Annotated in this window: 100 protein-coding genes, 4 tRNA genes and 1 pseudogene; 49 read left to right on the forward strand and 56 right to left on the reverse strand. The window is 68.7% G+C overall.

All coding sequences use genetic code 11. From position 1 onward, the window contains the following. The first annotated feature begins 178 nt into the window (after window positions 1-178). Complete coding sequence (locus ABZU72_RS16730; RefSeq protein WP_355019960.1) at window positions 179-1129, forward strand: methionine ABC transporter ATP-binding protein; 951 nt, start codon at window positions 179-181, stop codon at window positions 1127-1129. Next, a complete protein-coding gene (locus ABZU72_RS16735; protein WP_355019961.1) occupies window positions 1129-1809 on the forward strand; it encodes a methionine ABC transporter permease in 681 nt (226 codons plus the stop codon). Before ABZU72_RS16730 ends, ABZU72_RS16735 begins: the two co-directional genes overlap by 1 nt. A 16-nt stretch (window positions 1810-1825) precedes the next feature. Here the strand turns inward: ABZU72_RS16735 and ABZU72_RS16740 are convergent, their stop codons facing one another. The 5 genes from ABZU72_RS16740 to ABZU72_RS16760 all read right to left on the reverse strand — a co-directional run bounded on the left by ABZU72_RS16740 (window position 1826) and on the right by ABZU72_RS16760 (window position 5459). Then, window positions 1826-2617 (reverse strand): methyltransferase domain-containing protein, encoded by a 792-nt coding sequence (locus ABZU72_RS16740; protein WP_355019962.1) that lies wholly within the window; start codon window positions 2615-2617, stop codon window positions 1826-1828. Window positions 2618-2664: 47 nt separating this feature from the next. Further along, on the reverse strand, window positions 2665-2964 hold the full coding sequence (locus tag ABZU72_RS16745; RefSeq protein ID WP_355019963.1) for a hypothetical protein: 300 nt from the start codon (window positions 2962-2964) through the stop codon (window positions 2665-2667). A gap of 89 nt (window positions 2965-3053) precedes the next feature. Continuing rightward, a complete protein-coding gene (locus tag ABZU72_RS16750) occupies window positions 3054-3830 on the reverse strand; it encodes an SDR family oxidoreductase (protein WP_355019964.1) in 777 nt (258 codons plus the stop codon). A gap of 7 nt (window positions 3831-3837) precedes the next feature. Next, window positions 3838-4335, reverse strand: coding sequence for a DUF4919 domain-containing protein (locus ABZU72_RS16755; protein WP_355019965.1), 498 nt, complete (start codon window positions 4333-4335; stop codon window positions 3838-3840). A 119-nt stretch (window positions 4336-4454) separates the two neighbouring features. After that, a complete protein-coding gene (locus ABZU72_RS16760; protein ID WP_355019966.1) occupies window positions 4455-5459 on the reverse strand; it encodes an LLM class flavin-dependent oxidoreductase in 1005 nt (334 codons plus the stop codon). A 730-nt stretch (window positions 5460-6189) separates the two neighbouring features. Between ABZU72_RS16760 and ABZU72_RS16765 the strand changes: the two genes are divergently transcribed. After that, on the forward strand, window positions 6190-6888 hold the full coding sequence (locus tag ABZU72_RS16765; protein WP_355019967.1) for an alpha/beta hydrolase: 699 nt from the start codon (window positions 6190-6192) through the stop codon (window positions 6886-6888). A gap of 25 nt (window positions 6889-6913) precedes the next feature. After that, a complete protein-coding gene (locus tag ABZU72_RS16770) occupies window positions 6914-7807 on the forward strand; it encodes a lytic transglycosylase domain-containing protein (RefSeq protein ID WP_355019968.1) in 894 nt (297 codons plus the stop codon). A gap of 161 nt (window positions 7808-7968) precedes the next feature. Here the strand turns inward: ABZU72_RS16770 and ABZU72_RS16775 are convergent, their stop codons facing one another. Together ABZU72_RS16775 and ABZU72_RS16780 are read right to left on the reverse strand one after the other, a co-directional pair. Further along, complete coding sequence (locus tag ABZU72_RS16775; RefSeq protein ID WP_355019969.1) at window positions 7969-8472, reverse strand: GNAT family protein; 504 nt, start codon at window positions 8470-8472, stop codon at window positions 7969-7971. Between the two features lie 57 nt (window positions 8473-8529). Continuing rightward, window positions 8530-9558 (reverse strand): zinc-dependent alcohol dehydrogenase family protein, encoded by a 1029-nt coding sequence (locus ABZU72_RS16780; RefSeq protein WP_355019970.1) that lies wholly within the window; start codon window positions 9556-9558, stop codon window positions 8530-8532. A 138-nt stretch (window positions 9559-9696) separates the two neighbouring features. Here ABZU72_RS16780 and ABZU72_RS16785 point away from each other — a divergent pair, with 138 nt between their 5' ends. From ABZU72_RS16785 to ABZU72_RS16800, 4 genes are all read left to right on the forward strand, one after another. Then, complete coding sequence (locus tag ABZU72_RS16785; protein ID WP_355019971.1) at window positions 9697-11223, forward strand: UDP-N-acetylglucosamine 1-carboxyvinyltransferase; 1527 nt, start codon at window positions 9697-9699, stop codon at window positions 11221-11223. A gap of 49 nt (window positions 11224-11272) precedes the next feature. Then, window positions 11273-12130: a glycerophosphodiester phosphodiesterase gene (locus ABZU72_RS16790; protein WP_355019972.1), complete on the forward strand. Its 858-nt coding sequence runs from the start codon at window positions 11273-11275 to the stop codon at window positions 12128-12130. Continuing rightward, window positions 12127-13479, forward strand: coding sequence for an MFS transporter (locus ABZU72_RS16795; RefSeq protein ID WP_355019973.1), 1353 nt, complete (start codon window positions 12127-12129; stop codon window positions 13477-13479). The genes ABZU72_RS16790 and ABZU72_RS16795 overlap by 4 nt, the downstream gene beginning before the upstream one ends. Before the next feature lie 242 nt (window positions 13480-13721). Beyond that, entirely contained in the window at window positions 13722-14108 is a 387-nt protein-coding gene (locus ABZU72_RS16800) for an RNA polymerase-binding protein RbpA (RefSeq protein WP_008359714.1), read from the forward strand. Window positions 14109-14184: 76 nt separating this feature from the next. Here ABZU72_RS16800 and ABZU72_RS16805 read toward each other — a convergent pair whose 3' ends face one another. The 6 genes from ABZU72_RS16805 to ABZU72_RS16830 all read right to left on the reverse strand — a co-directional run bounded on the left by ABZU72_RS16805 (window position 14185) and on the right by ABZU72_RS16830 (window position 19645). Then, entirely contained in the window at window positions 14185-14664 is a 480-nt protein-coding gene (locus ABZU72_RS16805; RefSeq protein ID WP_355019974.1) for an FxsA family protein, read from the reverse strand. Continuing rightward, window positions 14661-15461 (reverse strand): polyprenol monophosphomannose synthase, encoded by an 801-nt coding sequence (locus ABZU72_RS16810; protein ID WP_355019975.1) that lies wholly within the window; start codon window positions 15459-15461, stop codon window positions 14661-14663. The genes ABZU72_RS16805 and ABZU72_RS16810 overlap by 4 nt, the downstream gene beginning before the upstream one ends. 452 nt (window positions 15462-15913) lie before the next feature. Next, window positions 15914-16312 carry a hotdog fold domain-containing protein gene (locus ABZU72_RS16815; RefSeq protein WP_355019976.1) on the reverse strand — a complete coding sequence of 133 codons (399 nt, stop codon included), beginning with the start codon at window positions 16310-16312 and terminating at the stop codon, window positions 15914-15916. Beyond that, a complete protein-coding gene (locus tag ABZU72_RS16820) occupies window positions 16309-17049 on the reverse strand; it encodes an OAM dimerization domain-containing protein (RefSeq protein WP_355019977.1) in 741 nt (246 codons plus the stop codon). The genes ABZU72_RS16815 and ABZU72_RS16820 overlap by 4 nt, the downstream gene beginning before the upstream one ends. Further along, window positions 17046-18602 (reverse strand): lysine 5,6-aminomutase subunit alpha, encoded by a 1557-nt coding sequence (locus ABZU72_RS16825; RefSeq protein ID WP_355019978.1) that lies wholly within the window; start codon window positions 18600-18602, stop codon window positions 17046-17048. The genes ABZU72_RS16820 and ABZU72_RS16825 overlap by 4 nt, the downstream gene beginning before the upstream one ends. Continuing rightward, window positions 18599-19645 (reverse strand): L-erythro-3,5-diaminohexanoate dehydrogenase, encoded by a 1047-nt coding sequence (locus ABZU72_RS16830; RefSeq protein WP_355019979.1) that lies wholly within the window; start codon window positions 19643-19645, stop codon window positions 18599-18601. The genes ABZU72_RS16825 and ABZU72_RS16830 overlap by 4 nt, the downstream gene beginning before the upstream one ends. A gap of 110 nt (window positions 19646-19755) precedes the next feature. Here ABZU72_RS16830 and ABZU72_RS16835 point away from each other — a divergent pair, with 110 nt between their 5' ends. Beyond that, entirely contained in the window at window positions 19756-21135 is a 1380-nt protein-coding gene (locus ABZU72_RS16835) for a lysine 2,3-aminomutase (protein ID WP_355019980.1), read from the forward strand. A 39-nt stretch (window positions 21136-21174) separates the two neighbouring features. Here the strand turns inward: ABZU72_RS16835 and ABZU72_RS16840 are convergent, their stop codons facing one another. After that, complete coding sequence (locus ABZU72_RS16840; protein WP_355020057.1) at window positions 21175-21618, reverse strand: Lrp/AsnC family transcriptional regulator; 444 nt, start codon at window positions 21616-21618, stop codon at window positions 21175-21177. Window positions 21619-21830: 212 nt separating this feature from the next. Here ABZU72_RS16840 and ABZU72_RS16845 point away from each other — a divergent pair, with 212 nt between their 5' ends. The 3 genes from ABZU72_RS16845 to ABZU72_RS16855 all read left to right on the forward strand — a co-directional run bounded on the left by ABZU72_RS16845 (window position 21831) and on the right by ABZU72_RS16855 (window position 24833). Beyond that, window positions 21831-22739 (forward strand): 5'-3' exonuclease, encoded by a 909-nt coding sequence (locus ABZU72_RS16845; protein ID WP_355020058.1) that lies wholly within the window; start codon window positions 21831-21833, stop codon window positions 22737-22739. A gap of 101 nt (window positions 22740-22840) precedes the next feature. Continuing rightward, window positions 22841-23278 carry an SsgA family sporulation/cell division regulator gene (locus tag ABZU72_RS16850; protein WP_355019981.1) on the forward strand — a complete coding sequence of 146 codons (438 nt, stop codon included), beginning with the start codon at window positions 22841-22843 and terminating at the stop codon, window positions 23276-23278. A 157-nt stretch (window positions 23279-23435) separates the two neighbouring features. Beyond that, window positions 23436-24833, forward strand: coding sequence for an OFA family MFS transporter (locus tag ABZU72_RS16855; RefSeq protein ID WP_355019982.1), 1398 nt, complete (start codon window positions 23436-23438; stop codon window positions 24831-24833). Window positions 24834-24948: 115 nt separating this feature from the next. On the opposite strand, the gene ABZU72_RS16860 is transcribed toward ABZU72_RS16855, so the two are convergent. Then, window positions 24949-25770, reverse strand: a complete 822-nt coding sequence (locus tag ABZU72_RS16860) for an aminotransferase class IV (protein ID WP_355019983.1) — start codon at window positions 25768-25770, stop codon at window positions 24949-24951. Between the two features lie 168 nt (window positions 25771-25938). Here ABZU72_RS16860 and ABZU72_RS16865 point away from each other — a divergent pair. From ABZU72_RS16865 to ABZU72_RS16875, 3 genes are all read left to right on the forward strand, one after another. After that, a tRNA-Gly gene (locus ABZU72_RS16865) sits at window positions 25939-26011 on the forward strand. A 35-nt stretch (window positions 26012-26046) separates the two neighbouring features. Then, window positions 26047-26117, forward strand: a tRNA-Cys gene (locus tag ABZU72_RS16870). 34 nt (window positions 26118-26151) lie between these two features. After that, window positions 26152-26226, forward strand: a tRNA-Val gene (locus ABZU72_RS16875). A 96-nt stretch (window positions 26227-26322) separates the two neighbouring features. Here the strand turns inward: ABZU72_RS16875 and ABZU72_RS16880 are convergent. From ABZU72_RS16880 to ABZU72_RS16890, 3 genes are all read right to left on the reverse strand, one after another. Then, window positions 26323-26709 (reverse strand): hypothetical protein, encoded by a 387-nt coding sequence (locus ABZU72_RS16880; RefSeq protein ID WP_355019984.1) that lies wholly within the window; start codon window positions 26707-26709, stop codon window positions 26323-26325. 86 nt (window positions 26710-26795) lie between these two features. Then, window positions 26796-26957 carry a hypothetical protein gene (locus ABZU72_RS16885; protein WP_355019985.1) on the reverse strand — a complete coding sequence of 54 codons (162 nt, stop codon included), beginning with the start codon at window positions 26955-26957 and terminating at the stop codon, window positions 26796-26798. Window positions 26958-27131: 174 nt separating this feature from the next. Next, window positions 27132-28079 carry an alpha/beta hydrolase gene (locus ABZU72_RS16890; RefSeq protein ID WP_355019986.1) on the reverse strand — a complete coding sequence of 316 codons (948 nt, stop codon included), beginning with the start codon at window positions 28077-28079 and terminating at the stop codon, window positions 27132-27134. A 329-nt stretch (window positions 28080-28408) separates the two neighbouring features. On the opposite strand from ABZU72_RS16890, the gene ABZU72_RS16895 reads away from it, so the two are divergent. Both ABZU72_RS16895 and ABZU72_RS16900 read left to right on the forward strand, forming a co-directional pair. Beyond that, complete coding sequence (locus ABZU72_RS16895; RefSeq protein ID WP_355019987.1) at window positions 28409-29158, forward strand: NAD(P)H-binding protein; 750 nt, start codon at window positions 28409-28411, stop codon at window positions 29156-29158. An 800-nt stretch (window positions 29159-29958) separates the two neighbouring features. Continuing rightward, a complete protein-coding gene (locus tag ABZU72_RS16900; RefSeq protein WP_355019988.1) occupies window positions 29959-30279 on the forward strand; it encodes a hypothetical protein in 321 nt (106 codons plus the stop codon). A 64-nt stretch (window positions 30280-30343) separates the two neighbouring features. Here the strand turns inward: ABZU72_RS16900 and ABZU72_RS16905 are convergent, their stop codons facing one another. Together ABZU72_RS16905 and ABZU72_RS16910 are read right to left on the reverse strand one after the other, a co-directional pair. Further along, window positions 30344-31771, reverse strand: coding sequence for an NAD(P)/FAD-dependent oxidoreductase (locus tag ABZU72_RS16905; protein WP_355019989.1), 1428 nt, complete (start codon window positions 31769-31771; stop codon window positions 30344-30346). A 50-nt stretch (window positions 31772-31821) separates the two neighbouring features. Continuing rightward, on the reverse strand, window positions 31822-32574 hold the full coding sequence (locus ABZU72_RS16910) for an SDR family oxidoreductase (protein ID WP_355019990.1): 753 nt from the start codon (window positions 32572-32574) through the stop codon (window positions 31822-31824). A gap of 179 nt (window positions 32575-32753) precedes the next feature. Between ABZU72_RS16910 and ABZU72_RS16915 the strand changes: the two genes are divergently transcribed. The 6 genes from ABZU72_RS16915 (at window position 32754) to ABZU72_RS16940 (ending at window position 41415) form a co-directional block, all read left to right on the forward strand. Further along, a complete protein-coding gene (locus ABZU72_RS16915) occupies window positions 32754-34484 on the forward strand; it encodes an FAD-dependent oxidoreductase (RefSeq protein ID WP_355019991.1) in 1731 nt (576 codons plus the stop codon). 13 nt (window positions 34485-34497) lie between these two features. Next, window positions 34498-35982: a cytochrome b N-terminal domain-containing protein gene (locus ABZU72_RS16920; protein WP_355019992.1), complete on the forward strand. Its 1485-nt coding sequence runs from the start codon at window positions 34498-34500 to the stop codon at window positions 35980-35982. After that, the gene (locus tag ABZU72_RS16925) at window positions 35979-36155 is read left to right on the forward strand and encodes a hypothetical protein (protein WP_355019993.1); all 177 of its coding nucleotides are present in this window, start codon (window positions 35979-35981) and stop codon (window positions 36153-36155) included. Before ABZU72_RS16920 ends, ABZU72_RS16925 begins: the two co-directional genes overlap by 4 nt. A gap of 56 nt (window positions 36156-36211) precedes the next feature. After that, entirely contained in the window at window positions 36212-38977 is a 2766-nt protein-coding gene (locus ABZU72_RS16930) for an AAA family ATPase (RefSeq protein WP_355019994.1), read from the forward strand. A gap of 203 nt (window positions 38978-39180) precedes the next feature. Further along, complete coding sequence (locus tag ABZU72_RS16935; protein ID WP_355019995.1) at window positions 39181-40110, forward strand: GTP-binding protein LepA; 930 nt, start codon at window positions 39181-39183, stop codon at window positions 40108-40110. 165 nt (window positions 40111-40275) lie between these two features. After that, window positions 40276-41415: a low temperature requirement protein A gene (locus ABZU72_RS16940; protein WP_355019996.1), complete on the forward strand. Its 1140-nt coding sequence runs from the start codon at window positions 40276-40278 to the stop codon at window positions 41413-41415. A gap of 116 nt (window positions 41416-41531) precedes the next feature. On the opposite strand, the gene ABZU72_RS16945 is transcribed toward ABZU72_RS16940, so the two are convergent. Beyond that, window positions 41532-43532 carry a helix-turn-helix transcriptional regulator gene (locus tag ABZU72_RS16945; RefSeq protein ID WP_355019997.1) on the reverse strand — a complete coding sequence of 667 codons (2001 nt, stop codon included), beginning with the start codon at window positions 43530-43532 and terminating at the stop codon, window positions 41532-41534. Between the two features lie 90 nt (window positions 43533-43622). On the opposite strand from ABZU72_RS16945, the gene ABZU72_RS16950 reads away from it, so the two are divergent. Further along, window positions 43623-44174 carry a hypothetical protein gene (locus tag ABZU72_RS16950; protein WP_355019998.1) on the forward strand — a complete coding sequence of 184 codons (552 nt, stop codon included), beginning with the start codon at window positions 43623-43625 and terminating at the stop codon, window positions 44172-44174. 114 nt (window positions 44175-44288) lie between these two features. Here the strand turns inward: ABZU72_RS16950 and ABZU72_RS16955 are convergent, their stop codons facing one another. Continuing rightward, the gene (locus ABZU72_RS16955; protein ID WP_355019999.1) at window positions 44289-45023 is read right to left on the reverse strand and encodes an alpha/beta hydrolase; all 735 of its coding nucleotides are present in this window, start codon (window positions 45021-45023) and stop codon (window positions 44289-44291) included. Window positions 45024-45295: 272 nt separating this feature from the next. On the opposite strand from ABZU72_RS16955, the gene ABZU72_RS16960 reads away from it, so the two are divergent. The 3 genes from ABZU72_RS16960 (at window position 45296) to ABZU72_RS16970 (ending at window position 46998) form a co-directional block, all read left to right on the forward strand. Next, on the forward strand, window positions 45296-45835 hold the full coding sequence (locus ABZU72_RS16960) for a GNAT family N-acetyltransferase (RefSeq protein WP_355020000.1): 540 nt from the start codon (window positions 45296-45298) through the stop codon (window positions 45833-45835). Between the two features lie 175 nt (window positions 45836-46010). Further along, window positions 46011-46730, forward strand: a complete 720-nt coding sequence (locus tag ABZU72_RS16965; RefSeq protein WP_355020001.1) for a sigma factor — start codon at window positions 46011-46013, stop codon at window positions 46728-46730. Between the two features lie 16 nt (window positions 46731-46746). Further along, a complete protein-coding gene (locus ABZU72_RS16970) occupies window positions 46747-46998 on the forward strand; it encodes a hypothetical protein (protein WP_355020002.1) in 252 nt (83 codons plus the stop codon). Here ABZU72_RS16970 and ABZU72_RS16975 read toward each other — a convergent pair. The 6 genes from ABZU72_RS16975 to ABZU72_RS17000 all read right to left on the reverse strand — a co-directional run bounded on the left by ABZU72_RS16975 (window position 46982) and on the right by ABZU72_RS17000 (window position 53406). After that, window positions 46982-48724 (reverse strand): ferritin-like domain-containing protein, encoded by a 1743-nt coding sequence (locus ABZU72_RS16975; protein ID WP_355020003.1) that lies wholly within the window; start codon window positions 48722-48724, stop codon window positions 46982-46984. The genes ABZU72_RS16970 and ABZU72_RS16975 overlap by 17 nt on opposite strands. 119 nt (window positions 48725-48843) lie before the next feature. Further along, window positions 48844-49686 carry an alpha/beta hydrolase gene (locus ABZU72_RS16980; protein WP_355020004.1) on the reverse strand — a complete coding sequence of 281 codons (843 nt, stop codon included), beginning with the start codon at window positions 49684-49686 and terminating at the stop codon, window positions 48844-48846. Between the two features lie 223 nt (window positions 49687-49909). After that, entirely contained in the window at window positions 49910-50842 is a 933-nt protein-coding gene (locus ABZU72_RS16985; RefSeq protein WP_355020005.1) for a hypothetical protein, read from the reverse strand. Then, window positions 50839-51312, reverse strand: a complete 474-nt coding sequence (locus ABZU72_RS16990; RefSeq protein WP_355020006.1) for a hypothetical protein — start codon at window positions 51310-51312, stop codon at window positions 50839-50841. The genes ABZU72_RS16985 and ABZU72_RS16990 overlap by 4 nt, the downstream gene beginning before the upstream one ends. Before the next feature lie 4 nt (window positions 51313-51316). Next, complete coding sequence (locus ABZU72_RS16995; RefSeq protein ID WP_355020007.1) at window positions 51317-52492, reverse strand: macrolide family glycosyltransferase; 1176 nt, start codon at window positions 52490-52492, stop codon at window positions 51317-51319. Next, a complete protein-coding gene (locus ABZU72_RS17000; RefSeq protein ID WP_355020008.1) occupies window positions 52489-53406 on the reverse strand; it encodes a patatin-like phospholipase family protein in 918 nt (305 codons plus the stop codon). Before ABZU72_RS17000 ends, ABZU72_RS16995 begins: the two co-directional genes overlap by 4 nt. Window positions 53407-53632: 226 nt before the next feature. On the opposite strand from ABZU72_RS17000, the gene ABZU72_RS17005 reads away from it, so the two are divergent. From ABZU72_RS17005 to ABZU72_RS17020, 4 genes are all read left to right on the forward strand, one after another. After that, window positions 53633-54262 (forward strand): TetR family transcriptional regulator, encoded by a 630-nt coding sequence (locus ABZU72_RS17005; protein WP_355020009.1) that lies wholly within the window; start codon window positions 53633-53635, stop codon window positions 54260-54262. A 227-nt stretch (window positions 54263-54489) separates the two neighbouring features. Beyond that, a complete protein-coding gene (locus ABZU72_RS17010; RefSeq protein WP_355020010.1) occupies window positions 54490-55260 on the forward strand; it encodes an SDR family oxidoreductase in 771 nt (256 codons plus the stop codon). 103 nt (window positions 55261-55363) lie between these two features. Further along, window positions 55364-55783 (forward strand): hypothetical protein, encoded by a 420-nt coding sequence (locus tag ABZU72_RS17015; RefSeq protein WP_355020011.1) that lies wholly within the window; start codon window positions 55364-55366, stop codon window positions 55781-55783. Window positions 55784-56014: 231 nt separating this feature from the next. After that, window positions 56015-58750: an AAA family ATPase gene (locus ABZU72_RS17020; RefSeq protein WP_355020012.1), complete on the forward strand. Its 2736-nt coding sequence runs from the start codon at window positions 56015-56017 to the stop codon at window positions 58748-58750. A 123-nt stretch (window positions 58751-58873) separates the two neighbouring features. Here the strand turns inward: ABZU72_RS17020 and ABZU72_RS17025 are convergent, their stop codons facing one another. The 4 genes from ABZU72_RS17025 to ABZU72_RS17040 all read right to left on the reverse strand — a co-directional run bounded on the left by ABZU72_RS17025 (window position 58874) and on the right by ABZU72_RS17040 (window position 63729). Beyond that, a complete protein-coding gene (locus ABZU72_RS17025; RefSeq protein ID WP_355020013.1) occupies window positions 58874-61231 on the reverse strand; it encodes an AAA family ATPase in 2358 nt (785 codons plus the stop codon). Between the two features lie 302 nt (window positions 61232-61533). Next, on the reverse strand, window positions 61534-61875 hold the full coding sequence (locus ABZU72_RS17030; RefSeq protein WP_355020014.1) for a hypothetical protein: 342 nt from the start codon (window positions 61873-61875) through the stop codon (window positions 61534-61536). 189 nt (window positions 61876-62064) lie between these two features. Next, window positions 62065-62571: a hypothetical protein gene (locus tag ABZU72_RS17035; protein ID WP_355020015.1), complete on the reverse strand. Its 507-nt coding sequence runs from the start codon at window positions 62569-62571 to the stop codon at window positions 62065-62067. Between the two features lie 372 nt (window positions 62572-62943). Further along, window positions 62944-63729 (reverse strand): hypothetical protein, encoded by a 786-nt coding sequence (locus ABZU72_RS17040; protein ID WP_355020016.1) that lies wholly within the window; start codon window positions 63727-63729, stop codon window positions 62944-62946. A 367-nt stretch (window positions 63730-64096) separates the two neighbouring features. Between ABZU72_RS17040 and ABZU72_RS17045 the strand changes: the two genes are divergently transcribed. Then, window positions 64097-64303 carry a helix-turn-helix domain-containing protein gene (locus ABZU72_RS17045; protein WP_355020017.1) on the forward strand — a complete coding sequence of 69 codons (207 nt, stop codon included), beginning with the start codon at window positions 64097-64099 and terminating at the stop codon, window positions 64301-64303. On the opposite strand, the gene ABZU72_RS17050 is transcribed toward ABZU72_RS17045, so the two are convergent. The 4 genes from ABZU72_RS17050 to ABZU72_RS17065 form a co-directional block, all read right to left on the reverse strand. Then, entirely contained in the window at window positions 64298-65602 is a 1305-nt protein-coding gene (locus ABZU72_RS17050) for a site-specific integrase (RefSeq protein WP_355020018.1), read from the reverse strand. The genes ABZU72_RS17045 and ABZU72_RS17050 overlap by 6 nt on opposite strands. A gap of 351 nt (window positions 65603-65953) precedes the next feature. Further along, window positions 65954-66229, reverse strand: coding sequence for a hypothetical protein (locus ABZU72_RS17055; protein ID WP_355020019.1), 276 nt, complete (start codon window positions 66227-66229; stop codon window positions 65954-65956). Window positions 66230-66386: 157 nt separating this feature from the next. Then, window positions 66387-66938: a flavoprotein gene (locus ABZU72_RS17060; protein WP_355020020.1), complete on the reverse strand. Its 552-nt coding sequence runs from the start codon at window positions 66936-66938 to the stop codon at window positions 66387-66389. A gap of 22 nt (window positions 66939-66960) precedes the next feature. Next, window positions 66961-67848, reverse strand: coding sequence for a helix-turn-helix transcriptional regulator (locus tag ABZU72_RS17065; RefSeq protein ID WP_355020021.1), 888 nt, complete (start codon window positions 67846-67848; stop codon window positions 66961-66963). Between the two features lie 135 nt (window positions 67849-67983). Here ABZU72_RS17065 and ABZU72_RS17070 point away from each other — a divergent pair, with 135 nt between their 5' ends. From ABZU72_RS17070 to ABZU72_RS17080, 3 genes are all read left to right on the forward strand, one after another. Next, a complete protein-coding gene (locus ABZU72_RS17070; RefSeq protein WP_355020022.1) occupies window positions 67984-69300 on the forward strand; it encodes an MFS transporter in 1317 nt (438 codons plus the stop codon). Window positions 69301-69364: 64 nt separating this feature from the next. Further along, window positions 69365-70993 carry an AMP-binding protein gene (locus tag ABZU72_RS17075; protein WP_355020023.1) on the forward strand — a complete coding sequence of 543 codons (1629 nt, stop codon included), beginning with the start codon at window positions 69365-69367 and terminating at the stop codon, window positions 70991-70993. 7 nt (window positions 70994-71000) lie between these two features. Then, window positions 71001-71768, forward strand: coding sequence for a thioesterase family protein (locus ABZU72_RS17080; RefSeq protein ID WP_355020024.1), 768 nt, complete (start codon window positions 71001-71003; stop codon window positions 71766-71768). Window positions 71769-71784: 16 nt separating this feature from the next. Here ABZU72_RS17080 and ABZU72_RS17085 read toward each other — a convergent pair whose 3' ends face one another. Together ABZU72_RS17085 and ABZU72_RS17090 are read right to left on the reverse strand one after the other, a co-directional pair. Next, window positions 71785-73515: an AMP-binding protein gene (locus ABZU72_RS17085; RefSeq protein ID WP_355020025.1), complete on the reverse strand. Its 1731-nt coding sequence runs from the start codon at window positions 73513-73515 to the stop codon at window positions 71785-71787. A gap of 53 nt (window positions 73516-73568) precedes the next feature. Further along, window positions 73569-74048 carry an OsmC family protein gene (locus ABZU72_RS17090; protein WP_355020026.1) on the reverse strand — a complete coding sequence of 160 codons (480 nt, stop codon included), beginning with the start codon at window positions 74046-74048 and terminating at the stop codon, window positions 73569-73571. A 186-nt stretch (window positions 74049-74234) separates the two neighbouring features. Here ABZU72_RS17090 and ABZU72_RS17095 point away from each other — a divergent pair, with 186 nt between their 5' ends. After that, entirely contained in the window at window positions 74235-74636 is a 402-nt protein-coding gene (locus tag ABZU72_RS17095) for an ion channel (RefSeq protein ID WP_355020027.1), read from the forward strand. A 2-nt stretch (window positions 74637-74638) separates the two neighbouring features. On the opposite strand, the gene ABZU72_RS17100 is transcribed toward ABZU72_RS17095, so the two are convergent. The 3 genes from ABZU72_RS17100 to ABZU72_RS17110 all read right to left on the reverse strand — a co-directional run bounded on the left by ABZU72_RS17100 (window position 74639) and on the right by ABZU72_RS17110 (window position 78706). Then, window positions 74639-76141, reverse strand: coding sequence for an MFS transporter (locus tag ABZU72_RS17100; RefSeq protein ID WP_355020028.1), 1503 nt, complete (start codon window positions 76139-76141; stop codon window positions 74639-74641). A gap of 61 nt (window positions 76142-76202) precedes the next feature. After that, window positions 76203-77372 (reverse strand): CoA transferase, encoded by a 1170-nt coding sequence (locus ABZU72_RS17105; protein WP_355020029.1) that lies wholly within the window; start codon window positions 77370-77372, stop codon window positions 76203-76205. A gap of 5 nt (window positions 77373-77377) precedes the next feature. Further along, window positions 77378-78706 (reverse strand): SLC13 family permease, encoded by a 1329-nt coding sequence (locus tag ABZU72_RS17110; RefSeq protein ID WP_355020030.1) that lies wholly within the window; start codon window positions 78704-78706, stop codon window positions 77378-77380. Window positions 78707-78816: 110 nt separating this feature from the next. On the opposite strand from ABZU72_RS17110, the gene ABZU72_RS17115 reads away from it, so the two are divergent. Continuing rightward, window positions 78817-79518 (forward strand): FCD domain-containing protein, encoded by a 702-nt coding sequence (locus ABZU72_RS17115; protein ID WP_355020031.1) that lies wholly within the window; start codon window positions 78817-78819, stop codon window positions 79516-79518. Next, a complete protein-coding gene (locus ABZU72_RS17120; RefSeq protein ID WP_355020032.1) occupies window positions 79515-80276 on the forward strand; it encodes a sulfite exporter TauE/SafE family protein in 762 nt (253 codons plus the stop codon). Before ABZU72_RS17115 ends, ABZU72_RS17120 begins: the two co-directional genes overlap by 4 nt. A gap of 14 nt (window positions 80277-80290) precedes the next feature. Here ABZU72_RS17120 and ABZU72_RS17125 read toward each other — a convergent pair whose 3' ends face one another. Then, window positions 80291-80566, reverse strand: coding sequence for a DUF4873 domain-containing protein (locus tag ABZU72_RS17125; protein WP_355020033.1), 276 nt, complete (start codon window positions 80564-80566; stop codon window positions 80291-80293). Then, the gene (locus ABZU72_RS17130) at window positions 80563-81243 is read right to left on the reverse strand and encodes a TetR/AcrR family transcriptional regulator (RefSeq protein ID WP_355020034.1); all 681 of its coding nucleotides are present in this window, start codon (window positions 81241-81243) and stop codon (window positions 80563-80565) included. Before ABZU72_RS17130 ends, ABZU72_RS17125 begins: the two co-directional genes overlap by 4 nt. Before the next feature lie 82 nt (window positions 81244-81325). Here ABZU72_RS17130 and ABZU72_RS17135 point away from each other — a divergent pair, with 82 nt between their 5' ends. Then, complete coding sequence (locus tag ABZU72_RS17135; protein WP_355020035.1) at window positions 81326-82213, forward strand: diiron oxygenase; 888 nt, start codon at window positions 81326-81328, stop codon at window positions 82211-82213. A gap of 9 nt (window positions 82214-82222) precedes the next feature. Here the strand turns inward: ABZU72_RS17135 and ABZU72_RS17140 are convergent, their stop codons facing one another. After that, window positions 82223-82801, reverse strand: a complete 579-nt coding sequence (locus ABZU72_RS17140) for a TetR/AcrR family transcriptional regulator (RefSeq protein ID WP_355020036.1) — start codon at window positions 82799-82801, stop codon at window positions 82223-82225. A gap of 72 nt (window positions 82802-82873) precedes the next feature. Beyond that, window positions 82874-84058 carry an acyl-CoA dehydrogenase family protein gene (locus ABZU72_RS17145; RefSeq protein ID WP_355020037.1) on the reverse strand — a complete coding sequence of 395 codons (1185 nt, stop codon included), beginning with the start codon at window positions 84056-84058 and terminating at the stop codon, window positions 82874-82876. Between the two features lie 138 nt (window positions 84059-84196). On the opposite strand from ABZU72_RS17145, the gene ABZU72_RS17150 reads away from it, so the two are divergent. The 3 genes from ABZU72_RS17150 to ABZU72_RS17160 are packed head-to-tail and all read left to right on the forward strand — an operon-like array spanning window position 84197 to window position 86178. After that, window positions 84197-84868, forward strand: a complete 672-nt coding sequence (locus tag ABZU72_RS17150) for a YceI family protein (RefSeq protein WP_355020038.1) — start codon at window positions 84197-84199, stop codon at window positions 84866-84868. A gap of 39 nt (window positions 84869-84907) precedes the next feature. After that, window positions 84908-85411, forward strand: a complete 504-nt coding sequence (locus tag ABZU72_RS17155; RefSeq protein ID WP_355020039.1) for a sigma-70 family RNA polymerase sigma factor — start codon at window positions 84908-84910, stop codon at window positions 85409-85411. Next, window positions 85408-86178 (forward strand): zf-HC2 domain-containing protein, encoded by a 771-nt coding sequence (locus tag ABZU72_RS17160; RefSeq protein ID WP_355020040.1) that lies wholly within the window; start codon window positions 85408-85410, stop codon window positions 86176-86178. The genes ABZU72_RS17155 and ABZU72_RS17160 overlap by 4 nt, the downstream gene beginning before the upstream one ends. A 15-nt stretch (window positions 86179-86193) precedes the next feature. Here the strand turns inward: ABZU72_RS17160 and ABZU72_RS17165 are convergent, their stop codons facing one another. Continuing rightward, window positions 86194-87804: an AMP-binding protein gene (locus ABZU72_RS17165; RefSeq protein WP_355020041.1), complete on the reverse strand. Its 1611-nt coding sequence runs from the start codon at window positions 87802-87804 to the stop codon at window positions 86194-86196. Between the two features lie 52 nt (window positions 87805-87856). Then, the gene (locus ABZU72_RS17170; RefSeq protein ID WP_355020042.1) at window positions 87857-89440 is read right to left on the reverse strand and encodes a GMC family oxidoreductase N-terminal domain-containing protein; all 1584 of its coding nucleotides are present in this window, start codon (window positions 89438-89440) and stop codon (window positions 87857-87859) included. Between the two features lie 158 nt (window positions 89441-89598). Between ABZU72_RS17170 and ABZU72_RS17175 the strand changes: the two genes are divergently transcribed. Beyond that, the gene (locus tag ABZU72_RS17175) at window positions 89599-90624 is read left to right on the forward strand and encodes a DUF4236 domain-containing protein (RefSeq protein ID WP_355020043.1); all 1026 of its coding nucleotides are present in this window, start codon (window positions 89599-89601) and stop codon (window positions 90622-90624) included. Window positions 90625-90635: 11 nt separating this feature from the next. Here the strand turns inward: ABZU72_RS17175 and ABZU72_RS17180 are convergent, their stop codons facing one another. Continuing rightward, window positions 90636-91598 (reverse strand): tyrosine-type recombinase/integrase, encoded by a 963-nt coding sequence (locus ABZU72_RS17180; protein WP_355020044.1) that lies wholly within the window; start codon window positions 91596-91598, stop codon window positions 90636-90638. Window positions 91599-91698: 100 nt separating this feature from the next. Between ABZU72_RS17180 and ABZU72_RS17185 the strand changes: the two genes are divergently transcribed. The 3 genes from ABZU72_RS17185 to ABZU72_RS17195 all read left to right on the forward strand — a co-directional run bounded on the left by ABZU72_RS17185 (window position 91699) and on the right by ABZU72_RS17195 (window position 93969). After that, window positions 91699-92790: a hypothetical protein gene (locus tag ABZU72_RS17185; protein ID WP_355020045.1), complete on the forward strand. Its 1092-nt coding sequence runs from the start codon at window positions 91699-91701 to the stop codon at window positions 92788-92790. Between the two features lie 57 nt (window positions 92791-92847). Further along, window positions 92848-92923 (forward strand) — tRNA-Gly (locus ABZU72_RS17190). A gap of 167 nt (window positions 92924-93090) precedes the next feature. Beyond that, window positions 93091-93969 carry a DnaJ domain-containing protein gene (locus ABZU72_RS17195; RefSeq protein WP_355020046.1) on the forward strand — a complete coding sequence of 293 codons (879 nt, stop codon included), beginning with the start codon at window positions 93091-93093 and terminating at the stop codon, window positions 93967-93969. Here ABZU72_RS17195 and ABZU72_RS17200 read toward each other — a convergent pair. Then, the gene (locus ABZU72_RS17200) at window positions 93933-94505 is read right to left on the reverse strand and encodes a 2'-5' RNA ligase family protein (protein WP_355020047.1); all 573 of its coding nucleotides are present in this window, start codon (window positions 94503-94505) and stop codon (window positions 93933-93935) included. The two genes, ABZU72_RS17195 and ABZU72_RS17200, sit on opposite strands and share 37 nt — an antisense overlap. Window positions 94506-94580: 75 nt before the next feature. Here ABZU72_RS17200 and ABZU72_RS17205 point away from each other — a divergent pair, with 75 nt between their 5' ends. Then, window positions 94581-95219, forward strand: a complete 639-nt coding sequence (locus ABZU72_RS17205) for a class I SAM-dependent methyltransferase (protein WP_355020048.1) — start codon at window positions 94581-94583, stop codon at window positions 95217-95219. A gap of 86 nt (window positions 95220-95305) precedes the next feature. Here ABZU72_RS17205 and ABZU72_RS17210 read toward each other — a convergent pair whose 3' ends face one another. From ABZU72_RS17210 to ABZU72_RS17220, 3 genes are read right to left on the reverse strand one after another with little or no spacing between them, the layout of a single operon-like run. After that, window positions 95306-96412, reverse strand: a complete 1107-nt coding sequence (locus ABZU72_RS17210) for a prenyltransferase (RefSeq protein ID WP_355020049.1) — start codon at window positions 96410-96412, stop codon at window positions 95306-95308. A gap of 7 nt (window positions 96413-96419) precedes the next feature. Beyond that, complete coding sequence (locus tag ABZU72_RS17215; RefSeq protein WP_355020050.1) at window positions 96420-97187, reverse strand: class I SAM-dependent methyltransferase; 768 nt, start codon at window positions 97185-97187, stop codon at window positions 96420-96422. 3 nt (window positions 97188-97190) lie between these two features. Beyond that, on the reverse strand, window positions 97191-98447 hold the full coding sequence (locus ABZU72_RS17220) for a glycosyltransferase family 4 protein (RefSeq protein ID WP_355020051.1): 1257 nt from the start codon (window positions 98445-98447) through the stop codon (window positions 97191-97193). Window positions 98448-98576: 129 nt separating this feature from the next. Between ABZU72_RS17220 and ABZU72_RS17225 the strand changes: the two genes are divergently transcribed. Next, window positions 98577-99194, forward strand: coding sequence for a DUF1707 domain-containing protein (locus ABZU72_RS17225; RefSeq protein WP_355020052.1), 618 nt, complete (start codon window positions 98577-98579; stop codon window positions 99192-99194). On the opposite strand, the gene ABZU72_RS17230 is transcribed toward ABZU72_RS17225, so the two are convergent. From ABZU72_RS17230 to ABZU72_RS17245, 4 genes are all read right to left on the reverse strand, one after another. Next, the gene (locus tag ABZU72_RS17230; protein WP_355020053.1) at window positions 99191-101176 is read right to left on the reverse strand and encodes a phosphocholine-specific phospholipase C; all 1986 of its coding nucleotides are present in this window, start codon (window positions 101174-101176) and stop codon (window positions 99191-99193) included. The genes ABZU72_RS17225 and ABZU72_RS17230 overlap by 4 nt on opposite strands. A 44-nt stretch (window positions 101177-101220) precedes the next feature. After that, window positions 101221-102771: a hypothetical protein gene (locus ABZU72_RS17235; protein WP_355020054.1), complete on the reverse strand. Its 1551-nt coding sequence runs from the start codon at window positions 102769-102771 to the stop codon at window positions 101221-101223. A gap of 85 nt (window positions 102772-102856) precedes the next feature. Continuing rightward, a complete protein-coding gene (locus ABZU72_RS17240) occupies window positions 102857-104170 on the reverse strand; it encodes an MFS transporter (RefSeq protein WP_355020055.1) in 1314 nt (437 codons plus the stop codon). An 18-nt stretch (window positions 104171-104188) separates the two neighbouring features. Further along, window positions 104189-105808, reverse strand: a complete 1620-nt coding sequence (locus ABZU72_RS17245) for a hypothetical protein (RefSeq protein WP_355020056.1) — start codon at window positions 105806-105808, stop codon at window positions 104189-104191. Window positions 105809-105996: 188 nt separating this feature from the next. On the opposite strand from ABZU72_RS17245, the pseudogene ABZU72_RS17250 reads away from it, so the two are divergent. Continuing rightward, window positions 105997-106995 (forward strand): annotated as a pseudogene (locus tag ABZU72_RS17250) (macrolide family glycosyltransferase); the annotation flags it as partial. Window positions 106996-107128 lie beyond the last annotated feature (133 nt).

Genomic DNA, 107128 nt, shown 5'->3' on the forward strand with positions numbered 1-107128 from the left:
ACCCGCGGTTTTTGTTTAATTGCCGGGTGTGTCATTTCATTACGGCTTCATTTCACCCCGATTCGGGGGGGGTGGGGGTACTTGCACCACTTCGCCCTGGGGGGGGGGGCGGTGGGGCGGCCCCCCCAACGTCACCAAGACCTACCCGGCTGCGAAGGGTCGCAACGAGGTCCACGCCGTGGTCGACGTCGACCTCGACATCGCCGCCGGTGACGTACAGGCGATCGTCGGCTACTCCGGGGCCGGCAAGTCCACCCTGGTCCGGCTGCTCAACGGCCTCGAGCCGGCCACTTCGGGCTCCATCCAGGTCGGCGGCACCGAGCTGGTCGGTCTGCACGAGCGCCAGCTGCGGCCGATCCGGCTGGGCATCGGGATGATCTTCCAGCAGTTCAACCTCTTCGAGTCGCGTACGGTCTGGGGCAACCTGGCCTACCCGCTGCAGATCGCCGGCGTCGACAAGGCCGAGCAGCAGCGCCGGATCTCCGAGCTGCTCCACTTCGTCGGGCTCCCCGACAAGGCCCACACCTACCCGCGCAACCTCTCGGGCGGACAGAAGCAGCGCGTCGGCATCGCCCGCGCGCTCACCACCAACCCCTCCCTGCTGCTCGCCGACGAGGCCACCAGCGCGCTCGACCCGGAGACCACCCACGAGGTGCTGCGCCTCCTGAAGAAGGTCAACGAGGAGTTCGGCACCACGATCGTGGCGATCACCCACGAGATGGAGGTCGTTCGCGAGCTCGCCGACCACGTCGCGGTCATGGAGAACGGACGCATCGTGGAGTCTGGTGCCGTCTACGACGTCTTCTCGGCACCTCGGCAGCCAGTCACCCGGCGCTTCGTCGGCACCGTCGTCGACGACGAGCCCGCCCCCGACGCGCTGGCGGCACTGCGGTCCCGCCATCCCGGCCGGTTCGTGAAGGTCGAGCTGCGCGAGGGCGGGCCCCGCCAGACCGACATCTTCGCGGTCCTCCTCGAGCGCGGGATCGCCTTCGAGCTCGTCTTCGGCGGCATCGAGGAGATCCAGGGCGCCACCTTCGGCAACCTGACGCTCGCCCTCGACGGTCCTACGACCTCGGTCGACGAGGCCGTACGCGAGCTGGCCGCCCTCGTCCCCGCCAAGGAGCTGTGATGCTGACCGCTCTCCCCACCGACACCCGCCTCGGCGAGCTGTGGCCGGACATCTGGCAGGCCACCGGCGAGACGCTGCTCATGGTCGCGCTGACGATGCTGATCGGCGGCACCCTGGGACTGCTGCTCGCGCTCGGCCTCTACCTGACCCGCAAGGGTGGGCTCTACGAGAACGTCACCGTCTCGGTCATCCTCAACGTACTGGTCAACTTCTTCCGGCCGATCCCGTTCATCATCTTCATCGCCGCCGTCCAGCCGGCCGCGCGGCTGGTCGTCGGCACCGGAATCGGCATGCCGGCGGTCGTGTTCTCGCTGATCCTCGCCGCGATGTTCGGCATCGCCCGGATCATCGAGCAGAACCTCGTGACCGTCCCGCCGGGAGTGATCGAAGCCGCCCGGGCGATGGGCGCGAGCCGTGCCCGGATCGCCGCCACCGTCGTCCTCCCCGAGGCGTTGGCGCCGATCATCCTCGGCTACACCTTCGCCTTCGTGGCGGTCGTCGACATGTCGGCGGTCGCCGGCCTGATCGCGGGTGGCGGTCTGGGCAGCTTCGCCCAGACCTTCGGCTACCGGCAGTACGACCCGACCGTCACCTGGGTCTGCGTGCTCATCCTGGTCGCGCTCGTGCAGGTCATCCAGCTGCTCGGCAACACGCTCTCGGCGCGGATCCTGCGCCGCTGAGGCTCGGCGACGACCCTCAGGCGCGAGCCAGGATCTCGCCGTGGAGGACGGAGAACCAACCGTCCTCCGCCTCAGCCCACGACCGCCACCCGTCCGCGACCCGGGCGAGGTCGGCCGTCGTGGCGTCTCCGGAGTCGATGAGCTGGCGAGCGACCGCCGAGTCGGTGAACCGGTCGGCCCACAGACCGCCCCACCAGGCCCGGTCCTCAGGGGTGGAGAAGCACCAGGTGCTCGAGGTGGCCACGATGTCGTCGAACCCGGCAGCGCGTGCCCAGGAGACCAGCCGCCGGCCCGCGTCGGGCTCACCGCCGTTGGCCCGCGCGGCGTGGCGGTAGAGGCGCAGCCACTCGGTCAGCTCGGCCGACTCCGGCCACCAGACGAAGGCCGCGTAGTCGCTGTCCCTTGCCGCGACGATGCCTCCGGGCTTCGTCACCCGTCGCATCTCCCGCAGCGCCTGCACCGGGTCCTTCACGTGCTGCAGCACCTGATGGGCGTGAACCACGTCGTACGCATCGTCCTCGATGCTCAGGGCGTGCACGTCCTCGACCCGGAAGTCGATGTTCGTGACTCCCCTGGCCTCGGCGGACTGCCGGGAGAGCTCGAGCTCTGGCTCCCCGATCTCCGTGGCGGTCACGTGAGCGACCCGGCCGGCGAGATCGAGCGTGATCGTCCCCGGCCCGGCACCCACGTCGAGCAGGCGCTGCTCAGGGCTCAGCCGAGGCAACAGGTACGCAGCGGAGTTCTCCGCCGTACGCCACCGGTGCGAGCGCAGGACCGACTCGTGATGGCCATGGGTGTAGGTCGACATGCATCGACTCTACGCGCGGAATCCCGAAAGATGAGACGGCAATATCGCTATACGGACATGCGCGGAAGCGTCGAGTCGGCGCACCCGAGCCGCCGTCGGGCCCAGAGCATCCCGCCCAGGAGCCCGCCGAGGAGCAGCGTGTTGAGCACGATCACCACGCCGGTCTCGAACGGCGCCGCGCCACCGCCCGGCCGCGCATCCTCGGGCGGCACCTCGTGACGGTCGAAGACGACCTGCCCCTGGTCGGAGGCCCGGGGTTCGTCGGCCCTTGCCGCGCTCAGCGCCGCGGAGGCGAGTACGACGGCAACCATTCCGGCGAGCAGAATCCGCAAGGTGCGACTCATCATGCTCACGAGCGTGCGCGCCGGGGCCGTCAGGAACCCGACGCAGACCGTCCCTACCGGCAACAACCCGGTGAACAATCAGGAGGTGTCGATCAGGTCGAGATCAGCCGGTTGAACACCCGGTTGGCCCAGCTCGGGGTGACTCCGGAGAGGCCGAGCAGGACGCGCGCCTTGGTGCCGACGCCGCGATGGACTCCACCGAGGAGACCGTGGCCGCTGGTCGCGGCGGCATAGACCGACTCCGCGACATCGTCGGGAGTGAGCGAGACCTTGAGCCGCCGCAGCGCCGGGAAGTCATGACCCCACACCATCGAGGTGTCGGCGAAGAGCGGCCACAGGGCCGTCACCGTGATCCCGTCGCCGGACCACTCCAGGTCGAGAGCCTCGGAGAGGCCGCGTACGGCGAACTTGGTGGCCGAGTAGATCGCCATGCCCGGCTGGCCGTAGATGGCCGAGGCGGAAGCGAGGTTGACGACGTGGGAACCGGGCCGCAGGAACGGGCGTGCGAGGTGGCACCCGTTGACCAGGCCTTTGACGTTGACGTCGATGATCGCCTGCTGCCGATCCAGCGGGAGCTCGGCGAACTTGCCGATCTGGATGATGCCGGCGTTGTTGACGAGTACGTCGAGGCTGCCGCCGCTCACGGCGACGAAGCCGTCCAGGGCGGTCTGCCAGGACCCGGCGTCGCGTACGTCGAGGGTTCCGGTGACCAGCTCGCCGGCGAGCGACTCGACCTCGGTCGTCAGCGATGCCAGGCCGTCGAGGTCGATGTCGTAGGCGCCGACCAGCCACCCCTCACGGGCGAAACGGAGCGCGGTCGCCCGGCCGATGCCGGCGGCAGCGCCGGTGATCAGTACGGATCTCGGCACGCCGCGGTCAGGCCCTGGCGAAGTCGTTGCTGGTGTCGAAGAACCAGACCGTCGAGTCGGTGCACACGATCCGGTCGAGCTTGCCGACCGCGACCTGTGAACGCGGCGTCTTGCCCGAGGCCAGCACCACGTCGTAGGCGTCGCTGGTCCGCAGCACCGACCACGGCTCGGACTCGGTGCCCTCTCCGGTGCTGATGATGCTGTCGAGTGCTGACTGGGCCAGGATCGACTCGCGTTGGGCCTGCTCGAGGTTGCCGAGGCCGCGCTGGGCGTCGGCGAGGGCGGCGTGGGCCGACGGGCTGAAGATCGCGCCGGGCATCAGCCCGTGTACGGCGGCGATCGCGCCGGCGTAGTCGCCGACCGACATCATCGGGGCGATCATCTCGGTGATCTCGAGATCGGGCCGGAAGTTAGGAGCCTCGAGGATCGCCTCACGTAGGGCTCTCAGCGACTCCGGGCTCGGTTCGCGAAGATAGACGTCGAGCAGCTCAGCGTACGTAGCCAACAGGGGTCCCCCTTGAATAACGGTCGCCGTGCACGGTAGCCAATAGCACGGCTACGTGGGGCGGTTGACAACGATTATGCGCCCTTTTGTGACTCGGAAGTTGCGCGGGCCGCGTGTTTCTAGCGCCAGCCGAGGTCTGGGGCTACGTGGGTCAGGATGCTCTCCAGGGCATGCGCGTTGTAGTCGACGCCGAGCTGGTTCGGCACCGTGAGCAGCAGCGTGTCCGCGACCTGGATCGCCTCGTCCGCGGCCAGCTCCTCGACCAGCACGTCGGGCTCCGCCGCGTATGAACGCCCGAAGATCGCGCGAGTCTGGTCGTCGATGTTGCCGATCTGGTCCTTGGTCTGCCGGTCGAGGCCTAAGTAGCGCCGGTCCTCGTCGTTGACGAGGGCGAAGATGGAGCGCGAGACCGATACGCGTGGCTCACGCACGTGGCCGGCCTCCTTCCAGGCTTCGCGGTAGGCCTCGATCTGCTCGCGCTGCTGGATGTGGAACGGCTTGCCGTTCTCGTCGTTCTTGAGGGTCGAGCTCTGCAGGTTCATCCCGAGCCCCGCGGCCCAGCGCGCGGTCGCGAGCGAGCTCGAACCCCACCAGATCCGATCGCGCAGGGTCTCGGAGTAGGGCTCGACGCGGAGCTTGCCGGGCGGGTTGGGAAACATCGGCCGCGGGTTGGGCTCGGCGAACTGCGCCCCCTCGATGATCTTGAGGTACGTCTCGGTGTGAGCACGGGCCATGTCAGCCTCGGAGGCGTTCTCGCCGGGGTCGTAGCCGAAGTAGCGCCACCCCTCGATCACCTGCTCGGGTGAGCCGCGGCTGATCCCGAGCTGCAGGCGCTCGCCGGAGATCAGGTCAGCCGCCGCCGAGTCCTCGGCCATGTAGAGCGGGTTCTCGTAGCGCATGTCGATGACACCGGTGCCGATCTCGATCTTCGAGGTGCGGGCGCCGACCGCGGACAGCAGCGGGAAGGGCGAGGCGTACTGGCGGGCGAAGTGGTGGACCCGGAAGTACGCACCGTCGACCCCCAGCTCCTCGGCGGCGACCGCCAGCTCGATCCCCTGGATCAGCGCGTCTCGTGCCGACTGCGTCTGCGAGTAGGGCGACGGTGTCCAGTGGCCGAAAGACAAGAATCCGATGTTCTTCACGACTAGTAGAACTCTCAACATCCCCTCGGGATTCCCTCAGAGCACCCGCAGGCGACGACCGGGTCGGGTGGCCCAGGGAGGCTGGGACCTTCGCCTCTGACTGTTCTGCACTCCGGAATCGGCTCGGAACTGACACCAGCTTGTCGGTGGTGACCTGCAGTTCCGCGTTCTGTTCTCATTCGACCAACAGGCGAGATCACCTTCGCATGCCCGGTAAAGCGGACGTCCACACGGCATCAACAGCAGCCCCTTATGAGTTTATCTATCGGTCGACCGAATAATCATATCGGTCGACTGACCAGGGAAAACAATGTCTCGGCGTGTTGTCCGAGCTCTTCCGAAGTCGCGGATTATCGTGTTACATATCAGGCAGCTTCACCCGATAAAGACCGACCAACATTCTCTGGGGGATGAATTAATTATGTGGGACACCGTTGAGGTGCAGAGCTTCACGCTTTCTCACGACATGCCGTGCCGCGACTGCGGTCACGCACGTCACCGCTTCTTGCCGTGCGACTCCGACTGCGACTGCCGCGCCCACGAGGTCGCGGAGCTACTGGAGGTCGCCGGCGCTCGCTGAACGACCTGGCGTCAGCTGTCTCGGGCGTCCAGAACGGTGACCACCGCAGTCGCGGTGGTCACCGTTCTTTTGTTCGAAGATTCTTCGGGATGGCGGAAGCAGATCGTCCGCAACCAGGAAGAGGATCGCTGCATGGACATCGTTCTTGTACCCGGCCTCTGGCTGGACGCCTCCTCATGGGACCTCGTCGTCCCCCATCTGACCGATGCCGGCCACACCCCGTGGCCGCTCACCCTGCCCGGCCTCGAGTCGGCCGAGACCGACCGATCCGGCGTGCACGTCGCCGACCAGGTCGCTGCCGTGGTGGCCGCCATCGACGAGTCAGCCGGGCAGGTGATCCTCGTCGGCCACTCGATGGGTTGTGCGGTGGCCGGTGCAGCCCTCGATGCTCGCGTCGACAAGGTCGCCGCCGTGGTCTACGTCGGCGGCTGGCCGGCCGAGCCGGGCATGATCCCGGCCAAGAACTTCCCCACCGACGGCGCCGACCTGCCGCCGGTGCCATGGGAGGAGTTCGACGAGGCCGACGTACGCGACCTGGACCGCGCCGCCTTCGAGGCGCTGCTGCGGCCCTCCCCCGCCAGCCTGACCTCCGAGCCGTTCGAGCTCAGCGACGAACGTCGCTACTCGGTCCCGGCGGCGTTCGTCTGCCCCGAATACACCGCCGCCGATCTGAAGGAGTGGATCGCCGACGGCACCGAATCGGTCGCCGCCATCCCGAAGCACAAGGACGCGACCTTCGTCGACCTGCCCACGGGGCACTGGCCGCAACTGACCAAGCCGGCCGAGCTCGCGGCCATCATCGGTCAGAGCACCGGCCGCAGCGGCCAGTAGTCGGCCCTCGGGTAGCGTCGAGAGCGTGCGTACTCGGCTCGCTGCCCTGACCGCCGTCACAGCCCTGGCGCTCGTCGCCGGCTGTGGTGGTGAGCCGTCCTCGGATCCGGCCCGCAGCCCGTCGGCGTCAGCACCTGTCCCGTCCTCGACGCCGGCCCCGTCACCGACGACGGTCCCTCTGGACGATGCGTCGGTGCCGCTGGCAGACCGCCTCACCCAGGCGATGGCGACGGTCGCCGCTGGAAAGCCAGGAGCCGAGGACGTACGCGAGGCCGCGCTGTTCGAGCAGACGACCGCCCGCGACCTCGCCCGCGGGTCGAAGGCGAAGGCCGACGACGTGCTGGGCGCGCTCGGCCGCGCCGACCGCGCCCAGCTCGCGTCAGACATCACCGCGGCACGCGAGCTCATGGTGATGACCGATCCCCAGCCCGAGCTCCCGGACTGGAAGATCCTGACGCCGCCGACGCCGGACGAGCTGCGCCCGCTCTACCGCAAGGCGCAGCAGGAGACCGGGACGCCGTGGGAGTACCTTGCCGCCGTCCATCTGGTCGAGACCCGCATGGGTCGCATCCGCGGCACCAGCACCGCGGGCGCCCAGGGCCCGATGCAGTTCCTGCCCCCGACCTTCGCCCAATACGGCGCTGGCGGCGACATCAACGACCCCGCCGACGCGATCATGGCCGCCGGCCGCATGCTCGCCAACAACGGCGCTCCCGGCGACATGGACGGCGCCCTGTGGTCCTACAACCACTCCGACCGCTACGTGGCGGCCGTCAGCGCCTACGCCGAGCAGATGAAACGGTCCCCCGCTGCGTACGACCTCTACTGGCACTGGCAGGTGCTCTACCGCCATCAGGACGGCACCATGCTCCTCCCCGAGGGCTACCCCCAGAAGAAGGCCGTACGCATCGCCGACTAGGGGCTGTTTCGGAATGTGGCGCCGAGCGCCGCGTCGTCCAGCGCGTACTCTCGCAAGGCGCCGCCTCGAAGGCATACCGGGTGTCTGTCGAGAGGCGGCAACGCCGCGAGAGTGCGTGCTGGGCGGCGCGGAGCCGGCGCCTCCACATTCCGAAACAGGCCCTAGTAGGGGCGCTCGACGGCGTACTGGACGAGGCTGACGTCCTCGCCGCGGTAGGTGTCGGAGCCGTGGCGGCCGGTCTCGATGAAGCCGGTCGCGTCGAAGAGCTTCTTGGCTCGGGTGTTGGTCTCGTGCGTCTCGGCCCAGATCCGGGTCAGGTCGAGGACGGAGAAGCCGTAGGTGAGCGCGGTCTTGATGGCCCGCTGGCCGAGGCCGTGGCCCCATCGAGAGCTGGGGCCGATGGCGATGCCGAGCTCTCGGGTGTCGGGGGCCAAACCGTGGATATCGGCGTAGCCGACGACCTCCTCGTCGAGCTCCACCGCGAGCCTGATCAGCTCGGGCGGCGGGGCATCGATCAACCGGCGCCAGTGGCGGAGGTGACCGTCGCGGTCGCGCTCCGGCCAGCCGTTGGCCACCCGGAACTCCTCATCGTGTGCCCAGTCGGCGAAGACGTGTTCGTCACCTGGTGACAGCGGGCGCAGGCGCATGGTGTCGGTGCGGGGCATCGGCCGAGTCTCTCAGATGAGGCTCTCGGCCGATCCCCCGCCCGGGATCGGCGTGGATCAGTAGGTGAGCTGGACCTTGGTCGCAAGCCGCTCGTCCATGAGGCGGTAGCCCTCGGCGGCCTCCGCGAACGGCAGCGCCTTGTCGAAGACCAGACCGGGGTTGATCGTGCCCTCCAGGGTCAGGCGCAGGAGGTCGGGGAGGTAGCGGCGTACCGGCGCCATCCCGCCCTTGAGGCCGACGTTGGTGCGGAAGAGCGCGTTGACCGGAAGGTTGACGTCGTGCGGGACCCCGACGAACCCGACGGTCGCACCCGGGCGAGCCACCTTGGAGGCCGTCTTGAAGGACTGGTCGGTGCCGACGCACTCCAGGACGTAGTCGGCCCCGACGCCGCCGGTGAGCTCGCGTACGGCCGCCTCGCCCTCCTTGCCGCGGGCGGCGACGATGTCGGTGGCGCCGAACTTCTTGGCGATCTCCTGGCGGGCCTCGTGGCGCGACATCGCCACGACCCGCTCGGCGCCGAGCCGGGCAGCAGCCAGCACGCCGCACAGACCGACCGCGCCGTCGCCGACCACGACCGCGGTGCCGCCCTTGGCTCCGTTGCCGAGGCCCGACATCACCGCGGCGTGCCAGCCGGTGGCCATCACGTCGGTGAGCGCCAGCAGGTCGGGGTACATCGACGGATCCGGCGTCTCGTCGAGCTTGACCAGCGAGCCGTCGGCCTGGTTGACCAGGGCGTACTCGCTCTGGCCGCTGACCGTGAAGCCGAGGTTCTCACAGACCGACTGGACTCCGGCCAGGCAGTGCGGGCAGGTGTTGTCGCAGTGGTCGAAGGGGACGATCACGAAGTCGCCGGCCTTGAAGTCGCGTACGTCGGCGCCGACCTCCTCGATGACGCCGATGCACTCGTGGCCGATGGTGCGGGGCTCGTCGATGTCGCCGTTGGAGCCACGGTAGTTCCACAGATCGGAGCCGCAGATGCAGGAGCCCACCACTTTGACGATTGCGTCGGTGGGCTTCGCCAGAGCAGGATCGGGTACCTGGGTGAAGCGGATGTCGCCCACCCCATGGATAGTCGTCGCGCGCATGGTGGCATCCTGTCACCCGGCGTACGAGATGTTGCACATGGTGGCCCTGCCGGAGCCGGAGCAACAGACCTGAAACGAAACGCCGACACTTCGCGGGGAATCCAGGCTTATCTCATATATGAGTTACGGTGGTGCACCATGACCGACGGATACAAAGGTCGTATCGGGAATCTGATTCGCGATGCGCGCAAGCACAAGGGCCTCACCCAGGCACAGCTCGCCGACCTGCTCAACACCAGTCAGAGCGCGATCAACCGCATCGAGCAGGGGCAACAGAACCTGTCGCTGGAGATGATCGCCCGGGTGGGTGCCGCTCTGGACTCCTCCCTCGTGGACATCGGCGCCGGCCCCACGCACCTGCGCGTCACCGGCCCGACGACGCTCTCGGGTGAGATCACGGTCAAGACCTCGAAGAACGCCGGGGTCGCCCTCCTGGTCGGCTCGCTCCTCAACCGGGGCCGTACGACGTTGCGCAAGGTCGCACGCATCGAAGAGGTCAACCGGATCATCGAGGTGCTCAACTCGATCGGCGTGCAGACCCGCTGGCTCAACGACGACAACGACCTCGAGATCGTGCCGCCGAAGGAGCTGCGCCTGGACGCCGTGGACGAGGCCGCCGCGCGCCGTACGCGCTCGGTGATCATGTTCCTCGGTCCGCTGCTGCACCGCTTGGACACGTTCGAGCTGCCCTACGCCGGCGGCTGCAACCTCGGCACCCGCACGATCGAGCCGCACATGTCGGCCCTGCGTCCCTTCGGGCTCGAGGTCAAGGCGACCGACGGCGCCTACCATGCAAGCGTCAACCGGGAGATCCAGCCGGGCCGCCCGATCGTCCTGACCGAGCGCGGCGACACCGTCACCGAGAACGCCCTCATGGCCGCCGCGCTGCACCCGGGCACCACGGTGATCCGCAACGCCTCGTCCAACTACATGGTCCAGGACCTCTGCTTCTACCTGCAGAAGCTGGGCGTCGAGGTCGAGGGCATCGGCACCACCACGCTGCGCGTCACCGGCCGCGAGGTCATCGACGTCGACGTCGACTACGCGCCGAGCGAGGACCCGATCGAGGCGATGTCGCTGCTGACCGCCGCGATCGTGACCGACTCCGAGATCACCATCAAGCGGGTCCCGATCGAGTTCATGGAGATCGAGCTGGCGACGCTGGAGGAGATGGGCCTCAACTACACCCTCTCCGAGGAGTACCTGGCGCTCAACGGCAAGACCCGGCTGGTCGACATCACCACCAAGCACTCGGTCCTGCACGCGCCGCTGGACAAGATCCACCCGCTCCCCTTCCCGGGCCTCAACATCGACAACCTGCCGTTCTTCGCCGCGATCGCCGCGGTGGCGCAGGGTCAGACGCTGCTGCACGACTGGGTCTACGACAACCGCGCGATCTACCTGACCGAGCTCAACAAGCTCGGCGGCAACGTCACGCTCATGGACCCGCACCGGGTGATGATCGAGGGGCCGACCCACTTCTCCGGCACCGAGATCGTCTGCCCGCCGGCCCTGCGTCCCGCCGTCGTCGTGCTGCTCGCGATGCTCGCCTCGAAGGGCACCTCGGTGCTCCGCTCGACCTACGTCATCGCCCGCGGCTACGAGGACCTCGCCGAGCGGCTCAACCAGCTCGGCGCGAACATCACCGCCTTCCGCGACATCTGAGTGAACTGAGCCTGCGGGCTCATGTGATCCGGGACTCACGGGTGGTTAGATGCTCCCCGTGAGGGAGCAGCAACGACGCGTACGCGCCTATGCGCACCGTGGTGGAGCGCTCCATCCCGACCTGGTCGGGATGGAGAACACCATGGAAGCGTTCCGGCATGCGGTGGAGCTCGGCTACACCCATCTCGAGACCGATGTGCACGTCACCCGCGACGGTGTCCTGCTGGCCTTCCACGATGAGGCGCTCGACCGGGTGACCGACGTCAGCGGCCTGATCGCGGAGATGACGTACGCCGAGGTGCAGGCCGCCCGGATCGGCGGTCTGCACGGGGTGCCGACGCTGGCGGCGCTCTTCGAGGCGTTCCCCGAGGTCACCTTCAACATCGACCTCAAGTCCGACGGCTCGGTCGGCGCGGTGGCCGAGCTGCTCGCCGCGACCGGCCACGAGGACAAGGTCATCGTCGGCTCGTTCTCGGTCCGGCGGCTGAAGGCGTTCCGCCGGTTGACCGAAGGGCGGGTGCGGACCTCGGCGCATCCGCGCGAGGTGCTGGCCTACCTGCTGGCGCCCACCACCGGGATCGCCAAGAGGCTCGTCGGGTCGCGGTTCGACGCCTTCCAGATCCCCCATCACCAGCGCCTTCGAGGTCCGCTGTCGATCCGGGTGGCATCTCGTGGTCTCGTCCGCCGCGCCCACAAGGCGGGCAAGGAAGTCCATGTGTGGACGGTCGACGACCCGGCCGAGATGGAGCGGTTGCTCAAGCGCGAGGTCGACGGGCTGATGACCGATCGCACCGACGTACTGAAAGCGTTCCTGGAGGAACGTGGGCTGTGGGAGGCTGTGCCGTCTCGGGTCGAGCCCGTCGACGAGGCCGAGTCCGATGCGAATGACGAGGAGCCCGAGAAGTGACCACATCAGCCGGGATCGGCGACTTCACGCCGGTCGAGCGGGCGCGGGAGCAGAAGGGCTGGTTCTTCACCGACTGGGCCGTCTCCGCCTTCCAGACGACGGTGGCCGGCGTGCTGTTCGCGCCCTACCTGATCGAGATCGCGAAGGCAGCCGCCGTCGACAACCGGATCGACGTGCTCGGGCTCTCGATCGCGCCCGGCGCACTGCCGTCGTTCATCATCACGTTCTCGACGATCCTGTCGGCGCTCGTCTACCCGCTGGTTGGCGCGATCGCCGACCGCACCTCGCGAAAGCCGGACCTGATGGCCGGATTCGCCTGGGCCGGCGCGCTCTGTGCGGCGCTGTTGTTCTTCATGACCGGGGACAACTGGTGGTTCGGCTCGATCATGTTCATCATCGCCAACCTGTGTGCGGGTGCGGCGGTCGTGGTCAGTGACTCGATCCTGCCGCTGATCTCGACCGAGGAGGAGCGCGACCGGGTCTCCTCCATCGGCTGGGCCTACGGGTACGCCGGTGGCGGGCTGCTGCTCGCGGTCAACTTCCTCCTGGTCACCTTCGCCGACCCGCTCGGGCTCGGGACGGCGCTGGCGGTGCGAATCTCGATGCTCTCGGCCGGGCTGTGGTGGGCGGGGTTCATCATCATCCCGTGGCGCCGGATCCGCCGGCGCGAGCCCGCCGACGTCGAGGACGTCTCCGGCGGTGTCGTGGCGCGCTCCTTCGGTCAGCTGTTCGTGACGCTCCGGGAGCTGCCGCAGTATCCGGTCGCACTGACCTTCCTGCTCGCGTACCTCTTCTTCAACGACGGCATCCAGACGGTGATCAGCTCGGCGTCGATCTACGGCGTCGAGGAGCTCGGATTCGAGACCGGCACGATGCTCGGCATCTATCTGCTGGTGCAGTTCGTCGCGGTCGGCGGGGCCATCTTCTTCGGCCGGCTGGCCAAGAGCTTCGGCGCCAAGCGGGTGATCCTCGGCGGTCTGGTCGGCTGGATGGTCATCGTCGTCGCGGCCTACTTCGTACCCGAGCAGACTCTGCTGCCGCTTCTGGTCGTCGCGGTCGGGATCGGTCTGGTGATGGGCGGCACCCAGGCGCTGGCCCGGTCCTACTTCTCGCTGTTCATCCCGGCCGGCAAGGAGGCGGAGTACTTCAGCCTCTACCACGCCATGGACCGCGGCACCTCCTGGCTCGGCACCCTGGTCTTCGGACTCGTCTACCAGATCACCGACTCCTACCGGCCGGCGATCCTGGCGCTGATCGCCTTCTTCGTCCTCGGTGGCGGGCTGCTCGCGTTGGTGAACACCGCGAAGGGCATCGAGCAGGCGGGCAACCGGGCGCCCGAACGGGTCTAGGACCATGCCTGGCGGCTGGCGGTTTCAAGACATCGGCCACTCAGGACTTTCTCAGGGAGATCCGCAGGTCAGGCGGGTCCTGTGTCGAACAACACGGCGAGAATCTCGACAATTCACGGAATCATCACCTCCTCTGTACCGTTGACGATGTGAAGAGGCCTGACCGGCCTGCGTTATGAGTCCGCAGACCGCCTCGCTCTTCAGCTCATTCAACGGGGGACGATCGACTCAGGAGGTGCTTCATGGCCGAGCGCACGTTGCGCGGCGCCCGACTGGGCGGACAAAGTTTTGAGGACGAACGCGGGATCGAGTTCGCGGGTCGTCAGCAGGTGGCCTACCGCTGCCCGCAGGGTCACGACTTCGAGATCACGATGTCGGACGAGGCCGAGGTTCCGGCCATCTGGGAGTGCCCGCGCTGCGGCATGGAAGCTCTCAACCTCTCCGGTGCCAAGCCGGAGGAGAAGGCCGAGAAGCCGGCGCGTACGCACTGGGACATGCTCCTGGAGCGGCGCTCGGAGAAGGAGCTCGAGGACATCCTCAAGGAGCGCCTCGACCTGCTTCGCGGTGGCGAGATCGGCCCGGCTCACCTGCACCGCAAGGGACCGGGGAAGAAGAAGGCCAACGCCTGACTTCTGACACAGCCAGATACGCCGATGGCGGCCTTCCAACTGGAAGGCCGCCATCGGCGTATCTCGGGCCAGATCGTCAGGCCAGGTTGTCCTTGTCGATGACCTCGCCGGTGACGATGTCGTCGTTGCGTGGCCTGGCTGCAGCACCGAACGTGGAGGGCATCGCGGCGGTCACCAAGCGCTTCTGCACGACCTTGGCCAGGATGCGGCGGAAGAACGGCCGCGTGAACGGCAGGATCAGCACGATTCCGAAGATGTCGGTCACGAACCCGGGGCTGAGCATCAGCGCGCCGCCGAGCAGGATCAGCGCGCCGTCGGCGATCTCGTTGGACGGGAGCTTGCCCGAGGACAGCGCCGTGGACAGCGCGGACCAGGCTCGGGAGCCCTCGCGGCGCATCAGCCAGGCACCGAAGATCGAGTCGGCGACCAGCAGCAGGATCGTCCACCACACGCCGATGACCTGGCCGACCTGGATGAGCACGAACAGCTCGGCCAGCGGCATCACCAGGAACAGCAGCACCAGCACCCAGGAGAACCGGCGGCGTCGCGTCGTCATCCACGGCCTCCCATGAAACGGTCCAGCCCGAATCGGCGCAGCAGGCGGAGCAGCTGGTCGCGGCGTTCGGACAGGCCCCAGCGGGTCACCCGGCGCATCGACTCGGCGGCGACCGCAGGGCTCATCTTCGACTCGCCCCGGACCCGCTCGATGAACTGGATCGGGACCTCCTTGACGGTCAGGCCGGCCCGCAGCGTACGCGTCACCATCTCGGTCTGGAAGACATAGCCGGTCGACTCGACGCTGTTCAGCTGCAGCTTCTCCAGCGTCGTACGCCGGAAGAGGCGGTAGCCCGCGGTGGCGTCGTGGACGCCGATGCCGAGCAGGAGCCGGACGTAGAAATTGCCGCCGACTGACAGCACGCGTCGCGACAGCGGCCAGTTGACCACCGAGCCGCCGCGGATCCAGCGGGCACCGATCACCAGGTCGGCGGAGGTGAGCGCCTCGAGCAGCAGGTGGAGCTCCTCGGGCTGGTGCGAGCCGTCGGCGTCCATCTCCCCCACGACGTCGTAGCCCTGCTCGAGGGCCCAGCCGAACCCGTGCAGATACGCAGCCCCCAGCCCGGCCTTCTCGGTGCGGTGCAGCACGTGGATCTGCTCGTCGTTGTCGGCCAGCTCGTTGGCGATCGTGCCGGTGCCGTCGGGTGATCCGTCATCGACGATCAGCACATCGACACGTGGCTGCGCCTTGCGTAGCCGCCCGACGATCCAGGCGAGGTTGTCCGCCTCGTTGTAGGTCGGGATGACCATCACCGCCCGGCCGATCTCGGTCCAGGGTGGAAGCTGCTCGTTCGTCACGTACGCCGGCCTTGTCAAGGAATGGGGGTGGAGATCACAGGATATCCGGCCGTTGGTCACATGCTCGAATGCCAATCAGCAGAGGCGCGGGAGCACCAAGACGATCTTCGGGCCGTTCCGATCCCTGCTGGAGACAGGGGGACGATCGTTGTCTAAGGGCGCCTTGGCCCTCCCGCGTTGCCCTCGCGGCCGTTGACCGCGCCCACGAAAACGCGTCGAAGGCATGCCTGGCTCGACACCCCCCGACCCGCTTCGTCGAGCGCCGGTCCGCCGACCGCAACTCTGCATGAGCGAACGTTGCCACCATCACCCGCTGGATCCGCAGAAGTCAACACGGCCCTGACCTGCGGAAACATATGTTTTCGCAGGTCAACCACAGCCTGTGGAGCGCGAGAAAGTGACGAATTATCGAGGAACTTCGGCGTGTCGCCTTCGCGTACTCGTTACGGCACTCATGGAACGACGACTGTACCGCGCGCGGAGGTGGCCAGGAGTGGCTCCCCCAGGATCTCAGCGGCCCCAGGATGGGCCTCGGTCGCGGCTCCTCGAGCCACGACGTACACGGCGAACTCCATCACCCGGGACCGGCTCCCGGCCTTGATCAGCTCGCAGGTGATCTCCAGGACGTCGCCGGCACGCACGGGTGCCTTGAACTGCACGTCGTCGTAGGAGGCGAACAGACCCTCGTCGCCGTCGGTGAGGATGCACATCTCGGTCGCGACGTCGCCGAACAGCCCCAGGCTGTAGGCCCCGTCGACGAGGTTCCCGGCGTAGTGGGCGTGGGAGTAGGGCACGTAGCGGCGGTGGACGACCTTGGTGCCGATCTCAGGGCCGATCTTGGGACTGCTCATGCCGCGGGCTCCTTCGAGGTGGTGCGGTGGACGAGGTAGGAGGCGACCTCGGCAGGGGTGGTGCCGCGGCCGAAGATGCGGTCGACGCCGAGCTCGGAAGTCATCGACTCGTCGAATCGTGGACCGCCGGCGACCAGGAGCGGCCGCTCCCCCGCCGGATAGGCCTCACGGAACGCCGCCGACATCTCCCGGGTGTTGAGCAGGTGCGCGTCACGCTGGGTGACGACCTGGGAGACGAGCACGGCGTCGGCGCGCCGGGTGACGGCAGCCTCGACCAGGGACGGCACCGAGACCTGGGCGCCGAGGTTCACGACCTCGATCTCCTTGTAGTACTCCAGCCCCTTCTCCCCCGCGAACCCCTTGATGTTGAGGATCGCGTCGATCCCGACGGTGTGGGCGTCGGTGCCGATGCAGGCGCCGACGACGACCATCGGGCGCCGCAGCGTCTCCTTGATCACCGCGTTGGCCTCCTTCGGCGTCAGCAGCGGGAAGTCACGCTCGACGACCTGCACCTTGTCGGTGTCGACGAGATGGTTCACCTGCCCGTAGACGACGAAGAAGGTGAAGTCGTCGCCCATCGGCTTGGAGTGGACGACCATCGCCGGCTCCATGCCCATCTTGTTGGCCAGCTGCAGCGCGGCGCCGTCGGCGACCTTGCTGTGCTTGATCGGCAACGTGAAGGAGAGCTGCACCATCCCGTCGCCCGTGGTGTCGCCGTACGGCCTGATGATGGTCATTCCTCGCCCTCCAGAATGGTGCTCGCGGGGTTGTAGTACGCCTCGGACTTCACGGCCACGCCCTCGAGTCCCTTACCGGCGTCGGCCGGGCGCTTCATCAGGCCGAAGGTGCCGTCCGCGATCGCGTCGAGGAGCCCGTTGGGCTCGTCGATGATCTTCCCGAGCAGGTCGATCGACTCCCCCAGGACCTCGCGCGCCCGGTTGGCGATGAACCCGTCGGGGGCCGGGTGGAAGTCCTCGCCGAGGCGTCCGGCCGCGTCCATGACGTACCGGACGTTCTGCAGGGCCAGGTCGCGGTCGGAGATCCACGGCGTCACCACCGCCTCGGTCATCATCCCGACCAGCAGGATGCCCTGGTCGGTCATCGCGCCGGCCAGGTTGAAGAACCCGTCGAGCAGGTAGCCCTTGAAGATGTCGCCGGTCATGTGCCGGGTCGGGGGCATCCACTTCAGCGGGGCGTCCGGGAAGATCGTCTTCGCCAGCAGCGCGTGCGCGAGCTCGAGACGGAACGAGTCCGGTACGTCGGGATTGATCTCGAACGCGTGGCCCAGACCCAGCTGCCAGTCCTCGAGACCAGCCTCCTTGGCGAAGTACTCGTTGAGCAGCTGCGAGGTGGTCACCGTGTGCGCCGCCTCGACCGCGTCGGCGGTGGTGAGGTAGTTGTCCTCGCCGGTGTTGATGATGATCCCCGCCCGCGCGTGGATCTGGCGCGAGAGCCGCTGGTCGACGAACGTACGCACCGGGTTGATGTCGCGGAACAGGATCCCGTACATCGAGTCGTTGAGCATCATGTCGAGACGCTCCATGCCCGCCAGCGCGGCGATCTCGGGCATGCACAGGCCGCTCGCGTAGTTGGTGAGCCGCACGTAGCGGCCGAGCTCACGGCTCGTCTCATCGAGCGCGGCCCGCATCAGCCGGAAGTTCTCCTGGGTCGCGTACGTCCCGGCGAACCCCTCCCGGGTCGCGCCCTCGGGCACGTAGTCGAGCAGCGACTGGCCGGTCGAGCGGATCACCGCGATGATGTCGGCGCCCTCGCGTGCGGCCGCCTGCGCCTGCGGGATGTCCTCGTAGATGTCACCGGTCGCGACGATCAGGTAGATCCACGGCTTGCGAGGTGCGTCGCCGATCTCGGCGATCATCCGCTCGCGCGCCACCCGGCTGGCGTCGAGGCGCGCGATGCCGACCCCGACCGCCTCGCGGGCGTGCTTCGCGGCCAGCTCGGCCTCGGCACCCTCGGGCAGGTGGAAGGTCACCTGACCGGCGGCAGCTTCCTCGGCGAGCCGCGAGAGATCGTTGCCGTGGGCGGCCAGCGCCTGCCACACCGGCAGCGCGACGCCGTGCTCCAGCCCGATGTCGGCGCGCACCGCGTCGACCAGGTGGTTCACCCACGGGGTGCCGTCCGGGTCGGCGCCGGAGAGCCCGGCCAGCCGCAGCGTGGCTCGCTCGACGGCGACCGTGGTGTGCTTCTTGGCCATCTCGACAATCGGGTCGCCGACCTTGGCGGCCAGCGCGCGGGCCTGGGCGATCGTGCGTGGGTCCAGTTCGAGTCTCACAGTTCCAGTCTTCCTTCGAACAGTGCCCGGACCCCGGCATTGGCGCGGAGAAGATCCAGGGCGTAGGCGGCGTGTCCGGGGACGTAGCCGTTGCCGACGAGCATCGTGACGTCGGCGGCGAGGCCCTCGGCGCCGAGCGCGGCGGCGGAGAAGGAGGTGGCCATCGAGAAGAAGACGACGGTGCCCCGGTCGGCGGTGGCGAGGATGGCTCCGCCCTCGCAGCCGGGCACATCCACGCACACCACGGTGACGTCGGCGGGCCCGCCAGCCTTGGCGACCGCGTCGCGCAGCGCCACCGGGTTGCGGGCGTCGGCGATCACGACCTCGTCGGCCAAACCCGCCTCGCGCAGGCGTTCGGCCTCGGGTTCGGTCGGGACGATGCCGATCAGGTGGCCGGCTCCCGCGTCGCGGGCCGCGGCCAGCGACAGCGATCCTGACTTGCCGCCGCCACCGATCACCGCGACGACGCCACCTGCGTAGCGCTCCGAGACGACTCGCCGGGTCAGTGCCGGGGCACCGCACACGTCCATCACCGACAGCGCGAGCTCGGGGGCGAGGTCGTCGGGCAGGACGGCTGCGATCGAGCGGCCGAAGAGGATGGCGTAGCCGTCGCAGGGCACCTGCTCGGAGTCACCGCCCCAGCCGGCGAGCCCGTCCTCGATCACCAACGGCGTCAGGGTCAGCGACACCAGCGTCGCGACCCGGTCCCCGACCTTCAGCCCCAGCGGTGACTCAGGTCCGACCTCCTCGACGACACCGACGAGCATGCCGCCCGACCCGGTCACCGGGTTCTGCATCTTGCCGCGCTCGGCGACGATGTCGAGCACCTCGCGGCGCACGGCCTCTCCGTCGCCGTCGTGCACGGACTCGAGCTGCCGGAACGAGGCGGCGTCCAGGTTCAGACGCTCCACCCGGATCCGCACCTCGTCGGGCCACAAGGTCTTGCGGGTGTCGAGTCTCCGGGCGGCCTGGGGCAGCGGCAACGAGCCGCTCACCGGCTCATCGAGCACTCGGTGCAGGCCTGTCGGGTCAGAAGTGGTCATCGTCGTACGCCTCCTTGCGTCCATCTCACGGCGGACCCTACCAGCGGTCGCGGGAAGAATTGCGGCCGATGGTTGCAGATGCCGCAGGATCTCCCGCTATGGTGGAGAACATGACGGCAACCATCGAGCCTACGACCCGAGACGGACAGCCCTACGCCTACCAGCGCGTAGAGCTGGTCGAACCCGACTGGACCCGGTTCCCAGGCTGGGCCGACATCACCGACGAGCAGTGGCGCGACGTGCAGTGGCAGCGCGTCAACTGCATCAAGAACGTCCGCCAGATGCGCGCCTTGATGGGCGACCTCCTCGACGAGCGGTTCTACGCCGACCTCGAGCGCGACATGGCCGAGCGGGCGACGATGTCGATGCTGGTGCCGCCGCAGATGGTCAACACGATGGTGCCCTCGGGCGCGTCGGCCGGCGAAGAGTTCACCGCGGCGTTCTACGCAGACCCGATCCGGCACTACATGATCCCGGTCTTCTCCGACCGCCGCACCGACTGGCCGTCACACCCGCAGGCGAGCCGTGACTCGCTGCACGAGCACGACATGTGGGTCGCCGAGGGGCTGACCCACCGCTACCCGACGAAGGTGCTCGCCGAGCTGCTCTCCACCTGCCCGCAGTACTGCGGCCACTGCACCCGGATGGACCTGGTCGGCAACTCGACCCCGGTCATCGACAAGCTCAAGCTCACCGGCAAGCCGGTCGACCGCCACGAGGCGATGCTCGAGTACCTCCGCAACACCCCGCAGGTGCGCGATGTGGTCGTCTCCGGCGGCGACGTCGCCAACCTGCCCTGGCCGCGGCTGGAGGACTTCCTCACCAAGCTGATGGCGATCGACAACATCCGGGACATCCGGCTGGCCACCAAGGGCCTGATCGGTCTCCCCCAGCACTGGCTCCAGGAGCCGCTCCTGGAGGGGATGAACCGGGTGACCACCATCGCCCGCGAGCGCGGCGTCTCGCTGGCGATCCACACCCACGCCAACCACGCCAACTCGGTCACGCCGCTGGTCGCCGAGGCGTCCAAGGCGCTGCTGGCGGCCGGGGTTCGCGACGTACGCAACCAGGGCGTGCTGCTGGCCGGTGTCAACGCCGACAGCCACAGCCTGCTCGACCTGAGCTTCCGCCTGCTCGACGGCGCGCAGATCATGCCCTACTACTTCTACATGTGCGACATGATCCCGTTCAGCGAGCACTGGCGGGTCTCGGTCGCCGACGCGCAGCGGCTGCAGCACGACATCATGGGCTACCTGCCCGGGTTCGCCACCCCGCGCATCGTGTGCGACGTACCTTTCGTCGGCAAGCGCTGGGTCCACCAGATCGCCGACTACGACACCGAGCGCGGCATCTCCTACTGGACCAAGAACTACCGCACCTCGATCGAGGCGTCGGACTCCGAGGCGCTGACCAGGACCTACGAGTACTACGACCCGATCCACACCCTGCCCGAGTCGGGCCAGGAGTGGTGGCGTACGCACGGGGAGTGACCCGAGCGTGACTGGGACCCGGCGCTGTGGCGCCGGGTCTCAGTGCGTCATGGTGGGGCGGTTCTCGTAGTAGGTGTACATCGCGATCGTGGTGCGCGTGGACACGTTGGCGACCGAGCGGATCCGGCCGAGCAGCTCCTCGAGCGCCTCGGGCGTGGCGACGCGCACCTTGAGCATGTAGGACTCGACACCGGCGATGGACCAGCAGGCCTCGACCTCGTGGAGGTCGGCCACCCGCTCAGGGGTGTCGTCGGGCTGGGAGGGGTCCATGGGCTGCACCGCCACGAACGCGGTCAGCGGCACGCCGATCGCGGCGTAGTTGACGGTGGCCCCGTAGCCGGTGATGAGACCACGCTGCTCGAGCCGCTTGACGCGCTGATGCACCGCCGAGGTCGACAGGCCGGTCGCCTTGCCCAGGTCTGTGTAGGACATCCGACCGTCCTCCGCGAGAAGTTGGAGGATTTTACGGTCGGTGGCCTCGATCTCAGCTGCAGTCACGGCGACAGCGTACCCACAACAGCAATATCTCCGCCGTAACGTCCAAAAAAGTGGTTGCTGTGGAAAGATTTCCGGTCGCCGCGTTCGACAACAGCCGGGCGCCAGAGTCTCATCGCGGCCGGCGGCGCGTACCGATTCACGGATCAGGCTCACGCTCTGTGTCAGCGGATAGTGTGCACAGCGTGGCTGAACCTCGAATGCTCCTGCTGGACACCGCGTCGCTCTACTTCCGCGCCTTCTTCGGCGTACCCGACATCCGAGCCGAGGACGGCACTCCGGTCAACGCCGTCCGCGGCCTGCTGGAGTTCATCTCCCGGCTGGTCAACGACTACTCCCCCACCGACCTGGTGTGCTGCTGGGACAACGACTGGCGCCCGCAGTGGCGGGTCGACCTGATCCCCTCCTACAAGGCGCACCGGGTGGTCGAGGAGCTCGAGACCGCCCCCGACGTCGAGGAGGTGCCCGACCCGCTGCAGGTCCAGGTGCCGATCATCCGCGAGGTGCTCGCCGCGGCCGGGATCTGCGTCATCGGCGCCGACGGCTACGAGGCCGACGACGTGATCGGCACCCTCGCGACCGACGCCGGGATGCCAGTCGATGTCGTCACCGGCGACCGCGACCTCTTCCAGCTCGTCGATGACGCTGCCGGCGTACGCATCCTCTACCCGACCCGGGGCGTGAGCGACCCGGATCTGGTCGACGAGAAGTGGGTGCTCGCCAAGTACGGCATCAGCGCCGCGCAGTACGCCGACTTCGCCACGATGCGTGGCGACACCTCCGACGGGCTGCCGGGGGTGAAGGGCGTCGGCGAGAAGACCGCCGCCAAGCTGCTCGAGCAGTACGGGGACCTCGAGGGGATCGTGGCCGCCGTCGCCGACCCGACCACGCCGATCACCAAGGCGCAGCGGCAGAAGTTCATCGACGCCGTCGAGTATCTGGCGGTCGCGCCGAAGGTCGTGGCGGTCGCTCGGGACATCCCGCTGGACCGCACCGGCACCGCTCTGCCGAGCGCTCCGGCCGACCCGGCACGCCTGCACGAGCTCGCCGCGACCTACAACCTCGCCTCCCCCGTTGCCCGCCTGGAAGCCGCGCTCGCGCGGGTGTGACACAGGTCTCCACAACTCCATTCAGAAAGTTTGTAGAAACGGCATCATCAGCCGCGTACGTCTCCGTCTCCTTGGCAAGACCACCAAGAAGGAGCGGACGAATGAGCGACATCAAGCACCCGGCAGTGCAGCAGGACATCAAGATCTCGTGCCTCGACCCGTGGGGCCGGACCGTGGAGGTGCCGACGACCCTCGGCTACCGCGAGAACGACCCGTACGCAGTGAGCCTGACCTTCCACTCCGGCGCCGGTGACGTCGAGTGGGTCGTGTCCCGCACGCTGATGCTGCAGGGCCTGGCCGCCCCCGCCGGTGAGGGCGACGTGAAGATCTACCCCAGCATCGACGAGGACGCGAAGGCCGTCGCCGTCTTCGACTTCAGCTCCCCCGACGGCCGCCTGATCGCGACCGCCGACTCGCGCGAGGTGCAGACGTTCCTCGGCAAGTCCTTCTCGGCCGTCCCGGTCGGCTCCGAGAGCCAGCACCTGGATCTCGACGCGCTGATCGCAGACCTGCTGGGCAGCTCGTTCGACGCTGAGTAGGCACTCCGCCCGCCTGCTCATTCGTTCACGAACCCTCCCGTCCCGGATTCTCCGGGGCTGGAGGGTTCGTTCTTTCGCTGGCCGGAAGCAATTCCTCGCCGTTGCCACGTCAACTGTGGTAGTGATGTGCGTCACCCGCATCCTCTCGGAGGTCACAGTGCTGCCAGCTTTCCTTTCTCGCGAGCGAACCGTGGCCGGCCCCGGCTTCAGTCGCTGGCTCATCCCGCCCGCCGCCCTCGCCGTCCACCTCTGCATCGGCCAGGTGTACGCCACCAGCGTCTACAAGACTGCCCTGGTCGAGCACTTCGACACGAGCCAGACCGCGATCGGGGTGATCTTCTCGATCGCGATCGTGATGCTCGGCCTCTCGGCCGCGGTGATGGGCACCTGGGTCGACCGCAACGGACCGCGGGCGGCGATGACCGCGGCCGCGATCTTCTGGTCCTCCGGCTTCTTCGTCGGCGCCCTCGGCATCGGCACCGGCCAGCTGTGGCTGGTCTACCTCGGCTACGGCGTCATCGGCGGCATCGGACTCGGGATCGGCTACATCTCCCCCGTCTCCACGCTGATCAAATGGTTCCCGGACCGCCCGGGCCTGGCCACCGGCATGGCGATCATGGGCTTCGGCGGAGGCGCGATGATCGCCAGCCCGCTGAGCGGCCGGCTGCTCGCGCTCTACGACCCGTCCTACACCGGTGACGCCAGCACCGTCCCCGACGGCCATGCGGTGATGATGCTGTTCCTCACCCTCGGTGTCGTCTACCTGGTCTTCATGTCCTTCGGCGCAGCCACTGTCCGCGTACCACCGGAGGGCTGGACGCCGGCGGGCTGGGACCCGGCCAGTGTGAAGCAGAAGAAGCTCGTCACCACGGCGAGCGTCTCGGCGAACAACGCGATCAGGACCCGGTCGTTCTGGCTGGTGTGGATCGTCCTCTTCTGCAACGTCACCGCCGGCATCGGCATCCTCGAGCAAGCGGCCCCGATGATCCAGGACTTCTTCCGCACCGACGGAGTCTCCTCCGTCAGCGCGGTCGCGGCCGGCGGCTTCGTCGGGCTGCTCTCCATCGCCAACATGAGCGGCCGGTTCATCTGGTCCTCGACCTCCGACGTCATCGGCCGCAAGCCGATCTACATGATGTATCTCGGGGTCGGACTGGTGCTCTATCTCCTCCTGGCGACCATCGGCGACACCTCGATGGCACTGTTCGTGCTGCTCGCCGTCGTGATCCTGTCCTTCTACGGCGGCGGCTTCGCCACCGTCCCCGCCTACCTGCGCGACCTCTTCGGCACCTTCCAGGTCGGCGCCATCCACGGCCGGCTGCTGACCGCCTGGTCGGCCGCCGGCATCGCCGGGCCGCTCATCATCAACGCCTTCCTCGACGCGCAGGGTGAACCCGGCACGCTCACCGCGGCCGCCTACCGGCCCGCGCTGCTGACCATGGTCGGCGTCCTCGCGGTCGGCTTCATCGCCAACCTGCTGGTGCACCAGGTCCCCGACCGGTTCCACGAGCCGAAGCCCGCCGACTCCACCGAGACCGAGAGGAGCGCAGCATGAAGGCCAAGATCGCAGGTGCCTGGGCTCTGGTTGGGATCCCGCTGGCCTACGGAGTCATCGAGACCCTGCGCCGCGCGGCACAGCTCTTCACGGGCTGAGCTCGGCGTCAGGCAGGTCAGAGGCCGAGCAGGCTCGGCTCGTTCGTACGCCACGCCTCCTGCGCCGCCCGGGTGACCGGGCCGTGCGGGAGGGTGCGCGTGCCCCACTCGGTCACAGCCTGGACGTCGCGCAGGCTGGAGGTGAGGAAGACCTCCGAGGCGTACTCCTCGACCTCGGCCAGCGGCTCGTCGGTCTCTTCCGCGCCGAACCACTCCAGCACCAGGGCGCGGGTGATCCCGGCCAGCGGGCCGCTGGAGAGCCTCGGAGTCTTGAGTGCGCCGTCGAGCACGTAGAAGATGTTGCTCCCGGTGCCCTCGCACAGATCGCCCACGGTGTTGGCGAAGATCGCCTCGCTGGCCCCGTGCTTGCGGGCCTCGGCGAGGGCGATGACGTTTTCGGCGTACGACGTCGTCTTCAGGCCGGTCGTCGCACCGTGCTCGTTGCGGCGCCACGGCACGCTGACGACCTTGGTCTCGGTCGGGTTGGGCTCCGCGTCCTCGAGGCCGATGATGATCGTGGGCGCCACGTCCGCACGCCCGGACCCGAACGGGGCCGGCCCGCCCGTGACGGTGATCCGCAGCCGTCCGTACGCAGTCGGCGCCGCGCCCAGCACTGCCTCCACACCCTTGGTGATGAGCGAGCGGTCGGGGGTGGGTAGACCGAGGCCGCTCGCGGAGCGCTCGAGGCGGTCGAGGTGGAGGGCGAGCGCGAACGGCTGGTCCTTGATCACCTTGAGCGTCTCGAAGACGCCGTCGCCGACCACCAGACCGTGGTCTCTGATGGAGACCGCCGGGGCGGCCGGGTTGTCGAGAAGCTGACCATCGATCCACGCGCGCATGCGGCAACTCTAAAACGTCCCTGGTCAGAGCCGGGAAAGCGCGCCGGTGTGGTCGTCGAGATGACAGGTGAATGACACGCAGGTGACCCCGGATTTGGCCTCGGGCAGCGGCTCCGATAATGTTCTTCTCGTCGCCAAGGGCACGGGAAACCGGGTCCGAAGCAGCAAGCGGACGTAGCTCAGTTGGTAGAGCGCAACCTTGCCAAGGTTGAGGTCGCGAGTTCGAGCCTCGTCGTCCGCTCGGAGTAGGTCTCCACCGGAGGCATTGCCTCCAGCGGTGGGTTGGCCGAGAGGCGAGGCAACGGACTGCAAATCCGTGTACACGGGTTCAAATCCCGTACCCACCTCGAAGCACCACCCTGATATAAACTGAATAACCCCGGACGATTGGCGCAGCGGTAGCGCGCTTCCTTGACACGGAAGAGGTCACTGGTTCAAACCCAGTATCGTCCACCACGCGAATTCGGCCCTTGACCTGCATGAACATGGTCAAGGGCCGCTTCGATTTTCAAGCCCCGTGGGACTCACGTGGGACTAGATTCGGCATGAATTTTACGTTCTGGGTCCGTCATTGCTGACAGAGCGCTGAGACGAGCCGCCGATGTTGCCGCCGGCGGGGAAGCCGCGGAAGTTCGTTGTCGGGCACCTGAGCTGAGGCCGGTCCGCCCTGTCCACCTGCGCGTCTTTCACTGACAAGCCCAATTCTTCGGCAAGCGCCAGGATGGTGCGACTGATCTCCTCGTCGACATCGTCGTCTCTATCCCCTGTCGGGAAATTGGCGACCGCCAGGAGTTCACTAGCGGGATCAGAATGATCGAGTAACTCAGCCACGGCACGAGCTCGCTGCATGCTTTCACGCAAGTGCGCGAGCGGCTCGGCGAGATCCCAGCCGAGGAGCGCAAGCGTGCACAGGACGGCCGACGGGATCGAGGATTGCATGAGCTGCACCGGTCATCGCCGAGATCTGCCACGCACCGACGGACTCGGGGAGTTCAGACCGGATGGCAGTGAAGAGCGGGATTAGCTCATCTATCCGCATATTGTTCCACGCCCACCACGACGGTCGACCGATTGCCAAGCGCGACCGCGCCCGGTTCCCAAACTTCCAACCGGGCGAGACGGAAGACGTCGCCGAATGCAAAGTGGAGATCGACAATGCGGTCGGCCGCCAACGCGCGGTTCCGCATCGCCGCCTTCTCGACGACGTCTGCTATCCGTCTCTCGTGGCGGAGGCCGCAGCCGCTTCGCTGATCGCCGTGACCAGTCCTGGCGTTCCAAACGCATCCACTCCGACGGAGCCCGCAAGCCGACGAACTGCCAAATCATCCGACCACAACGATCGGCCCATCGCGTGGGCGAGCTCAGGCCGTGAAGGCCTTGCGGATGACCTGGACTGCCTGCTCGATCGCGCCCGTGGATGCGGCCGAACTACGCAGCGGGTTGAGCATCATGAAGTCGTGGATCGTCGCGTTGTATCGGACGGTCGTCGTGCGTACGCCTGCCTCGATGAGGCGGCGGGCGTAAGCCTCACCCTCGTCGCGCAGCACGTCGTTCTCGTCGACGACGACGAACGCCTCGGGTAGGCCGGCGAGCTCCTCGAGCGTCGCCCTCAGCGGCGATGCCGTGATCTCGCCGCGCGTGTCCTCGTCGGGAAGATAGGCGTTCCAGAACCACGCCATCGACTTGGCGAGCAGGAACGGGCCGTCGGCGAACTCGACGTAGCTGTCGGTTTCCTGTGCCGCGTCGGTGACCGGGTAGTAGAGCGACTGGTGGCAGAAGGTCACGTCGCCGCGCTGTTTGGCCATGATCGCCACGGCCGCAGCCATGTTGCCCCCGACGGAGTCACCGGCGACTGCGATGCGAGTCGCGTCGATGCCCTCTCCGGCGCCACGGGAAGTGATCCACTGCGCAGTGGCGTAGGCCTGCTCGATCGCGACCGGGTAGCGGGCCTCGGGCGAGCGGTCGTACTCGACGAACACCACCGCGGCGTCGACGCCGGTGGCGAGGTCGCGAACCAGCCGGTCGTGGGTTCCAGCGTTGCCGAGCACCCAGCCGCCGCCGTGGATATAGAGGATCGCGGGGAGCGCCCCCGTGCTGCCAACCGGCTTGACGATGCGGACACGGACGTCGCCGACCGGCGCCGGGACCGAGATCCACTTCTCGTCGACGTCGGGCATGTCGATGGGCTGTGCCTGCACGTCATCGAGGACCTTGCGGGCTTCCTCAGGCGTCATCTCGTAGAAGTACGGCGGCTGCGCGGTGGCGTCAGTCAGTCGCTGAGCTTCGGGCTCCAAGTAGTGCTTGTTCATCATGGTTCCCTTCCATGTGTGGCGAGTTGGGGGTCAGCCGGTGGCGCGGACGGCGTCGGTGACTGATGCGAGTGACGGAGTTCGGATCGGCGACCGAGAGCACCGAGTCCGGACCGGCGGGTGATTGTCCTGTTCTCGGGAGGTGGCTGATCCAGACAATGAGTACGACCGGACAGCCGTGCTGCGCGTGACACAGACCTCGGGGTCAGCGTTCCCAAGGGTGGTGAAGGCAACCGACCGACGCGAGCTTCTCGTGCCACGTAAGTCCGCAGGGCGGCGGAGTGATGTCTCGGTTGTCACAGAACGTCCAGGTGCGCGGTCAACTAGACATGAAGATCGTCATCGCCGGCGGTGCCGGACGCATCGGATCGCGCATAGCTCGGGCGCTGGACGACCAGGGGTACTCGGTCGTCGTCGCCTCGCCACGTCACGGCATCGATGCCCTCACTGGTCTCGGTCTCGCTGAGGCGTTCGCAAACGCGGACGTGGTCATCGACACCATGAACCTCCCCGCTGCAATCCCCTACTCGGAGGCCGAGAAATTCTTCGGCACTGCCACGACCAATCTGTTGCGCGCCGGGGAGGCAGCGGGCGTCAAACACCACCTGCTGCTGTCCGTCCTAGGCGTCGACCGCGTGAACAGCCACTACTTCCGCGGAAAGCAGGAGCAGGAGCGTCTGGTTCGCGACCACGGTGGTCCGTTCAGCATCGTGAGGTCTACGAGCGTGCTCGAGGCACTGAGGTACAGCGTGCTCACGGATCCGGAACTGGGGGCCCCGCGCGTCCCGAACCTGACCCTCCAGCCAGTCGCCGCCCTCGACCTGGCTCGCGTGGTCGCCCGCACCATCGCCGCCGCTCCCCGGCACGGATTGATCGAAGTCGCCGGCCCGGAGACGCTCCCCCTCCCCGAGCTGGCCACGCGGATGATGCGAGCCAATGGCGACCTACGCCACGTGGTCGTGGACCACACCGCCGAGTATCTGGGCACAGTCTTCGAACCCGGCGACACTGCCCTGCTCCCGGATCTCAGGGTCGGCACAACCTCGGTGGACGAATGGCTCGTTCGCCTAGCGGCGTGAGCGAACGACCCCACCACAGCCACTCATCCCAGGAAGGTCGGGACGCAGCGCCAGCCGTACTCGTGTGGTGCAGCACCTGCGAGACCATGCAGCCTGCCTGCTGTCACGGTGATCGGCAGTTCGTAGTCGGCGGAGGAGGGTGACGAGCGGGTCCAGTCGCTCTCTGCTTCCGGCCTGCCGGACCCACGTCTCGGTCCGCCCCGGTGAAACCCGGTGAGTCTCGCCCTTACCTGCGACTCGACCCTCGCTCCGCCACCCTCAGCGACCGGGCTTCCCGGCCGGATGTGACGTCACGCCGGGGTCCGCGGCTCGGTCGAGAAGGTAGAGGAACGTCGCAGCGAGACGAACACACCTTGCGTGTCGTCGCGGTAGGAGCAACGGCCAACCGCCACTGTGGCGGTCCTCATCACCGCGCTCAGTTCAGGAGTCATCACCGGAACGGTCCGGCCGGACCAGGAGGACTTGAACATGTGGGACATCCCGGAAACCACCAGGCATCCGCACCTGTCACACGATCCCCCGTGCCCCCGATGCGGACACGCGAGCCACACATACCTGCCGTGCAGCGAGACATGCGGTTGTATCCCGCCCCCGGTACCCGGCTCGTTGGCCGCAGCCGCATGAAGCACCTGCCACCATCGTCCGCTTCGGGACAGACATCTGGTCGTCAGTCCCTGGGCTTCCACGACCACCCTGCCCGCCCGCTGGGAACCGGCGTGATCGGGCTCATGTCCGCCGGTCGTCACAACGCATCTACGCACCCGGTCGAAAGAGTGGAACAGAGCGGAAAGGCGATGCCGATGACAACGATCTTGATCACCTGTCCCCGATGCCTCACCGACATCACTGTGCGCCTGGGCAGCGTGGTGCTGCGCGTCGATGTCGCCGCGACGGCCCGCGGCGAGCTGATCTATGAATGCCCGGAGTGCGAGAGGCCGAGTGTCAGCGACGTCGGCAGCGAGCTGCTGTGCAACCTGCTCCTGGCAGGCGCGCGACCGCTCATCCTCGGTGAGCCGGCCCCCGAGGACGCACCTCCCCCGAGGCCGCCTTTCACGGATGACGACCTGGTGACGTGGCGTCGGCGGCTCTCCTGGGTCATCTCGGTGACCCCCTGGGAATAGACCTTCCGAACCGGGGGCGACCGACGCCCTGTCGTCACCCGCGCCCGCGCGTACGGGGGAAACCTCAGTCGCTGTGAATGCGGCTCCCGACCGGAGCAGTGGTCTCGACGATCGGCGCCTCGACCGGCCGGCGACGGGCGTCGGGGAACCAGACCTGCCCCTGGTGCCGGAAACCGTAGCCCGGCTGCTGCACCGAGCGCAGCGAGACGATGTCGCGGCCGAGTACCGCCGCCAGCAGCCAGACCGAGAGCACCCGCAGCTTCCGCTCCCAGGTGGGGATCACCATGACGTGGTAGGCCCGGTGGATCAGCCAGGCCGGGAAGCCCTTGATCAAGAACGGGCCGCTCTGGAAGACGCCCCAGCCGAGCCCGAGCGTCGCGATAACCCCGAGATTGGCATGCCGGTACGGCCGCGTACGACGCCCGCGCAGCGAGGCGGTGATGTTCTTGGCGAGCCGCTTGGCCTGGCGTACGGCATGCTGGGCGTTCGGCGGGGTGACCGCCTTGCCGCCGACGACCAGGTCCGGCACGGCCGCCGCGTCACCTGCCGCCCACGCGCCCGCGACCGGCGCGGCCTCGGTGCCGACCTGCAGGTCCGGCCGCACCTCGATGAAGCCGCGAGCGGTCGTCGGCAGGTCGGTCCGGTTGGCGATCACGGGGGTGGCTGTGAGCCCGACCGCCCAGATGACCAGCCCGGACTCGAAGCTCTCCCCGCTCGCGAGTTCGACGACGCTGTCGGAGACGGAGGTCGCCGTCGTGTTCAGGTGCACGTGCGCGCCCCTGGCGCGCAGCTTGCGCGTGACCCAGGCGCTCACGTCCGGCGTGACCTCGGGAAGGATCCGGTCGGACGCCTCGACGAGGTGAAAGCGGAGCTCGTTGCGCGCGATGCCGTAGCGGCGACCGACGACGGCTCGCGCCAGGCCGAGAAGCTCGCCGAAACCCTCGACCCCGGCGAACCCGCCACCGACAACGGTCACAGTCAGCAACCTCTCTCGGTCGGGCCCCGACGGAAGGTTCGCGGCGATGTCGAGCGAGGTCAGCATCGTGTCGCGGATCGCGACCGCCTCCTCGATCCTCTTCAGCCCGATCGCCTCATCGGGGATGCCGGGCACCGGGAACGTACGCGTGATGCTGCCCGTCGTGACGACCACCTCGTCGTACTCCAGCGGAGTCTCCCCACCACCGATGAGGTGCACCTGGAGGGTGCGGTGGGCGTGGTCGATCGAGGTCACCGCTCCGCTCACCACATGCGTACGCCGTAGGTGCCGGCGCAGGGAGACGACGGCATGGCGGGCCTCGACCGACCCGGCGGCGACCTCCGGGAGGAACGGCTGGTAGGTCATGTACGGAAGCGGGTCGACGACGGTGACGACCGCCTCACCGCGCCGCAGGTGCTTCTCCAGCTTCCTCGCCGTGTAGAAGCCGGCATATCCGCCGCCGACGATGACGATGCGCGCGGGCCTGCCGGCCGCCGCCTGGTTGACAGTGTCCATACGCTTGCGACCGGGCAGCGGCCGCCGATGTGACAGGCCAAACCAGAAACTCAGCGCTGCGACATCGCCTGCACGAACGTCTCGTACGTCGTCGTGCCGAGCTCGGCACGCTCGCCAGGCACGAGCGTGCCGTCGGCGAGCACCTGGCCGAAGTACGGCGCCTGCGGGTCGGTGACGACCCGCCTCAGGTCACCGACCCTCTTCAGCGCCGCGGCGACGAACTCGTCGAAGCGGTAGCGCTGCGGCCCACCGATCTCGACGACCCCGTTGACCGGGCTGCCCGCCGCGGTACGCCCCACGAGCCGCGCGACGTCTTCGGAGGCGATCGGCTGGAAGCCGACCGGCGGGAGATGCACCTCGTCCCCGACGGTGGCCGAGTCGGCGATCGCCTTGCCGAACTCGAAGAACTGGGTCGCCCGCACGATCGAGTACGCCACGTCCGACTTCTCCACCAGCGCCTCCTGCGCAACCTTGGCCCGCAGGTAGCCACTGTCCGGCGCCCGGTCGCACCCGACGATCGATAGCGCGACGTGGTGTCTGACCCCCGCCTTCTTCTCGGCGGCGACCTGGTTCTCGGTTGAGGTGGTGAAGAACCGCATCACGTCCTCATCCGCGAACGAGGGTGAGTTCGACACGTCGACCACGACGTCGGCGCCCTCGAGCGCCACGTCGAGACCCTCACCAGTAATGACGTTGCAGCCCGTCTCGAGCGAGGCTGCGACAGCGTCGTGCCCGTGCTCGCCCAGCAGCTTGACGACCTTCGAGCCCACGAGCCCGCTTCCACCGATGACCACGATCCTCATCGCGCATCACTCCTTCGTTGTCGTGTGGATACCTTTCCTGCCCGTTCCGTTCGGACAGGCAGGTCACTCGATACGACCGACCCGTGTCGCTCGGCGTGACATCGTCACGAACCGAGCCCCCACCCGGTCGAAGGAGCACACGCCACGTGAGGAGTGGCCACGGACATCGAGGGGACACCATGCGCGCGGAGGAGCGACGGATCACGACGAGCGTGCTCGTCATCGGCACCGGAGGAGCCGGCCTGCGGGCCGCGATCGAGCTGGCCGAGCACGGGGTGGACGTGCTGGCGCTCGGCAAACGGCCCCGCCTGGACGCGCACACGTCCCTCGCGGCCGGCGGCATCAACGCCGCGCTCGGCACGATGGACTCGGCCGACAGCTGGCAGCAGCACGCGGCCGACACCATCAAGGAAAGCTACTACCTCGCCGACCCACGCACCGTCGAGGTCGTCACCCGCGGCGCCGAGCAGGCCATCGGCGACCTCGTCCGCTTCGGCATGCAGCTCGCCCGCGAGGACGACGGCCGGATCTCGCAGCGCTTCTTCGGCGCCCACAAGTACCGGCGGACCGCCTTCGCCGGGGACTACACCGGCCTGGAGATCCAGCGGGCGCTCATCGGCCGGGCCGAGCAGCTGCAGATCCCGATCCTGGACAGCCTGTACGTCACCCGCATCCTGACCGACGACAACACCGTCTCCGGCGCATACGGCTTCGACCTCGTCGACGGCACCCGATACCTCATCCACGCCGACGCCGTGATCCTGGCCGCCGGCGGGCACACCAGGATCTGGAGGCATACGTCCTCGCGACGCGACGAGAACACCGGCGACTCCTTCCGGCTCGCCGCCGACGCGGGCGCACGGCTGCGCGATGCCGAACTGGTGCAGTTCCACCCCTCGGGCATCCTCGAGCCGGAGAACGCGGCCGGCACGCTGGTCTCGGAGGCGGCCCGCGGCGAGGGCGGGGTGCTACGCAACGCACTCGGCGAGCGGTACATGGAGCGCTACGACCCCAAGCGGATGGAGCTCTCCACGCGTGACCGGGTCGCGCTCGCCGGGTTCACCGAAATCAAGGAGGGCCGTGGTACGCCGCAAGGTGGGGTCTGGCTCGACGTCTCCCACCTGTCCCGCGAGACCATCATGACCCGCCTGCCCCGGCTCCGCCAGCAGATGCTTGAGCTGCAGATGCTCGACATCACCGCCGAGCCGATGGAGGTCGCCCCGACCGCCCACTACTCGATGGGCGGAGTCTGGGTGCGCCACGAGGACCACGGCACCGGCGTCGACGGCCTGTACGCCATCGGCGAAGCCTCCAGCGGGCTTCATGGGGCCAACCGGCTCGGCGGCAACTCGCTGGTCGAGCTGCTGGTCTACGGCCGGATCGTCGGGCGGGCCGCCGCTGCGTACTCTGCCGGTCTGGTGGTCCACCGGCGCTCGCACGAAGCCGAGGGCCAGGCGCGCGAGGAGATCCGTGGGCTGCTGGCCGCCGACGGCCGGGAGAACGTACGCGCCCTGCAGCGGGCCGTCCGCAACACCATGACAGAGCATGCGGGCGTGGTCCGCGACGAGACCGGCCTGAAGCAGGGACTGCAGGGCATCGACGAGATCGAGGGCCGGGCGGCGTCGCTCGGCATATACCCCGACATCGCCGGGTTCGCCGGCCTCGCCCACGCCTTCGACCTCAAGGCCTCGCTGCTGGCCGCGCGTGCGACCCTGGCTTCGGCGCTCGAACGGCGCGAGACCCGCGGATGCCACAACCGCAGCGACTACCCGGCGACGGACCCAGCGTTCCAGGTCAACCTGGTCTGGTCGCCGGCCGACGGCGTCGTCCGTGAGCCGATCGCCGCCGTGCCCGATGAGATCTCTCAGCTGATCGTCGACGTCTCCAGCATCGGCAAGCTGGTGGAGTGAGCCCGGAGAGATGATGACCACGACGACACCCGACGAACGGGCCGCCACCCCGACCACCAAGACCGTCGTCCGCTCCCGCCGGCACCGGCTGCGGTACGCGGAGACATACGGTCGCCTCGCCCACCGGGCGGTCCCGAACCTATGGGCTGCACTCTTCGCAGCGATCTCCGCGGCCTGCCTCGTGGTCCTGGCGTTCACCGGCATCCTGCTGACGGTGGCCTACGACCCCTCGGTCGAGCCCGTCATCTACCAAGGCAGCTATGCCCCGTTGCGCGGTGTGGAGGTCTCCCGGGCGTACGACTCGATGCTCCACTACTCGCTCGAGGTCAACGGCGGGCTGCTCGTCCGGCAGACCCATCACTGGGCGGCTCTCGTGCTGCCAGCGTCGCTGATGCTGCAGATCGGGACCGCGTTCTTCACCGGCGCGTTCCGGCGACCGCGCCGGCTCGCGTGGGTACTGCTGGTCGCGACCTTCCTCCTCGCCCTCGGCGCCGGCTGGAGCGGCTACGGGCTCCCCGACGACGCGCTCTCCGGGACCGGGCTGCGGATTTTCGAGGGCATCCTGATCGGGACGCCGTTCCTCGGCAGCTGGCTGACCCTGCTGATCTTCGGCGGCGAGTTCCCCAGCGACGTGGTGCCGCGCCTGTACTGGCTACACGCCGTCGTGATCCCCGTGCTGCTCGCAGTCGTGCTGTCCCTCCGGCTGCGTCTCGTCCGGCGTACCCGACCTGCCCAGCTTCCCGGCCGTGGGCGCACCGCGAACAACCTGGTCGGCCTGCCCTGGCCTGCCGTCGCCGCCCGAGTAACCGGGACGTTCCTGCTCACCTGCGGTCTGCTGGTGGCCATGGGTGGGCTGCTCACGGTCGCTCCGATCTGGCGCTATGGCCCGGCGAGCCCGACCAGTGCCTCGGCCGGCAGCCAGCCCGACTGGTACACCGCCTGGCTCGACGGGTCGCTCCGGCTCGTGCCGCCCAGCTGGGACTTCTCCTGGCTGGGCCACACCTGGGCACTCTCAGTGCTTGTCCCCGAGCTGGTCGCGGCGGCGTTCCTCGGTGCGCTGATGCTCTACCCGCTGATCGAGGAGCGGGTCACCGGCGACCGGACTGTGCACCACCTCCTCGACCGGCCACGGGACCGCCCTCGGCGTACCGGCCTGGGCGTCGCGGGGTTCGTCTTCTTCGGGATCCTGTGGCTCTCGGCGAGCACGGACATCGGCGCCACGATCTTTCACGTCAGCTTCGAGACCCAGGTGTACGCGCTGCGGACCGCCCTTGTCCTCGGGCCCGTCCTCGCCTACGTGGTCACGGTCGCGATGTGCCGCGAGCTCCGGGCGCGCCAGCGCGAGTCCGTCAGGTACGGCTATGAGACCGGCCGGCTCATACGGGGTCCCGACGGGGGCTACACCGAGGTCCACGCACCGTTGAGCCCGGACGTACGGACCTCGGTGGCTGCCTCAGCCCGCCTGATCCGGAGATCCGACGAGGAAGTGCAGCCATGAGCCTCGACCTGACCCGGTGCCCCGACTGCGACGCACCCGCTGAAGTGGAGTGGCGCGCGGTCATGGAGAGCACCGACGGGCCGGTCGAGCATGCCCGGCTGCGGTGCCTTCACGGGCACTGGTACCTATTGCCCGTGGCATCGCTGGCCGACCGCGCGTACCTCGAGCGGTAGAAGAAGGAAGCCCATCACTCGTCGCCTCGGTCTATTATCAGGTCCGGAGGGGGATAGTGGCACCTGTAGATTCGAGCGGTTTGCTGGGGCGGCGAGAAGAGTGTCATGCCCTGGACGACCTCGTGTCGGGGGTCAAGGCTGGTCGTAGCGCAAGCATGGTTCTCCGCGGGGAAGCGGGGATTGGGAAGACCGAGCTCTTGCAGTACCTTCTCGAGCATTCATCGGGGTGCAGGACGCTGACCGCTACCGGCGTCCAGTCGGAGATGGAGCTCTCTTATGCCGGCCTCCACCAACTGTGCGGACCCTTGCTCACGGGGCTGCATCGCCTTCCCGAGCCCCAGGCGAACGCACTCGCCACGGCCTTTGGCCTGCGCACGGGCGATGTCCCCGACCGATTCCTGGTCGGCCTCGCCGCACTGGGTCTGCTCGCGGCCGCCGCGGAGAAGCAGCCTCTGATCTGCATCGTCGACGACACGCAGTGGATGGACCAGGCATCGGCGCTCACACTCGCTTTTGTTGCACGCCGGCTGCTCGCAGAATCTGTTCTGATCGTCTTCGCCGTCCGTCACAAAGCACTCGACGAGGTTCTCGCCGGTCTCCCGGAGCTGACGGTCACGGGCCTCCCCAGAAGCGCAGCACGTCAACTGCTCGACTCGGTCGTTCCCGGACGCTTGGACCACGCCGTGCGCGACCGCATCCTGGCCGAGGCCCGTGGCAATCCGCTGGCCCTCCTCGAGTTGCCCTACGGGTTGACCGCGGCCGAGCTCACCGAAGGAGTCGGAAAAGCTGACGCGCGGCCCGTGCGGGGTCAGATCGAACAAGGATTCCACCGCCGTGTGGAATCTCTTCCGGATGACACTCGGCGGATCCTCGTCACAGCGGCCGCTGATCCGGTGGGCGACGCGGCATTGCTGCGGCGTGCTGCCGAGCGCCTAGGGGTCGATCTCCACTCTGCGCTGTCGCATGGCGACGCGGCGGAACTGGTTGCCGTCGGCACGAACGTGCGGTTTCGGCACCCACTCGTGCGTTCAGCGGTCTACCGGACCGCCTCCGTGACTGACCGGCAGGAGGCGCATCGGGTGCTCGCTGAGTCGACCGACATGGACGTCGATCCCGATCGCCGAGCGTGGCATCGTGCCCAGGCCTCGCCTGGCCCGGACGAGGACGTAGCCATTGAGTTGGAACGATCGGCAGCGCGGGCTCGGGCACGCGGTGGAGTTGCGGCGATGGCCGCCTTCCTGGAGACCGCGACGACGCTGACGCCCGATCCCGGACGGCGATCGCAGCGCGCGCTGGATGCAGCGCAAGCCAAGATCCACGCCGGTGCCTTCGAGGAGGCCGCCGCTCTTCTGAGGATCGCAGAGGCCGGCCCGTACGACGATTTCAGGGACGCACGCACGAACTTGCTCAACGCCCAGATCGCGTTGGCCCACGGGCGTGGTAACGAGGCCACTCCCCTGCTGCTCTCCGCTGCCCGGCAGTTCGATCGGTTCGACGTCGTGCTGGCCCGTGAGACCTACCTCGAGGCCGTGTCCGCCGCGATCTTCGCCGGCAGCCTGGCGCACAACCCCAGCGGGCGCGCAGTCGGCATGGCGGCACGCGCCGCTCCGCTCTCAGATGGGTCGCTCGCTCCTGACCTGCTGCTGGACGCACTTGCGACGCGTCTCGCTGATGGCTACTCAGCCTCGATGCCGAGCGTTTCGGCAGTCCTCAAAATCCTCAGCGAGGAAGACACCTCCACTCAGCAATCGCAACGCTGGTTGCTGCTCGCAGGGATCCTCGCTGCTGACCTCTGGGACCTCGGGCGCTGGCACGCTGTCGCGGCACGACACGTCGCGATCACCCGCGACACCGGTGCACTCAGCGAGCTTCCTCTTGCTCTCGACTCATGCGCTGTCACTCACGTCTTCGCCGGGGAGCTGGCAACCGCGTCGTTGCTCATCGATGAGGTGGCGACGGTGAGTGCGGCCATCGGAGGCAACCAACCGCCATTCGGCATGCTTGCGCTCGCCGCCATTCGTGGCCGCGAAGGCGAGGCACGCGCACTCATCGAGGGGACCGTCGAGGGTGCGACCGCGTTGGGCCAGGGACTCGGCGTCACCGTCGCGCGATACCACCACTCGGTGCTCTGCAACGGTCTCGCGCAGTACGAGGAGGCAGCCTCTGCGGCCCGAGCGGCCGCCGCGCAGCCGCAGGACTACGGCGCACCGCGCTGGGCCTTGGCCGAACTGGTCGAGGCGTCCGCACGAACAGGCGCAACACAGGTGGCCAACGAGGCGCTCGAGGAGCTCATTGCTGCGACCCAGACCAGCGGTACGGAATGGGCGCTCGGTGTCGAAGCGAGCTCCCGCGCACTCCTCAGCAAAGGGCCACTGGCGGAAGGCCTCTACCGAGAAGGGATCGAGAGGCTCTCGCGGACCGACGTCCGGGTCGGCCTGGCGCGCACGCACCTCTTGTACGGCGAGTGGCTGCACCGGGAGGATCGCCGCGGAGACGCCCGCACGCAACTCGGCAAGGCTTACGAGCTACTGACGCAGTTCGGCGCGGAAGCATTCGCTGAACGCGCTCGTCGCGAGCTCAAAGCCACGGGGGCCACGGTTCGCAAACGGTCTGCGGTCCGTCGAACCGACCTCACCGCTCAAGAGGAGCAGATAGCTCGCTTAGCAGGCGAAGGCCTCAGCAACCCCGAGATCGGTGCCCGGCTCTTCCTCAGCCCTCACACGATCGAATGGCACCTCCGTAAGGTCTACTCCAAGCTCGGCATCTCCTCGCGCAGAGAGATCGCCCCCGCGCTTCCCAAGACGGCGTCGACCTCGGCCTAGCCTCCACCGGCCTACGGCTGCCGCGATGGGCACCCGGCGGTGAGCAGTGCTCGTCACGATCGCCATGGCTGCGCGGTCGGTTCAACAACCTCTATCCAGAAAGAGGAACCGATGAGCCTCACCATCCGGTCGAATCGCCGCGTCCCCTCCCCGCGCCAGCTGCCCACCCGTACTGCCGCTGCCCGAATGTGCGGGAGCGCATGGTGAGCACTGCATTGCGTATCGGGGTAGAGGCTCGGCTGCGTCAGCACGTCGAACGGATCGCGCTGGCCCACCCACCTATCGATGTCGCGTCGGTCGACTTCACCGTGCGAGATCCGACTGCGCTCCGTGGCCGCTATGGCCCGGTCCTTGCGTACATGGCGCGCGTAGAGCTCGAGGTCGAGCGCAACGTGCTCGAGCTCGAGACGCTGATCCCGAACCCGCCCGAGATCGACCGGCACTTCTACCAGGACGTGTGGCACCCGCAGGAGGAACGGCACGGGCAGATCCTCGATGAGCTCCACCGCCACCTCGGTGGCGTCCCCGAACCGGCCGACCTGACGTCGGTCAGCGTCAAGCTCAAGGTGCTGGGAGCTCTCGGCCACCTCGAATCCATGCAGGACGTCAGCCGCATGCTGTACTACATGACCGGCATGGCCACCGAACGCTCCGCGGTCCTGGCCTACAACCTCCTCCACGACGGGGTGCTCGAGCTCGGGGAGGACGCGGTCGCCCGCACCGTCCTGGCACCGATTCGACGCCAGGAACCCGGCCACTACGCCTTCTATCTGATGTCTGCGCGCGGCCTGTGGAACGAGCTGTCGCCTTGGCAGCGCTGGCTGACCCGCCGGATGCGTAGCCAATCGTTCTCGCCCGTGGGTGTGAGCAACGATGTGCAGCGGGCGCGGTTCGGCGACGTGATCGGGCGACTCGGCATCGACCGTGACCTCGACGGATTCGCTGCCCAGGTCATCCGCGCCGAGCGTGAGCTCCTCTGGGCCCGCGACCACGGGTTGCCGGTGCCTGAGTACGTCACCCGGGCGTTCCGTGAGGCTGTTGTCGTCGCGCATGCAGTAGGCGAGAACGAGACCGACGGTGGCTCCGCTCCCGCCGCGGCACCCGGGGCTCCGTCGTCAACGGCATCTACCTGAGATCGGCGACTGCGCAATCATGCTGGAGGACTGGGAGCGACGAGAGCTGGCGCGGATCCTCACTCCGCCGCGGCGGCTCGAACGTTGGTGGCTGGCGTTCCGCCGGCACTTCTACTCGCGAGCGAACGGCAGCTGACTGTGCGCCGGGTGATGTGCGCCCGCCCGGTGGACGAGGCGAACCGGACGGCAACGCCGCTGGAGCTGCTGTTCGACCTCACCTTCGTCGCCGCGGTCGCCCAGCTCGCGGCCCGGCTCGCGCACGCGACGGTCGACGGCCACGCGCCGTCGGCCGTCGGCCCGTTCCTGATGGTCTTCTTCGCCATCTGGTGGGCCTGGATGAACTTCACCTGGTTCGCCTCCGCCTACGACACCGACGACGTGACCTACCGGCTCGCGACCTTCGTCCAGATGGCCGGCGTCCTCACGCTCGCCGCCGGCACCGGCCGCGCCTTCGACGAGGGCGTCTACACCGCCGTCACCCTCGGGTACGCGATCATGCGGGTCGGACTGCTGGGCCTGTGGATCCGCGCCGCGATCGAGCACTCGGCCGGCCGAGGGACCGCGCTGCGCTACGCCGGCGGCTTGGCCGTGCTGACCGTACTGTGGCTGGGCCGGCTCGGGCTCGATGGCCGAGCCGCGGTGGCGACGTTCCTAGTGCTGGCCGTCCTCGAGCTCCTGGTGCCTATCTGGGCCGAGCTGCGCGGTCCGACCAGCTGGCACCCGCACCACATCGCGGAGCGCTACTCACTGTTCACCATCCTCCTGCTCGGCGAGAGCGTGTTCGCCGGGACGACCGCGGTGGTTGCGGTCGTCGAGGATTCCGCAGGTCCAGCGCTGCTCGCCGTGTCGACGGCCAGCCTCGTGATCGTCGCGGATCTGTGGTGGCTCTACTTCGCCGTCCCGGCTGGTGCAGGCCTCGAGGGGCGGCGGCAGTGGTCATTCGTGTGGGGTTACGGTCACTACCTTCCTTTCGCTGCTCTCGCCGCGCTCGGGGCAGGATTGGAGGTCGCTGTCGCCGCCAGTGTCGGGCACGCAGGCCACCTCAGCGTCCACGGCGCCGTGGCCGCGGTCGGGATCCCGGTCACCGTGGTCATCGTGATGGTCGAGGTCCTACGCGTGCCCGCAGGGACGGCGCGGTTCCGACCATCGACGGTCGTGGCACTCCTGGCCCTCGCCGCCGTTGTGGTCGTCGCGGACCGGGTCGGTCTCGTCGCCGGCATCTGTCTGGTTGCGCTCACCGTGACGGCCGCTGTCACTGCGGACTCCATGGCGTCGACGGAACCCAGCGACCTCGCGAAGCGCTGAAGACCTGAGCTTGACGGAACCCCTCACATGGCACCTGCCGTCGCGACGCGAGCCGGCGGCGGGGTGGCGGCGGGGTGGCGGACGGGTCGGGCGTGGGCGCGCCGGAGAGGTGCCGACTATTCCCTTGGGTCGTCGCTTGTCGGAACGATCTCGCGTAGCTGGAGCAGATCGTGGACGTTGAGCTTGGCGAACGCCTGCTGCAGGTGAAACTCGACGGTCTGCACGCTGAGGAAGAGTTCGGCCGCTATCGCTTGGCTGGTGAGGCTGCGGGCGGCGCGCTGCGCGATCTGGAGCTCTTGTGGTGTCAGTGTGACGACCAATCCGGAGTTGTAGGAGGGTACGGCAAGCCCGGACGATGTGAGCGCTCGTCCTGCCCGTGCGGCGAAGGCGTCCGCGTGCATGGCGGTGAACTGGCGGTGTGCGGTGCGGAGCTCATCCTCGGCGTCGATGCTGCGCCCGGGCCGTTGCAGCAGCCATTCGCCGTAGAGAAGGTGGGTACGCGCCACCTGAATCTCGATCCCCGCCTGGGAGAGGTCGTACCGGGCTTGCTGGAACTTCTCCTCGGCCTGGTGGCCGGCGGCGACGAGAGCCTCGCAGCGGGCTTGGATGCCGTGGGCCCAGGCGGTGTCGGCGGGTCGGGTGTGCTCGGCCAGCTGGTGGAGCGAACCTGTAGCCGCGGCTCGGTCTCCAACTCGGGCCGCCGCCTCGATGTGCTCGGCCAGCGACCAGCCGGTGAAGTTGAACTCGTCGTGTTCGAACCCGTCTCGGGTCGCCTCCATGGCGAGGTCGTAGCGGCTCAGCCCGTTGTAGAGAACTCCCGAGGCGTAGCCCATGACGCCGCGGAGCGAGAGCTCCCCGTGCAGCATCCCGCCGTCTCGGCCCTCATCGACCAACCGCAGCACATGGTCTTCCTCGCCGCGCCAAGCGGCAACGATGAGGGCCGCGTCGGTATAGGGCGCGGTTCCGGTCGCGGCGCTGATGGAGTCGGCTTCGGCGACGAGTGCGGCCGCGGTGGCGACATTGCCGCAATGCAGGTGCGCGCCGGCCGAGCACATGAGCTCCACAGGCAGGATGCTCAGGTCGCCGACGACGCGAGCAAGGCGAGTAGCCCGACTCGACAGTCGCGCCCATGCTGGGAAGTCCCACAGGTGGTGGATGAAGGTCTGCTGGGCCAGCGGCGCCAGCATGAGCCACTGGGTGGTGGCGTCGTCGCCTCGAGGGGTCTCTGCCGCGAACGGGGCCAGCGCGCGGCGTACGGCCACGACGCCATGGTGGGGGAAGTCGGTGAAAAGCGTCGACAGCCCATCGAGAAGGAGGTCGGTTGGCGTCACCGGCCGGCCGACCACGTGATGACGCGCTGAGGCGGCGACCGCGTGTGCGCCGCCCGAACCCTGGACGTGCCCGGCGAGCGCCGTTGCGCTCAGCGCCTCCAGATAGGTCTGCCGGGCAGCAGACTGCACTGCGGAGGCCATGGCGCTACTCGGGGCGACTTCCACGGCGGCAAGCTGTTCGGCCGCGTGCACCAGCAGGAGGGCCCCGGCCTCAGGAGCGCTGCGGAGTGCGAGGAGCGCGCGAGCGCGCAAGCGTGCGAGTCGTGCCTGCTCGGTGTTCTCGAGCCTGCACGTGGTGGCCACGGCGATCAGCCCGGCTGCCTCGTCGAGTGCGTTGGTGGAGAGATGCCCCTCCGCTGCTGCGAGCGCGCGGGTACCTCGTCGGGACGAGTCTGGGGTCATCGCGGCGGCGTGCGTGAGCAGGCGTGCGGCGCCACCCGGGTCGCCGCGACGCCGGGCACGTTCTGCAGACTCCTCGAGCGCGGCGGCGATCTCTTCGTCGGGGCCAGGGGCGGCGCAAGCGGCATGCCATGTCCGGTGATCCGCCTGCGCTGGGTCGCTGGCCCGGGACAGGGCCGCGTGTGCTGTACGGCGGTGGCCTGGACTGGCCCGGGTGTAGACCGCCGAGGCTGCCAGCGGGTGGACGAACCGCAGCTCGCTGTTTGGGAGGACGAGGCCCGCGGATTCGGCCGGGCCCAGGTCCCACGGGAGGTCAAGTACAGCTGCGGCTCGCCGAAGCACGGCCGGGGTGGCCGCCGGATCAGCCGAGGCCAGTAGGACCAGCATCCGCGCTGCCGACGGCAATGTCTCCCATCGGAGCGCGTAGTGCTCCCACACTCGATTCAAGCAAGGACATGCGGGACGAGTGTCATCGCGATGGAGGGGCTCGGACGCCCACGGGCGGGCGTTCGCGATTGCCTCAGTGCGAGCGAACAGCGGCTCGAGAAGCTGTCCCACGGAGGTGGGGCCCGTGTCGCTGTCAGTCTGGATCTGGGGAAGGTCGAGCAAAGGGAACGCACCTGCGGGTTCGCGGACCGTGAAGGCGATCGTGATGGGTTCTGCCAGGACGGTGCGCGCGACGAACGCAAGCACGTCGAGGGAGGCGTCGTCGACCTGCTCAGCGTTCTCGACGAGCACCAACACGGCGTCGCCGGCGGTGCGTGGCGTGAGCAAGGTGAGGACGGCGAGGCCGAGGTGGACAGAATTCGGAGCGGGGTTGTTCGCAAGCGGTCCGATCACGTGCTGGAGGACGTCGCGCTGAGCCTGCGGAAGGTCGCCGATCCGGGTGAGCAGCGGAGCGCACACTCGTCGCAGGCCTGCGAAGGCGACGTTCCGTTCGGAAGGCGTACCGCGGACGCGAATCACGGTTGTGCCTCGGGCCGCACGTCCTGCGAGCTCGTGAAGCAACCTGGCCAGGTGTGCCTGTGACGTGCCCCGAAGTACCCAGCCCGGGGCGCGTTGTCCGGTCACGGGAACGACGCGGCGGTTCAACCCGCTTCGTCGATGACCAGACATGACAGACCCCTCGGCGTGGCCACCGGCTCAAGCGGCGTCGGCCGCAGCGCAGACGGCGAGCGCCTCGATGATCGTCTCGGCGACCTCGTCGGGACACGAGACCGCGACTGCGTGCGAGGCGCCCTCGACCTCGCGGAAACCGCGCGCGTCGGCGCGGACGGCCAGGTCGCGCTGCACGGCGACCGGGATGTTGCGGTCCAGCTCGGCCAGGACGAACCAGGACGGCACGGTCCGCCATGCAGGAGTGCTGGTGGGCAAGCCCTCGCGGAGGGCGTACTCAGTCACGGGCCGCTGAGTGCGGGCCATCTTCCCTGCGACTGGGAGGGGAAGATCGGCAGCGAACTGCCCCGGGTACGCGTCGATGCGGATGGCAAGCTCGTTGCCGCCGGTGCTGACCGGGTAGGCGGTGAGCGCCTCGCCGAGGGTGCTGCCCGGGTGAAGGGTGGAGATCTGGAAGGCGCTTTCGCCGGAGTCGGGTGCGAACGCAGCGACGTAGACGAGCCCGATGACGTTCGGGTTGTCGGCGCCGGCCTCGGTGATCACCATGCCGCCGTAGGAGTGGCCGACCAGCAGCACGGGTCCGTCGAGGCCGGCGATGACGTCGCGGAGGTAGGCGGCGTCATCGGTGACACTGCGAAGCGGGTTCGCGGCGGCGATGACGTCGACGCCGGCGCCGTGCAGGCTCTCGATGACGCCGTTCCAGCTTGTGGACTCGGCGAACGCGCCGTGCACGAGGACGACTGTCGGGGCTTTGTCACTCATGAGGATTCTCCTGTCAGGTGCAGATTTGAGCCTGGTCACGCGGCGCGGGAGCGCCGTAGGTCCGTTCCAGGCAGTGGATGGGTCTATGGGGACGACCGGACGGCGGCCCGCGGTGTGACAACGGGCGGCACGAGCGGACCTGAGTGAGCGGTGTCGCGTGGTCGACCGACAGGCGGCCAGCTGACGTGACGAGACCACCGCACGCTCATGCAGGCCCTCTGTGTAGTCCGCCGTCACGGTCACGCGGGGGTGGGCTGTCTGGTCGGTGGGCCATGAACAGAACCATCGAAACTCCGCGGCTCGAGCTGCGGCCCTGGACAACTGAGGACCTCGAAGGCGCCCGTTCGATCTACGCGGCACCTGCGGTGACCCGATGGCTGCCTCCAGTCACCGTGGTCGGGGCTTCAGACGGCTTGGAGACGCTGCTGGCCACGTGGGTCGCGGCCGACAGTGCGAGTGCGGGATGTCTGGGGCGCTGGGCTGTGCACCTGCGCTCAAGCCCCGAAGTCGTGGGCGGTCTGTCCCTGCAGCCGGCTCCACACGCGAGCGAGAGCGTGGCGATCGCGTGGGCGCTGGCTCCTGGCGAATGGGGGAACGGGTACGCCACGGAGGCCGCCGACGCGTTGGTCCGCTGGGCGATGCACGAGGGCGGCGTCCAGGAGGTGTTCGCGATCGTCCAGCCCGGCAACGTGCGCGCACTCGGAACCGTCGTGCGGATCGGCATGGAGTGGGTCATCGACCTCGACCAGCCGGCAGGAGAGCCTTACCGCGTCTACCGGATCAGGCACGGTGACCTGGACTGGGAAGACTGAATCGGCGACCCCGGGCGTGCTGACCCGGCCCGGCCACGGCCCCGGTCCGTAGTCATTCCGTGGTCTCGGTCGTGACCACGGAATGACTACGGACTCTCCGTGGCGCGGAGGGTCACCGGGGCGGCGGAGGGTGAGCACATCGCAGCCTTGAGTCGACCAAGAACGGGAGTCCACGATGTCCGCACCTAGCCTGGAGACGACAGATACCGAGCCCTGCGAGGGTGTCACCGAGGAGCTCGACCATGCATTGGGCGTCTTCCTCTCGCAGCGGGTGAGCCTGTACGGCATCGCCCTTCGTGTCACCGGCGACCCTTCGCTCGCCGAGGACGTGGTCCAGGAGGCGTGGCTGCGGTGGCAGCGCACGGATCGGGACGAGATCAGGAACCCCGCAGCGTTCTTGACCACGACCACGACCCGCCTGGCGATCAACGTGGTCCAGTCAGCTCCGTATCGCCACGAGACGCCCATGGACGCCCCGGAGACCGCGAGGGGTGACCTCGGCGAAGACCCCACCTTCCGGGTCGAACAGGCATTGGCGGTCAAGGAAACCCTGCGCGTGCTGATGGCGCGATTGAGCCCGGCCGAGCTCGCGGCGTACGTTCTGCGCAAAGGATTCGACTACCCCTACGACGAGATCGCACACCTGCTGCGGACAACCGCGACGAATGCGCGCCAATTGGCGCACCGCGCGCAGCACCGGGTCCAAGTCGGCGCGGACCGACCCGTCGCTGCAGATCTCCACCGGCGTCTGACCGACGCGTTCTTGGCGGCCGTCCGTCTGGGCGATGTGTCGCCCTTGGCGGAGCTTTTCGCTCAGCACGCGGCATTCACGATCCAGCGGAAACGCCGGCGGACGTACCGGCCACCCGAGGCCGCCCTGCAGCGGTCCGCCTGAACAGAGGAGGACGATCATGAACCCCGAACCCAACCCGCTGCATGTCGAGATCGACGTGGAGATCACCGAGGTCGAGGCGAGCGCCGACCTCGAGGGTGATGACGAACCGGGGCGTGCCGCCTACGAGACCCGCCTGCACAGCCTTCACGACGCCGTGGTGGCGTTCGAGAAGACCGAGTCCTCGGCGAAGTCCCCCGCGGAGTCATCGGCGGAGCTCGAGCACTCGGACGGGAGAAGCGCCGCAGAGGGCACTACTCGCGGAAGTTGATGCTGCGGTGCGTGCCGTCGCACAGTGGCTTGTTGCCCGATTGTCCGCAGCGGCACAGCATGACCCGATTCCGGGTCTCGCACGGTTGACCGTCCGCGCGAAGAATGGGGATGCCGCCCGTGACCCACAGGGCACTGGCCAGGCCGTGCTCTTCCTCGATCACCGAGACCGCCACCGGCAGGTCGGGCTCGATCGCTTCTGCGTCGGGTTGGAGGGCGTAGGTGTACGAGCCGGAGGGGCACCGGTCGACCATCCACATGACGTGGGCACGGGCGTCGGAGTCGGTGGTGTCGGGCAGCCAGTCGTCGAGCTGCTTGGCCCGCCCGACGCAGAACGCGGCGTGCATGCACAGGCTTCCGACGCGGCGTATCGAGATGCCTTCGCCTTCTTGACTCCACATCCGGTCGGTGTAGCTGCCGGTCTTGGCGGTCTCGGTGCCGTCGAAGCTGGTGCGGGCGTGGGAACCGTCGCAGAACGGCTTTGCGCCCGACCGGCCGCACCGGCACAGCGCGTAGGTCTCCTCGGTGGCGATCGTTTCGGTGCGGTGCCAGTCGAGAGAGTCGTCGTTCTCCGGGGCGACGACCTTCACCTTCCGTCGGAGCGGGATCTGGCCGTACAGCAAGTACGGACCGTCAGGCAGGACCTCGATGCGGCGGGAGTCTCCGCTGCGCCATCGCCGGTCGGCGGGGAAGACGTACTCGAACGTCGGGCCGGAGCCGATTTCGAACAACGCGAGTGCCTGGGCGCGCAGTCCATACATCTCGCCGGTCGCGACCGGCAGCAGCCGGGGGCTGCCGTTGAAGGCGCGCTCCAGGAGATGAAGGAGTGCAGAGTAGGTGTGGTTGAACTCTTCCTGCGCGACCCGCACGGCGCTGCCCGGCGGATGGTCGGTGGTGCGTGGGTTGCTCGGCATGGTGTGGACGCCGTCCCAGTCGATGTGGATCGGGTCGCCGGTGGGCCCGGTGGTGGGGGTGTCGCCCCGCCGGAATCGTCGGCCGGTCTTCAGTTCAACGAAGCGGTAGTAGTGGCCGACCTCGTCTCGTTCGGGGTGGAACATGTCCTGGTCGCCGTCCCACACGTCGTGGTGTGCGGTGCCTTCGCCCTGTTCGACGATCTCGTCGAGTGCCTGGAGTGCGGTGGGGAGGTCGGTGACGGCGACGATCCGGCCGGCGCCGCCGTAGAACTGCTGGTCCGTGGCTTGTCGGGCTGGCCTCCCAGTGAAGACGGCTGCCTCCCCCAGACGGCTGCAGAGGGTCAGGAGGCCGGAACGGATGGCGGCGTAGAACTGCCCGATGGTCTCGTAGCCGTCGCTTTCGGCCGGCGCGGCGACTGGCGACGGCTGTTCGATTCGTAGGAACAGCTCCAGTGCCTCTCGTCCGAATGACACGAGCGACACCGCGAAGGAGCGGTCGCCGTGCGGGAGCGTCGTGGGGTACCCGGGCAACATCCGCGGCGCGTCGATGAGCGGGGCGCCACCGACGGCGTTGAGCAAGTTCGCGGCGAGGGTGAGGTGGAGCATCTCCTCGACGAAGACGCTGGTGACGACTTCGACCGCTTCGGGATTTCGGGCCGGATCGAGCGAGTAGAGGGCGCACAAGTACGGCGGGAGCGTGGAATGCTCCAGTTCAACGGCCCACTGGAGATGTTCACGTAGGTCGTCGACGGTGTCGATGGGAGAGATGTTGGGCATACCGATGTGACCGAGCTGGAGCCGGGCACGTGACATCCGCCCCCGGCCGTTCCAGGGCAACGCCTTCAAGACCTCACGACGAGCAGAACCCGGCGCCCCGGACGCGAGTGCTCGCGCGCGTCCGGGACGCCGGCCGGTCTGAGACCGGGTGGTGGTCAGGAGGCGGCTGCTCGCTCGATGATGCGGGCGACAACGCCGGGGTTCGTCATGAGGCCGACGTGTCCGGCGTTGTACTCGGTGACCTTCGACCCGGCGCGCTCGGCCATCGTGCGCTGAACGCTGGCGGGGATGATCTCGTCCTGAGTGCCGATCAGGGTCCAGGACGGGATCGTTGCCCAGGCGGGTTCGGCCGACGGCTCGTTGAGGGCGGTGAGCGTGGCAGGCCGCTGTGTCGCGTGGACGAGGGTCTTGTGGACACCGTCGAGCCCGGTGGCGAACGAGGTGAACACGGTGGACCGCTTCAGGTAGACCTCGGTGTCCGGCGTGGGTGGAAGGGTGGCGGGAACGAAGTCGAAGATCGTGGTCGGATCTGCGGACAGTGCGGAGTCGGGTCCGGCGAGCTGGACGACGCTCTCGCCGGCGTCGGGCTGGAACGCGTTGATGTAGACCAGCGCCTCGACGTTCGGGGCACCGGTGGCGGCGTTGGTGATGACGGCGCCGCCGTAGGAGTGCCCGACCAGGACGACAGGACCCGGGATGGTGTCGAGGAACGCCCGGACCGAGGCGGCGTCGCCGGACAGCGACCGGAGCGGGTTCGGCAGCGCGCGAACCTTGTACCCGTCGCTGTGCAGCGTGGTGATGACGCGTGTCCAGCTTGCCGCGTCGGCCCAGGAGCCGTGGACCAGGACGACGGTCGGCCTCGCGGCCGAGGGGTGGTTCGTGGGAATGCTGTGCGCCGGAGCAAGGCCAGCGGTCAGGAGTGCGAGCACCGACAACAGCAGCGCAACGGTGCGCGGGTACGTCGATGACCGCGACGTTCGAGCGGTGGGGTTCGTCATGTGAATGTCCTTTTCAAGAGCGTGGGACCACTTCGGGTTGCCGGCACACGCCCCGAACTGCGTCCGAGAAGGACCATGGCGGCGGGGTGCTGCCCGGAGAGGAGCCGACAGGGGTGCCGACTCCCTGAGTTGACCGAACGCAGGCCGTGCCCGTGACAACCAGTGGTCTGCAGGGTTCGCGGAGGCCCGGTCAGCAGGCTCGCCCTGACGGGGGTGCTGGTGGTCATGCTCGCTCACTCCGAAGAGTCACGTAGAAGTCGCGGACGATGGCGACGATGAGGTCCGTGGTGCGGGCCAGGTACGTCCGCCCGTCGGGCAACCGTGCGTCCGGGCTGATGTAGCTGTGCGGTCCGACGTGGGAAGAAGGGTCCAGCCAGTGAACGGTGACCTTACCGTCGCGGACGGCTCTGTTCCACGGGCTTGGACGCCACAGACGCCAACGCGGCGGGAACAGCCACGCGCTGACCGGCTCGATCCGGTCGCGTCGACTGGTGATCTGGTGGAAGTGGGTGATGCCAGCGAGGTCGTTCGCGCCATTGTGGAACCCACCGATCACGACGAGCAGGACCGGCGGTGCGAGGAGGTCCGCGCGTAGCCGGTCGACGGCGCCCGTGGCGACTTGAGCGCCGCCGCTGTAGCTGAGGAGCACGATGGGGATGCCGCTGCCGGGCCGGTAGCCGGCGAGCTGGAGCTGGGCGGCGATCTGGGTGCCGACGGCCCTGTTGTAGAAGGGGCGGTAGCGCCGGTCGGCCGCGACGAAGATCTGCATCACGTTGTGCAGGAACAGCAGGATCCCAGCGCGGCGACGGATGAACTTCCAAGCCCGTCGGTCGGCGAGCGGATGGCTCAACGGGGAGTACGGCTGTACTTGACCGAGTATCCGGAGCTCGGGTGCGGCATCGATGAGGGCGCGGACGAGCTGGCCACCATCACGGCTGTCGGCGAACCGGCGCTTTCCGATGCCGTCGAGGTAGACCAGGTAGCCATCCGGGGGGCGATCAGGATGGGCGCCGCGGGCGTAGGGCATCCCTTCGGTCAGCTTCGACGCGGGCGTGCGGAGCCCGATGCTGTAGGCCAGCACCTCATGGCGCGCAAGGAGGGCTTCGACGACGAGGGCGATCCCCACCAGAAGGACCCACGGCAGCAGCCCGCTCATGCGGCCGCCGCTTGGGTTCGCGGGGTGACGGCCCACGCGACGCCCCACCGAATCGCGGTGACCGCGCCAGTGAGGCCGATGCCGGCGACGGCGACGCACATCAGCGCGGGCCACCATCCGATGTCGGACTCGGCGTGCAGGACTTGAGCGAGGCGAATGCCGACGCCGGTGATCAAGAGCGTGTGAAGGAACGGACCGATGAGCGGGAGCGCAAGGATGGCTGCGAGCAGCAGCGGCGCGACCATACGCGACGTCCATTCGATCGCGACCTCGCCGCCGAGGCGGGATGCAAGCAGTTCGGACACCCACGGCCAGGACGTGAAGACCGCGGCTTCGACGAGCGCACCGGTGGCGAGCGAGATGACGACGAACCACTCGGAGGCACCCGGTCGGCGAGACACCACCGGCAGCAACCGGCCGACGGCCTCGGACAGGCCGGAGAGCAGCAGGAGGACGGCAACGACCGACATCGGCTCACACCACCGCCTGGAGTTGATGCTCGAGTTCGTCCGCAGCTCGGACATATCCGCCGGCGCGGACTTGCGCCGAGCGAAGTTCGGCGGTGGCGACACGGAACCGGTCCTCGACCAGCACACGTTGGACCGCGGTTCGGACTACTCCCCCGGCCAGATCGGCAGGACTGACTGCGATGCCCGCGCCGAGGTCAGCGACCCGCGCCGCGACCATGGGCTGGTCGGCCCCCTGCGGGATGACGACGAGGGGGACGCCATGAAGAAGAGCCTCGTTGACGCTGTTCATCCCCCCATGGGTGACGAATGCCGCAGCGCGGGACAGCACCTCCAGTTGCGGGACGGTACGGCGGACGATGACGTTCGCCGGGAGGGCCCCGATTCGGTCGGGGTCGGTCTGCCCGGTTGAGACGACGACGGATCCGCCGAGGGGAGCGAGCTCGAGTGCAAGCCCTCGCAGGATGGCCGGATCGGCGCCGAAGACGGTGCCGAGTGACAGGTAGAGCACCGGATCCTCGAGACGTTCAACAGCAAAGGTGTTGTCGATGGGGCGTGCGCCGATGCTGGGCCCGACGAACCGATAACTGTGGCCGAACAGGTCGGCGTGCGGCTGGAACTCCGGTGAGGTGAACACCAGGTTGAGAGTCTGGGTCAGGTTGCCGAGGTCAACGACGGGGATGCCGAGGATGTCGTAGCGGCGCAGCGCCCATCGGGCCTTGAGGAGATCGCGCAACGCGCCCGGTGCCGTGAAGGCGTCGCGGAGGGCGTGGGTGGCCTCAGTCGGGCTGGGAATGTCGAATCCGAAGGCGAACGTGGTGAACGACGAGACCGCCGGCACGTCGAGCTCGCGGGCGGCCACCGCACCCCACAGACACGCGGAGTCGTGGACGATCAGGTCCGGTTCGATCTCGCGGAGGTCGCGGATGACGCCGGGAAGGAAGTTGACGGCCATGGTTGCTAGGCCGGCGACGAGGCCCAACGGCGTGGGCGGGTCCGGGAGCGGGTGGTCGGGACCGTCGTAGTGGTGGACGGTCGCGCCTGCGGCGCGGATCTGGTCAGCGAAGGCGGGTGCGGTGTGGTAGCTGACCGCGTGCCCGCGCCGTGCCAGTTCGGCCACCAACGGCAGTGTCGGGTTGACCCGGCCATGCATGGAGATGTTGAGGAACGAGATGGTGCTCATCGGGCCCTTTCGGTGGTCGTGTACAGACCGGGCCCGTCGACGCGGAAATCGTCCAGGAACCGGCAGGCGGTCTCGTACGCGGTGCGGATGAGCCGCTGTGAGTGGTCGAAGTCCCACGCGGCGGGCCAGGCCTCGATCCCGGTAGGCAGGACCACGGTCGGGACTGCGGTGGCGACTTCGCGCAGGTCGCGTCGTACCTGGTCCTGGACGCGCAAACGATAGGCGCGGAGCGCGACCGCGGTCGCGCTCCGACCGGGCAGGGCGCCGTCCAGGGGCCAAGCGCCAGCAGTCAGGACGAGCACGCTGGCGGCACCGGCCAGTCGGGCAGCACGCACCGGGACGCAGGAGACGACGCCGCCGTCGACGAGGGTGCGACCATCGCGTTCGACGGGCGGCAGAATACCGGGGATGGCGGTGCTCGCCAGCAGCGCGGTCGTGAGGTTCCCGTGGTCGAGCAGCACCTCGTCTCCGGTGGCGAGGTCGGTGGCGACCGCGATGAACGGGACGGGGACCTGCTCGATGCGCGCGGGGACATCGGCGCGGTCAATGAGTCGGCGCAGTCCGCGGTCGCCGCACACGCTTCTTCGGGCCGGGAGGTAGCCGACGGGGAACACGTCACGGCGTGACAGGCCGATCCACACGTCCTGAAGCCGCCGAGCGGCGTCGTGCGGGTGCGCTGCTGCGACGGCACCAGTGAGCGCACCAACGGACGTGCCGACGATGAGGTCGGGGACGAAACCCCGCTGTTCGAGAGCGTGGCCGACGCCAGCGTGAGCGGCTCCTAGGACGCCTCCACCGCTGACGACGACGGCGACCGGCCGGGGGAGGTCATCCAGGCTCGATCGCGGTGGGCGATCGACGGAGACTGCGGATCGAGCAGTCGGCGCGGGCATCTCGCTGTGGTTGGCGTCCATGCGCATCACTTCCTGTCGGCCTCGATGGTCGTCATGAGGTTCGACCGATCTGCGCGTCACCGTGTGACAGACAGCGGGGAACGTTGCAGACCGGAGGCGGTACACCGAGGAGACATCGCCCTTCATCAGGGCCATCACGGGGCCACCTGGCTCATCGGGACCCTTCAAAAGAACGAATCAAATAATTCAACGGCGTTGAATGCAACGATGTTGATACCTTGGCGCCGTGTCTGTCAACAACCCGCGGGGCGCGGGAACTCGCAAGCCGGGCCGTAGAGCGCAGGTCTCCCCCGGCGAGAGCCGCGATCGCATCCGAAGGGCAGCGTTGATCCTGTTCGCGGAGCGCGGATTCGCTGCGACGACGATCAGGTCGGTCGCACAAGACGCCGACGTCGACCCGGCTCTGGTGATGCACTTCTTCGGCTCCAAGGAGCAGCTGTTCGAGGCGTGCGTCGAGTGGCCCTTCGACCCGGACGAGCGAATCGCAGCCGTCGTTGCCGGCGGCTTGGAAGGCGCCGGTGAGCAGCTCGTCAGACTCTTCCTGGAGACATGGGACGCCGACGAAGGACGTAACCCGATCGTCGCGCTCATGCGAAGCGCTCTGGGGCAGCAGGCCTCAGAGCACATGCTGCGGGACTTTCTCCAAGTTCGCCTGCTTGTGCCGCTGATCGAGGCGTTCGAGATCGACGATGCCGAGCTGCGGGCCGGCCTCATCGCCTCGCAGCTCCTCGGGCTCGGTGCCGCCAGGTATCTGCTTCGCTTCGATCGGCTCGCCACCCTTCCGCCCGATGACGTGGTCAGGTGGGTGTCGCCGACGATTCAGCGCTACTTCGTCCACCCGATTCCCCACCGATAGATCAGACTGCTTCTCACCGGGATCGAGACTCCGAGCGCGCACGTACCCGCGAGCCGTGGGTGACGGTGGCTGTCCGACGCCACCGTGCTCGCTCGCACCAGCGAGCACGCCGGGCGTCTGCCAACCCTCCCTGCACGAGAGCGACTCAGCCCCTGACGTGCGCATGTCACATTCGCGCTCCGCGCGGGGTCGTACAGAGGCAGAGAGCCGAGAATGAAGGAGTTGACATGCGCATCGCAGTAGCTGGTGGAACTGGGGTGCTTGGCCGGCACGTCGTGGATGTGGCGCGTGCGCGCGGTCACGACGCCGTCGTCTTCGCACGCGGGCAGGGTGTGGATCTGGTGGCCGGAACCGGACTGACCGCCGCACTCGACGGAGTCGAGGTGGTCGTGGACGTGACCTCGATCCCCACCCAGTCCGCCCGAGAGTCGGACACGTTCTACAAGACGGTCACACGCAACCTCCTCGCAGCAGAGAGAGCCGCTGGCGTCGCGCACCACCTCGCGCTGTCCATCGTCGGTGCCGCCGAAGCCCCCTACGGTTACTACTCGGGCAAAGCACTTCAGGAACGACTGATCCCGCAGAGCGACGTGCCGTGGACGATCCAGCGAGCCACCCAGTTCCACGAGATCGCCGGGCAGATCATCGAACGGCTGCGGCGCGGCCCCTTCCTGATCGCTCCGTTGATGCGCTGCCAACCGGTGTCGGCCCGGGAAGTCGCAGGGCGCCTCATCGACCTCGCCGAGGCCGGACCCGCCGGACGAGTCCCCGACTTCGGTGGCCCGCAGGACGAGCAGATGGTCGACATGGTGCGGGCCCTCAAGGCCGCGACCGGCATGAAGGGTTGGGTCGTTCCGGTGCCCCTGCCGGGGGCGCTGGGACGGGCACTGCGCGACGGCACTCTGATCCCTGGACCCGGCGCAGACCACGGCACAGAGACGTTCGGTGCCTGGCTGCGGTCGGGAGCAGCTTCTGCCTTCGGTCCTCGGATACCGTGATGATGCTGAATAGCTGCCTGATGGCTCAAGGCGACCTCGGGCCACCGCCCCGCTCGGGTGGGTGGCGGAGATGAGGGCGTGGACGAGGTCGCTGGTCATCGTCATGGGCGCCCTCACCGGCACGATCGGCCTCTGGGCGGGGTTCTGGCCCAAGTCCTTTTACGAGCACGGGCCGATCCCGTTGCTGGACACGGGTTGGGTGGCAATGCTGCCGCCATACAACGAACACTTGGTCCGTGACTACGGCTTCATGAACCTTGCCGTCACCGTGATCTCCGTCGTTGCGGCGATCGTCATGAGCCCGCTGATCGTGCGGACCGCGGCCACCGCGGTGATCACGTTCGGCCTCCCGCACATGCTCTTCCACTCCTTCCATCTCGAGCACATGAGCACCGCAGACGCCATCCTCCTCACGACGACCAACTCATTGCTGACCATCCTCCTGCCTGCGACAGTCTTCGCAATGGCCGGTCAGCTTCATCCAGCGGGGACTCAGCGGCAGTTCCTCCGCAACGTCACCTAACCCAGGAGGCCCGCAACCCCCGTCGCTGCTCGCGAGGAGTCCGTGGCTGCGGCCCGGAAGTACGGTCCCGTGCGGCGAGGGTCTTGTTCGCGAGGGTCTGGGTGGTCGGTGTTCTGCGGTGCGCGCGGGCCGAGAGGCGTAGCCGATCGGGCGGTTCGAGATCGGGTGTATCCTCCCGGGAGGAGGCGGCCGGTGACACCCCTAGGTCCAAGTGCAGGCCTGATCGGGCGGGTGGATGAGTGTCAGGCTCTTGACAACCTGGTGGCGGGTGCAAGGGCTGGTCGCAGTGCGTCCTTGGTCCTTCGCGGAGCGGCGGGGATAGGCAAGACCGAGCTTTTGAAGCACCTTGTTCGGAGCTCCTCCGACTTCCGGGTCTTGCGGGCTTCGGGCGTTGAGTCCGAGATGGAACTGTCGTACGCCGGTCTGCATCAGCTCTGCGTGCCCCTGCTCACTGACCTGGACCGCCTTCCCGAGCCTCAGGCCAAGGCCCTTGCCACAGCATTTGGCATGCGCGCGGGACCGGCGCCCGACCAGTTCTTCGTCGCGCTGGCGGCGTTGAGCCTGCTCGCCGAGGCGGCGTCGAACCGACCCCTCGTCTGCCTGATCGACGACGCGCAGTGGCTGGATCAGGCCTCGGCACTCACCTTGGGATTCGTCGCCCGTCGGCTGTTGGCGGAGTCCGTCGTGCTGGTCTTCGCGGGTCGTGACTCCGGCCCCGCCGGGGTGCTTACCGGCCTGCCAGAGCTGCATGTCAAGCGCCTCTCCGATCACGACGCCCGATCCCTCCTCGACTCGGTCATTCCCGGCCCGTTCCACCCGCGTGTGCACGACCGCCTCCTGGCCGAGGCGGACGGCAATCCGCTGGCGCTGCTCGAGCTTCCGCGCAGCCTCACCGTTGCCGAGCTCACGGGCGGGCTCGTCGGTGCCGAGGCGCGCCCCTTGCCCATCAAGCTCGAGGAAGGGTTTCAACGCCGGATCGAGTCCCTCCCCGCGGACGCTCGACTAGTCCTGTCCATCGCCGCCGCCGAGCCGTTCGGTGACGCAACGTTGCTACGCCGCGCAGCCGAGCGCATCGGGATCGACATCGAGGCCGCCATGGATCACGCCGACGTCTCTGGACTGATTACGTTGGGCACTCAGGTCCGGTTCCGACACCCACTAGTTCGGTCGGCGGTGTACCGGGCGGCATCCGCGAGCGATCGCCGAGCGGCGCATCGGGTACTCGCCGAGTCGATCGACCCAGATGCCTACCTCGACCTTCGCGCCTGGCACTCGGCACAGGCGGCTACGGGGCCTGACGAAGGAGTGGCCTCGGAACTCCAGCGTTCGGCGGAACGGGCCCAGGCACGGGGCAGCATTGCCTCAGTGGCGGCGTTCCTCGAGAGAGCAACGGCGCTGACGCCCGATCCCGCCGAGCGTGCCCGGCGCGCCCTGGACGCCGCACAGGCCAAGCTCCAGTCCGGCGAGTTCGACACCGCGGCCGATCTTCTCGCCATCGCCGAGTCCGGTCCGCCCGACGAGGTCCGGCTAGCCCTGGCCCACCGGCTTCGCGCTCAGATCGCGTTCGTCCAGAATCGGGGCGACGAAGCACCACCTCTGTTGCTCGCCGCCGCGCGCCGGCTCGAGCAGACCGACCTCGCGCTGGCGCGCGACACCTATCTGGAGGCCGTCCTGGCCGCGGTCTTCGCTGGTCCTCTAGCGCGTGGACCGGGCATCCGCGAGGTGATCGCCGCCGCCCGATCTGCGCCTCGGCCTGAAGCACCGGAACTTCCTGACGATCTCTTGCAGGCCCTTGCCGTGAGCATGGCAGATGGCTACCCAGCTGCCGCAGACATCAAGAAGCGCGTCCTCCAGGCGTTTCGCGACGAGGACGCTCCGGACCAACGCTCATTGCGCTGGCTGTGGCTGGCCGAGGTGGTGGCGTCTGACCTGTGGGACGACCATAGCTGGCAGCTCCTGGCGACACGACACGTGTCGATCACCCGCAACGCCGGAGCGCTTACAGAGCTGCCGCACGCGCTTGACTCCCGGAGCTTCGTCCACATCATGGCCGGAGAGCTGGCGGCCGGTGCGGCTCTCATCGGTGAGGTGGACATGGTGAGTGAGGCGATCGGCAGTCAGACGGCACGCGTGCAACCGCTCGTCCTGGCGTCCTTCCGGGGCCGCGAGCGGGAGGCTCGCTCCCTCATCGACACCATGATGAGCGAGGCGGTGCCGCGCGGCCAGGGTGCCGCGGTTGTAGTAACGCATTGGGCCCGGGCGGTGCTCTGCAACGGTCTCGCGCTCTATGAGGAAGCGATGGCGGCCGCTGGGGAGGCAGCGGCTTCGCAGGAACAGTTCGGGGTGGCGAGGTGGGCCTTGCCGGAGTTGGTCGAGGCGGCCGTGTACAGCAACGCCCGCGATCTCGCGTCCGACACGTTGGAGCAGCTCTCGCAGGTCGCCCGGGCCAGCGGAACCGAGTGGGCGCTCGGCCTCGAGGCGCGGTCGCGTGCGCTGCTCAGTCCGGATGCTCAAGCGGAGCAGCTGTACCTCGAGGCCATCGAGCGCCTGGGTCGGACCCTGGCTCGCGTAGACCTCGCTCGCGCGCATCTCACGTACGGCGAGTGGCTCAGGCGCGAGGGCCGTCGCACGGATGCCCGGGCCCAGCTGACCACGGCGCACGAGATGCTTACCCAGTTCGGGCTCGAGGCCTTTGCCAGACGCGCCGAGCGCGAGCTCCGGGCGGCCGGGGCAACCGTTCGGCATAAGCGAACCATCGCTTCGAAGGTGGCCCTGACCACGCAGGAGGAGCAGATCGCGCGGCTCGCCGGCGAGGGGCTGACGAACCCCGAGATCGGCGCGCGGCTGTTCCTCAGCCCCCACACGGTGGAGTGGCACCTGCGCAAGGTGTTCCAGAAGCTCGGCATCTCCTCACGCAGGGAGATCTCCGCAAAGTTGCCCCATGACAGCTCGGCAACCACGGCCTGATCTGCGGCTTTCCTGCCTCCGCCTACTCGGACAGCCTCCCGTCAGCGGACGACATGTGCATGGACGCAGCGACGTCGTAACCTCGTCAGGTAAGTACGCGCCGTGCATTCGTGCCTTGTGATCCTAAGCGTCGCGGACCACGGCCGCGACCTTGGGCGTTGACGGGATCCACGCGGATTGCGGTGCTGAGCCTGGCGCATGGACGATCACAGTGGCCCTGCGCTGGGCGGTCAGTGCTTGGCGTCGCTCGGCGTGCTCTGCTTCGGTTCGAGGGCTCGGCCCGAGCGGGAGATCACTGGTGATCCCATAGCGGTCTCGATAGGCCGCGACGGTAGCGACTGAGGTCAGCCATTCGCGTCGTGCGGCCGGCGTGGTCGGCGGGTCTCCGAGGCGACGGAGCCAGGCTGGGGCGGCGAGCATGGCCGCTTCGGCGAGCTCGACGGCACGGTCCTCGATGAGATCTCTGCGCTGGTCGAGCGCTTCTCTCATCTCCGGGGCCATCGCGCCTGCGGCCTCGGGGATCAGGCCGGCCATGAAGGTCGGGGACGTTGCGGCCGACGTCTGTCTCACGCCACCTGTGGCTACCGAGAGGCGAAGTCGGTGTTGCAGGACGGCCCCGATGTCGTCAGCGTCGCTCAGGTCGCGTCGGGAGACCAGGTTTGGGAGTAAGCGGTCGACGTTGTGGCCGCATGCTTCGGCTCGGCGTAGGGCTGCGGCCAGAGGGCCGAAGGAATCACTTGTGATGACGCACTCCGTTTGGGTCTCGTCGAGGCCGGAGGATCGTAGGAGGGCTTCCCAGCGTGGGCGTTGGGCTACGGCGGCGATGGTGTCGTACTCGGCGGCGAGCTGGGCGATGGAGGTCCACGCCTCCTGTTCGGCTGCGATGGTCTGGTGGGCGGAGAGCTCGACACCGGAGCGCTGGAGGATGCCGAAGAGAACCGTTTGGGCATTGACGTCCTCTCCCTCTGGCGGACTGATGTGCGTCTCGTCGGGCTGGTCCAGGGAGACGTAGACGTTGTTGGATTCGCGGCCTCGGGTCATGGAGACGTACAGGCCCTCCTTGGTCGTCTTGGAAGAGATGAGGACGTGGGCGGTGTCGACCGTGATGCCTTGGGCGCGGTGGGCGGTGATGGCGTAGCCGAGGTCCACGTGCTCGGCGACGTACGCGGAAGGGAGGGTGATCTTGGCGGCGCGCCCCCTGCGGCGGGAGACGGTAATGCTGCCATCCGTGTTGACCTTGTCGATGCGCCAGCGGTCACCGTTGCGTACCCAGTCGCAGCGCAGGGTGCGGAGGTGGCGGTCGTTGCGGCGGGTGATGATCAGGTCGCCGACCGAGGCCGGCTCACCGCTGGCGAGGATGATCTCGCGCGATGGCGTTGTCTGACCGGTGAGGATGCGTTCGGCTCGTGCGCGGGCGTTGAGGGCGTGCATGGTCTCGGTCGAATCGGCGACCAGGATGGTGGCCAGGCCGTTGGTCTGGTCGCTGATCCACGCGGCGTATGCGGCCTCGAACATGTCCTCGCTCGTGCCGTCGCGGAGCCGATCGTGGCGAGCGTAGGCGGGGGTGGCTTCGAGGCGGCCTGCGCGCAGGTCGAGGCTCGCGGCCCGTTCCCAGTCCTGGGTGAACCGGTGGATCTCGGTAAGCTCCGCGACATCGGTTCGAGCCGCGATGAGGAGGGCGAACGCGCCGCCTGCGTCGACGGATTGGAGCTGAGCCCAGTCACCGACGAGCAGCACTTTGGCGCCGGCGGTCGCAGCGATGCCGGTGATCTGATCCAAGGTGTTGGTATCCGCGAGGGTGGCCTCGTCGATGATCACCAGCTGGCCGGTACGGAAGACCCTGAGACCCGCGGAGTAGTCATGGAGCCACTTCGCGGTGTTCTCACAGGGGAGGCCGAGGTCGCCGGCCAGCACCTCCGCCGCGGCGGCTGATGGGGCGAGCCCGACGACACTGTGACGACCGTGCTCCCGCGTCCAGGCGAGGAGTAGTGCATGCATGGTGGTGGTCTTCCCTGCCCCCACCGGGCCGACCAGCAGATCGACCTGGCGGCGGGAGGTCGCGATCGCGGCAACCGCCTCAGCCTGACTGCGCGTCAAGCGGTGGCCATCACTGCACCGCCGGGTTGCAGTAGCGACCGATGAGAGGCTCACCACCGGAGCGCTGAGGTCGTTCGCCCGGTCCAGGAGGCGAGCCTCGGCAGCCATCACGCTGGCCGCGGAGTAGATCACACCATGGCGAGGACGGAAGACCGAGGTGCCATCCTCGCGCCGGAACTGGGCCGGACCCACGGCGGGCCCTGGTGGTGTAAGCGCCACAGAGCTCCTCTCCGCGGACTCGACCACTCGCGCGACCACCACCTCCCGCTCGCGTGCACTCTTGAACCGCAGGTGCATGGTCTGATGGGAAGCCTCGGCCCACAGGTTCCACCGACGCCAGGTCGCCCGCTTCCTCGCGACCTCCGCCACGACGGCAGCACCCATCTCCTCCATAACGCCGGCCGGGATCTGGTCGGCGGACGTAAACCTTGGCGTGCCGGTTGAGATCACCGACCGTGCCCAGCCGGTCGCGTCGCGATCCAGGAGACAGGCCGCCCGGTGACGCCACTCTGCGGTCAGGTCTTTGATCAGTTGCACAGACTCCGTAGGTCCGCGATCGGCCGCCGACGTACCGCTCGACTTTTGAGGGAGCATGCGTGTGACCTGCGACGACGCAGCTTGCTCCCCCATTCGCCCGTAGGGAGCGCCGCCTGGGAGGTAAGCATCCCGGTAGCCGACTCAGTCGATCATCGAGCACGTGAACAGGTGCTGCCATGGTCGTCATAGGTGTCGGATGCCGAGGTCGGCACCCCAGCCCTCTCGGCCGAGACAGGCCAGGCCCCTATGCCGAGGCGAAGGTTCTGCCCGAGGTCAGACACTTCGTAGGCGTCGGCGATGTCGTGGGCATTGATGCGTTGGGGTGGAGAGTACGGTTCCGGGGACTCACCGGAACCGTAGTCGGTCGTCGAGGAGACTCGTGGGTTGATGAGGTTCATCATCGACGCCGACACCGACCAGGACGTGGGACAGCCGTGCTGAGCATTGACGCTCAGGAACTGATCAACGCCGTCGCAATGGCGATGCGGCACGAGATCATTGCAACGAGTCTCCGCGTCAGTTGACACACCATCCGAGTTCAACGGAGGCGTTGAATGAAGTCTTTGGCGCCATCGTACGCGACGCCATCGCCGTCGATTTACGATGCACTGACCCGGCCGGTGAACAACGCACCGACCCGGCGCGCCAAGGCGGCGGACACTAGCGCACCACTCGACGCCCTACCGGTGATGGGCATACCGCTTGGTCTTGTCGAAGAGATCTTCGGCGAGCTTTCGAGTGGCCGCATGGTCACTCGCAGCGATTTCCAGCAGAGTCTTGTCGTTCGGGGTCCCGACGTCGTGAACAGCCATCGCAGTCGATGAGAAGGAGTTGTGGATCGCCGTCGCGAGGTCACGAGCAATGCCGGACACCTCAGCATCAGGATGACCCGCAGCCAGGACCTGAAGCTGTAGACGAAGCTCTCCGTGTCGCCATTTGAGGTCAGGAAGCTCCTTAGTGCGTTGACCAGGATCTGCGGTCCCGGCTCCAGCGAGGCGGCGCGGATCAGCGCTGGCGAGATAGTCGAGGACGGCACCTACGACGGGCCCATCGCGTTGCTGTTGCTCGTGCCGTTGATTTCGGGCCTGCGAACGTAGCGACATCCATGTGCTGAGCCATGATCCGGCGAAACCTCCGGCCCCACTGACAACAGCAACCGCGAGGACGAACCAAGCCGAGTCTGTCATCGGAGGTCCTCCTCAACCCGACACAGGAGACAAGTCGCTTTGCACGCGACAAACTCGAACGCTAGGTGTCAGCCCGTACCAGGCGATCGCTGCGTCGACGGCATCCCCTGATTTGGATACGGGCGGATAAACGCCGCTCAGTTGAACACACTGGGAACCCGTCGCCGGCCAGGCTCTAGTGAACGGTCACGGTCGCTCGGGCGTCGCCAACAACGTCGAAAAGACACGGGCGATCGCCTCGAGCCCAATGATGGACATGTCAAAGTGTCCTCTTGGTTCGCCTCCATGCCAGCGGCACGCAATCTGTCGATGTCAATGGCGCTTACCCACCTTTTCCCTGGTGCTCCACCCGCCTGACTGATAGTGAAGCGTTCAGGAAGCCTTCGTGATGTGGCGGCCAACCTCGGCGGGAGCAGGCACGTAGTCGTCCCCTCCGATCTCCCACTCAGCCCCATCGCGAGCGCGGTGGGGACCGTCGTGGAGGTCACGCAACGAGCAGTCCTTGACCGTCACCACACCGTCGATCCGCACGCGCAGGTAACGCTCGCAGAAGAACGACCGATAGTAGGGATCGGGCGGATTCCGAAAGCCCTTGCCGTCCGCGGCGATCGCCGCGCAGCGAGGGCACTGGTTCTCGCGCGCAGGGTCGTCGGCAGGCACAAACTCCTCGCCTAGGACGGCACGCATGTGCATCCAACCGCACGCCGCAGTCGGGCCGCTGTCCATTGGTCCCCCGAAGAAGTGGACCGCCCCGGGCACGACCTCGCCGCCCCACGGGTCACCGTCTCGCGTTCCGGCCGCGTCGATCGCGTGGACGAGGCCCGGATCGGGCAGGAGCATAGAAACGCGATTGCGCATCGCGTCGCGACCTCCGGTGATGCGAGCATGGGCGATCCGCATGATGTGTGGCTTGAGTTGACGATCCCGCCGGGCGGAGATCGACGCATCATCCGCCTCACCCGCGAAGCCGGGCGCGGCTGCCGGTCGCTTGGCGCGGATCTTGTCGCCCCACTCACTGTCCAACCGATAAACGATAACTGCCGACAACCGCGTGTCTGGCTTGGCGTTGCGGAATCCGATCTTCGCCAGCAGCCCCACCACCAACGTGGTCGAACACTGGTATCGGGCGGCTACCTCGTGAACGGTCAGCATGAACATCACCTCGAACGTGTGTTCCCAGCGTAGGGTCGGCCGTCGACGCCCTGCGGACGGCGCGCCGAGGCGGAGACGGTCCGGCGCTATGTCTGACGGCTCTCGGGATCGCGGTGCGCGGCACTGGGATGTGCCTGCGAGCGACCCACCGATGCAACGAGTTCGTCCATCATCAAACGAACTCTTCGGGCGTCAGAAAGACTGAGTCTCCCAACTCGTAGCGGTGCGGATCCTGCACGTGCTCGCATTCCCGGACGTATCAATCGCGTCTGGTGGACGATGTCATTGCGGAGACTTCGCGCAGTTCTTCGCCGACATCAGCGGTGACCGCAGCGCACCTCTCAGGTAGTGACACATGCCGTTGAGGAGCATCATGGGCCAGATTCCGACCGTACCTGTGGAGAACCCGTATCTCAGCCTTGCTGACGCCGCCGACCATGTCGGTCAGTCCGTCAAGACCCTGCGGCGGCGCATTGCTGCCGGGACGCTTCCCGCCTACCGGTTCGGTCCTCGCTGCATCCGCGTGCGGTTGTCCGATCTCGAGGCGTCCGCGCGTCCGATTCCAAGCTCACGTTCATGAGTCAGACTCGGCAGCCACATCGACGTCGAATCCGGCGAGCTTCGAAAGTCTGGATGCCAGTTCCTGCATCCGATCCTGGCTGGCGTGCTGATAGCGCAACGCCGCCTGCGGGGTCGTGTGCCCAGCCAGGTTCATGAGTTCTGCCAGTGTCGCTCCTGCAACCGCCGCGCTGGTGAGTCCAGTGTGCCGGAGGTCGTGAAAGTGCAGATTCGGCCGCCCCGCGGCGACCCGTGCCTCGTACCAGCCATGCCCGATTCGCTTCACCTGCCCCTTCCGCGGCCCCTTCTTGTGGAAGGTCGTGGCCCGGCCATAGAACGACGACGGCGTGAGGTGATTGTCGTCTTTGCCTGGGAACAACAGGCCCTCGGAGCCTGGCCGGGAGTGCGTCAGCAAGTGATGCCGGACGCCCGGAAGGAGGTGCGGCGGGATCGGTACGTCGCGTACACCGGCGTCGGTCTTCGGCGGGCCGATGATGCAGCCCGGCGGGCAGCCACAGGGCCGAGTGTCGTTGGGCAGATCCTCGGGCACGTTCCGAACCAGGACGACGCCTCGGCGGACCTTGATCACCTTTGTGCGCGTGTCGATGTCCTTGCGACGGAGTTCGGTGAGCTCGCCGAACCGGAGACCGGTCCAGGCCCCGAGTTGGACCATCAACATCCGCCGTTCGGGGACCGCGGCAGCGAGGGCGGCCAGTTCGTCGTTGTCGACTGGGTCCACGTCGTGAGTGGCCTTCGCCATTCCGCCGCCGCGGACCTTCGCGGGGTTGGCGCCCTGGATCAGGTTGCGATCGATTGCCGTGTTCAGGATGGTGCGGAACAGCCCGTACGCACGGGCGCGCGTTGTTGGGCGGCCAGGTGCAGTGCGCTCAAACCACGTGTCGACGTTCTCAGGGGTAATCTCCCGCAGCGGCGTATCCGCGAATGTCGGCAGGATGTGCAGGCGGAGGAGGTCTTCGTAGTCATCACGGGTAGTAGGCGCCAGCGGCCGGCCCTTCACCTTCCTCGTCCGGAGCCACTGGGGAGCGTACTCACCAAAGGTCAACGGCGCTTGCGCCCGGGCTGCCTTGCGGTGGGCGGGCGGAGTCCATCGGCCCTCGGAGATGAGCCGCCGTTCGTCGAGCAGCCACGCCTCGGCGTCCAGGCGCGAATCGAAGGTGTTCGGCGCGTTGTGTCGCATTGGCTTCACATGCCCGGACTTCGTCGCCATCGTGCGGCCGTCAGGGTCGCCGTAGTAGGCGCGAAAGCGCTTGGATGGCAGTTTCTCGATGCTGCCAAAGCCTCGCTTGTCATTCTTCGCCATAGTCAGACTCACCCCGTCGGTCAAGGCGCGAGGCGTGGATTCGTGGGACTAACGTGGGACTAGATCGGCCAGATATGGCTCTCCATGTCCACTCGTGTCCACATCAGCGCTTCGCGTTCATGCAGGTCAACCGTATGTTTTCTAAGGTGTGTCCGCACCTCCGCCGAGGTGCGCGAGAGAGGTTCAAACCCAGTATCGTCCACCGAGAAGCCGGCCCTGAACTGCTGAGACGCAGTTCAGGGCCGGTTCGATTTCTAGCCCACTCGAGTGCCGCCTGCCCGTCGCTGCGGATCGTGGGGTCAGCCGAGGTTCCGGTCCTCTCGACCTAGACTCCGTATCTGCGCGAAACTTTCATCGGGACTCGAAAAGATCCGGTCGCCAACCCTCGAACTTAGAATCGAGGTCACCTCGCCGGATATCGGCCAGGGCTGCGGCGTAGCCAACCTCGATCGCCTGCGTGAACGCTTCAATCAACTCGGTCGGCGCATTGAGGTAGCCACTGCCCGAGGCCAGATTTGCGGCAGCCTCCGACGCCGCACGGACGTCTTCGTCATGCACACTCGCCCTGTAGAGGTCGTTGACCGCCTGTACGAAATTGTCGAGGTGTTCCCGCGGTGTTGCATCCATGAGGACAATGCTGCCGAGGCGGCGCAACGATGGCCGCCAGGCTCACCGGCCCACGCGAAAGCAATCGCGGAATCGGAGCCGGCACCCCGGGCCGTTCAGGCGCGCCACGACACAACGGGGCTACGGCCGCAGGCCGGCCATGGCGGCGAAGTGGGCCCTACCGCCGACCTGTCGCCCGCTGGGTGGCGTCGACGATCGCGCCCCACGGCAGTTTCTGGTCCGGAGGCATCTGGCGGGGCGGGTGGAGAGGCCAGACGTCGGGGCCTTCGATGAGGTCGACACCGGCGCTGCGTAGGGCTGCCACGTGGGAGGGCCAGGCGGGGTGCCCGGCGTGGGCGGCGTTGATGAGCGGGAAGAGCACGACCGGAACGGTGGTGAGGTTTTCGGTGACGACGGTGAGGGCCTGGTTGTCGGCCAGGCCCAGGGCGATCTTGGCGGTGGAGTTGAAGGTCGCGGGGGCGACGACGATGGCGTCGAGCTGCGCCGGGTGCGTGCGCGGCTCCCACGGGAGGCGGCTCGGTCCCCGTACGGGGAACCCAGTCAGCGCCTCGATCCGGTCGGCCTCGCCGTTCGCGCGCAGCCAGGTGAATGCTGTCGGCGTCAGGGTCACCGGGACCTGGTGGCCGGCATCGACCAGCGGGGTGATCAGCTCGTCGCAGAGTTGCTCCACGCCGCCTGCAGCGCAGGCGATGACTCCGATGATGGCCACGCCGAGAGCGTACGCGACGTGATCAGTCGATCAGGCCGGCCTCACGCGCCATCCGGACGGCGTGGACGCGGTTGTTGGCGTTGAGCTTGCGGGTGGCGCTCTTGAGGTAGGACTTCACCGTGCTCTCCACGATCCCGAGGGCCTCGGCGGCCTGCCGGTTGCTGTTCCCGAGCGCCACCTGGCGCAGGACGTCGAGCTCGCGGGCGGCCAGGCGTACGGCCGGAGCGAGCTGAGCCGGCTGCTTCTCCCCTGGTGCGGCGGTGAGCCGTAGGACCATGGCCTCGAGGCGGCTGCGGACCTCGGGGTCGACCACCTGGCCGGCCAGATCGGTGAGCTCGGCCGCCATCTCCCGGCGTTCGGCGAGGTCGCGCTTCGCGGCCGCCTCGTCCGGGCGAGGAGCCCGGCTCGGCGCAGGCGCCAGCCGGGAGAGCCGGTTGCGGACCTCGTCGTCGATCAGGATCTCGCGCTCGAGGGTGCGGATCAGCGGACGCAGCCCGTCGAACCAGACGCCGCCGAGACCGAGCCGCGAGCGGGAGGCGAGGTAGATGAGCATCCGCGGGGCCCGGTCGACCATGATCGGCAGGGCGGCGACGGTCTGGATCTGCTCCTGAGCGACGGCGGTGTCGTAGAGGTGGGTGATCCCGCGAGCGGTGTAGTAGTGGTCGACGGAGCCGGGCTGACGGGTCTGCAGGGTCTTGCCGCCCAGGCCCTCCCCGTTGACGACCCGCAGGCCGCGCAGCGAGACGCCCTTCGCGCCACAGGTCGCGGTGATGTCGATAGCCGTGCCGTCACCGCGCACCGGGCCACCGAAGGCGAGGTCCAGCCCCGACGCGGTCCGGAAGGAGGCCAGCGTCTGGGCGATCCGGGACCCGTCGTACGGCGCCTCTGGGGCGATGGCGGTGGTGCTCATGACGTTGAGCGTAAGTGACGACCATCACAGGCAACAAGAGGCGTACCCCCTCTTTCGAGGGCACTCGTCCGGGGGTATCGGACAGATGGTGACGGTCCCACACTCGGTTCACCAATCCGAGTAGGAGGCACGATCATGGCCCAAATCGCGGCTGACCGAGCCGAGGTCGACGGGCGCACCATGCGCCGCGTCGCGACGGCGTCACTGACCGGCACCACCATCGAGTTCTACGACTTCCTCATCTACGGGCTCGCGGCAGCCCTCGTCTTCAATGCCGTCTTCTTCCCGTCCATGGGCGGCCCCGAGGGCACCTTGGCCTCGATCGCGACCTTCGGCGTCGCGTTCGTCTTCCGACCATTGGGAGCGATCCTCTTCGGCCACTACGGCGACCGGATCGGCCGCAAGGCCACACTGATCACCACCCTGATGATCATGGGCACCTCGACCTTCGCGATCGGCCTGCTCCCGAGCGTGGAGTCGATCGGCAAGGGCGCGGTGGTGATCCTCGTTCTGCTGCGCGCACTGCAGGGCATCGCGCTCGGCGGAGAGTGGGCGGGCGCCGCACTCCTCACCACCGAGTACGCCGCCCGCGGCCAGCGCGGGCGCTACAGCATGTTCCCGCAGCTCGGCCCCAGCCTGGGGCTGATCCTCGCCGCCGCAGCCATGCTCACCACCTTCCGCCTGATGGAGCCCGCGGCGTTCGCGGCCTGGGGCTGGCGGATCCCGTTCCTGGCCAGCGCCGTCCTCATCGCGGTCGGCCTCTGGGTCCGGCTGAAGATCGCCGAGACGCCGTCGTTCAAGAAGGTCCAGTCGGCAGGCACCCGCAGCGCCCTGCCGTTCGTCGGCTGCATCCGTGACCAGTGGCGGCAGGTGCTGCTCAGCGGCGGCATCATGGCGGTCGTCTTCGGCGCCTTCTACACCGGCGCCAGCTTCATGGTCGCGCACGCGGTCGGCACCCTCGGCCTGAGCATGAGTCAGGCCCTGCTCGGCGTCATCGTCGCGGCGTTCGCGATGAGCGTGACGGTGATCGCCTCCGCGTGGCTCTCCGACGTCCTCGGCCGCCGTGTGGTCCTGCTCATCGGCGCCGCCTTCGGCCTCGTCGCCGGCCCGCTGTCCTTCGCCATCATGGAGCCCGGCAGCTTCGCGAGCTTCGCCCTCGGCAACAGCCTGATGCTGTGCGTACTCGGTCTCAACTACGGTCCGATCGCGGCATTCCTGCCAGAGATGTTCCAGGCGAAGTACCGCTACACGGGAGCCGGTCTGGGCTACAACATCGCGGGCATCCTCGGCGGCGCCGTCCCGCTGGTCATCGCCGAGGACCTGCTGGCCCGGTGGGGCACCGACGGCATCGCGTACTTCCTCAGCGCCCTGGCCGTGCTGAGCATCGGCTGCCTGCTGGTGGCCAAGGAGACCAGCCACGTGGAGCTCGACGCGGAGCCCGCACTCGCCTGATCCGGCACCGCTCACCCTCCTTCGGGGGTGTGGCTGCCACCGTGGTCTCGGTCATGCTCGCGGCATGACCGAGACCTCATCCATCACCGCTTCGTCGGCCCGTGGCGACATCGACGTTCCGCTGCTCGAGGAGACGATCGGAGCCAACTTCGAGCGCACCGTCGCCCGCCACGGAGACCGTGAGGCGCTCGTCGAGATCGCCACCGGACGACGCTGGACCTACGCCGAGCTGGATGCCGACGTGGACGCCCTCGCGGTCGGCCTCCGGAAGGCCGGCATCGGCAAGGGTGACCGCGTCGGCATCTGGGCTCCCAACTGCGCCGAGTGGACGATGGTCCAGTTCGCCACGGCCAAGATCGGCGCGATCCTGGTCAACATCAACCCCGCCTACCGCACCCACGAGCTCGCCTACGCGCTCAACCAGTCCGGGGTGCGGCTGCTGATCAGCGCGACGGAGTTCAAGAGCAGCGACTACGTCTCGCTCGTCGGCGAGGTGGCAGGCGACTGCGGCGCGCTGGAACAGACCGTCTTCCTGGGTACGCCGCAGTGGGATGCGCTGCTGGCCGCCGGCCGTGGTGAGCGCCTGGCCGACCACGTCGACTACACGCTCGACCCGAACGACGCGATCAACATCCAGTACACCTCCGGGACCACGGGCTTCCCGAAGGGCGCGACGCTGTCGCACCGCAACATCTTGAACAACGGCTTCTTCGTCACCGAGACGATCCACTTCACCGAGCAGGACCGGCTCTGTATCCCGGTGCCCTTCTACCACTGCTTCGGCATGGTGATGGCCAACCTCGGCTGCACCACCCACGGCGCGACGATGGTCATCCCCGGCCCCGGCTTCGACCCGGCCGCGACCCTGCAGACGGTCCAGGACGAGAGGTGCACGGCGCTGTACGGTGTGCCGACGATGTTCATCGCGATGCAGAACGACCCGGGGTTCGCCTCCTACGACCTCTCGACGCTGCGTACCGGGATCATGGCCGGCGCTCTGTGCCCGATCGAGGTCATGAAGCGATGCGTCAGCGAGATGCACATGAGCGAGGTCGCGATCGCGTACGGGATGACCGAGACCTCGCCGGTCTCCTGCCAGACGCGCACCGACGACGACCTCGAGCGGCGTACCGAGACGATCGGCCGGGCCGCCCCGCACGTCGAGATCAAGATCGTCGACCCGGCCACGGGCGAAGTGGTCCCGCGCGGCACGGCGGGCGAGTTCTGCACCCGCGGCTACTCGGTGATGCTGGGCTACTGGGACGATGAGACGAAGACGGCCGACGCGATCGACGCCGACGGCTGGATGCACACCGGCGACCTGGCCGTGATGCGCGAGGACGGCTACTGCGTGGTGGTGGGCAGGATCAAGGACATGGTGATCCGTGGTGGCGAGAACATCTACCCGCGCGAGATCGAGGAGTTCCTCTTCACCCATCCCGACATCGCCGAGGCGCAGGTCGTGGGCGTCCCGGACGAGAGGTACGGCGAAGAGCTCTGCGCCTGGATCCGGATGCGACCCGGCGCCGAGCCGCTGGACGCCGAGGCCGTCCGCGCCTTCGCCAGCGGCAAGCTCGCCCACTACAAGGCACCGCGCTACGTGCTGCTCGTCGAGGAGTTCCCGATGACCGTGACCGGCAAGGTCCGCAAGATCGACATGCGCGAGCAGAGCGTCGCTCTGCTCGGGCTCTGAGCCGCCGATGAGCTACTGGCATCGGACCGGTCCATGCACCTTCACGCCGACCGAGCACGTCGGCGGCGCCTGGGACCTGGACACACAGCACATCGCCACTCTGCTCGGCGTGCTCGCCCACGAGGTCGAAAGGGACCGCGACGCCCGCCGCGCCGACGGGCTCCAGATCACCCGGATCGGCTACGACATCCTCGGCACCGTCCCGCTCGAGCCGGTCGACGTCGAGGTCACCGTGCTCCGCGCCGGGCGCACCATCGAGCTCGTCGAGGCTAGGGCCTGCCATGCCGGCCGGCCCGTCGTGCTCCTGCGTGCCTGGCTGACCGCCGGCTACCCGACCGCGGAGCTCGAGGGCACCAGGCACCTGCCGATGTCCGCACCGGACGAGGTGCCGGCTTGGGACATGACCACGCTGTGGGACGGGGGCTTCATCGCTTCGGTCGAGGTGCGGCGCCATGACCTCGGCCCGGGGCGGGCGCAGTCCTGGGTGCGTACGGCTCACCCCCTCGTCGCCGACGAGGAGGTGAGCCGGCTGGCGCAGGTCGCCGGGCTGCTCGACATCACCAACGGCGTTGCCGTTCGGGTCGACCCGAAGGTCGTCAGCTTTCCCAACCTCGACCTGAACGCGCACCTGTTCCGTGCTCCTGCTCCCGGGTGGTTGGGGCTCGACACGACCGTCTCGTTCGGCCCGGAGGGCGCCGGCGTGACCACGTCCGTGCTCCATGACGAGCAGGGCGCCTTCGGCGTCAGTACGCAGTGCCTGACGGTCCGTCCCTGACGGCTCAGCTGGCGGCTCAGGACTGACGGGAGAAGAAGTCCTCGTAGCGGTGCTCCCCCGGTGGCCGCTGGTCGACGACCTCCTGCTCGCGGCTCCGGAGCTCGACGCGCCGGATCTTGCCCGAGATCGTCTTGGGCAGGTCGAAGAACTCCAGGCGCCGCACCCGCAGGTAGGGCGGCAGGTGGTCGCGGGCGAACTCGAGGATGGCCCGGGCGGTCTCGGCGGTCGGCTCGTGGCCGGCGGTGAGGGAGACGTACGCCTTGGGGACCGCGAGCCGCACCGGGTCCGGGGCCGGCACGACCGCCGCCTCGGCCACCGCGGGATGCTCGATCAGGACCGACTCCAGCTCGAAGGGCGAGACCTTGTAGTCGGAGGCCTTGAAGACGTCGTCGGTGCGGCCGACGTAGGTGATGTAGCCCTCCTCGTCGCGGCTGGCGACGTCGCCGGTGTGGAAGAAGCCACCGCGCATCGCCTCAGCGGTGCGCTTCTCGTCATCACGGTATTCGGTCATCAGCGTGGCGGGTCGCGCCGAGAGATCCAGGCCCAGATCGAGGCACAGCTCGCCCTCCCCCGGCCCCTCGATCACGGCCCCCTCGATCGGGTCGACCAGCACGACCGGGACACCGGGCAGCGGCCGGCCCATCGAGCCCGGACGTACCGGCTGGCCAGGGCTGTTGGCGACCGTCGCGGTCATCTCGGTCTGCCCGAAGCCGTCGCGGATGGTGAGGCCCCATGCCTGCTGGACCTGGCTGATCACCTCGGGGTTGAGCGGCTCACCGGCACTGATCGCCTCGCGCAGCGAGCCACAGCCACCGGAGAGGTCGGCCTGGATGAGCATCCGCCACACCGTCGGCGGAGCGCACATGCTGGTGACGTGCTCCTCGCGGATCCGCTGCAGCAGCGTGGCCGCCTCGAAGCGCGCGTAGTTGAGGACGAAGACGGTCGCGCCGGCGAGCCAGGGAGCGAAGAAGTTCGACCAGGCGTGCTTGGCCCACCCGGGGCTGGAGATGTTCATGTGGACGTCGCCGGGGCGCAGACCGAGCCAGTACATCGTCGACAGGTGTCCCACCGGGTAGGTGTAGTGGGTGTGCTCGACCAGCTTCGGGCGGCTGGTGGTGCCGCTGGTGAAGTAGAGGAGCAGCGCGTCGGTGGTGGCGTTGCCGGGGTGCTCGAGCGGCTCATGGCTCTCCGCGGCGGCCGCGGCGTAGCCGTTCCAGCCCTCCCGCTCCCCCACGCCGACCCCGACGCCGATCCGCACGTAGTCGCCGGGGACGCCGTCGAACTTGTCCGCGTCCTCGGCGTTGCACACCACCGCGCGGGCCCGGCCCCGGGCGAGCCGGTCGACCAGCTCGGCGGTGCCGACAGCGGTCGTCGTCGGCATCAGTACCGCGCCGACCTTCATCGCCGCGAGCATCGTCTCCCACAGCTCGACCTGGTTGCCCAGCATGACGACCACGCTGTCTCCCACCCCGACACCGAGGCGCCGAAGGTAGCGGGCCACCGCGCCCGAGCGACGCGCCAGCTCGTCGAAGGAGTACGCAGCCCGCGACCCGTCCGACTCGGCGATGACCAGCGCTGGAGCGTCGTTGCCCCGAGCCATCGGGTCGAACCAGTCGTGGGCGAAGTTGAAGCTCGCCCCGACGTCGGGCCAGCGGAAGGTGTCGAGCGCCTCGGCGTAGTCCAGGCGCTGGGCGATCAGCGCGTCCCGGGCGGCGAGCAGGGCGTCGGTCGAGGTCGATCGGGTCATGGCGGTCATCATCGTCGCGAGGCTGACACCTGCCCTACCCCCGGAAGAGGGGGCTAAGGCTTCAGTCCACCGACGATCACGGTCGGCTCGACGTCGACGGGGAAGTTCACGCTGCTCGCGATGAAGCAGTCCAGGTGGGCCTGGTGGTGGGCGGAGGTCGCCGCCTCGATCATGGAAGCGTCTGCGACGGTGACGACCGGGTGGAGCACGGCGCGGGTGAACCGGCCGCCGGTGCCCTGTGTCTCCATGGTGGCGGTCGCGGCGTCGTGGTAGTCGATGACGACCACGCCCACCGTCACCGCCTGGTGGAGGTAGGACAGCATGTGGCACTGCGCCAGCGAGGTCAGCAGCAGCTGCTCGGGGTTGTGCCGGCTCGCGTCGCCGCGGAAGGTCGGATCGGCGGAGCCCAGGATGTCGGGCAGGCCCTCGATGCGTACGACGTGGTCTCGGGCGTAGTCGCGGTAGCCGCTCGTCCCGGTGCCGCGGTTGCCCGTCCACTCCACCGAGACCGTGTAGTCATGGGTCAGAGCCATGCGCACACCTTAGTGCCGGTGTCACCCAGGACGGGTGACGCGTCACTCCGCCCGCGAACGCATCCTGAGGACTCAGTCGTACGACGAATCGAGAGATCCATGGGGAAAGCCAGGTGGCGTCCGATCTGGACCTTCAGCGGCCTGCTGGTCGCCTACTACGCTTTTCCTCTGCGGTGGACAGACTCGGTGCTGGCCGTCGGCACGAGCTTGCTGGTCACAGTGGGGGCACTTTCACTCGTCGGGACGGTGATGGTCAAAGAGCTCGGCTCCGTCCGCAGGGGTGGACCGGGACGCAGCCTGCGGGTGCTGGCCATGTTGCTGATCGTGCTGGTGATGGCGTCATCGCTGACCTTCTTCCTGCTCGACCAGATTCGTCCTGACGAGATCACCGGCCTGGATACGCGCACCGATGCCCTCTACTTCACCTTGAGCACGATGACGACGGTCGGGTACGGCGATGTCCACGCCGAGGGTCAGATCGCGCGGGCGATGGTGTGCGTGATGATCGTCTTCAACATCGTGGTGGTGGCCTCGCTCGTCAGGGCCCAGACCCGTTCCCAGACTCCGCCCGCTCCACCGAGACCGTGAAGTCAGTGGTCGTGGTCGGCGGGGTGCAGCTGGGTGCCGGTCACACCGCAGTGCGCGCAGGTCTCGATTTGCACCCGATGCTCGTCGGGCTCGGAGCCGGCGGCGAGCGGGCCGCGTACGAACACCGCGGAGAGTGCCGCGCCGAGGATCAGGAGGGCGGCGTTGATGACCATCGCCATGCCATAGCCCTCGTCGAAGGTCTGCGGGTCGGTGTAGTCGGCGCCGGCGATCCCGACCGCCGCCGGGATGACCGCGACGGCCAGCAGCCCGGCGGTCCGGGCCACCGCGTTGTTGACACCCGAGGCGATCCCGGCATGCCGGTCGTCAGCGGCATCGAGCACGGTGGCGGTCAGCGGCGAGACCAGCAGCGTCAGCCCGATGGCGAAGAGCAGGACAGGCGCCAGCACGTCACCGACGTACGACGCCTCCGGGCCGATCTGCCCCATCCAGAGGGCGCCGCCGGCCGCTAGCAGCGGCCCGAGGGTCATCGGCAGGCGCGGACCGATGCGCTGCGCCAGCGCGCCGGCACGCGACGAGAAGAGCAGCATCACCACGGTGACCGGCAGCAGCGCGGATCCCGCGGCGATGGGCGACCAGCCGCTGACGACCTGGAGCTGCAGGACGAGGAACACGAAGATGACGCCGAGCGCCGCGTACACGAGCAGGGTGACGGCGTTGGCCGCGCTGAACTGGGGATTGCGGAACAGCTCGAGCGGGACCAACGGGTGGGTGGAGCGGGCCTCGACGACGACGAAGGCGACCAGGCATGCGATGCCGGCTGCGGCGGTCAGCGCCACCGAGCCGTTGAACCCGACGTCGCCCGCCCGGGTCAGCCCGAAGGTGAGTACGCCGAGCCCGGCCGCGGCGAGCAGGGTGCCGGTCAGGTCGAGCCGGCCGGCGGCGTCCGGGTCTCGGCTCTCCGGGACGTGGCGCAGGGCGACGATGACGATGAGCACCGCGACGGGCACGTTGATGAGGAAGACCAGCCTCCAGTCGATCTCGACCAGCCAGCCGCCGACGAGCGGTCCGACCGCAGCCGCGATGCCGCTGAGACCCGACCAGGCGCCCACGGCCGCGGACCGGTCGTCGACATGGAACGACGCGGCGATGATCGCCAGGCTCCCCGGTGTCAGCAGCGCGCCGCCGACCCCCTGCAGCGCCCGCGCGGCGATCAGCAGCTCGATGTTGGGAGCGAGCCCGCACAGCAGTGACGCGACGGCGAACCACACCACGCCGATGAGGAAGACCCGGCGCCGTCCGAAGCGGTCGCCGAGGGAACCGCCGAGGAGGATCAGGGACGCGAGGCTCAGGGTGTAGGCGTTGACCGTCCACTGCAGACCGGAGAAGCTCGCGTCGAGGTCGTCGCCGATACGGCCGAGGGCGACGTTGACGACGGTCGAGTCGAGCATCGCCAGGCCAGAGCCCAGCACGGTCGTCGCCAGCACCCAGCGGCCGCGGGCGGTACCCAGCCGGAGAGGAGCCCGATCACTCGTGGATTCCTTCATGATCGGGCTCCTCCCTCGATGACAGAGACGCGGTGCGAGCAGTATCCCAGTCAGGGGGCGGTCAGGGCTGGTCCGCCACCCACGTACGCAGCCCGGGCCCGTGCTGGTCGAGGGTGGGCGGCGCGGCGTGGTCGGTGGGAGTCACCTCCGACCCGTCGGTGAAGAACCGCAGCGGCGGTCCGGGGAGGGTCAGGTGGCCGAGGGTGGAGTGGTCGACGTCGATCAGCAGACCCTGGCTGGCGGTCTGCTCCCAGGCGTAGACCTCATCCAGGGAGCGCACCTTGCCTGCCGGGACGCCGGCCTCGGCGAGCTTGGCGAGCAGGTCCTCGGCCGGCCAGGGCGCGAAGAGCGTCTCGACGAGCTCGACGACCTTCTCGCGGTTGGCCGCCCGCTCGGGGTTGGTGGCCATCCCCTCGAGGTCGGGTGAGATGTCGAAGGCGGTGCAGAACCTCCGCCACAGTCCCTCGCTCCCGACCGCGATCTGCACGGTCCCGTCGGCGCAGCGGAACAGGCCGTACGGCGAGATGCTCGGGTGATGGTTGCCCTGGGCGCGGCCGACCTCGCCTGCCACGGTCCAGCGGGTGCCCTGGAAACCGTGGACGCCGACGACGGCCGAGAGCAGCGAGGTGCGTACGACCGTGCCACGGCCGGTGCGGTCGCGCTCGTGGAGAGCGGCGAGCACACCGTAGGCGCCGTACATCCCGGCGAGCAGGTCGGCGATGGGCGTGCCGACCCGTTGGGGGTCGTCGGGACCCGATCCGGTGAGCGACATCAGCCCGGCCTCACCCTGCGCGATCTGGTCGTAGCCGGACCGGCCGCCCTCGGGGCCGTCGTGGCCGAACCCGGTGATCGAGAGCACGACGAGGCGCGGGTTGCGGGCCTGGAGCTCGTCGATGCCGAGCCCGAGCCGGTCCAGGACGCCGGTGCGGAAGTTCTCGATGAGCACGTCGGCCCGGTCGACCAGGCGCAGCAGCACGTCCTTGTCGTCGGTGTCCTTGAGGTCGAGGGTGATCGACTCCTTGTTGCGGTTGGCAGAGAGGAAGTACGTCGCCTCCCGCTGCCCCTCCTCCCCTACGAACGGCGGGCCCCAGCCCCGGGTGTCGTCGCCGTGCCCGGGTGCCTCCACCTTGATCACGCGGGCACCGAGGTCGCCCATCATCATCGCGGCGTGCGGCCCGGCCAGAGCGCGGGAGAGATCGAGGACGACGACGTCATCGAGTGGTCCACGCATGCCCGTCACCAGCCCGGGAGGACCATGGTGGCCCAGACCAGGAGGGGACCGACGAGCACCACGATGACGCTGTAGCCGAGGATCTGCTTGTAGTAGCGCTCCTCGGTGATGGTGTCGGGCCGGTTGGCCAGCATCAGCGCTCCGTTGGTGGAGAACGGGCTCACGTCGACGATGGTCGAGGAGATCGCCAGCGCGGCCACGAACATGGCGGCGGAGATCCCGCCCTCGGCGATCAGCGGCACCGAGATCGGGATGATGATCGGAAGCAGCGCCGTCGAGGAGGCGAACGCGGAGACGACCGCGCCGACGTAGCAGAGGATGAGCGCGCCGATGGCCGCGACACCCAGGCTCGCCGCCCAGCCACCCACGAACTCCGGCGATCCGGCGGTGTTGAGGATCGTGGCGTACGTCGAGACGCCGGCGACCAGGAGGACCGTCGGCCAGGCGATCTGGCGGATGGCGTCCTTGTGCTGGCTCGGGGAGAGCGCCGCGAGGATGGTCGCCGCGGTGATCGAGGCGAAGCCGATGTTCTTGTCGAAGAACAGGGCGACGGCCGCGACGATCACGAAGGCGGCGAGGGTCAGGACCTGCTCGGTGCGGATGCCGGGCTTGGTCCCGGTCGGGGCGAGGGTGCCGTAACCGCGGGCCGGGACGGTCACGCCGCCCTCGTGCAGATCACCAGGTACGCCGGCCGCGGCGCCGGCCGCCTCGTCGGGGTCTAGCCGCATGCTCATCAGCGATCGCCCGCCGAGGGCGAAGAACAGGATGGTCGCCATGATCAGGTTGACCACGAGGCTGGCCACGAAGATCGTCATCTCGCTGGCGGGGAGGCCGTTGTCGACCATGACCGAGTTGGTGATCGTGCCGTAGATGCTGATCGGCGAGAAGCCACCGCCCTGGGCACCGTGGACGACGAACATGCCCATCATCAGCGGGTTGATCTTGTAGCGGCCCGCGAACCCGAGCGCCACCGGCCCGATGATCGCGCAGGCCGCCGGGCTGGCGGCTCCCATGGCGGTCAGCAGCGCGGTCACGCCGAACATCACCCACGGGATCAGGGCGACCCTGCCGCCCACCGCGCGTACGGCACTGCTGACGATCAGGTCGACCGTGCCGTTGTTCCTCGCGATCGCGAACAGATAGGTCACGCCTATCAGCGTCAGGATCAGGTCGGCACTGACTCCGGCCAGGATCTCCTTCTCGTCGAGGTTCAGCGCGAACATCCCGACAAGCCACGCTGCGACGTACGCGAGCGCTCCCATGTTGATCGGCAGCAACGTGCCTGCCACGAACAAGGCGACCAGCGCGATGATCGCCACCCATTCCGGTCCCATCGGACTTCCCTTCTGTCTGGCCCCCGTCTGGCACCGGTGTGACTCGCATCACCATCGGCTCAGTGGCCTAGCCAATAGGACAATTGGCCGAACGTCAATACCCTGTAGCCATGAGTGAGTCCGCGCGCTTTCCCCGTCCACTGCAGCGAACCCGCCTGTATGAGCAGGTCGCGGAGCAGATCACGGCCTGGATCTCGGAGAACGACCTGAAGTCCGGAGACCGGCTGCCGCCGGAGAGACAGCTCGCCACCAGCCTCGGCGTGAGCCGAGCGACCCTCAGCCAGGCCCTGGTCGCGCTCGAGGTCATCGGCGTCGTCGCGGTACGCCACGGCGACGGGACGGTGCTGACCGACAAGCCGCGGGTCGAGCGCATCACCGATGCGATCCGGGCCCATGCGGAGCGGATCCCCGACGTCATCGAGGCGCGTGACGCGCTGGAGACGAAGCTCGCCGCACTGGCGGCACAGCGGCGTACGCAGGAGGACCTGGACCGCATCGACGCGGCGCTGAAAACGATGGACGAGGACATCACCGGCGGCGGGCGCGGTGTCCACGGCGACGAGCTGTTCCACCGGGCGGTGACCCAGGCGGCCCACTCCCCTCTGCTCGAGCAGATGATGTCCGAGATCAGCGAGCTGATCCGGGAGACCCGCATCGAGTCGCTCTCCCAGCCCGACCGCCCCAAGACGTCGCTCGCCGGGCACCAGAAGATCGCCGGCGCGATCGCTGCCGGTGACGCCCAACGTGCCGCCGCCGCGATGCACGGCCACGTCATGCTGGTCAGCGACGTCGCGCTTCTTCGCGACGCATGACCTGGGTCGACCAGCTCGTGGTGCTCGCCGCGGGCCTGGGCGCGGGCATCCTCACCTCCACCGTCGGCGTCGCCTCGCTGCTCAGCTTCCCCGTCCTGGTCGCGGTCGGCCTCCCGCCGGTCGTGGCCAACACGTCCAACACGGTCGGGATGACGCCGGCCGGTCTCAGCGGCTCCTTCGGCTACCGGCGCGAGCTGGCCGAGCATCCGGGAGTGACCGCCGCGGTGCTGATCACCGCGGGCGGCGGCAGCATCGCCGGAGCATTGCTGCTGCTGTGGCTGCCGGGATCGGTCTTCGAGGCGGTCGTGCCGTGGCTGATCCTGGGCACCTGCGTACTCGTAGGGGTGCAGCCGCGGCTGAGCCGCTTCCTGCGCCAGCACGCCGCCGATGACGAGCCGCGGGTGCGGGTCTCCGGATTCACCACGCTGTTTGCGACGCTGACCGGCGCCTACGGCGGATACTTCGGTGCCGGGTCCGGGGTGATGATGATGGCCGTGCTCGGGCTCGGGACCGATCTGGAGTTCCGTACGGTCAACGCGCTCAAGACGCTTGCGGTGATGGCATCGAACGTGGTCGCGACGGTGATCTTCGTGGCCATCGCCGACCTCGACTGGCGGGCCGTGGGCCTGCTTGCCGCGGGATCGGTCGTGGGCGGATACGTGGGCGCGCACATCGGCCGCCGGTTGCCGGCCCCGGTCCTGCGGTCACTGATCGTCGTCGTCGGGATCGGCGCCGCGACGCTCATGCTCGTGCGCTGAGGTCGTCCTCGGCGTCAGAACGGCGGCTTTCCCGTCCCGGAGACACGGAACCGTCCCCAGGGGTCGATGTCGGAGAGCCGCCCCTTGGCTTCGCCATGGTCGGTGCGGACGGTGACGCTCTGGCCGTTGCGTACGCCCTCGAGGGCCGTGCCGACCCGGCCGTACCAGTGGAAGTGGCCGTCGATCGGCTGGAAGACGCCGCGCAGCGCGACATCGACCTCCCAGGTGCCGCGCTCGGACTCGAGCCGGGCGGGACCGTCGTAGAGGTGCTGGGGCTCGTGCTCGCTCATCGGGGGCTCTTTCGCAGCGGGGTGACGATCTCGGGGCGGTCCAGGGCGCTCAGGTCGACGCCGTACTCGGCGGTGGTGCCCTCCAGCGCGTGCCAGACGAACTCGCTCAGATAGCGGGTGAACGCAGCGCGGGACATGGTGCGACGGTCGAGCCACCACTGGCCGGCGGACTCACCGATCCCGACGAGGCTGTGCGCCCACGGCTCGGCGCCGGCGGCGTCGACACCGAGGCGGCCGAAGGTGTCGCCGAGCAACCGCGCGAAGGTCGCCGCGATGAGCTGCTTGCCGTCCGCCAGTGGGTCGGTCCCGCCGGTGTGCTGGCGCACCAGGAGCAGGTAGACGTTGGGGTGCTCGGCGATGGTCTCGACGTACGCCGCGACGCCGGCCTCGACCCGCTGGCGGGTCGGTGCGGGGGCGAGCACAGCGTCGACGACCGCGTCGAGGATCTGCCGCGCCGCCCACATGCCCACGGCGCCGTGCAGCTCGGCCTTGTCGGCGAAGTAGCGATAGAGCACCGGCTTGCTGACCCCGGCCTCCGCGGCGATGTCGGCGATCGAGACCTCCGCTCCGGCCGAGTCGACGGCGCGTACGGCTGCCGCCACCAGCTCCGCCCGTCTGGTCTCGCGGTGGGCGTCCCAGCGCGAGGAGCGGCCGTCGTCCTTGACCTTCCGTGTCATGTCCTGCACTCTAGCAACTACCCGTAACTCTGGGTAACACCTAATTCCATCGCCCAGTCAGATCGCTCAGTCAGGGAGAAGAATGACCATCGCCGACCCGACCTCCGACCGGCTCCTGCGCTCCACCGCACGTCAGTCCTACGACCCGGAGGTCGACCTCGACTGGGACGCCGCGCCGGTCGAGGGACTGTGGTGGATGCAGCCCGAGCGCGTCTCCCTCTACGGCACCCCGACCTGGGATCGGCTCAGCCAGGAGCAGCAGATCGAGCTCTCGCGGCACGAGGTGGCCAGCATCATGAGCGTCGGGCTGTGGTTCGAGGTGCTGCTGATGCAGCTGCTTCTCAGGGAGGTCTACGGCGCGGACCCACGCACGGCGCGGACCCAGTACGCGCTGACCGAGATCGGCGACGAGACCCGGCATTCGGTGATGTTCGGCCGGGCGATCGCGGCGATGGGGGCACCGGCGTACGGCCCCCGGCCCGCCGTCCTGCGCATCGGGAAGTTCGCTCCGCTGCTGCACGGCCCCAGCGTCTTCTCTGCGACCCTCGTCGGTGAGGAGCCGCTCGACCGGTGGCAGCGCGAGCTGATGAAGGACGAGCGCTGCCAGCCGCTGACCCGGATGGCCTCCCGCATCCACGTCACCGAGGAGGCCCGACACGTCACCTTCGCCCGCGAGGAGCTCGCCGCGGCGATGTCGCAGAAGATGGGGCGTACGCAGCTCCGGATGCACCAGAACCTCACCGCCCGCTCCGCCTACGTGATGGCGCGCTCGCTGGTCCACCCGGACTGCTACGCGGCCGTCGGACTCGACCCGATGGCCGCCCGCCGCGAGGCGCTCGGCAACGAGCACTACCGCGCGACGCTGGCCTGGATGGGCGAGAAGATGATGCCCTACCTCACCGAGCACGGGATGGTCTCGGAGAAGGACCGCAAGCTCTGGCGGGCCTCGTTCCTGGTGCCGCGCGACTGACGCGCGGCGTCAGAGCACGGCGAGGCGGTCGACCAGCAGCTCGATCCTGCGCTCGGCATCCTCCGGCAGGAGACGCCTCGACCGGGTCAGGGTCGCCACTCCGTGCAGGGACGCCCAGAACACCTCGGTGAACAGCTCCGGCTCGACGCCGTCGCCGGCGACCTCGCCCAGCGTCTCGATCAACGCAGCGAAGGCGTCCTTCAGCTGCTCGGGGGTGTCCTCCTGTGCATAAGCGAGGCCCCCGTCGAGCTGGAACAGGGCGTCGTAGACCGCCGGGTTGCGCTCGGCGAACTCGAGATACGCGCGGGCGAGGGCGGCGACCCGGTCACGTGGGGTGCTCGCGGCCGCCGTCGCCGACCGCATCGCCGCAGCCATCTCCGAGGCGCCCTCGAGCGCGACGGCACCGATGATCTCGCGCTTGCCGCGGAAGTGGCTGTAGAGGACCGGCTGGCTGTATTCGATGCGCTCGGCGAGCCGGCGCGTGGTCACCGCGTCCCAGCCCTGCTGTTCGGCGAGCTCGCGGGCCGTCGCCACGATGAGCCGCTCGCGGTCCGCCCGCTCGCGCTGCTTGCGCTCCTGTACCGACATGGCATGATCCTAGCACCGCTAGACATCCGAGCGGCGGCACTGCTGGGCTCAGCGGCTCAGCGGCTCAGCGGGTCAGCGGAAGGCGGACTCCCCCGTCAGCGCCTGGCCGATGATGAGCTGGTGGACCTCGCTGGTGCCCTCGTACGTCAGGACCGACTCGAGGTTGTTGGCGTGGCGGAGGATCGGGTACTCGAGGGTGACGCCGGCGGCGGCGAGGATGGTGCGGCACTCACGGGCGATGGCGATGGCCTCGCGGACGTTGTTGAGCTTGCCGAGGGAGATCTGCTCGGAGCGGAGGGTGCCCTCGTCCTTCAGCCGGCCCAGGTGGAGTGCGAGGAGCATCGCCTTGCCGAGCTCGAGAGTCATGTCGGCGAGCTTGGTCTGGGTGATCTGGAAGCCGGCCAGGGGCTTGTCGTAGATCTCGCGGGAGGCGGCGTACGCGATGGCGGACTCGAGGCAGTCGCGGGCCGCGCCGACGGCGCCGAAGACGATGCCGAAGCGGGCCTCGTTCAGACACGACAATGGACCCTTCAAGCCCCTGACCTCGGGGAACGCGGCAGCCTCCGGGAGGCGTACGCCATCGAGGACGATCTCGCCGGTGACCGAGGCCCGCAGGGACAGCTTCTGCTTGATCACCGGCGCGGAGAAGCCCGGGGTGTCGGTGGGGACCACGAAGCCGCGGATGCCCTTGCCGTCGGGTGCCTCGTCGGTCTGCGCCCAGACGACCGCGACGTCTGCGACCGGGGCGTTGGTGATCCACATCTTGGTGCCGGACAGGATCCAGTCGCCCGAAGCATCTCGGCGCGCCCGGGTCCGCATGCCGGCTGGGTTGGAGCCGAAGTCGGGCTCAGTCAGGCCGAAGCAGCCGATCGCCTCGCCGGCGGCCATCCGCGGCAGCCACTCCTGCTTCTGCTCCTCACTCCCCCACTTCCAGATCGCGAACATCGCCAGCGAACCCTGCACCGAGACCAGCGAGCGGATCCCGGAGTCGGCCGCCTCGAGCTCCATGCAGGCCAGGCCGTACGCCGTGGCGCTGGTGCCCGCGCAGCCATATCCCTCCAGATGCATCCCGAGGACACCCAGCTTGCCTAGCTCGGGAGCGAGCTCACGGACCGGGACCTCGCCGGCCTCGAACCAGCCCGCGAGGTGCGGCTTGATCTCCTTCTCCGCGAAGGATCGCACCGTGTCGCGGATCGCGCGGTCCTCACCGCCGATGAGGGCCTCGGTGCCGAAGAGCTCGAGCGGGGTCTGGGGCATGGGGTCTCCTTGGGTCGAGAGAGGGCGCTGCCGATTGTGTCACCCGTCACTGGAAGTCGATTGAACCGTTCGCCGCAGCGCTCCGTAGTAGGGGGTGAAGGCCGGCATCGGGTCAGCCTCCAGGCGAGAGGAAACGGCGTGCGGACACGTACGAAAGCAGCAATCGGGATCGGTGCGGCAGTGGTCGTGGTCGGAGGCGCCGCGGTGATCTTCGGACCCGGCTGGTACGCGGACCGGGCCGAGAAAGCGGCCGCCGACGAGCCCAGCCTCAGCGCTTCGGCCGCGCCCGCGGACGGCGCCGACAGCAGCGGCACCTGGACCGTCTCGGACGGCTCGTACGCCGGCTACCGGCTCGACGAGGTGCTGCAAGGCGAGGACGTCACCGTCACCGGCCGCACCGAGGACGTGACCGGCGAGGTCACCATCGCCGATGGCGAGGTCACCGAGGCGAACATCGAGGTCAAGGTCGCGACGATCGCAACCGACTCCGACAACCGCGACGGCTACTTCCGCGAGAACGCGATCGAGTCCGACCAGTTCCCCACTGCCACCTTCGAGCTGACCGAGCCCGCCGCCCTCGAGGAGGGCGCGACCGAGGTCGCGCTGGTCGGTGACCTCACCGTGCACGGCGAGACGAAGTCGGTGACCGTGGACGCCGAGGTCTGCGGCGACGGCGCCAGCACGCTGCAGGTCGTCGGGAGCGTCCCGATCACCTTCGCGGACTTCGGTGTCGAGGCGCCGAACCTGGGCTTCGTGAGCGTCGAGGACACCGGCAGCGTCGAGTTCTCGCTCGACCTGGCCAAGGGCTGATCCGGGTCTCTGGGATCCTGGGTGCGTGTGGGAGGTGACATGGGTGCGGAGGACGAGCTGCTCGTAGCGGTGCACGACGCCCACTCGGAAGCGCTCTACCGCTACGTCGTACGCCGCACCGGTGACGCCGAGGAGGCGCGCGACGTGGTGCAGGAGACGCTGCTGCGCGCCTGGCGTCATCCGGAGGTGCTGCAGCGGCCCGACGAAGGCGTACGCGCCTGGCTGTTCACCACCGCACGCAACCTCGTCATCGACGACCTGCGCAGCGCGCGCCGGAAGCGGGAGTACGCCGCCGAGTCGCCGCCCGAGGGGACGCGAGCGGACGAGACCCAGGCGGTGCTCGACTCCTGGGTCGTCGCCGATGCGCTGCTCGCCCTCTCCCCCGAGCACCGTGCGGTGGTGGTGGGCGCCTACTACGGCAGCCGGTCGGTCGCCGAGCTCGCCCACGAGCTCGACATCCCGCCCGGCACGGTCAAGTCCCGGCTGCACTACGGTCTGCGAGCCCTGCGTCTCGCCCTGCAAGAGAAGGGGGTCACCTCATGAACGACGACCTGGACGCCTCCGCACACGAGACGTACGCCGACTGGGACGCGTCCTACGTGCTCGGGGCGCTGAGCCCGAGCGAGCGGAGGGCGTACGAGCGGCACCTGACCAGCTGCAGCATCTGCCACGACGCCGTCGCCGAGCTCGCCGGGATGCCCGGGCTGCTCAGCGCGCTCTCGCGCGAGGAGGCCGAGGAGCTGCTCGAGGAGCCTGCCGCGGTCGTGACTCCGCCGCTGGCGGAGCTGGCCGGAGCGGTACGCCGGTCGCGGCTGCGTCGCCGGGTTTTCGCGGTCGCGGCCGCCGTCGTACTCCTCGCCGGCGGCACGGCGATCGGCGGTCTGGCGATGGGTCGTGACGACACCGAGCCGCCGGTCGCGGCCCCCTCGACCTCCGCCACTGCATCGGGTTCTGCGGATGCGAACGTGCGCACCGTCGACCTGCGGCCGGTGGGCAGCGTCGACATGTGGGCCCAGCTCGTCGTCACCCCGACCTCGTGGGGCACCAAGCTCAAGTGGAGCTGCCACTACCCGCCCGAGCCCGGCAAGAGCCCGCCGGGGCCGTCGGACTATCAGGGTGAGCCGGTGACGTACGACCTGGTGCTCGTCGGCCGTGACGGCGCGCGCACCGTCGCTGGGTCGTGGACCTGGTCGGGTGGGGAGACGCTCGGGCTGGACGCCTCCTCGGCGGTGCCGATCGCCGACGTCGAGCGGGTCGAGATCACCCTCGTCGGCGAGGACACCGCGGTCGCGGCAGCCTCGCTGACCTGACGCTCTGAAGAGCCCCTAGAGTCCGAGCTCGGAGACGGTCTTCTCCCGCATCTCGACCTTGCGGACCTTGCCGGTCACGGTCATCGGGAACTCTTCGACGACCAGGACGTAGCGCGGGATCTTGTAGTGGGCGAGCTTGCCGGTGGCGTACGCCCTCAGGGTCTCGGTGGTCATCCGCTCGGCGCCTGGACGCAGGCGGACCCAGGCGCAGAGCTCCTCGCCGTAGGTCTCGTCGGGGACGCCGATGACCTGGACGTCCTCGATGTCGGGGTGGGTGTAGAGGAACTCCTCGATCTCGCGGGGGTAGATGTTCTCGCCGCCCCGGATGACCATGTCCTTGATCCGGCCGACGATGTTGCAGTAGCCGTCGGGGTTCATCACGGCGAGGTCGCCGGTGTGCATCCAGCCGTCCTCGTCGATCGCCGCCCTGGTCTTCTCCTCGTCCGCCCAGTAGCCGAGCATCACCGAGTAGCCGCGGGTCTGCAGCTCGCCGGCCTCGCCCCGGGGCAGCACCGCGCCGGAGGTCGGGTCGACGACGCGTACCTCGACGTGCGGGTGCACCCGGCCGACGGTGGCGGTGCGGTGCTCGAGGTCGTCCTCCATGCGAGTCTGGGTCGAGACCGGCGAGGTCTCGGTCATCCCGTAGGCGATCGAGACCTCGCTCATGTGCATCTCGTTGACGCACCGCTTCATCACCTCGACCGGGCACGGGCTGCCCGCCATGATCCCGGTGCGCAGCGTGCTGAGGTCGAAGGTGGAGAAGTCGGGGTGCCTCTGCATGGCGATGAACATGGTGGGTACGCCGTAGACGGCCGTGCAGCGCTCGTCCTGGACCGCCTTCAGGGTGGCCGCCGGGTCGAAGGCGGGGCCCGGGATCACCATCGTGGCTCCGTGGGTGATGCAGCCGAGGTTGCCCATCACCATCCCGAAGCAGTGGTAGAAGGGCACCGGGATCGCCAACCGGTCGTTCTCGGTGAAGCCGATCGTCTCGGTGGTGAAGTAGCCGTTGTTGAGGATGTTGCGGTGGCTCAGGGTCGCGCCCTTGGGATAGCCGGTCGTGCCCGAGGTGTACTGGATGTTGATCGGGTCCTCGGGGCTCAACTCGTAGTCGACGTGGTCGGCCAGCTTCTCGCCGGCGCCGGCTTCGAGGAGCGCGGTCCACTCCGGGTCGCCGATGAAGACGGTCTGCTCGAGGTCGGGGCAGTCGCCGCGGACGTCGGCCACCATCGAGCGATAGTCGGAGGTCTTGAACTCGGGCGCGGAGACGAGCAGCTTGATGCCTGACTGGGTCAGGGCGTACGCGAGCTCGTGGGTGCGGTAGGCCGGGTTGATGTTGATCAGGATCGCGCCGATCTTCGCGGTCGCCACCTGGGTCAGCGTCCACTCCGCGCAGTTGGGTGCCCAGATGCCGACCCGGTCGCCCTTCCCGATCCCGGCCTTGCGGAGCCCGACCGCCAGCGCGTCGACGTCACGGCTCATCTCGGCGTACGTCCACCTTCTGCCGGATGCCACTTCGACCAGGGCCTCCCGGTCGCCGAATCTGGCTACGGTGCGGTCGAAGCTCGCGCCGATCGTCTCCTCCAGCAGCGGGGTGGTGGTCTCTCCTGCAGCGTAGGAATCCGTCATGAGCCCAGTGTGACCTGAGTCACGGGTGGGTTCAAAGGGTCTGCTGAGGGTGTCAGTCGCCGGTGATGAGCTCCGCGGCGCGCTCGCCGATCAGGATCGCGGGCGCGTTGGTGTGGCCGCGCACGATCCTGGGCATGACCGAGGCGTCGGCGACGCGGAGGCCCTCGACGCCGCGTACGCGAAGCCGGGGATCGACCACGCTGGCCTCGTCCGTGCCCATCCGGCAGGTGCCGGTCGGGTGGTAGAGGGTGTGAGCGTGACGTGCCAGGAGCGCGTCGGCGACCTCCTCCGCGGACGAGTCCACCGGGACGTCGGGACGCAGGAACTTGCCGAGGAACGGCTTGAGCGCGGGCTGCGAGGCGATCTCCAGCGTCACCCGGACACCCTCGACCATCGCGGCGCGGTCCCTGCCCTCGGGGTCGGAGAGGTAGCGGGGGTCGATGATCGGCTTGGCGGCCGGGTCCTTGGACGTCAGCGTGACGCTGCCGCGGCTGGCCGGGTCGACGAGGATCGGCCCGGCGACGACCGCCTCACCCACGAACGGAATCAGGCCCTCGTCGAAGAAGCCGACCGGGGCGAAGATCATCTCGATGTCGGGCGCCTCCAGGTCGGGGCGCGAGCGGATGAAGCCGTACGCCTCGCCGACGTTGGAAGTGAGCATCCCGCGTCTGCGCAGCAGGTAGTTGAGGAGGTGACGTGCCGACTCCGCGGTCGCGAGGGAGCCCTGCTCGACCTCCCAGCCGATGCCGGCGACGAGGTGGTCGGTGAGGTTCTCCCCCACCTCCTTCGCATCACGGACGACGTCGATACCGAGGCCCTTCAGCTGGGCCGCCGGACCGATCCCGGAGAGCATCAGCAGCTGCGGCGTGTTGATCGCACCGCCGGAGAGGATCACCTCGCGCCGGGCGGTGATGGTCGTCTGCTGGCCGTCGACGACGGCCTCGACACCGGTGGCGCGGGTGCCGTCGAATGTCACCCGCGACACCAGGGCGCCGGTCACCACGTTCAGGTTGGCGCGCCTGGCGGCGGGCTTGAGGTAAGCCGACGCTGTGCTCCACCGGGCGCCTCGGCGCTGGGTGACCATGGTCTCGACGTACGCCTCGGGGTTGGGGCCGTTGGCCCGTCCGCGACGGTAGCCGGCCTGCTCGGCGGCCTGGAGGAAGGACTCGGTGTAGGGGCGGGGGCTCCGTTGCCGCTCGACGCGGACCGGGCCACCGGTGCCGTCCAGCGCGATGGCATCCTCGACGTCCTCGAGCTTCGCGTACGTCTTCTTGACGACGTCCCAGCCCCACTCGGGTCCGGCCGCCGCGCCCCACTCCTCGTAGTCGGCCTGGAGGCCCTTGACCCACATCATCGCGTTCATCGAGGACGAGCCGCCGAGCATCCGGCCGCGCGGCCAGTAGATCCGTCGGCCGCCGAGCGCCGGCTGTGGCTCGGTGGAGTAGTCCCAGTCGTGCTCGGACTGGAAGAGCTTCGAGAACGCCGCCGGGATATGGATGTTCATGCTCTTGTCGCGCGGTCCCGCCTCGAGCAGCGTGACCCGGACGCTCGGATCCTCGCTGAGACGTGCCGCGAGCACGGCCCCTGACGATCCGGCCCCCACCACCACGTAGTCGCTGGTCAGTTCCTGGCTCATACCGGATCTCCTTCGTCAACGATGACGGGCTCCCGGAAGATTACCGCCGTGGACGTGTGGTTGGGGAGGAGATGAGTCAGTACGCTGCGGGCCGGTCTTCGCCCCCCGATGGCCGCCGGGCCGGCCCGGGAGTGCCGGCGAGAGCGAAGGAACGACGCGTGGGTTTCCGCATCCGCAAGCAGATCAAGATCCTGCCCGGGATCAAGCTGACCGTGACCCCGCACGGGGTCTCCACGACGCTGGGGCCGAAGGGTTTCAGCCTCAACGTGCACTCCAAGCGCCGGGTCACCGGCACGGTCGATCTGCCGGGGAGCGGCGTCCACTACGTGAAGACGACCTCGGTCAAGCGGATCAGGGCGAAGATGCGCGGTGGGTCGGAGGCTGCTCCAGCGGTGTCTTCTCCGGCGGCGCCGGAGCCGGGGTTCTTCTCGCCCGCCTGGGAGAAGAAGCTGTTCCGGGCGCTTGCTGAGAAGCGCTATGACCGGATCGCCGGGATCGGGGAGCGCTACGACGACGCCCGGCCGTCGGCGGTGGTGCTCGACTCGATCCTGGTCGCGCACCCGGGCGGCGACATGGCGAGGGTGCGCGACGACCTCTCCTGGCTGCGGTCGGTGGGGCGGAAGGTCGAGGACGACGCGTTCATCGCGACGTACGCCGCCGGGGGCGAGGTCTCCGTGCACATCGCCGCCGGGGTCGATGTGGCGCTGCCGCTCTCCCAGGAGATCCTGGACCTGCTGCTGGTCGAGGCCCTCCAGGCGGGCGGAGACCTCGACAGGGCGATCGATGTCGCCGAGGGTCTGGAGCCCACCACCATCGCGGCGGTCTCCCTGGCCGAGCTCTACATCGACGCCGGCCGCTTCGACGACGTCATCGAGGTGACCAACGCCTTGGTCAACGAGGACGAGGCGTCGACCTTCCTCATGGTCCAGCGGGCCGCGGCGCTGCGGCAGACCGGGCTGCTCGAGGCAGCTCTGGAGGCCTTGCGCGAGGCGTTGCAACCGCGGTCGCGGCCGGCGGAGCTCCGGCTCGCTGCGTACCTGGAACGGGCGCAGGTCTACGTCGCCCAGGGGAAGAAGGGCATGGCCCGCAAGGACCTGGAGCGGGTCATCGCTGCGGATGCCAGCATCCCCGGCGTACGCGATCTCCTCGACTCGCTGACGCCGGAGCCCGCTCCGGCCGACTAGCTCTCGGGCCCTCAGTCGGCGAGGAAGGCGCCCAAGGCGTAGGCGGGGTGGCGGTCGAGGTTGTGGCGGCCGCGGTCGTAGCGGCGGGTGGTACGGGGGTCGGCGTGGCCGGCGGCGTCCTGGACGTCCTCGAGAGGTACGCCGGCCTCGCGGGCCAGGGTGACGAAGGTGTGGCGGAGGCTGTGCGGGGAGAGCTTGTCGCCGTGCTCGATGCCGGCCGAGGCGCCGAGTTTGCGGATGAGTCGAAAGGCCTCGGAGCGGTGCCAGCGGTTGCCGGTGGCGGTGATGAAGACCGGGCCGTCGGCGCGGGCGTCGAGGTAGGCGTCGAGCGCCTGTGAGGTCGCCGGGTTGAGGACGACGTCGCGCCGGGCACCGCCCTTGCGGGTGATCGTCAGGATGCGATGGCCGCGGGAGTGGCTGAGGTCGGTCACGTCGGCGCCCAGGGCCTCGGAGATGCGCAGGCCGTCGTGGAGCAGGAGGGTCACCAGCGCGGCGGCGCGGCTGGAGTGGTCCCGCGCGGCGGCGAGGAAGGCGCGCGCCTCACCCCTGTCCATGCCCAGGGTCTGGGAGTCGTTGCTGGTCTTGGGGCGCTTGATGTGCTCGGCCGGTGAGGCGCTGAGGACGTCCTCCGCGACGCCGTAGCGGTAGAAGCCGGCGATAGCGGAGAGCCGTCGCGCGATCGTCGCCGGGCTCCGCCGTGTCTCCAAGTGGCGGGCGTAGCCGTCGACCATCGCCCGGTTGGCGGCGAGCGGGTCGATCTCCAGGGCCGCGCACCAGCCGAACCAGTCGGTGAGGTCTCGTCCGTACGCAGCGCGGGTGTGCCCCGCGTACGAGAGCAGGAACCTTCTGGCGAGCGCCTCGGCACGTTTTTCGTGGGGCAGTTCCCTGAGGTCTTCGAGGAACAGCTCTCTGACGGATTCCGTCACGGCCAGGTCTGCGGAGGGGGTCTGCGGACTGTTCTCGAGAGCGCTCACGGCACACATCATAATGCCGGTTATGTTGTGTGTCTCGCGGGGATCTCATTTGACGTACATTGAGTATTCGTTACGTCTTTCGTCACGCTATGCTGACGTAATGACGGAAACGATAGTCGACGAGAAGCTCTGCCGCTTCCCCGGCTGCCCGCTGCCCGCGGCCGCGTCGGAGAACGGAAGCGGCCGGCCGCCGGAGTACTGCGACGACCCCACCCACAACCGAGCCGCGGCCTGGCGCGAACGGAAACGCCTGCAGCGACTCGTCGCGACACGGGATCCCGAGGAGACCGCGCGACCGGTGCAGGCGGCTCAGCAACGGGCAGCCGAGATCACCACCCAGCTGACCCAGCTCGCCGACAGGTTCCTCGACCAGCTCCCGAAGGCGCTGGAGGAGCTGCGTACGCTCGGCGACCTGACCGCTGCCGAGGCCCAGATCGCGACCGTGCAGAGCGAGGCACAGGAGCAGATCGCCGCCGCGAGCGCTCGCGCCGTCCGCGCCGAGCAGGCGCAGCGTACGGCCGAGGCGGAGCGCGACGAGGCAGATGCCGCTGCGGCGGAGGCGTTGGATGAGTCGGAGCGCTCTGCCGAGATCCTGCGGGAGGCGCTGTCCGCCAGGACCGCGGCCGAGGAGTCCCGTCAGGCCGCCCAGGCCGCGCGGGAGAGAGCAGAGTCCGACGCGGCAGCCGCGGCGAAGACCGCCTCCGCGACGATCGGCACGCTCGAGAAGCGTCTCGAGGAGACAGCCTCGGCGCGCGAAGCCCTGGCCGAGAAGCTCGAGAAGCTGCAGGCCGAGCACGCCTCGGCCGTGCAACGCCGTCGGAGCGAGACCGCGCGTGCCGACCACGCCGAGAAGGCGACGGCACGGCTCCAGGAGCAGCTGATCGCGGAGAAGAAGGCCGCCGAGAAAGCTGCGGCGAGTGCGGAGGCGACGATCTCCGGGCTGCGTACGCAGCGCGACGCCGCCCGCGAGCAGATCGACGCCCTGCGGGACCAGGTGGCCGACCTTCGCGGAAGCGAGGCAGCGGCGAAGGCGGATCGCGATGCCACCCGCGCCGAGCTCGATCGCGAACGTGCCCATGCGAGCGAACGCCTCGAGGACCTGCGGGCGGCACACCAGGCCCAGGTCGCGCAGCTGGTGGAGCAGATCGAGCGGCGTACGGCATCTCCCGATGTGCCGGAAGAGGGTGCGTGACACGCGGGACCCCAGTTGGAGGTGAACGGACCACATCCGCTACTGTTCTTCTCGCAAGCGGACGTAGCTCAGTTGGTAGAGCGCAACCTTGCCAAGGTTGAGGTCGCGAGTTCGAGCCTCGTCGTCCGCTCCACCATCGAGGGCCGCCCAATCGGGCGGCCCTCGATCAATTTCCCGTGGCGAAACCAGCATCTCGCCGCAACTGCTCTAGGATTTCACTGCTCTGGGATTTATGCGCCAGGTGTGGATGAGCCCGGGGGCGAGGCCGACAACCGAAGGACTGTGCGTGGGGGGCGTTGAGTGAGCGGGAAGTTCATCGACGCCTATGCCGTGCTCGAAATCGGTCCGGACGCGGACGACGCGGCCGTCCGAGCTCGCCATCGTGAGCTCGCCAAGCAGTTTCATCCCGACCGTGGGGGTCGTGCCGCCGACGGCGAGCTGATGATGCGCATCAACCGGGCGCGCGACGTGCTGCTCGACCCCGTTGCCAGGGCCACCCTCGACGAGGAGCTCGCCCGGCGCCGCCGTAAGGCCGCTGCCTCGGGGGCTCCGGGCAAGGCGTCTGCTTCTCCTTCTCCGCCGCTCAGCCGCGACCGGCGCTGGCGGGCTGAGTGGGGTGCCGCGACTCCGCGGCCCGCCCCGGCGCCCGGGGGCAGCTCACCGGCCCCGGTTCCTCCGGCCGCCCGCGTGCGCCCGTCGGCCAACCGGCTGCGGCAGGCCACGCGCCAAGCCCGCGCGGCGAACGCCGCGCTGTCCTCGCGACAGCGGACCCCGGCGCCGAAGCCTCCTCGCACCGTGACGGAGCCGCCTCCTGCACAGCCCGCCGGGCAGCAGACGATGAAGGCCCAGCCCGCCGCGCCGCAGCCCCCGAACCCTCAGCCCGCGAACCCTCAGCCGGTGGCTCCGCAGCAGCAGACCGCGGCGTCCGCGGACAAGCCGGCCAACGCCTGGTCGCTCTACGCCGTGCCGCTCGACGCCGTCTCGGTCGCGTCGCTGCTCGCCAGCGTGTTGATGTGCGGCCCGCTCGGCTTCATCCTCGGCATCATCGGCCTGGCCCGCACCGCCGACGACAAGCGTCGCGGCCGCTGGGCCGCGGTCGCCGGCATCGCCATCAGCAGCCTGACGATGCTGGTCGTCATCGGCTACGTGGTGCAGACGATGTCCGTACCGAGGCCCTGACACGGGGCTCCGCCCAGCGGCCACTCGGCGATGGTGCGGCAGGCGTGGTTCGCGTACCACTGCAGGCTGACCCGGTCCGCGTGACATCTCGCGGGGAGGAACGGCGCCAGGGACGTACGTGTCGAGTCGAGGTCCACTCCCCCGGCGATGTGGTCGACGGTCAGGTGCGGCACCGGTTCGAAGAGGCCGTCGTAGGGCGGGCACTGCGGAAACGCCGCGCTCAGTTCGGCGGTCAGCGCTGCGAACGGCTCCGCGGGATCGGGATGCAGATAGATCGTGCCGCCGGCGAAGACGCGTACGTCGTCCAGTCGGAAGTCGAACGCGGCTGCGGCGGCAGCGATCTTCCCGACCCGCTCCAGATCGTCCGAGGTGGGCGGGGCCAGAAACGGTGCGAGCAGCGTGATGTGCGCGTGCACGAACGTGGGGTCCGCGGAGACGAACGAGTCGTCATAGTGGCGCGTCCGCTCCAGGACGTACGCCTCCAGCTCGGGCACCGGGACGACGATCACCGAGTGCCCGGCGGAGGATCTGCTCATGGCGGGATTCTCGCCGTGACCCCTGGTTGATGACCACTCGACGCGGACCGCTCACCACTCGGCTAAGGTGCCCGGGTGTCTACGCCTGAGATGCCCGCGGAACTGCTGAAGCACGCTCTCGACGCTACGGGGTTCATGCCTCCCGAGGAGGGCATGGCGCTGTTCGAGTACGCCGTGGAGCGTCTGCCCCACGGGCCGGCCGTCGAGATCGGGACCTACTGCGGGAAGTCGTCGGTCTATCTCGGCGCCGCGGCGAAGCTGACCGGGGGCACGGTGTTCACCGTCGACCATCACCACGGCAGCGAGGAGAACCAGGCGGGGTGGGAGCACCACGACACGACCCTGGTCGATGAGCGCACCGGGCGGCTGGACACGCTGCCGACCTTCCGGCGCACGATCGAGCAGGCCGGCCTCGAGGACGAGGTGGTCGCGGTGATCGGCGCCTCGACGACCGTGAGCCGGTGGTGGACGACGCCGGTCTCGCTGCTGTTCATCGACGGCGGCCACGGTGTGGAGCCCGCGCAACTGGACTACCGCGGCTGGGCGCCGAAGGTGATGCCCGGTGGGCTTCTGCTGGTCCATGATGTGTTCCCAGACCCGGCCGAGGGTGGCCGGCCACCGTACGAGGAGATCTACCTCCCCGCGCTCGCCTCGAAGCAGTTCGAGGAGATCGACGCGATCGGATCCCTGCGGGTCCTGCGTCGGCTGAGCTGACCCCAAGCGCCACAGGAGTCACATCGATCAGGGTATTCCTGCACTTCTCGGGTGTTGCATTGCCAGAGAAGTGCAGGAATACCCGGTTAACCGGGTATCCCAGCCGAACTCGTCTCGCACCCACACTCCAGCGCCAGCTCCTCGAACGGAGCGGCGAGGGAGGTGCCGCGCATGATGGCGGAGCCGGGGGTGGACCCGCCGTAGCGCTCCCCCAGCGCGTCAGCGGCCAGGATGACGGCGGCGGCGGTGAAGGTGGAGTGCTCCTCGGGCCAGTAGGCGTTGGGGTTGGGGTTGGGGTAGTCGGGCGACTCGTAGACCCAGCCGGTCCAGTAGCCGCCGTCGTCGGCGCGCATGTGCTGCATCTCGGTCAGCAGCCGGAGGGCGCGGCGGTGGTCGCCGATGTTGTCGAGCGCCATCGCCAGCTCGCAGGTCTCCGCGCCGGTCACCCACGGGTTGGTGTCGACGCAGAGGGCGCCGAGGCCGGGGCGTACGAAATGGTCCCAGCGCGACTCGATGAGATCGAGGCCGTCGGCACCGACGACGGCGCCGCCGAGGACCGGGTAGTACCAGTCCATCGAGTGGTGCGACTTGTCCTCGAACGAGTCGCGGTGGTGGCGCAGCGCGTGACCGAGCCGGCCGCCGACGATCTCCCACTCAGGCTGCGGGTCGTCCATCAGGTCGGCCAGGGCGACACCGGCGCGCAGCGACTGGTAGATCGATGACGAGCCGGTGAGCAGGGCGAACGGGTCGCGCGGGGTCCAGGCGATCCCACCGAAGGGCAGCTGCAGCCCGACCACGAAGTCGAGCCCGGCGCGCACCGAGGGCCACAGCCGCTCGACGAACGCCCGGTCGCGGCGGATCAGCCAGTGGTGCCAGAGCCCGACCGCGAAGTACGCCGACATGTTGGACTCGCCGATCGACTCCACCGGTGAGCCGGCGACGATCTTCATCGGCCAGGACCCGTCGCCGTTCTGCAGCGACGGGATCCAGTCGTACGCTGCCTCGGCCTCCTCCACCAGGCCACCGACGAGCAGGCCCATGGCCGCCTCGACGTGGTTCCAGATGTCGGTGTGCTGACCAGGGACCCACGGGATCGCGCCCGACGCCTCCTGGGCGCGGGCGATCGACCCGGCCGTGGCGACGATCTGGGCAGGGGTCAGCACCCCGTCGACGTACGGGATCTCGACTCTCATCCGCGAATCAGGCAGCCGAGGTGGGGTCGGTGGCGATCGGGCCCGGCTTGCGGAAGTAGAGAACCATGCTCTTGCCGATCATCGGGTCTAGGACCTTCCCGGCGAGGCGCAGCGGCAGCGGGTTCTTCATGATCTCCCAGACCAGGATCTGGTGGTACGCCTTCACCAGGACGTGCTTGTCGTTGTCGACGCCGACGGCGGACTTCAGCCACCAGTAGGGCGCGTGCAGGCCGTGGGCGTAGGACTTGCCCTCGAAGATCATCGCCTCACCGGGGGTGCCGTCGTTGGGCCGGCCGGCCTTGGTGACCTTGTCGATGAGCTCGTGGTCGGTGTAGATGCGGATGTGGCCGCCGGCGGTGTTGTGGTAGTCCTCGGAGAGCTTCCAGTTGACGACCTCGGGCAGCCAGCGCGGCACCGAGATGGCCAGGGTGCCACCGGGACGCAGCACCCGGACGAGCTCCTTGATCGCGTCGACGTCGCGGTGGATGTGCTCGAGCACCTCGGCGGCGACGATCCGGTCGAACTCGCCGTCGGCGAAGGGCAGCGACAGGGCGTCGCCCTCCTTGACCTCCGCGTTCGCGCCCTCGGGGACCTCGTCGCGCATCGCGAAGAACCAGTCGCTGACCTTGGCCAGCTCCTCGGCGTCCTGGTCGAACGCGATCACGTCGGCGCCGCGGCGGTACATCTCGAAGGCGTGCCGGCCACCGCCGGCACCCATGTCGAGCACGCGCTCTCCCGGCTGAAGGCCAAGGCGGTCGAAGTCAACGGTGAGCACGGCTCACTTCCTCTCGTCTGTGTGGAACTCGTCGATGGACTGCTGATAGAGGGCTGTCATCCGCTCGGCGACGGCGTGCCAGGAGAAATGCTCCTCGACCCGGGCGCGCCCGGCGGCCGAGTAGCGGGCCCGGCGCTCGGGGTCGTCGAGCAGTGCCGCGATGGCCTGCTCGAGCTCCTCGGTCTCTCCCGGGGTGACCTGTTTCGCGCACAGGTCGTCGGGGCCGACGACCTCGGGGATCGCGCCGGCGCGGGAGACGACGAGCGGGGTGCCGCACGCCATCAGCTCGGCGGTGGGCAACGAGAACCCCTCGTAGAGCGAGGGCACGCAGGCGATCTCCGCGGAGCCCATCAGCTCGACGAGCTCGGCGTCGGAGATGCCGTTGACGAAACGTACGTGGTCCTTGATCGCGAGCTTCTCGATCAGCTGCTCGGTCGGACCGCCCTTCTTGGGCTTGGAGACCAGGACCAGCTCGAGATCACGTTCGGTACGCAGCTTGGCAAAGGCCTCGAGCAGGAAGGCGATGCCCTTCAGCGGGGCGTCGGCGCTGGCCATGGCCAGGATCCGGCCGGGGATGCGGGGCCCGGTCGGCGGGACGAACTCCTCCGGTACGCCGAGGTGCACGGTCTGCACCCGCTCGGAGGGGACGCCGAAGTCGGTGAGGATGTCGCGCTTGGAATTGTCCGAGGGCGTGATCACGTGCCGCAGCTGCGAGGCGACCTTCGCCTGCATCTTCACGAACGAGTACCAGCGCCAGACGCCGAACTTCTTCTTCCAGCCCTGAGCGCTGTCCAGCTCGATGCGGCGGTCGAAGGAGATCGGGTGGTGGATCGTGGTCACCAGCGGCACGCCGAGCTCGGGCTCGATGCTCAGCAGCGGCGTGGCCAGGGTCTGGTTGTCGTGGACGATGTCGAAGTCGTCCTTCCGCTCCTTCAGCACCTTCAGGACGCGCTTGGCGAAGGTCAGCGGCTCGGGGAACGCGCCGGTGCGCATCCGGGCCCACTCCTCGACGTCGACCAGGTCGCGCAGCTCGGAGAGCTTCGGGTTGCCGAACGGGTTGGGCTCCTCGTAGAGACCCAGGCTCGGCACCTTGGTGAGGGTCACGCCCTCCCCCACGAGGTCGAGCTCGGGATAGGGCTGACCGGAGAAGACCTCGACCGTGTGCCCGAGCTTGGCGAGCTCCCGACTCAGATGGCGGATATAGACGCCTTGACCGCCGACGTGCGGCTTGCTGCGATACGACAGCAGAGCGATCCGCATCCGCCACCTCCCTCAAACCTAGGCAGAGCAAAACTAGAACGTGTTCTATACTAGCAGGTAGCCAGCGCGAGTCACTCTAATGCAGGCGCTTCAACAGACGGTGTCGGGCTTGGCGTCTAGGCTGGTGGTGTGGAGGGTTTCTGGACCGGGTTCCGCCTCGACCCGAGGCAGGCCGACAACGCACGTATGCGCGCCTCCGATGCCGATCGGGAGGTTGTACGCGCCGTTCTGACCGATGCCTTCGCCGACGGCCGACTGACCCGCGAGGAGCACGAGGAGAGGGTCGGCACCCTCCTCGAGGCTCGTACGCTCGGTGAGCTGCCCGCGCTCGTGGACGATCTCGTGGTCGCCGAGCCCGCTGCCGACGAGCCCGGAGCGAACCTCCCCGAGACCCTCAGGTTCCGCGAGCAGGGTGCGGCTGCCTACCGCAAGGAGCTCCAGGAAGCGGTCGCCACCTTCTTGATGGTCAGCCTCATCACCTGGGGCATCTGGGTGTTCACCGCAGCCCCCGACGGGCATCCGTGGCCGATCTATCCGATGCTCTTCCTGGTCGTGAACCTGGTCGGCACCGGCGTACGCCGCGAGGCGATCATCCAGCGCGAGGTGCACCGCCTCGAGAAGAAGGCCGCGAAGAAGGCCGCGAAGAAGGCAGCCAAGGCCGAGGTCGAGGCAGCCCCCGAGACTGCTGCCCCGATCCTCGACCCGCCGGCCCAGTCCGAGAAGGACCGGCCCAGCGATCCCTCCTAAGCGCCAAGCTGCGGGTCGCTCACAGAGGGACGTCCGGTTTCCAGGTGGCCCGCGAACCCGCGTACCCAGGTGGTGCCCGGGACGGTCAGGGTCAGGTCGTACCAGCCCCCGGTGGCGCGGGTGTCCAGGTGGCGGGAGCGGATCTTGCCGGAGTACGCGCTGGTGATCTCGGCCTTGCCGGGCGCGGTCACGGTGAGCCGCTGCGAGCGGCCATCGCGCCGGAGGTTGGCGGGCGCGGGGTCGGCGCCCGCAGTACCGGCGTAGGAGCGGAAGAACCCGTTGGGCCCGTGCAGGTGGATCTCGTAGTCGCCGCTGACCGGCCAGCGCACCGAGACGGTGTCACCGGCGCCGACGGTGTAGCTGTGCGGCGCGCCCTCCGGGGTGAGCAGCCGAGCCTGGAAGTGGGCGCCGACGCTGCCGGTGTTGTGGATCTCGACGGCGATCTCCCCGACGGCGGCGGTCTCGACGACCTCGAGCCGGTAGGGAGTCGGGCGAGCCGGACGGGTGCCGCCCTCCTGCGTCGGCATCATCCCGTTCGCCGGCGCCTCCGGGGCGTAGTCCGGGTGGCGCTCGCGGTCGGCGGGCTCCCACCCGCTCGTGTCGGGGAGCACGGGCGGCTCGGAGGTGCGGGAGAAGTCGAAGGCCGAGGTCAGGTCACCACACACGGCGCGACGCCAGGACGTGATGTTGGGCTCGGCTACACCGAAGCGCTCCTCCATGAACCGCAGGATCGAGGTGTGGTCGAAGGTCTCCGAGGAGACCCAGCCGCCGACGCTCCACGGGGAGACGACGAACATCGGCACCCGCGGCCCGAGACCGTAGTGGCCGTCGCCGTGCGAGCCGGTGTAGAGCTCGTTCTCCGTCGAGACGGTGGACTCCCCCGGCACCAGCGGGCTGTTGATGTGCGGCGGCACCAGGTGGTCGAAGAAGCCGTCGTTCTCGTCGTAGGTGATGAAGAGCGCGGTCTTGGCCCACACCTCGGGGTTGGAGGTGAGCGCGTCGAGGACCTTGGCGATGTACCAGGCGCCGTAGTTGGTCGGCCAGTTCGAGTGCTCGGAGAACGCCTCCGGCGCCGCGATCCAGCTGACCGAGGGCAGCTTGTCGGCCTCGACGTCGGTGCGCAGGATCTCGAAGTAGTCCTGGCCGTCGACCGCGCGGGTGCCGGTGCGGGCCTTCTCGAAGAGCGGGTCTCCGGGCTGGGCGTCCTGGAACCTGTTGAAGTAGAGCAGCGAGTTGTCGCCGTAGTTGCCGATGTAGGCGTCCTTGGTCCAGCCCCACCAGTTGTCGCCCTCGGCGTTGAGGCCGGTGCCCTCGTCCTGGTAGACCTTCCAGCTGACCCCGGCCTTCTCGAGCCGCTCGGCGTAGGTGGTCCAGTCGTAGCCGGCCTCGTCGTTGTAGAGCACCGGGCCGCCGCCCTTGCCGTCGTTGCCGGTCCAGCCCGAGAGCATGTAGTAGCGGTTGGGGTCGGTGTTGCCGATGAAGGAGCAGTAGTAGGCGTCGCACACCGTGAACGCGTCGGCGAGCGCGAAGTGGAACGCGGCGTCCTGCCGCTGGAGGTACGCCATCGTGGTGGTGCCCTTGGCCGGGACCCACTGGTCGTAGCGACCGCCGTTGATGGCCTGCTGGCCGTCGGTCCAGCTGTGCGGGAGACCCTCGAGGAAGGCCGCGCCCAGGTCGTCGACCTCGGGGTGGAACGGGAGCAGTTCGCTGTCGCCGTTGGGCTGGTGCCAGACCGGGTTGCCCGAGGGCAGGATCGCCGGGTGCGGGTCACCGAAGCCGCGTACGCCGCGCAGGGTGCCCAGGTAGTGCTCGAAGCTGCGGTTCTCCTGCATCAGGACGACCACGTGCTCGATGTCCCGGATGGTGCCGGTCCGTCGGGCGGCGGGGATGGAGGCGGCTCGCGCGATGCTCTGATCGAGCATGGTCAGCGCGGCTGCACCGCCGGCGAGACCTAGGAACCGACGACGATCGATGTCAACCACAGAAGCTCCTTGACGTGGGGGTGGGCGGCGACCACGATCACGGGTCAGTGGCTCACCTGGGCGACGCGCGGTTGGTCGCGAGGTGACCGGCGGGCGAAGAGTTCGCCGTCCGGCCGCAGGCGGCGGCGCAGCTGCGCGGTGACGTAGGCGGCGACGGCGAACATCACCAGGTCGGCTGCGATCAGCGCGAACAGCCAGGAGGCGTCGGCCGGTCCGTCGATCCGCTGCTGGATGTGGAGGTGGGCGACCATCGCCGAGACGATGAACCCGACGCCGGCGTAGAGGGTGATGCGCAGGTCCACTCCCTCTTCGTCGACGCCACGCACCCAGTGGCGGCCGACCCGCAGGATCGCGAGCGAGGTCAGCGCCGCGATCACCGGCAGGAACGGCACCGCGTAGCGGGCGTGGATCCAACCACCGCCGGCGTGGAACGAGGCCAGGTTGACGATGATGATCACGCAGTAGATCCCCATCAGCACCCGCACCGCCACCTCCAGGCGGCGCTCCAGGACGGTCGGCTCCGGCCCGGGGATCACGACACGGCGCATCACCCCGTCCGGCCTCGGCCGGGCCTTCGCGTTGACGTCGAGCACCATGCCGGTGACCGTGACGGCCAGGGTCGCCGCGGCGGCCACGATCCAGATCTTCGGGATCACATCGTCGGCCCACAGCGACCCGTAGAGGTGCAGGTAGAGCTCCGGGTTGACCAGCTGGAAGAGCGTGTCGCCGTGGGTCTGGCGGGAGAACTTCTCGAAGAGCGCCGCGGAGGCGGTCGCGTCGCCGTAGAGCACGATGTTGCGTACGTAGAACCAGCCGATCACCACCACCGGCGCCAGCCCGATCCGGATCGCCAGGAGCACCCCCCGACGGAACGTACGCAGCGTCGGGTCGCGCAGCCACAGCGCGGCCAGCACGCAGGCACCCAGCACGAGCACCGCCACCAGGCCGGTCGAGCGGAAGCTGGCCGCCGCGACGCCGGCGACCGTCGCCCAGATCAGCCGGTCCCGGGTGACGCCCTCGCGGACCATCCGGAAGCCGAGCAGCAGGGTCAGCGAGGCGGCGACCGTGCCCCAGCCGTCGTTGTAGATCGCGCCGCCGTCGTAGGTCACCGCACCGCAGCCGAGCACCATCGCCGCGGAGAGCACCGGGACCACCCGGCGTCTGGGCACCAGCTCGCGCGCCAGCAGCCCGACCAGGATGATGCTCAGCGCGTAGCCGAGGGCGTTGAGCAGCCGCATCCCGAGCAGGGTCACCCCGACGTTGCCGACGGCGTCGCCGAGCCAGACCATCGGCAGGCTCATCACGTAGAACAGCGGCGGGTGGTTGGCGACCCAGATGTCGCGGCGCGGCTCGTCGAGACCGAAGAGCGCCTCGGCGAACTGCGGGTAGCGCACCGGGTCGGCCGGTGTGTTCGTGTCGATCGTGGGCAGGACGCCCTGGGACAGCACGATGGCGTAGGCCGCGTGCTGCTTCTCGTCGGCCTTCAGCAGCGCCGGCATCCCGATCGCGAACTGCGCACTCATCGCGAAGCCGAGCACCCCGAGCAGGAGCAGGCATACGGTCACCTGGGAGAGCGAGCGCGAGGGCGTGAGCACCTCGACAAGCTAGTGGGCCCAGATGCCGTTCAGCCGCCGTCGTGGTTTGCGCTCAGGTGACGAGTGGGCGAAAACTCTTCGCTCGCTATCGGACCGAGCCTCGGTCGGCGACCATCGAGGAGCCGGAGGCGACCTGCTCCCTGGTCGTACGCCGCCGCACGTCGCGCCGGTGACGCCAGATCTGCACCACCCCGAGGCCCCAGAACAGGTACTGCACCGACATCGCCCAGCGGAACGCCTCCGGCGTGTAGGAGGTCGAGGCCCCCGGCGTACGCCAGTCGAGGATCCAGCCGACCAGCACGATCACCAGCAGCGCTGCTACGAAGCCGCCCTGGTTGATGATCCCGCTGGCGCTCGCCATCCGCGCGGGCGGGTTGCTGGTGCGGCCGACGTCGAAGCCGATCATCGAGGCGGGTCCGCCGAAGCCGACCACGGCCATCAGGAGCAGCAGCACCGGCAGCGGCGCCTCGCCCGGCCAGGCGAGCACGAGCGTCCACACCGAGACCAGGGCGGCGATCATCGTCAGCGCCACCGTCGAGCGGTGCCACGGGTGGCGTCCGGCGAGGATGCCCATCACCGGACCCGCGGCCAGGGCGGCGACGACGGTGACTGAGAGCAGCGCGCCGGCGAGGGTGTCGGAGAGCCCTTCGGAGGTCACCAGGAACGGGAAGCCCCACAGCAGCCCCATCAGGTGGGAGCTGAACGGGGTGGAGAAGTGGATCCAGAAGCCGAGGCGGGTGCCCGGCTGGTACCAGGACGCCATCAGGCTCCGGCCGAGCTCGCGCGGCTTGAGGGTGGTGCCTCGGCGGTGTCGGTCGCCGGGTCCGTCGTGGACGAATAGGCGCAGCAGCACGAGAAGCACCGGGCCGAGCAACGCGGCCGTGAGGTAGGCCCGGGTCCAGCCGAGATGGCCGAGCGCCCACGTCATCGGGACCGCGGCCGCGATCGCGCCCAGCTGTCCGACGGTGCCGGTCAGCTGGCTGACCAGCGGCACCTTGCGGGCCGGGAACCACGACGGCACCAGGCGCAGCACGCAGATGAACGTCATCGCGTCGCCCATCCCCACGAACGTACGCGCGAGCAGGGCCAGCGCGTAGGAGTCCGCGAACGCGAACCCGATCTGAGCGACCGCCAGGATCAGGGCGCCGGCGGAGAGGACCGTACGCGAGCCGAACCGGTCGACCAGCAGCCCGACCGGCACCTGCATGAGGGCATAGACGAGCAGCTGCAGCATGACGAAGGTCGCCAGCTGCCCGGCACCGATCCCGAAGCGCTCCGTCGCCACCAGACCGGCCACCGCGAGGCTGCTGCGGTGGAAGACGGCCAAGCCGTAGACCGCGAGGGCGATACCCCACACGACCCATGCTCGTGTTGTCTGCTGGGGATCGTGCTCGTTCACATAGAGAGGCTACTTTGCCTACAGGCCCGTGGGCGTACGAGCGTCCTGTCGTGGACGCGCGATCTCGGTCACAGGAGCGGCGAGAGTGCGGGGAGCGTCGAAGGTGCCCGGCCGCATGCGCCGACGAAGCTCGGTGGCGACGTACGCGGCGACCGCGAACATCACCAGGTCGGCGGCCACCAGGGCGACGAGCGCGAAGGTGCTGCTGACCGGTCCGTCGACGTACTGCTCGGTGTCGAGGTGGCACACCAGGCCGACGACCACGAAGGCAAGCGAGACCCCCAGGCCGATGCGCAGGTCGCGCGCCTCGTCGATCGCGGTGACGCCGGTGCGCGAGCCTGTCGAGATGACCCGCAGCGGCAGGAGCCGCCCCAGGCGCAGCGCGGCGATCCCGGCGCCGGCGGCGAGGAACGGCAGGAACGGCACCGCGTAGCGGGCGTGGATCCAGCCGCCACCGGCGATGAACCCGGCGACGTTGACCAGGATCAGCAGGCAGTAGCCACCCAGGAGCGCCCAGATGGCCAGGTCCTGGCGGTGCTGCATCGTGCTCTGCGGCGCGAGCCGGATGCGCCGCAGGACTCCCGTACGGCGCGGGTTGGCCTTCGCGGCGGCATCGAGCACCAGGCCGATCAGGGTCAGCGTCAGCACGATGACGGCCGCCTGGCTCCAGGTGTTGGCGATGTTGCCGTCGGTCCACAGGCTGCCGAGCAGGTGGCCGTAGAACTCCGGGTTGACCAGCTGGAACAGCGTGGTGCCGTTGGGCTCGCGCCCGAACTTCTCGAAGAGCGAGCTCGACGCGGTCGGGTCACCGTAGATCTGGATGTTGCGCACGTAGAACCAGCCGAACACGGCCACCGGCGCCATCCCGATGCACGCCGCGATCCCGACAGCGCGCCAGAACGTACCGCGCAGGAACGTACGCAGCGACGGCTCTCGCAGCCACATCGCCACCAGCACGCAGGCACCGAGGAAGAGGACCGCGACCAGGCCGGTCGAGCGGAACCCGGCGGCGGCGACGCCGACCGCGGCCGCGGCGATCACGCGCTCGCGCGTCACGCCCTGGCGGATCATCCGGAACCCGAGGTAGAGCGTCATGAACGCCGCCGCCGATCCCCAGCCGTCGTTGTAGATGCCGCCGCCCACGAAGGTCATCGCGCCGCAGCCGATGCACATCGCCGAGGCGATCACCGGCACGGCCGGGCGTCGTGGCACCAGCTCGCGCGCCAACAGGCCGACCAAGATCGTGGTCAGGGCGAAACCGAGCGCATTCAGCAGGCGCATCCCGAGCAGCGTCAGGCCTGGCGAGCCGACGGCGTCGCCGAGCCAGACGAGCGGCAGGCTCATCGCGTAGAACAGCGGCGGGTGGTTGGCGACCCAGATGTCGCGGTGGGCCTCATCGGCCCCGAAGAGGCTCTCGGCCAGCTGCGGGTAGCGAGCCGGGTCGTCGGGGATGTCGGTGTCGATCGTCGGCAGCGTCCCCTGGGACAGCGCCACCGCGTACGCCGCATGGGCCCGCTCGTCGGCCTTGAACAGGGCCGGCATCGCGATCGCCACCTGGGCGCTCATCGCGAAGCCGAGCACACCCAGCAGCAGGACGCAGATCGTGGATTGGGACATGGAGACCCGAGGAACAGACACGCAGGCGACGGTAACCGTCGAAACTGACGAGACACACGAGCCACGGCTCACGGGCGGTGAACAGAGCGCGACGGGCGGGTGAGCGAAGGTTGACGCAAAACTAGGTCGCGTCCGCCCCTGACGGGCCGATAGCGTCCGACGGTGTCATGACTACTTCACCGCAGCGGTCGCTGCCGCGCCACATCGCCATGGTCGCCTCCCCCGCGATCAGCCATCTCCTGCCGAGTCTCGAGCTGATCAAGGAGCTGGTCGCGCGCGGCCACCGGGTCACGTACGCCACCCACGAGTCGATGTCCGACGCGATCAAGCCGACCGGGGCCGAGCTGGTTCCGGTGCCGACGGTGCTGCCCGTCGAGGACCGGCTCTGGCCCGAGGACCCGGTCGCCGGGATGCGCGTCTTCCTCGACGACGCCATCCAGGTGCTCCCGCATCTGGAGGCGTTCTACGGAGCCGAGCCGGCCGACCTCTACCTCTACGACATCGGCGGCTATGCCGCCCGGGCTCTCGCGGAGAAGCAGCAGCGTCCGTTCGTGCAGCTCTCGCCGACGTTCGTCGCCTGGGACGGGTACGCCGAGGAGGTCGGTGCCCAGGTGCGGCAGCTGCCGGGCTACGACGGCTACCTGGACCGGTTCGGGGCCTGGCTCGCGGACGCCGAGGCGAGCACGCGCGACCCGGAGACGTTCGCCGGGGCACCGAAGCGGGCCCTCGCCCTCATCCCGCGGGCGATGCAGCCCAACGCCGACAAGGTCGATGAGGAGGTCGTCACCTTCGTCGGACCGTGCTTCGCGCTCGACTCCGACGAGACCTGGACCCGTCCCGCCGACGCCGATCACGTTCTGCTGGTCTCCCTCGGCTCCGCCTACACCGCCGACGCGGACTTCTTCCGCGCCTGCGTCGAGGCGTACGCCGCCCTCCCCGGCTGGCACGTCGTGATGTCGATCGGCACCCAGCTCGACCCGGCCGACCTCGGCGACCTCCCCAGCAACGTCGAGGTCCACTCCTGGCTGCCGCAGCGCGCCGTCCTCGCCCAGGCCGACGCGTTCGTCACCCACGCCGGGATGGGCGGCAGCAGCGAGGGTCTGATGGCAGGCGTCCCCATGGTCGCCGTCCCGCAGGCGGTCGACCAGTTCATGAACGCCGACCGTCTGGTCGAACTCGGCGTCGCCCGACGGATCGACACCGAGGACGTCACCGCCCCTGCGCTGCGTACGGCACTGCTCGAGCTGCTCGACGAGGTCGCGATCGTCGCCCTCGGCCATCACGCGGATCACCGGCTCGGTGCCCGACGGGCGGATGACGAGCCGGCCGCTCTCGCCGAGC

The organism is Nocardioides sp. NPDC004968 (assembly GCF_040608935.1).
Taxonomy (GTDB): domain Bacteria; phylum Actinomycetota; class Actinomycetes; order Propionibacteriales; family Nocardioidaceae; genus Nocardioides.

Coding starts and splice junctions, on each gene's coding strand:
- ABZU72_RS17055 (WP_355020019.1), bottom strand. CDS start 66,229: ATGGATGCAACACCGCGGGAACACCTCGACAATTTCGTACAGGCGGTC.
- ABZU72_RS16765 (WP_355019967.1), top strand. CDS start 6,190: ATGGACATCGTTCTTGTACCCGGCCTCTGGCTGGACGCCTCCTCATGG.
- ABZU72_RS16950 (WP_355019998.1), top strand. CDS start 43,623: ATGGAGGGGCTCGGACGCCCACGGGCGGGCGTTCGCGATTGCCTCAGT.
- ABZU72_RS17170 (WP_355020042.1), bottom strand. CDS start 89,440: ATGAGCCAGGAACTGACCAGCGACTACGTGGTGGTGGGGGCCGGATCG.
- ABZU72_RS17090 (WP_355020026.1), bottom strand. CDS start 74,048: ATGGCTCTGACCCATGACTACACGGTCTCGGTGGAGTGGACGGGCAAC.
- ABZU72_RS17165 (WP_355020041.1), bottom strand. CDS start 87,804: ATGACGGATTCCTACGCTGCAGGAGAGACCACCACCCCGCTGCTGGAG.
- ABZU72_RS17155 (WP_355020039.1), top strand. CDS start 84,908: ATGGGTGCGGAGGACGAGCTGCTCGTAGCGGTGCACGACGCCCACTCG.
- ABZU72_RS17050 (WP_355020018.1), bottom strand. CDS start 65,602: ATGGCGAAGAATGACAAGCGAGGCTTTGGCAGCATCGAGAAACTGCCA.
- ABZU72_RS16845 (WP_355020058.1), top strand. CDS start 21,831: ATGCTCCTGCTGGACACCGCGTCGCTCTACTTCCGCGCCTTCTTCGGC.
- ABZU72_RS17220 (WP_355020051.1), bottom strand. CDS start 98,447: ATGCGGATCGCTCTGCTGTCGTATCGCAGCAAGCCGCACGTCGGCGGT.
- ABZU72_RS17210 (WP_355020049.1), bottom strand. CDS start 96,412: ATGAGAGTCGAGATCCCGTACGTCGACGGGGTGCTGACCCCTGCCCAG.
- ABZU72_RS16745 (WP_355019963.1), bottom strand. CDS start 2,964: ATGATGAGTCGCACCTTGCGGATTCTGCTCGCCGGAATGGTTGCCGTC.
- ABZU72_RS17010 (WP_355020010.1), top strand. CDS start 54,490: ATGCGCATCGCAGTAGCTGGTGGAACTGGGGTGCTTGGCCGGCACGTC.
- ABZU72_RS17080 (WP_355020024.1), top strand. CDS start 71,001: ATGAGCTACTGGCATCGGACCGGTCCATGCACCTTCACGCCGACCGAG.
- ABZU72_RS16820 (WP_355019977.1), bottom strand. CDS start 17,049: ATGACCATCATCAGGCCGTACGGCGACACCACGGGCGACGGGATGGTG.
- ABZU72_RS16915 (WP_355019991.1), top strand. CDS start 32,754: ATGCGCGCGGAGGAGCGACGGATCACGACGAGCGTGCTCGTCATCGGC.
- ABZU72_RS17160 (WP_355020040.1), top strand. CDS start 85,408: ATGAACGACGACCTGGACGCCTCCGCACACGAGACGTACGCCGACTGG.
- ABZU72_RS16960 (WP_355020000.1), top strand. CDS start 45,296: ATGAACAGAACCATCGAAACTCCGCGGCTCGAGCTGCGGCCCTGGACA.
- ABZU72_RS16980 (WP_355020004.1), bottom strand. CDS start 49,686: ATGACGAACCCCACCGCTCGAACGTCGCGGTCATCGACGTACCCGCGC.
- ABZU72_RS16880 (WP_355019984.1), bottom strand. CDS start 26,709: ATGCAATCCTCGATCCCGTCGGCCGTCCTGTGCACGCTTGCGCTCCTC.
- ABZU72_RS17015 (WP_355020011.1), top strand. CDS start 55,364: ATGGGCGCCCTCACCGGCACGATCGGCCTCTGGGCGGGGTTCTGGCCC.
- ABZU72_RS17185 (WP_355020045.1), top strand. CDS start 91,699: ATGACGGAAACGATAGTCGACGAGAAGCTCTGCCGCTTCCCCGGCTGC.
- ABZU72_RS16800 (WP_008359714.1), top strand. CDS start 13,722: ATGGCCGAGCGCACGTTGCGCGGCGCCCGACTGGGCGGACAAAGTTTT.
- ABZU72_RS16775 (WP_355019969.1), bottom strand. CDS start 8,472: ATGCCCCGCACCGACACCATGCGCCTGCGCCCGCTGTCACCAGGTGAC.
- ABZU72_RS16945 (WP_355019997.1), bottom strand. CDS start 43,532: ATGCTGGTCCTACTGGCCTCGGCTGATCCGGCGGCCACCCCGGCCGTG.
- ABZU72_RS16735 (WP_355019961.1), top strand. CDS start 1,129: ATGCTGACCGCTCTCCCCACCGACACCCGCCTCGGCGAGCTGTGGCCG.
- ABZU72_RS17110 (WP_355020030.1), bottom strand. CDS start 78,706: ATGGGACCGGAATGGGTGGCGATCATCGCGCTGGTCGCCTTGTTCGTG.
- ABZU72_RS16900 (WP_355019988.1), top strand. CDS start 29,959: ATGACAACGATCTTGATCACCTGTCCCCGATGCCTCACCGACATCACT.
- ABZU72_RS16805 (WP_355019974.1), bottom strand. CDS start 14,664: ATGACGACGCGACGCCGCCGGTTCTCCTGGGTGCTGGTGCTGCTGTTC.
- ABZU72_RS16785 (WP_355019971.1), top strand. CDS start 9,697: ATGACCGACGGATACAAAGGTCGTATCGGGAATCTGATTCGCGATGCG.
- ABZU72_RS17045 (WP_355020017.1), top strand. CDS start 64,097: ATGGGCCAGATTCCGACCGTACCTGTGGAGAACCCGTATCTCAGCCTT.
- ABZU72_RS17040 (WP_355020016.1), bottom strand. CDS start 63,729: ATGTTCATGCTGACCGTTCACGAGGTAGCCGCCCGATACCAGTGTTCG.
- ABZU72_RS16965 (WP_355020001.1), top strand. CDS start 46,011: ATGTCCGCACCTAGCCTGGAGACGACAGATACCGAGCCCTGCGAGGGT.
- ABZU72_RS17105 (WP_355020029.1), bottom strand. CDS start 77,372: ATGCGTGGACCACTCGATGACGTCGTCGTCCTCGATCTCTCCCGCGCT.
- ABZU72_RS17100 (WP_355020028.1), bottom strand. CDS start 76,141: ATGAAGGAATCCACGAGTGATCGGGCTCCTCTCCGGCTGGGTACCGCC.
- ABZU72_RS17120 (WP_355020032.1), top strand. CDS start 79,515: ATGACCTGGGTCGACCAGCTCGTGGTGCTCGCCGCGGGCCTGGGCGCG.
- ABZU72_RS16970 (WP_355020002.1), top strand. CDS start 46,747: ATGAACCCCGAACCCAACCCGCTGCATGTCGAGATCGACGTGGAGATC.
- ABZU72_RS17140 (WP_355020036.1), bottom strand. CDS start 82,801: ATGTCGGTACAGGAGCGCAAGCAGCGCGAGCGGGCGGACCGCGAGCGG.
- ABZU72_RS17065 (WP_355020021.1), bottom strand. CDS start 67,848: ATGAGCACCACCGCCATCGCCCCAGAGGCGCCGTACGACGGGTCCCGG.
- ABZU72_RS17025 (WP_355020013.1), bottom strand. CDS start 61,231: ATGGGTGCTGCCGTCGTGGCGGAGGTCGCGAGGAAGCGGGCGACCTGG.
- ABZU72_RS16975 (WP_355020003.1), bottom strand. CDS start 48,724: ATGTCACGTGCCCGGCTCCAGCTCGGTCACATCGGTATGCCCAACATC.
- ABZU72_RS17145 (WP_355020037.1), bottom strand. CDS start 84,058: ATGCCCCAGACCCCGCTCGAGCTCTTCGGCACCGAGGCCCTCATCGGC.
- ABZU72_RS16905 (WP_355019989.1), bottom strand. CDS start 31,771: ATGGACACTGTCAACCAGGCGGCGGCCGGCAGGCCCGCGCGCATCGTC.
- ABZU72_RS16815 (WP_355019976.1), bottom strand. CDS start 16,312: ATGAGCAGTCCCAAGATCGGCCCTGAGATCGGCACCAAGGTCGTCCAC.
- ABZU72_RS16780 (WP_355019970.1), bottom strand. CDS start 9,558: ATGCGCGCGACGACTATCCATGGGGTGGGCGACATCCGCTTCACCCAG.
- ABZU72_RS16990 (WP_355020006.1), bottom strand. CDS start 51,312: ATGTCGGTCGTTGCCGTCCTCCTGCTGCTCTCCGGCCTGTCCGAGGCC.
- ABZU72_RS17125 (WP_355020033.1), bottom strand. CDS start 80,566: ATGAGCGAGCACGAGCCCCAGCACCTCTACGACGGTCCCGCCCGGCTC.
- ABZU72_RS17075 (WP_355020023.1), top strand. CDS start 69,365: ATGACCGAGACCTCATCCATCACCGCTTCGTCGGCCCGTGGCGACATC.
- ABZU72_RS16835 (WP_355019980.1), top strand. CDS start 19,756: ATGACGGCAACCATCGAGCCTACGACCCGAGACGGACAGCCCTACGCC.
- ABZU72_RS16910 (WP_355019990.1), bottom strand. CDS start 32,574: ATGAGGATCGTGGTCATCGGTGGAAGCGGGCTCGTGGGCTCGAAGGTC.
- ABZU72_RS17070 (WP_355020022.1), top strand. CDS start 67,984: ATGGCCCAAATCGCGGCTGACCGAGCCGAGGTCGACGGGCGCACCATG.
- ABZU72_RS16985 (WP_355020005.1), bottom strand. CDS start 50,842: ATGAGCGGGCTGCTGCCGTGGGTCCTTCTGGTGGGGATCGCCCTCGTC.
- ABZU72_RS16740 (WP_355019962.1), bottom strand. CDS start 2,617: ATGTCGACCTACACCCATGGCCATCACGAGTCGGTCCTGCGCTCGCAC.
- ABZU72_RS17035 (WP_355020015.1), bottom strand. CDS start 62,571: ATGACAGACTCGGCTTGGTTCGTCCTCGCGGTTGCTGTTGTCAGTGGG.
- ABZU72_RS16830 (WP_355019979.1), bottom strand. CDS start 19,645: ATGACCACTTCTGACCCGACAGGCCTGCACCGAGTGCTCGATGAGCCG.
- ABZU72_RS16860 (WP_355019983.1), bottom strand. CDS start 25,770: ATGCGCGCGTGGATCGATGGTCAGCTTCTCGACAACCCGGCCGCCCCG.
- ABZU72_RS16890 (WP_355019986.1), bottom strand. CDS start 28,079: ATGAACAAGCACTACTTGGAGCCCGAAGCTCAGCGACTGACTGACGCC.
- ABZU72_RS16885 (WP_355019985.1), bottom strand. CDS start 26,957: ATGCGGAACCGCGCGTTGGCGGCCGACCGCATTGTCGATCTCCACTTT.
- ABZU72_RS17130 (WP_355020034.1), bottom strand. CDS start 81,243: ATGACACGGAAGGTCAAGGACGACGGCCGCTCCTCGCGCTGGGACGCC.
- ABZU72_RS16995 (WP_355020007.1), bottom strand. CDS start 52,492: ATGAGCACCATCTCGTTCCTCAACATCTCCATGCATGGCCGGGTCAAC.
- ABZU72_RS17000 (WP_355020008.1), bottom strand. CDS start 53,406: ATGGACGCCAACCACAGCGAGATGCCCGCGCCGACTGCTCGATCCGCA.
- ABZU72_RS17200 (WP_355020047.1), bottom strand. CDS start 94,505: ATGAGCAGATCCTCCGCCGGGCACTCGGTGATCGTCGTCCCGGTGCCC.
- ABZU72_RS16850 (WP_355019981.1), top strand. CDS start 22,841: ATGAGCGACATCAAGCACCCGGCAGTGCAGCAGGACATCAAGATCTCG.
- ABZU72_RS17115 (WP_355020031.1), top strand. CDS start 78,817: ATGAGTGAGTCCGCGCGCTTTCCCCGTCCACTGCAGCGAACCCGCCTG.
- ABZU72_RS16920 (WP_355019992.1), top strand. CDS start 34,498: ATGACCACGACGACACCCGACGAACGGGCCGCCACCCCGACCACCAAG.
- ABZU72_RS17135 (WP_355020035.1), top strand. CDS start 81,326: ATGACCATCGCCGACCCGACCTCCGACCGGCTCCTGCGCTCCACCGCA.
- ABZU72_RS16790 (WP_355019972.1), top strand. CDS start 11,273: ATGCTCCCCGTGAGGGAGCAGCAACGACGCGTACGCGCCTATGCGCAC.
- ABZU72_RS16895 (WP_355019987.1), top strand. CDS start 28,409: ATGAAGATCGTCATCGCCGGCGGTGCCGGACGCATCGGATCGCGCATA.
- ABZU72_RS16925 (WP_355019993.1), top strand. CDS start 35,979: ATGAGCCTCGACCTGACCCGGTGCCCCGACTGCGACGCACCCGCTGAA.
- ABZU72_RS17085 (WP_355020025.1), bottom strand. CDS start 73,515: ATGACCCGATCGACCTCGACCGACGCCCTGCTCGCCGCCCGGGACGCG.
- ABZU72_RS16955 (WP_355019999.1), bottom strand. CDS start 45,023: ATGAGTGACAAAGCCCCGACAGTCGTCCTCGTGCACGGCGCGTTCGCC.